This is a genomic window from Ascidiimonas meishanensis, assembly GCF_037782385.1.
GTDB classification, from domain to species: Bacteria; Bacteroidota; Bacteroidia; order Flavobacteriales; family Flavobacteriaceae; genus Ascidiimonas; species Ascidiimonas meishanensis.
On the sequence record NZ_JBBEXD010000005.1, the window covers coordinates 1 to 115,343 of the forward strand.

The window sequence follows — 115,343 nt, forward strand, 5'->3', positions numbered from 1 at the left end:
TTTCAGTATTCTATAAGTAGGTCGCATAAGGTTATCTGTATAAGGTAAAGTTTCCAACAAATTCTCTGCCATCAAAATCGGCATTAAGTTTCACCACGTACCAGTAATCACCTGTTGGTAATTCACTGCCATCGTAAGTTCCTAACCAGGACTCACCTTGTCTTAATTCTGCAATTAAGCGTCCGTAGCGATCATAAATACGCGTTATAATGTCTGGGAACGATTCCGTGTTTTTAGGGCTCCACGTATCGTTATTTCCATCTCCATCTGGTGTAAAGAAATTAGGGATAAAAATATCTATGAATTCTATAAATATTTCTGTCTCGGCTTCACAACCATTGGCATCAACAACTCTTACTGTATAAGTTCCGGTTTGATTAACAGTAAAGGTGTTATCATTTCCGTTGAAAACATCATTAAAATAATATTCATAAGGTGGTAAACCACCAGATGCATCTGCAACAATTTCATTAATGGCGCCTTCATTGGCTAAAATTCCTAAAGCAGGTATCGCTGGTACATTAAATGTAACACTATCTTGACAACCATTCGCATGTTGAATTACTACGGTGTGGTCCCCGGGTGTTAGGTTTTCAAATCTACCATCTAATTGACCAGTAGTATCTCCATCTAAGAAATAGATTACATCATTGGCAACATCTGGATTTACCGTTACATCAACATTTGTAGTAGGAATGTTTTCTTCGCAAAAAGTTTCCAAAGCTGCCTGTGGATTAATGACAACACCTTCTGGTAATTCTACTACTACTTGACTTTCACAACCATTTGCATCTTCAATCAAGACAACATAAGTATATCCTCCCTCAAGACCATCATAACGAACTCTATTCAATTCAAATGGCATATCTACTAAGTTTGGATTGTTTGAAACAATCTTTGTTGAATAGGGAGCAGTTCCACCTGTAATATTAACTTCAATAAACGCATCAAGATCTCCCACACACGCTTCGGAAGCAGAATCTTGAACAGCTCCTACTAATGGATCTGGTGCAATAATTTCTCGCTCAAATACAAATGGTCTACAACCTTGAGTATCTTGAGCAATTATGGTATACATACCTGGAGGCAACTCATCAAAAGTATTCTCATCCTGAAATTCATTAAGGTTTGGTGAGATGGCAAATTGATATTGACCCGTACCACCCTCTAACTCAATAGTGATACTTCCAAAGTCATCTGTACATAATGGATTATTTATTAAAGGTTGTCTCGCCGTAAGTGGCATTCCTTCATTGATTAATACATCAACAAAATCGGTACAATCATTACTATCTACCACTACTCTATATCCTCCAGCTGGAAGTCCTGAGAAAATATCTTCTGCTTGACCAGGTCTGAATGGTGTGATTAGGTCTGAAGACTGATATAAGGTAAATACGTAGTTTCCAAGTCCGCCGGAAGCTTTTACTTGAATTAATCCAGTAGTTTCTCCGTTGCAATTTACATCTACCACCAGTTCTTCAATAATTTCCAGTTCTGGTATCGGATCAATTGTTACTTGATTGGAAAGTTCAGAAATACACATATTGGCATCTCTTACATAATATCTATAAGTACCAACAGGTGCGGGCAATGTTATGCTGCTGGCAAAACTACCCGTAAAGTTCACACCGTCTGTTCCATAGCTGTAAGGGCCTACTCCACCAGTAGCAGTTAAGGTAATGCTACCATCTGTTAAACAGGTAGGAGCTGTTTCCTGTGCTAAGGATGCAAATACTTCAGTAGGCTCTATAATATCCACTTCATTAGAAGTCGCATCACAATCCCATCCATCAATTACAGTAACGGAGTAACTTCCAGCACCAAGGCCCGTAAATAAATTACTTAATTGAGCAGCAGTTGAAGAAACAATGTTTCCACTTCCATCTAAATAATTAAGAATGTATCTATATGGCTGTCCTGCCTCTACTGATGGTCTACCACCGTTGGCAGTAGCTTCAATACTTGCTGTTACTTCACCTTCACATATAATCATACCAATCTGTGCAGCAGTAGCTGTAATGAAAGGAGGTTGCGTAAGATCTATGTTTCTTGTAATTACACACCCTCTGTCATCAGTAATCGTAGCAGTATAACTTCCTGCGGATAAACCGGTAAATTCAAAACTAGCCACATCTGTTGCATTATAACTTTGAGTTGTGGTTGTGTTTAAAAGTACAATGTCATATAATGGCCATCCGCCATCGCCAACCACTAAAATAGCTCCTTGATCGTTAGTACAAGTCACATTTGCAGTAGCGGTAAGTACAGCATCTAATGGTCTGTCTGGAGAAGCAATGGTTACAACATTTGAGTTTTCATCACAGAATGGAGCATCTAAGGCTTCAACCGCCACATAAAGGTTTCCAGAAGGTAAAGATCCAATAGTTATTGGGTTCTGGGTAGTAGTAACTGCACTTCCTGAACCTACGTTATTTCCACCATCATCAAATACAATATAATTATATCCTCCTGTGTAATTTTGTATTTCAAGAGTGATTTCTCCATCAGTATCACCAAAACAGGTTATTGGAGTAATTGCCGTAGCAATGGCAATAATCTCATCAAAAGGTGCTACCGTATAAGGTGCACTATCAATATAACATCCGGTTACATCATCAAATACTCTAAATACATAGGTTCCTGGGGTAGCTAATTGATAGATGGCATCTACATCTCCACTTGGTGTATCCTGAACATCAGTTCCTGCAGGTCCACCTACTGGTAGAATATCAAATGTATAATCGCCAGAACCACCAGTAACCGTTACTATTACTTCTTCTGGATTATCACAAGAAATTGCACCCGCATTTGCAGCGGTTGGATTTCTCATAACATCAACAGCGGTCATCACAGGTAACGGATCAATAGTTTGGGTAGGTAATATAAATGTACACCCATTATCATCTCTGACTACAAAATCATATGTTCCCGCTGTAGTTACCGTGTAGACAAATACATCTCCACCTGTTGGAATAAACCCACTACCATTTACGCTATATGTATAAGGTGCAGTTCCTGTTCCTGAGGTTATGGTTATTTCAATAGATGCTGTTTGAACAGCGTTGTTAGGATCACAACTAAAATCAACTACATCTGTAACCGCAACATCTAAAGCTAAGGGTTCATTTATAGTGATGGTATCTGTACCAATACAGTTTCTGTTAGAAGTAACTGTAATAGTATAGGTTCCTGCATTAAGCCCAGTAAACACATTGGTAGTTTGCGTAATCGCAGGATCTACCCCATTATCTATGGTAAATGTATAGGGTGGATTATCATTAGCAGGATCTGGCTCCAGATTAATGGTAATACTACCATTAGCATCACCATTACAAGTGATATCCGTTTTCTCAGTAGGTAATAAAGTTACCGGAGTTGCAATTTCTAAGGTAATTACATCATTAGTTGTACATGCGGGTGCACCTACACTAATGTCTTCAAATACAACGGTATAATTTACACCTCCATTTAAATTTGTAAAGGTAAAGGAAGCACCCGTTCCTGTAGCTACGGTAGCTCCACCTCCATCAAGTAATGTATATTGATAGCTTGCAGGATTCCCACTTCCTCCGCTTCCTGTAGCTGTAATACTACCGTCGTTATTAAGACAAGAAGGCTGTGCATCTACATCAACACTAAAGTCAATTGGTGGATATATAATAATAGTATCAGTATCTGTACATCCGTTGGCATCTCTTACGGTCACGGTATAGGTACCTGGCGCAGAGACTGTAAATGTGGGCGAGTTTTGGAAACCAACCCCATCAACACTGTATTGTAATGGCGCTACCCCAGTGCCTGTTGCAGTAAATGTGTAGGCAGTGCCATCCGATGTACATTGGTCAGCAGCAAAAGCAGGTACAGATACAGTAGGCTCTGGATCTATGTCTACGGTAATGTCTACTTGGGCCGTACAAATATTGGCAGCTGCATCTCTCACATGCACCGTATAGGTAGCTGGATAGGTAGCCGGATTAACCTCTAAGAAGTTATCGGTAGTAAACACCCCAATAGGATCTCCTTGTGGTACAATAGAATATTCATAGGTACCATTACCTCCTGTAGCGGTAGCTGTGATAATAGCCCCTACATTACAGTTGGCTAGTGTAGCAGCAGCAGTTACAGCTACGGGCGCATCTGGCGAGCTAATAGTGACTACATTGGTAGTTTCTTGACAGAAAGGCACCTGAGTTTCCACTACTCTAATGGTATAGGTATCAACTGGTAGTCCAGCGATGGTAATAGTCTCTGGCGAGTTTCCGTTACCTGAAGTCACGGTAGCACCGCCACTATCCAGTACAAAGTAATCATAGGTACCCGTATAATCTGCAGTAGTAAGGCTTAATTCACCGTCGCTACCACCAAAACAGGTAACATCTTGTGAAAGACTTGCACTTACTGAGATCAGATCAAAAGGAACAATTTCGTAGGTAATAGTATCGAAACATCCAGTAATATTATCATCTACTCTAAAAGAATAGGTTCCTGGAGTAGTTAAGGTAAACTGATTACTTGCCTGAGGCGTACCAGAAGGTAACTGTGTATAGGAGTAATCACCAGACCCTCCAGAAACAATGAGATCAATAATTTCCGGTTGCGTACAATCAATCGCTTGTACCTGATTGCTATTGTCAATAGCAATCCTCTGAATAGGTGCTACGGTTTCACTCACTGGGAATGTACATCCGTTCGCATCTCTCACTGTAATCGTATAGGTAGCATCTGCACTTACAGCGAATACACCACCATTATCTACAAAGTTGACTCCGTCAATACTAAATAAGTAAGGTGCGGTACCTCCTGCTGGAGTAACTGTAATTTGCGCATCGTTTTGTGAGTTATCTGATGGATCACAAGTAAAAATAGTAGAGGTAGCTGTAGCCGTAAGATCTGCAGGCTGATCGATAACAATAGTTTGTGTGTCTTCACATCCTTTCGCAGAGATCACCGTTACATTGTAAGTACCTGCAATGAGTCCTGTAAATACGGGATCTGTTTGCGTAGTGGTTCCCCCATCAAGGCTGTATAGGAATGGCGGATCATCAGTAGCATTTAAGGTAACTGTAATGGTACCATCAGCCCCCCCAAAGCAGCTTACATCGGCTTTGGCTAAAGAGAAGTCAACAGGAGCAGGTGCTTCTAGGGTAATGACCACAGTATCTGTACAATTGGTGGTAGTATCTTCTACCTCAAGTGTATATGTACCATCGGCTAATCCACCAAATACATTGGCCGCTTGAAAAGCACCAACGGCAGGCGCTGTAATTCTGTACTGATAGTTTCCTGACCCACCAGAGGCAGTAAGGGTTATTTCTCCGGCATTTGCAGGGTTACAGAATACCTCTGCGGTAATACTTCCCTGTAAATCTAAAGGCGGGTATATAATAATAGTATCAGTATCTGTACATCCGTTGGCATCTCTTACGGTCACGGTATAGGTACCTGGCGCAGAGACTGTAAATGTGGGCGAGTTTTGGAAACCAACCCCATCAACACTGTATTGTAATGGCGCTACCCCAGTGCCTGTTGCAGTAAATGTGTAGGCAGTGCCATCCGATGTACATTGGTCAGCAGCAAAAGCAGGTACAGATACAGTAGGCTCTGGATCTATGTCTACGGTAATGTCTACTTGGGCCGTACAAATATTGGCAGCTGCATCTCTCACATGCACCGTATAGGTAGCTGGATAGGTAGCCGGATTAACCTCTAAGAAGTTATCGGTAGTAAACACCCCAATAGGATCTCCTTGTGGTACAATAGAATATTCATAGGTACCATTACCTCCTGTAGCGGTAGCTGTGATAATAGCCCCTACATTACAGTTGGCTAGTGTAGCAGCAGCAGTTACAGCTACGGGCGCATCTGGCGAGCTAATAGTGACTACATTGGTAGTTTCTTGACAGAAAGGCACCTGAGTTTCCACTACTCTAATGGTATAGGTATCAACTGGTAGTCCAGCGATGGTAATAGTCTCTGGCGAGTTTCCGTTACCTGAAGTCACGGTAGCACCGCCACTATCCAGTACAAAGTAATCATAGGTACCCGTATAATCTGCAGTAGTAAGGCTTAATTCACCGTCGCTACCACCAAAACAGGTAACATCTTGTGAAAGACTTGCACTTACTGAGATCAGATCAAAAGGAACAATTTCGTAGGTAATAGTATCGAAACATCCAGTAATATTATCATCTACTCTAAAAGAATAGGTTCCTGGAGTAGTTAAGGTAAACTGATTACTTGCCTGAGGCGTACCAGAAGGTAACTGTGTATAGGAGTAATCACCAGACCCTCCAGAAACAATGAGATCAATAATTTCCGGTTGCGTACAATCAATCGCTTGTACCTGATTGCTATTGTCAATAGCAATCCTCTGAATAGGTGCTACGGTTTCACTCACTGGGAATGTACATCCGTTCGCATCTCTCACTGTAATCGTATAGGTAGCATCTGCACTTACAGCGAATACACCACCATTATCTACAAAGTTGACTCCGTCAATACTAAATAAGTAAGGTGCGGTACCTCCTGCTGGAGTAACTGTAATTTGCGCATCGTTTTGTGAGTTATCTGATGGATCACAAGTAAAAATAGTAGAGGTAGCTGTAGCCGTAAGATCTGCAGGCTGATCGATAACAATAGTTTGTGTGTCTTCACATCCTTTCGCAGAGATCACCGTTACATTGTAAGTACCTGCAATGAGTCCTGTAAATACGGGATCTGTTTGCGTAGTGGTTCCCCCATCAAGGCTGTATAGGAATGGCGGATCATCAGTAGCATTTAAGGTAACTGTAATGGTACCATCAGCCCCCCCAAAGCAGCTTACATCGGCTTTGGCTAAAGAGAAGTCAACAGGAGCAGGTGCTTCTAGGGTAATGACCACAGTATCTGTACAATTGGTGGTAGTATCTTCTACCTCAAGTGTATATGTACCATCGGCTAATCCACCAAATACATTGGCCGCTTGAAAAGCACCAACGGCAGGCGCTGTAATTCTGTACTGATAGTTTCCTGACCCACCAGAGGCAGTAAGGGTTATTTCTCCGGCATTAGCAGGGTTACAGAATACCTCTGCGGTAATACTTCCCTGTACATCTAAAGGTGGATATATATCAATGGTTTGTGTTTCACCGCACCCATTTGCATCTTGTATAGTAACCGTATGGGTTCCTGAACTTAAATTAGTTAGGTTAAAGGTTGCTGCATTATTAGCTTGAAATGCACCTCCATCAATACTATAACTATATGGAGCAATACCATCTACCGTTCTGTTAACTGTAATTGAGTATCCACCTTCTGTAGCGGTACATTGATCTGTTACCGCTAAGGTTATTTCAGGAGAAGGATCTGTAGGTACATTAATTCCAGCAGATTGGATACAATCATTGGCATCTTTCACATAAACCACGTAATCACCACCTTCAATATTGAATACACTTGCAGTGCTTCCAGCCCATGTAGTTGCATCTGGAGCAGGATCACCTAAAACAGTAAGTTGGAATTCATAAGGAGCGGTACCAAACTGCCCTATAGCGGAGATCTCTCCTGCATTAACATTACAGTTATCATTTTTAATTAAAGTAACCGTAGGAACTAAAAGGTTTGAAGATTGCGTAATAGTAAACTCATCACTTCCAACAGTACAGCCTGTAAAAGCACCGCCAACCTCAGTAAATAAAATAAAATAAAGTCCGGGTGCTAAAGCTCCAAAATCAATTTCAGAGATAGGTCCCGTAGGTGGGTTGACAGCAATACTTCCTGTTTGTCCTGTAGGAGTATTGGTTTGTGCATTATAAATCTCATAATTTACCTGTGTGGCGCCAGCATCATAATTATCAATAGTAAATGAAACGTTACCATCTGCATTTCCGGTGCAACTTACATTATTGGTGTCATCAATTGTTGAAGTAAGTGATGAAGGTGTGTCAAGAGGTGTATCTGCCTGCTCAAAATAGTAACAATCAGTTACACTATCATAGACCACAAATGTATAGGTAATCCCAGGAATTAATCCTGTAAATGTGGATGTATAAGGGTCTACTCCTGGATTATCAGCAGGCTGATAAACTGGGTCTGGAAACAATGGCATTGGATTCTGGAAAATCGCAAAGAAAAACGGACCAGTACTAATAGGATTACCAGAAGTTGAAGTAGAGTTTACCTGAACTATAGCGGTAGCACCTACAGCACAATTAGCCGTAGAAGTTGACACATCAATGATAAGGTCATCTGGAGGAGATGCAATTACAATATTTTGTCTTTTTAATGAACATCCATTTGCATCTACCACATCTACTTCATAAACTCCAAAAGTCAGAATTTGAAAAGAGTGATCCTCTCCTCCCGAGGTGGTAGTATATGAATCAATATAGCCGAGGTTGTTCGTTACGGTATAAACATATTCGGCAGTACCTCCAGCTACATTTTCAACAATAATTTCACCAAAACTGGTACCTCCTGGGTTGTTACAGGAAATATCTACGGTTGATATATCAAAGGAAATTGGGTTTGGTTGACTGATAGTAATGGTTGCCGTATCTGTACATTGCTTACTATCAGTAATAGTGATGGTATAATCTCCAGCTGTTAATCCAGAGGTTTGTGTTCCAAAGTCGGTTCCAGAAGTTGTATTTAATACATTAATAACGAATGGAGGTGTTCCGAAGTTTGGATCTATGGTAATATCAATAGCAGCATTGCTATCTCCATTACAAAGTATATTTTGTGTTTGAATTACCGAAGTAATATCAGGATTAGTGATAGGGGCAACAGTTACTGTATTAGTTACAAATTGACACCCTTGAGTATCGGTAACTCTAAAGGTATAGTCTCCAGCATTGCTCACAGTATGTGTACTACCTGGGATACTTGCAAAAGCTCCTCCGTTAAAAGACACTTCATAGGTATATCCGGGATATCCATTAGCAGCGGTAATATCCATTACTGCATCAGGTGAAGGCGAGCAATCTAAGTCTTTGGTAAGAACAGCAGAAGCAGTTAATGCATCGTTAATAACGATGGTATTAGAAGTAGCTGTACACCCAAAGTCGTCTCTTACCTCTACGGTATAGGCACCAGGTGCTAATCCTGTAAAGGTATTACTGGTTTGAAAAGCCCCTCCATTAAGACTGTATTCATAAGGCGTATTACCACTTGCGGCAGTAGCTGTAATGGTTACCCCTGTAGTTGTATCATAGCAGAAGGTATCTGCAGCAATGGTTACGGTAGGTAATACCGGTGGATTGATGGTTAAGGATTGTGTTTCTACACATCCTCTTGCATCCTGGACAAAGATATCATAGGTGCCTGCAGTAAGCCCTGCAAATATATTGTTGTTTGAATAGGTCACATCTATCCCTGCGGTAGCTGTATTGTCAAGTTGATAGGTATATCCACCCCATCCATCTGTAGCATTTACGGTAAGTACTGCATCATCAATACAGGTAAGAGGCGATAGGGAAGTTGTAAAATCCAAGGCAGCAGTAGGTCCTGCAATGGTAACCACATTAGCTGTATCCGTACAAAATGGATATGCATTATCGGTTACTACAACGGTATAATCATCAGGAGCGAGACCAGTAACGGTTTCCGTAGTATTGGAAGAAGTACCAGAAGCAACTACGGTAGTTGCTGCATTGAGCACTTGGTAATTGTAAGTACCTGTAAAGTTACCAACGGTAAATGATAAACTACCATCATTAGCCCCAAAACATACTTCATCATTTACAATCTGAGCAGTAACGGTAATAGGAGTAATATCATCAATAGTAAAGTCTTCCTGAATGGTACATCCTTTAGCATCTGTTACTAGGAATGTATAGGTACCTGGCGCTAAGCCAGTAAAAGTATCGTTGTTTGCATTATTCACCGGAGCAGGTGCAATAATCTCAAAAGTAAATGGCGCATTTCCATCTACCACACTCACGGTTACATCTGTAGTAAGCGCAGGACATTGTACTGGGCTTGCAGTAAAGTTTAGGTTGGTAGGTTCGTTAAGCGGATCAAGGGTTACAGGATTCGTAACAAACGTACATCCATTAGGAATATCTCTAACAGTGATAGTATAGGTACCATCAGTAAGTCCTGAAAACAGGGGTGACCCTTGGAAGTTTACTCCATCAATGCTATATTCAAAAGTACCCGTACCCCCTGAAGCGGTACCTCCCTGAATAGTAATAGCGCCATCGCTAAGACATGTATACTCGGTATCAATAATAGCCGTAGCAGTAATAGGATTTGCCGGATTTAATGTAATGGCAAAAGTTTGTTCACATAGCTTGCTATCACGTACGGTGTAGTTATAGGTTTGTGCGGTAAGTCCTGCATATACAGTTTGTGCTGTAAATGGGCCACCATCAAAACTAATAAGGTATGGCGGTGTACCTATGGAGGCATCAATAGTAATGGTAACTTCTCCATCCGCACCACTATCACAGCTTACTTCATTGGTAACAGCTGCGGTTGCTACGGGCAGATCAGCTGGATTAACGGTGATGACATTGGTACTCACCACACACCCTTGAGTATCGGTAACTCTAAAGGTATAGTCTCCAGCATTGCTCACAGTATGTGTACTACCTGGGATACTTGCAAAAGCTCCTCCGTTAAAAGACACTTCATAGGTATATCCGGGATATCCATTAGCAGCGGTAATATCCATTACTGCATCAGGTGAAGGCGAGCAATCTAAGTCTTTGGTAAGAACAGCGGAAGCAGTTAAGGCTGGATTGACGGTAATACTAGCGGTGGCTGTACAGTTTTTACTATCCGTAACTTCAACGGTATAAGAGCCAGGTGCTAATCCTGTAAAGGTATTACTGGTTTGAAAAGCTCCTCCGTTTAATCTGTATTGAAAAGGCGCTGTTCCTCCGGAAGTTACAGTAGCAGTGAGTGTTAATCCAACGGTGGGATCAAAACATATATCATTAGCAGTAACGTCAAGTATGGGAGCAACTGCAGAAGTTAATTCAAATGTCTTTTGAACTTCACAACCATTGGTATCTCTTACGGTAATAGTATAGGTGCCTGCTGTAGTAAGTCCAGTAAATGTATTATTAGCTTGGAACCCAAGAACAGAGGTATCAGGTAAGGTAAGTTGATAACTGTATCCACCCCATCCACCAGTGGCATTAATGATAACAGACCCATCATTGGTACATGTAACATCAATTACATTAAAGGTAAAATCCAGGGCAGCTGGTGGCCCATTAATTGTGATGCTATCAGTATCTGTACAGTTAGTGACAGTATCCGTAACAACAATGGTATATGTTCCTGCTCCTAGTCCAGTTAGTGGAACATTATTTCCTGAGGCTAGGGTACCTGAGAAATTAGTGGGTCCGGTAACATTATAGTCAAAAGTATTAGGACTATTTACCGTAAATAGTAGTTCACCATCTGTATCTCCTAAACAAGTAATATTGTTTACCAAAGATCCTACGACATCAATTTCCGTAATATCATTAATAGTTAGGTTTTCAGTATAACTACATCCATTAGCATCAGTAACTACAAAAGTATAGGTGTTTGGTAAAAGTCCAGCAAAATTCCCATCATTGTTAGAAGTAATGGCAGCTGCTGGAGCTGTAATTTCATATGTAAGTGGAGCTACGCCGCCAGTTGCTACTGCAATAACATCTACTGCTTTTCCATTATCACAACTCACTTGAGGAACGGTAAAGGTAAGATCTGTAGGTTCACTGTTTACTGGGATATTGACGGTATTGGTTTGCAAAACACAACCATTGGCATCTCTTATAAAAATAGAATAATCACCAGGAAGTAATCCTGAGAAAGAAGTAGCACCTCCAAAGTTTATGCCATCTATGCTATATTGATAAGCCGGGGTTCCACCCGAAACAGAACCAGAAACAATACTTACAATCCCATCTGGTGTATTACAGGTATAAAACTGGGTTACTTCGGCTTCACCAAGAATAGGTGAAACATCGTTGATGGTTACATCAAAAGGAAATGAACATTCTTGATTTCCTTTTTGCTGATTGATAACAACCTGATAATCACCAGCTACTAAACCAGTAAATGTGCCTGTTTCATTAGAAGCAATAACATTTCCACCATTGTCCAAAAGGTCAAAATCTACCTTATATCCTTGTGAATTGGTAATGGTAACTATTACAGATCCATCACTTAAACCTGCACAGCTAATATCATTGGTGTCTATTGTATAGGTAACATCAGGTTCTATAATAATGGTAACAGGATTTGAAATAGCAAAGCAGTTATTTCTATCTACTACTACGAATTCATAAGTACCTTCTTGTCCTATTGAAATATCGAAAATAACGCTGGTTTGAAACTCGCTGGCAGGGATGTCGGTGACATCACTATAAAGATCAGTTCCATTATAACTCCAGATAGCATAATTATATGGAGTTTGTCCACCTGAGGCATTCATTTGAATATTACCTTCTCTACAGGTAATGTTTTGTGAAACAGATGCGGTGAGTGAAAGGTCAGAGAAATTTTCTATGGTAACGTCCCCGGTAAAGGAACAGCCGTCATCCGTAGTGGCTGTTACCGTATAGGTACCAGGATTTAGATTGTCAAATGTGTAATCATTATCATTAGAAGGTCCAAAAGTATCTAAAGTGGTTCCTCCCTGTGCTATTTCAAAATAATATTGAGGTTCCACATCATTCATTTGTACACGAACAGAACCTAACTGGCCTAAACAAAATACGGGTTCTGGTATGAGATCCACATTAAAATCACGAGCCCTTACATCTACATCAGGTAAAGTGAAAATACAAATGTTACCCGCTACATTTTTTTGACGAATATAAATAGTATAGGTACCAGCAGTTGCAATATTGAAAACAGGACTGTCTTGGTAGGGACCAGCAATATCTAAGCTATATTCATAATCAGTTGGCACATTTGTAACCGTAATACTACCTGGAGTATTACAAACAATATCCTGTACAATAGCATCAGGGGTTAATAGGTTTTGAGAAACGTTAAAATAAAACCTATTAAAACATCCGTTTTGATAATTGATTACAATACGGTATTGTCCGGCATCGTTTACGTTAAAATCGTTTCCGGTTTTAATATCCACCCATGTACAGGTTTGATTCTTATTAGCACAATTATCAATACCTACTGCAGGACAACTTGATTCATCAAGACGTTGCCATGTGATATCATCAGAATCGGTAATATCTGTATCTAAAAATCGTGTATCGGTTCCACCGCAAAGGAATATTTTAGGAAGATCATCTCCATCATTTGGGCACGTAACTACTTCGTCTGCAAAAGGAATTACCGGATTAGTAGCCGTATTTCCGAAAAGAATAACATTAATAGTTTCATCAAAACTTAAACAAGGAGCAGGCGCAGTTTTAGTAACTGTGTAAGTACCCACTTGTGTAACGGTTAACGTATTACTAGGGCCATCTTGAAGAATGTTACCCCCACTGTCTCTCCACTGGTAATTTAAAAACCCTTCACCAGCTGTAAGTACGACTGATGTACCACAAAGTACTTCATCTCTTGTAAAATCACAATCACCTAAATCAGTTAAGAAGTTGGTAGAACCAGGAATACCAAAATCGCAGTTATCAAAACCTGCGAAACTAGGGTCATCAGAAATTTCATTATCATTAATTACCCCTTGATAATATTGAAATGCTTGATTTTGTACTATATTAGAACAAGCATCTCTTAATTCATTACAACTATTTACTACTCTTACTTTAAACCTGATTTCATATTCGGGATCACCAATTTCCACATAACCGTCGGGAATATCAAATTCTATGGTTGATGTAGCGGCATCATATGTATAGGTAATTTGTTCAGTAGGGCTTAATGGAGCTGGAAGAATAATATCTCCCGCTTGTATGGTACCGTTAGGCGGGAAATTTACGTTTACGGGAAGTACATCTCGAATGCGATAGTTAGTACCATCATCATTACCACGATTTTGAAATTTTAATACATAAACAATTTCCTGTCCAAGCGTAATCCCTGCGCCACTAATATCATTACCCGCACCATCTTCTACCGTTTTAGCTAAGGCTATTTCGGGCTCAATTACTTCAATAGCAAAAGTGGCTAGAAAGGCACCATACCCATCTCCATTTGTTATAAGTCTTAAAGTGGCTGCGGTTTCTCCATTTCCTATCACAGAATTGGCTGGATTATCCATATTAAAAATATCCGCATCAAAGCCTAGGGTGTTATCGCTGTTAATATTACGGGTAGCAACATCTACTCCATCAATGGTTATATTGGAGTTAAAGAAGTTGTTTCCTGGGTTTGCAGCATTGGATAGTCTAATAAAACCATCATTGGAAGGTCCTCCTGATGCAGGCTTGCCAGCAGCTTTTATACGAAGTTCATCGTTTCTAATCCCTAAATCACCTTCTAAGGCAGCAACACCTAATCTATTTCTAACAGGCCCTACTGGAATGGTGGTAAACCCATTCACATCAATATCCACTCTTGCATTAGGATCTCCATTATTATCTCTACCCTGCACGCCATTATAACCATCAAATGTGGTAATATATTTTCCTGGTAATGTAGGATTTTCGTAAACAACTACCAGTACCCAACCGGCTGCACTCCCCCCTAGTCTACGGCCTCTTGCCGCTCTCATGTCTGCAACAAAATACTCACCGTTCGCATTAGGTAATGGGGATATTAAGCTGGTCACATCTGCGACACAAACGTATGGGGAATCTTTAAACGAGTTTGGTGGATCTGCAGCATTAAAACCATCAAAACGTACAATATCTGCGGTAACATTTTCATAAACACCTCCGGGTACTTTAAATTTGACCGTAGTAAATTCTTCGCTTCTTCCATTACCGTCTCCAATATATTGAAGTGCACTACCTGTTTGACCTGGCGTTCCGTCTGGGGCACCACGATCAAATGGATATACAGCAGACCAATACAGCGCTGCATAACGCACATTGGTACAATCTGCATCTGGTAAGTTTAGGGTAGAACTACTTGAGCTAAACGTAGTAGGATCACCATCAATATCTATGTATTCTACATTAAAACTGTTATTGTTGGAGGTACCGTTGTAAGGATTATTAGCCTGAGATGGATTATTAACATTGGCTCTGTTAATAATACCATTAGCTAAGAAAGTTACATCTCCTTTAATGTTAGTTTCAAAACGCTTTTCAAAACCTGGGGGTACAGGTGTTTGTGCGTATACAGCACTAAAGCCTACTATAAAAAAGTAGGCAGTAATGAGTAAGTTTTTGGGGCTAAGTAGGTTTGTTTTCATCATAAGACGTAATTAATATTCACTCGCATGATCCAGATATCATCGTAGTACGAATTGTCTAGATTGGAGTAGTACGAGGCAAGTGCACTATTCCAGCTGTCATGCTTTTTGAGATAAACGTATCTGTAATTATTTTCGGGGTTAATAAAATAATCTGCTTCTATGCCTTTCTTTTTAAGATTGGCAATAAAACGGTCAGCATTAGACGGAACGGAAAATACATTAGCAATAATATAGTATCCGTCTTCCTCCGAAGCTATACTAACAATGGCTCCTTTTTTTGCTGTTTTTCTTTTTTTACTCGTATTCTTAGAATACAATTGTCTTATTTCTTCTTCTGTTTTACTATCTACATCTAAAAGTTCGGTATTAGTGTTTTGGGTAACCGATGTGTCATTTGAAACGGAAGTTTTTATTCTGTTACTTTTTTCTTTGTTGTCTTTTGTATTTGAAATATTTACTACCGGGTTTTTATTGGTATTTACCGGTGTATTTACACGTTTAGTTGTTTCATTTTTATTAGATTTTTCTAAGGTATTTTCATCTAATGATTTGGTATCCTCCTCACTACTAGCAACCTGAGAATTTGCGACTTTTACAGGCGATGTAATACGTGTAGTTTTAATATTGTCTTTTTCAGTATCGCTTATAATAGTTACTTTGGGATCCTTATATTCTGGTGTTGTACGGAGTCTTTTTTGAGCACTTTCTGGAGTTTTCTTAACAGGAGTGTTGATCTCTTTTTTTGAATTTTCTGCTAGCATAGTTCCATCATAATCATTCTCTACACTCATAATCCAGATATCCTCTTGATAAGAATTATTTAAGTTAGATTTATAGGCATCCATTGCTTCCTGCCAGGTATCATAACGTTCTAAATAAACGTAATCTAAATTATTTTCTGAATTTTTAAAATACGAAGCATCTAAACCGCGTGCCCCAAGATTTTCTACAAATTTATTGCGATAAAAGCGTCCTTTTTTAGTTTCGCTATAAACATTTGCTATAATGTAATATCCACCTTTAACACCAGTTAGATTTTTTACAGACTGTTGTCTTATTTTATTTGCCTTAGCGGCTTTCACAAAATCACTATTTTCTTTACTATACGCAGTTTTCCCCTTAGCGGTTTTAGAATTAGTAGTTTTTCTGTTTGCATTTCCTGTTCTTTTGGAATCTATTTTAGAGGCAACTGTAGTGTTATCTTGTACAGGATTGTCCTTCATTGACTTCATAAGGTGGTAAAACCTTTTTTCAATATCTTCTGTAACAGCGCGCTCCATAGAGTCTTGTTTGATAATCAATTCTGCCAATACCTGATTATTTTCTGCTAAATTTTTTCTGATGCGTGCCAATTCTTCATCTTTGTCTGAAATAACAGAATCTTTATCTTTAAGCTTTTCTTCAAGTTCTGCTAAGACTTCTTGATCTTCTTCGTCCAGCATAACGCGATCTTCGGTAAGGTTGGGTTGAAAAGAATAAGCAAAAGTAATTTCATGAGTAGGCCCTAAATTTTCGGTCTGACTGTTAAGTCCTTTTTCAATGGTATAACCTAAAGAAAGTCTTTTAGTAAGATTAAAACCAATACCTGCAGATGCGCCATAATAATCGTCATATCCACCTTGAATCCACCCTAATTTGGGTAAATCTGCAATAATGCTTCCAGACAAGTTTACATCACGTTCCCCTTGTTTACGCACTCTTGATAAGAATGACAGTTTCCCATCAGTAAGTATCCCGGTGGGTTTTTTGAATTTGCGGGTGTACATTAAATGACCGCTGAAGGTTTTTTCAGAAAAGGAGGTTAAAGATTCACTTGTTCTCAAATTATAATCTACTAGGTTTTCTGCATATACACCAAAGTCAAAACTCCCAAAAGAGAGATTAAAACCAGGTTGAAATGACAGGAAAGAGCCATTATTGAGTCCAAGAAGTACAGGATCTACCTCGCCAGAGATAATTTGATCACTATCTAGGCCACTGCTAAAATAAGATAGGTTAAAACCAAAGGTAAGGTTCATCTTTTCATTAAGACGAACACCGTAAGCGTAGTTGGCCAAAATACCAAAATTACTAATGACGCCTAATTTTTGCTGGTAAAGACCTAATCCAAAACCGGTACGGTCACCAATACGGCCTGAATAACTTGCGAAATAAATCTCAGGGGAGTCTTCAAATTGAACCCATTGATTTCTATGGTAAAGATTTACGTAAGAGTTGTCTTCTCTTACGCTAGAAAAGGTAGGATTAATTAAAAACCTGTTAAATTTTAAAAGGTTTTGTGAGGGTACCTCAAATGAGATAAATGGTTCTTCTTCCTGACCTTTCATACTTAACGCCGAAAGGACCACCATAAGAAATACTGCTATTTTTTGTTTCATCACGCTAGCGTATTAAGGTTATAGTTCCTTGTTTAAGAATTTCTTTCCCACGCACAATTTTGTAATAGAATACGGGTTTGTTAGCAGGATATGATAGGTTCGATTCGGGCCAATTGTTTTGGTATGCTACCGCGCGATAAACGCGTTCTCCAGTAGGACCATAGATAAATATTTCAACATCTTGTTTGAATGCGTAACTATTTGGAATTACCCATTGATCATTAATTCCATCGGAATTAGGGCTAATTACATTAGGCACCACAAAACTGTCTTGAAAGACAACAGTAAATAGTTTGGTAATTTCACAGTCGCCTACAAAAGCACGCAGTATATATTGTCCTTCTTCTTGAAGAACAACGGTATCTGTGTTGGAAATCTCAACACTTTGCTCATTAAACCATCTGTAACTATCTGCACCAGATGCAGTGACGGTTCTTGAAAATCCTTCTACAATCACAATTCTTTCGTCTGCATTTACAGTAACTATAGACTCTTCAAAAGGGTTAATAACTATTTCGTTACTTCTTACGGCACATCCAAAAGCGGAAACTTCTAGTAGATAGTTCCCTGTTAAATTAGTGGATAAAATAGGGGTAGTTTCACCTACCAGTAATTGATTATTTAAATACCATGCGTATGTATATTCTGTGTCTGTCACATCAGAAATTATAGTAATATTAGATGCACCGCTACAGGAAATAGTTCCGTCGCTGGTGATGTTAGGACTTATATTGGGTTGTAAATTTATTTGAACAGCATTGGAAGTAGGGTTAAAAGCATCAAGAGTTGCTTCCAGTATGTAATTTCCGTTAAGGCTTGCGTTTGCAATGCTAAGGGTATTATTGGTTTCACCAGCGATTAATTGACCGTCTTTAAACCATTGGTAAGAAAAACGATTCATCATTTGTGCGCGTACATTAACAGTGTTGTTGTCACTGGTAACGGCTTGTATATCGGAAATGCTAATGCTTGCAGTAGAATTAGAACAATCTGCATAAGGAGCATCTGCTGCAATAAAAATATTAATATTTTGAGGTAAGGCTACGGTAATGGAATTGGACTCCATAGAAGCCGTACAACCTCCAGAACCGGGTACAACGGTAGCATAGTATAATCCAGAAGATGTAATGTTTAGGCTATTGGAAGTCTCCCCACTAATGGGATTACCATCTTTAAACCATTGATAGGATGGTGACGGCGCTGAAGTAGTAACAGTAAGGCTTACAGTATCACCTGGTAAAAGTAAAACGGTGTTTGGACTGCTAATAGATACGTTCATGTTGGGGGCCGAAACATTCACGGGATCTGAAGATTTTGAGCAGCCTCCGGGATTTTCAATTTCAACCCTGTAAATTCCTTCTGGGTCTGTGGTACTTAATGTAAATCTTGGTTCATAGCCAGGGGTATTAGCAAGTGTTCCATCTTTATACCATCTATAAATATAATCGGTTTCGTCAATATTTGCTTCTAGTTCAAATGAGTTTCCCGGGCATACTTCAACGTTGGTGGGGCCATTGATTGAAACAGTTCCTAAATCGTCTACTATAATTTCAACTTGATTAGAACTGGTTCCACTGGAGCAAAAATCTCCATAGTCAATTTCTGCATAATAGAACCCTATTCCTGTAACTTGTAAGGTAGCGCTATTTTCTCCTGGTAAGGGAGTAATATTACCATTTCTATACCATCTGTAAGAAGGTTCATCAGGAAAGTTTAGCACACGTAAGGTAAAAGGTTCACCATCACAAACAAAAAATTGTCCAAAAAGTGCATTTCCATCTTGATCTCCTAATTGAAGACTTTGCCTAACGTTCATGTAATAGGCTGGAAAAGAATCCGATTCTGGACTTGTTCTCGCTGGGCTGGTGCTGCGAACACGAACTTTATAATTATCTCCTCGGGTATTAGTTGGAAATGAGAAATTGAAATCAAATTGGAATGTAGTATTTTTATCTGAGTAGGACACGAGTTGAGTTGGAGCAGAAAAGTTTCCATTACCATCTGATAATTCAAGAATAAAAACATTATCGGAATTTACTAATGGAACGGTCCATTCAAATTCTACATTATAAGTGTTGAAAGTGCTGGATGCACAAGGTGCAGAGAATAGCGACACTGGTTTTTGCAAGTTTTGCGACTGTGAAGGGCAAACAACAAATATAACCAATGCGCATAGCATGATAATTACAATATGAAAGCGATTGCGCTTTTTCATATATTAAGTAGGTTAATAAAATTTAGATTTGGGCATCTAAAACAACAAATTTAAAATGATTTACTTTAAAATACTAGATCAAATACACAAAACCTCGTTTAATTGTCAACATCTGCGTAAAAAACAAATCATTTTTCTCAACACACCTCTTTTTTTATTAACAATTTTTATTTATCCGTTGGCATACAAACAGTTATATTGTTAATATCCTTGTGGTGTTGCAGATAATTAACGGTACTAAAATATAAATATTGTATGACATATTCGTTTTTTTCTTTACTTATTAACAATTGTTAATAACATATTAAAGCTTAAATTACCTATTCTAAGCGCTTTAGGGTACATTCTTTTATGTATTTTTGCCGTTCATTAGTTTTAAAGGATATGTCAGAAGAAGGAAAATCATTGAATTTTATAGAGCAAATTATAGAGGAAGATCTAGAAAAAGGTTTTTCAAAAAGTGAATTGAAGTTTAGATTTCCTCCAGAACCTAATGGATATCTGCATGTGGGTCACGCAAGTTCCATTTGTTTGAATTTCGGATTAGGTTTGCGTTATAATGCACCGGTTAATCTCCGTTTTGATGATACTAATCCGGAGAAAGAAGAGAAGGAATTTGTTGACGCTATTAAAGAGGATGTAAAATGGTTAGGTTTTGAATGGGATCAAGAGTGTTATGCATCTGATTATTTTCAACAACTTTATGATTGGGCTGTACTTTTAATTAAACAGGACAAAGCTTATATTGATAGTCAGTCCTCGGAAGCAATTGCAAACCAGAAGGGAACCCCTACTAAGGAAGGTGTTGACAGTCCTTTTAGGAATAGGCCAGTAGTCGAGAGTTTAAATATACTAGACGGTATGCGAAAGGGTGAATATGAAGAGGGAACCCATGTTTTAAGAGCGAAAATTGATATGACTTCTTCCAATATGTTGATGCGAGATCCGGTAATGTACAGAGTGTTACATAAATCACATCACAGAACTGGTACCGATTGGTATATTTATCCAATGTATGATTGGGCACATGGAGAAAGTGATTATATTGAGCAGGTGAGTCACTCCTTATGTACCTTGGAGTTTTTGCCGCACAGAGAGCTTTATGACTGGTTTCTGGATCAGTTATATGAAAATGGCGAAAAAATAAGACCTAAACAAAGGGAATTTGCACGCCGTAATTTAAGTCATACGGTGGTAAGCAAGCGAAAGTTATTACGCTTGGTTGAAGACAAAGTGGTAGACTCTTGGGACGACCCAAGAATGCCAACAATTTCAGGAATGCGACGCAGAGGGTATACTCCTGCGGCAATTCGTAATTTTGCTGATACTATTGGAATTGCAAAGAGAGAAAACCTAATAGATGTTTCATTATTGGAGTTTTGTGTACGTGAAGATTTGAATAAATTATCACCTCGTGTAATGGGAGTATTGAATCCGTTAAAGGTGGTAATAACAAACTATCTGGAAGGTGAAGAAGAATGGTTAGACGCAGAGAATAATCCGGAAGATGATGTAATGACGTATAGAAAAGTTCCTTTTAGTAGGGAGCTTTATATAGAAAAAGAAGATTTTAGGGAGGAAGCAAATCGAAAGTTTTTCCGTTTAAAACTTGGAGGTGAGGTTAGACTTAAGAATGCCTATATTATTAAGGCAGAAAAGGCTATCAAGGATTCTGCTGGAAATATCATTGAAGTTCATTGTACCTATGATGTAGCTAGCAAAAGCGGAAGTGGTTCTGAAGCAAGTAAGCGAAAGGTTAAGGGAACACTACATTGGGTATCTGCAAAGCACGCATTGAAAGCAGAGATTCGAGTCTATGATAGGTTATTTACGCATCATGCACCGGATTCGGATAAGGAGGTTGATTTTATGACCTATGTTAATCCAAATTCTCTTGAAGTTATAACAGGCTATTTGGAGCCAAGTTTAAAAACGGCAAAGGAAGGTGATACAGTTCAATTTCAACGGATTGGATATTTTAATGTAGACAGGGATACCACTGAAGAAAAGTTAGTTTTTAATAAAACAGTAGGGCTCAGAGATACTTGGGCAAAATTGGAACAGAAGTAGGATTTATTTATATCATAATAGTAAACAGGTATGGCCCTAGGTGATACCTGTTTTTTTATCGTATTTTGTAATTATAGGGATTTCTTATTTAAAAAGTGATTATTATAGATAAACCGAATTAAAAATGCATCGTTTTAAGATGATTTGAGAAAGGACATATGTATAAATGACCCCAAGGATATCCATAAAAATAAACTATGTAATATGTTGTTATAATGATGTTTGGAGCATCTAGTCTAAAGAGATAAATTAAATGTGAGAATTTTATTTATTAATTTGTAGAATGGTGGTATAAAGAATAGGCATAAAAAACCCCGCCAGAGATGACAGGGTCTTTCATGATAAGGAATTATAGTTGTTATTCTTCTTTCTTTGGATTTTGTTTTTTCATAGCTTCTCCTATCACATTACTTGCAGTAAAGGAAGCTACCATATTATTCAACATATCACTTCCCGCTTGTGGTGAGTTTGGGAGTAAAATGAGGTTTGTATTGGTTTCTTCTCCTATAGATTGCAATGTATCGTAATGTTGGGTTACAACTATAAGTGCGGAGGCTTCTTGAGAATTAATTCCTACTTTATTGAGTACTTCCACAGATTCTTCTAATCCTCTCGCTATTTCACGACGTTGGTCTGCAATTCCTTGCCCCTGCAAACGCTTGCTTTCGGCTTCTGCCTTTGCTTTCTCTACAATAAGTATTCTCGCGGCATCTCCTTCAAACTGAGCTGCTATTTTCTCACGTTCAGAAGCATTAATACGATTCATCGCATTTTTAACTTGTTGATCAGGGTCTATATCGGTTACCAGTGTTTTAATAATATCGTATCCGTATTCCAGCATGGCGTCTTGTAATTCTGCTTTTACTGCTATCGCGATGTCATCTTTTTTGACAAATACATCATCAAGTTTCATTTTAGGTACTTCTGCTCTTACTACATCAAAGACATAGCTAGTAATTTGGTCATGAGGGTATTCAAGTTTGTAAAAAGCTTCATATACCTTGGTCTTAATTACAACATATTGTACGGAAATTTTGAGTTTAACAAAAACATCGTCTAATGTCTTTGTTTCAACAATAACATCTAATTGTTGAATTTTTAAACTAAGTTTTCCAGCAATCCTATCTACAAGAGGTATTTTAAATTGCAATCCTGAGTTCCTTATACTTTGAAATTTTCCAAATCGCTCAATCGCAACAGCGGTTTGTTGTTTAACAATAAAAAAGGCCCCAAAGAGAATAATGAGTCCAAAAAATAATAAAATGGGTAAATAAATAAAGTCTGGCATAGTTGATGTTTTATTGATTAATAAGTTTACAAAAGTGTCTGTTTATATGGCAGCTATATATTGGTATTAATTGCTTAAATTTTGTTACAGTTTCTGGATTGCTTTATTAATTCTCGAAATAGTTTCTTCTTTTCCGATAAGTGTTATAATCTCAAAAACATCGGGTCCTTGAAGTGATCCTACTAGGCTTAAGCGTAAAGGCATTATTATTTTTCCAAAGCCTATTTCTTTAGAGGTGATCCAGGATTTTACCGTATTGGTAAGTGATAATAGAGAAAAGTCATTTAAGTTATCTATTATACTTAGGAGTTCAGTCATTAATTCTGCCGTATCAGATTTCCATGCTTTTTTAGTAGCTTTTTCATCAAACGAGTTGGGTGCTTCAAAGAAAAAATGTCCGAGTTCCCAGAATTCATGTACAAAGGTTGCTCTTTCTTTTATTAAAGAAATTGCCTTTTCAATAAAGTCGGAATCAGGGAGTGGTTTGCTGAGTTTTTCTTGCAGAAGGGAGGTGAATAAAGTACGAAGTTCTAAAGTTTCTTTCTTTTGGAGGTATTGATGATTGTACCATTTAATTTTGTCAGGGTCAAAGCGAGCTCCGGATTTTTGGACTTTAGTTAGATCAAAGTTTTTAATTAACGCTTCAAGAGAAAATAGTTCTTGCTCGGTTCCTGGATTCCAACCTAAAAAAGCAAGAAAATTAACAACCGCTTCTGGAAAGTAGCCTGATTCTTTATAACCACTTGAGACATCTTTAGAGGCAGGGTCTGTCCATTGTATGGGAAATACAGGAAAGCCCAGTTTATCCCCGTCACGTTTGCTTAGTTTTCCTTTACCTGTGGGTTTTAGAATTAGAGGCAGGTGTGCAAATTGGGGAGGGTTCCAATTAAATGCTTTGTATAATAAAACATGAAGTGGCAAAGAGGGTAACCACTCTTCACCTCTTATAACATGAGTAATATCCATAAGATAATCATCCACAATATTAGCCAAATGGTAGGTAGGCATCCCGTCACTTTTAAAAAGAATTTTATCGTCAAGCGTATTTGTGTCTATTTGGATGTCTCCCCGAATGAGATCGGTAAGTTTTAAAGTTTCGTCAACAGGTGTTTTGAACCTGATAACATGAGGAATTCCCTTAGCAAGCTTCTCCTGTACAACATCGGCTTTTAAACTTAAAGAATTGTCAAGTTTAAGTCTGTTGTGCCAATTGTAAATAAAGGTTTTACCTTCCATCTCATGCGCTTTACGGTGAGCCTCTAGGGATTCTGGCGAATCAAATGCTAGGTAAGCCCATCCACTTTCAACGAGTTGATCTACATATTGCTTGTAGAGATGTTTACGTTCACTTTGTCTGTAAGGACCAACTTTACCTTCTTTATGAGGACCTTCATCATACAGAATTCCACACCATTCTAGTGCATCAATAATATATTGTTCAGCGCCTTCAACATAACGATTTTGATCTGTATCTTCTATTCTAAGTAAAAATTCTCCTTGGTGTTGTTTTGCGAATAGATAGTTAAATAGAGCTGTTCTTACACCTCCAATATGTAGAGGTCCGGTGGGACTTGGAGCAAATCGTACGCGTATTTTAGTATTCATTAAAAAGGGTTCTTTGTATGTAATCAACTTAATTATTCTTCAAAGATACATGATTTAGGTAGGAGAAGAGAGGCTAATGAGCCTCTTTCATTTCTTGGGGAATTCTTTTATTCATAATGAAAAACCATAAAGGAGGAATAAGGGATAAAACCATGGAAGTTGGATAGCCAAATGGCATCTGTGGACTTATATCATGATAATCTAGGATTTGATATTTTTTAGCAGATTTATAATGATGATCACTATGTCTCGTTAATTCATACAGAATAATTCTACCCATAATATGATTGGAATTCCATGAATGAATTTCACGTACACGTTCATAGCGCCCGGAAGGCAATTTTTTTCTTAGCAGGCCGTAATGCTCTATATAATTAATGGTTTCAAGTAAAGTAAATCCTACGATAGCAAAAGACACTACGAACAGTACAGCAAAGCCACCAAAAAATGTGTAAATTGATAAAAGATATAGGAACTGTAATACGCTATACCAGAGCATATCGTTCTGGAGCGAAATAAAGGGTAAATGATTTCTTTTGAGAAGGTTTTGTTGAATTAGCCATGCATTGAAATATTGTTTGAAAACAGAGGTGAACCAAAAGGAGTAAACGGTTTGATTGAATTTGGCTGTAGCAGGATCTTCATTGGTGGCAGCATTGAGATGATGCCCATAATTATGTTCTATGTAAAAATGCATATAGAGTGAAGGAAGCAGCAATATTTTGGCCAGTGCACGCTCAACTTTCGTTTTTCTATGTCCGAGCTCATGAGCCACATTAATTCCATTAGATCCCAGGACAATACCTGTTGTAAATATGAGACCAATTAACTCATATAAATGTAGGTTTTGAGTAATAATAATGTAGAGAGAATAGGTAAGAATTCCGTATACAATGGGTATATTTAGGTATAACAGCCAATCAAAGATTTTATTTTTTAATTTTGCAAGGCGTTCGTCTGGACTAAGGTTATTTGGGTTGGTAGGTAATAGGAGTTCCATGAAAGGAATTATGATAAAAACAAATACAGGCGTTAGAAATGTATAGACTCCTTCTAATGAAATACCAATAAAGGCTACAGTAGGAATGCTATAGGCAGTTAAATACTTGAGATTCGTCATAACCTACAATTTTAACATCATCTTATCAAAGTTAAGGAAATGTGGGAACAAATAAAATTGTACATTTAAAAGTTAATCCTTGACATAGTGGAAAATAACCTGCATCACATTAAAAGTAAGCTTCATAGTTTTATAAGAAGATATCACATAAATGAGCTAATAAAAGGCTTTATGATATTCTTGACAATTGGAGTCTTATATTTCATCTCAATAGTTTTGTTGGAAAATTTTTTGTGGTTTGATACGGATATAAGGACGGTTATTTTTTGGGTAACTGTGGCTATAGAAGCCTCTTTATTTGTAAAGTTTATTCTTTTTCCTGCATTGCAGCTATTTCGGCTTAGAAAAGGATTGTCTGAAAAAGAAGCCTCCATTGTATTAGGAACACATTTTAAGGATATTGACGATAGACTCTTGAACATCATTCAATTGTCTGAAAGTAAAGATAGTTCCGAATTACTGCAAGCTAGTATAGAACAAAAATCTGAACATTTAATTCCAATACCTTTTGGTAAGGCTGTAGATTATCGAAAAGGATTGAAGTACGCCATATATACGCTTATACCAATGGTATTGCTAATTATTTTTTGGGTTAGTGGTAGAATTAATTGGTTTTCTCAAGGATACGAAAGGGTAGTTAATTATAATATAGCGTATGAGCCTCCAGCCCCATTTTATTTTAGAGTATTGAATGATTCATTAACGGCTATTGAAAATCAAGAATTTAGTATAGAGGTCACAACCATAGGTGATGTGTTGCCAGATCAAGTTGTATTAGTGGGAGATGGTTATGAGTATATTATGCAATCAATAGGCATTGGCGTTTGGGAATATCACATGCAAAGCCCATTGGTTTTGTCTGGAGGCTTTAGGTTTAAATCGGGGGAAGTAGTTTCACCTCTACAAAATATTGAGGTGTTAAAAGCGCCTAGATTGATTTCATTAAGTATGATCATGGATTACCCTGATTATACTGGAAGAGCAGATGAAGTAATTAAAAATAATGGAAATGCGGAGGCACCGGAGGGCACTAAGGTGCGCTGGGTGGCTACCACAAAGAATGCCGCTTTGGTAGAACTTTCAGACAGAGATACAGTGTATAGATTAGATAAGAGCGAGACTGATTTTATACTGTCTAAAAGACTATATAAAAGTTGGCAGTATGAGTTAATCACTGGTAGTGAGGAGTTACCCAATTACGAAAGGTTACAGTATGAAATTCGGATTTTGAAGGATAGATATCCAAAAATTAATGTAGAGGTGCTTAAAGATTCTTCCAAAACGAATAATAATTATATAAGTGTCAGATATTCAGATGATTATGGTGTTTCGGAGTTGAATTTGGTCTATTATGATAGTAATTTTCCAAGTGTAAAGAAAACAGAGTCTTTGGCAAAGAATCGTTCAGGTTATCAAGATGAAATTTTTCAGTTTCCAGGACAGAGAAAATTAAAAGAAGGTACAAATTATCAATACTATATAGAGGTAAAAGATAATGATGGGATTAATGGAGCTAAAGCCGCCAAGAGTGAAGTTTTTTCGCTGTATATCTTGAATGAAAATAATAGATTGGAGGAAAATTTAGAGCAGCAAAAGAAAGCATTAAATCAGCTGAGTAATGGATTGCAGAAAATGAATGATGGAATCAAAGAGATCAAATCATTAGCTCAGGAACAAAAGCAAAAGTCTTTTAATAATTTCAATGATAAGCGAAAACTGCAACAAACCTTGAGGCGTCAAAGTGCGCAACAACAAATGATGAAAAAGTTTAATAAGGAATTGGAAAATAGTCTTGAAAAGTTGAATCAAGATAAAGAAGAGACTTCTTATGAGAAAATGTTAAAAGAACGTTTGGAAAGACATCAAAAACAGTTGGAGAAGAATGAAAGGTTGATGGAGGAGTTAGAAAAGTTGGCTGAAAAAATGAGTAAAGAAGAATTGTCAAAAAAGTTAGACGAACTTTCTAAGCAACAGCAAAACAGTGAAAGGAGTCTTGAACAAGTATTGGAGTTGACAAAGCGTTATTATGTAACAGCAAAATCGGATAAAATTCAGAAAGAGCTAGAGAGGGTAAGTGAGAAACAGGATAGTCTTTCAAAGCTGAATAAGGGCAAGGACGAGATAGATGCCCAAAAGAAATTAAATGAAAGTTTTGACAATATTAAAAAGGGATTGGAAGCACTAGAAAAGGAGAATGAAGGTTTAAAAAAACCCATGGAGCTTGGATTGGATAAACAGTTGGAGGACGGTATAAAAATGGATCAAAAGCAGGCCAAGGATGAATTGGATAAGGAGGCTATGGAAAATGAAGAGCAGACAAAAGGAAAGCAGTCTGCAGCTAATAAAGCCCAGAAGAAAGCTGGAGCAAAGATGAAGAAGCTTAAGGAAAAAATGAAGGAATCAATGCAATCACAAGGTTCTGAGGGGATGCAGGAGGATGCAAATATGCTTAGACAGATTTTGGATAATTTGGTCTTGTTTAGTTTTGATCAAGAGGCCTTAATAAATGAGATATCTGTGGAAACAGAAACGGGTGCAGCATTTGCCCGTAGGCTCAGGGAGCAGAATGAGTTAAGAACCTTGTTTAAGCATGTGGACGATAGTCTTTTTGCACTTTCTTTACGTCGTCCAGAGATTTCTGATGTAATAAATAAGGAGATAACAGAGGTATATTTTAATGTGGATAAAGCGTTAGATAGGTTATCTCAGAATCAGATCTATCAGGGGGTGGCTAGTCAACAATATGTATTAACTGCAGCCAATAATTTAGCAGATTTTTTGAGTAATGTTTTAGATAATATGCAAGATAGTATGGGTAGTGGTTCAGGTAAATCATCTGAAGGCTTTCAACTACCAGATATCATACAATCACAACAGCAGCTTTCCAAGCAAATGAAAGAAGGTAAGGAAAAGAGTAACCAAGGTAAGCCTTCGGAAGGGAAGGAAGGGCAAGGAGAGAATGGTGAGGAGAATCAAAGTTCTAAAGGTGGTAAAAATAAGGGTAAGGAAGGTAAGGAGGGTTCAAGACCAGGAGATGGTATTTCAGAAGAGATGAGTGAAGAGTTGTTTGAAATGTACAAACAACAACAACAGATAAGAGAAGCATTAGAGAATCAGCTTAAAGACAAAGAAGGTAGTGGCATAGGTGCAAATGGAAAAATGTTAATAAGGCAGATGGAACGAATTGAACAGGAATTATTAGAAAGAGGTGTTACGAACCGGGTTTTACAACAAATGAATAATTTGGAGCATCAGTTATTAAAATTAGAAAATGCCATTAGACAGCAAGGTGAGAAAAAGGAGAGGGAAAGTACCAGTAGTAACATAAGTTATCAAAATCCTGTCAACGAAATTACTCCTAAGATTAAGCAATACTTTGATCAATTAGAGATATTAAATAGACAAGTATTACCTTTGCGCCAAATTTACAAAGGAAAGGTCAATGAGTATTTCGGAGGAAGAAATTAGTTTTCAGTACGAAACGGATTTTAATCTTGGTGATGAATCTAGCTATCGGAAATGGGTAATTGATATTATCACCTCTGAAAAAAAGCAGGGTGGGGTACTCACCTTTATATACTGCGGAGACAAATATTTGCATGAAATTAATATGCAATATCTAAATCACGACACTTATACAGATATTATAACCTTCGATTATTCTGAGGGACAATTAATCTCCGGTGATATATTCATCTCCATTGAACGGGTTAAGGATAATGCAAAAACCTATGAAGAATCGTTTGATGAAGAACTAAAGAGGGTAATGGCACATGGCTTGCTACATCTTATGGGATACAAGGATAAAAAGGATCAGGACAGGTTTGTGATGAGGTCTAAAGAATCAGAGAAAATAAGTATGTTCCACGTGGAACGGTAAATGGTATTCATGTTCCACGTGGAACAGAAATTGTGTTTTATGTTTGATAAAGAGTATGATGTAATAGTGGTTGGGGCAGGTCATGCAGGTTCAGAGGCTGCCGCCGCTGCAGCAAATATGGGTTCTAAGACACTGTTAATTACAATGAATTTGCAGAATATAGCCCAGATGTCTTGCAACCCTGCAATGGGAGGAATTGCCAAGGGACAAATAATACGTGAAATAGATGCATTGGGAGGCTATAGTGGGTTGATTACAGACATGTCTGCAATTCAGTTTAAAATGCTTAACAAGTCTAAAGGACCCGCTATGTGGAGTCCGAGGGCTCAAAGTGACAGAATGCGATTTGCAGAAGAATGGAGGCTAATGTTAGAACGTACGCCCAACTTGGATTTTTATCAAGAAATGGTTTCTGGGCTTTTAATAGATAATGATAAAATTACTGGCGTTAGAACGTCACTGGGGATAGATGTAAGGGCAAAAGCTGTGGTGTTAACTAATGGTACTTTTTTAAATGGTCTTATACATATAGGAGATAAACAATTTGGTGGAGGTAGAGCAGGTGAAAAGGCGTCTACGGGAATTACAGAAAATCTATTGGAATTTGGTTTTGAATCGGGTCGAATGAAAACGGGAACACCGCCACGAGTAGATGGACGATCTTTAGATTATGCTAAAATGAAGGTGGAACCAGGTGATGAGAGCCCAGAAAAATTCTCTTACTCTAAGAAAACAAGTCCTCTTGCGGAACAAAGAGATTGTCATATGACGTATACCAGCGCTTTGGTTCATGATTTGTTGAGAGAAGGCTTTGATAGATCACCAATGTTCAATGGTAGAATAAAAAGTATAGGCCCAAGATATTGTCCTTCTATTGAAGACAAAATAAATAGATTTGCAGATAAAGATCGACATCAAATTTTTGTAGAACCAGAAGGTTGGAATACGGTGGAGGTCTATGTAAATGGCTTTTCGACTTCATTGCCTGAGGATGTCCAGTTTAAAGCATTACGTTCTGTAGTAGGTTTTGAGAAGGTGAAGTTTTTTAGACCAGGATATGCTATAGAGTATGATTATTTTCCGCCCACACAGTTAAAGCATACATTGGAAACGAAACCGATAAGCGGTCTTTATTTTGCGGGACAAATAAATGGCACTACGGGTTATGAGGAGGCGGCATCACAAGGTTTGATGGCAGGTATCAATGCAAGTCTTAAAATACAAGAAAAGGAGCCTTTTATACTTAAAAGAAACGAAGCTTATATAGGCGTTCTTATAGATGATTTAATCACCAAGGGAACAGAAGAACCATATAGAATGTTTACTTCAAGAGCAGAGTACAGAACATTGTTGAGGCAAGATAATGCAGATATAAGACTTACTCCTTTAGGATATGAAATAGGGCTTGCAAAAGAAGATAGGTTGAGGGCTATGGAAAAAAAGCGAACGGAGTCTCAAGCGTTTATCCGTTTCTTTAAAGAAACAAGCATAAGACCAGAAGAAGCAAATCCAATTTTAGAGGGCATCAATTCTTCACCAATGAAACAGGCAGATAAAATGTATAAGGTTTTTTCAAGACCCAATGTAACCATGGAGAAGTTATTAACCGTTACTTCTGTAAATGAATATGTAAATGATAACGCATTAAATAAAGAAGTGCTGGAGCATTCTGAAATAGAAATAAAATACGCAGGTTATATAGAGAAAGAAAAGTTGAATGCAGATAAATTAAACAGATTAGAAGACATAAAAATCCCAGCTAGTTTTAATTACGATAAACTAAAATCATTGTCTTTTGAAGCAAGGGAGAAACTAAAAAATATACGTCCAGTTACGTTATCTCAAGCATCAAGAATAAGCGGAGTTTCACCAAGCGATATTAGTGTAATGCTTGTTTATATGGGGCGTTAATAAGTTGGTATTTGAAAACCAAAAACACGTTTGGATTATCGGTTCGCATTTAATTAGTTATTAGAAACCATTATGAGTTTTCAAGGGGACGTTTTTTCTTTTGAAACCAAGAGGTCTAATATAATGAGTACAGGTGCTTTTACAGGCAGTATGGCATGTATTAAAACATAACATAAACCTATTACCTGAAATGAATTGTTCCACGTGAAACATGTAAACCTGGTTTGGTTTTTGATATATCTGTTGAAACTTATAACCATTCAAATGAAAAAAATCACATTTCTGGCTGCATTTATGTTAATCATCTCATCTTGTGTTACTATTAAAAAGGCTCCAGCAATTGATGATTATCGGGTAATGAAAGGAAAGGAATTTCAAAAGAAAAATTTTACGAGTCAAACGGCATTTATTTTTCAGAATGATCTAAAAATGATAGATTTTAGAAGTTTTCTTGCAGAAAAATATGATTTACATTCCTTCAAAAGTACCATGCGAATTCCAGTAGTATTTGAGGATATCTCTTTTGAGTTATTTGTTTTCACCCCTGAAAAGAAAGAACAAAAAATTAATTTTATCAACGCAATTATTTCTAAAAACGCAGATGATATTTCTGTTGATGAGTCTACTTATGATTATGTTGCCATTAGTGTTTCAAGAATAGATGATGCAGATTGTCTGTCTGAAACATCAATTTATCATAAATTAGTACTTCGATATCTTGAAGATTTAAAAGACACGTATTTTGAGCTCTAAAGTAAAGTAAAAAGCTTCTATTCATGAAATGTAAAGATCACAGTGTTTCTGGTGAAGAATTTGAACTCGTTTATGATGCCGTATTCGATATGCTAAAAACAGATCCAGTTCCAGATAACCTGGAGGCATATTATAACAGCGAAGCTTACATTTCTCACACCGATGGTAAAAGAACACTTTTTGAAAAAGTGTATCAATGGGTAAAAAATTATACGCTTGCAAACAAGCTTAGTTATCTAGAAAAACACCATCATTCAAAAGGTAGGTTATTAGATATAGGAGCTGGAACTGGAGATTTTCTGGTAGAGGCAAAAACCTCAGGATGGGAGGTAAGCGGAATAGAGCCTAATGAAGATGCCAGAGCAAGGGCTGAGAATAAAGGAATACAATTGAATCCAGACCTAGATGATTTGATTGAAAATAAATTTCATGCCATTACTATGTGGCATGTATTGGAACATATTCAGGATTTAGATAAACAAATAGAAAGTCTTAGGAAAGTATTGGTGAGTAATGGAACCTTGTTTGTAGCCGTGCCAAATTTTAAATCTTATGATGCGTTGCATTACAAACAATATTGGGCGGCCTATGATGTTCCAAGGCACCTTTGGCATTTTTCGCAAACATCAATTCAAAAGATTTTTGAAAAACATGAAATGAAAGTGGTTGAAATAATTCCCATGAAATTCGATGCCTATTACGTAAGCCTACTTTCAGAAAAATATAAAACTGGTAAAATGAATGTGATGAAAGCTTTTTTTACTGGATTTGTTTCTAATTGGAAAGGAAATAAGACAAAACAATATTCTTCACTTATTTATGTCATTAAAAACACCTAAAAATCCATTTTAAAGCGATTTAAGGCACTTTCACTGCCGGACAAACATAATTCCATCGCTGCAATCAAAAACACGCCATAAGAGATTACAAAATGATTCGGTTTCTATAAGATAAAATTATGTATGCTTATCTTAATATCAATTTTTACTATTAAGGCTCAGTTAATTTTTTTTAGTCTAGTAATATGATTCACTTTATTATTTTTGCAGCAATTAATTATAGAAATAATGAAAAGAATAGTAATGGGAATTTTTGCTGCCGGACTCTTGGTAGCATGTCAGCAAGACAAAATAGCTTTTATTGATAATTCTAAAGTGATTAATGAATACAAGGAGAAAAAAGCTTTAGAAGAAAAATTTAAGAAAAAGGCAGAACGTTTTGATAAGAAAACAGACAGTATATCTAAGGCCTTTCAAATAGAAGCACAGGCCTTTGATGCAGCAGCAGCTAAGATGAGTCAGAAAGATGCACAAACTAAATATAATGAGCTACTTCAAAAGCGACAGTTTTTTCAGCAGCAATTGCAAATAGAAGAACAACAATTGCAATCAGAAGGTCAGAAAGAAATGGATTCGGTAGTAAAGAAAGTAAAGGAATTCGTTAAAGACTTTGGAAAAAAGAACAAGTACACATATATTCTGGGAGCAAATGAAGCAGGAAGTGTTCTATACGGCACAGATGACAAGGATATTACAGAAGAAGTGTTAAAGGCGCTTAATGAGGCTTCAAACTAATAGAAGATAGCGTCTTAGCTATAATTTAGCACTGTATTAAAATACATAATCAAATATATTTAACTTTGGATTAAACGCCAAACCTTGTATTAATTATGGCTTTTTTTACAGTGCGTTTTATTGGGGTACACATTACTTCGTTCTTATGCTAAATTTGAATTTGCATGAATAATACTTTCCTCGATTATTTTTTTTAGTAATGAAACTTTGCTATTAGGCCCAATAGTTAATAGTTTAGGACTGGTGACCGGTATTCCATTAAATGGCCGCACAAAAACTTCCCCATCTGGATTTCTTTCAAAAGAAGTATATGTTTTTTCGGTTCCAACTCTGGTGAAACCTTTTACCCGAAGAATACTTTTGGGTAGTGTTTGGCAGATATAATAAATACAATTCAGGTCGGGTAAATTTGGCAAATCACAGGAGCAAGAAGACCAATGGGATTTGTCATGGTCTAGTTCTTGAGCTTTGTTTTTAGATGGTATGAGTTCCGGAAGAAGTATAATGTCAACATCATCCATTATTAAAATCTTAGCAAAAGGATTAAGCTCTTTTAGTTCTCTAACAACTAAAGCTTGTCTATTGGCTGTTGTTCTATTAATATGTGTAAGGACAATCAACGAAGATACTTGTATCTGATTTGATTCCAGTTCATTGTGTTCTTTTCGTTTTTGCCAGTTTTTAACATCAACCACCGATAATTGAATGGGAGGTGAAAACCTATCGTTTAGTCCAATACTTAGAAATTCCATTAAGGCACAAGCATCAGAAGTACCATTAGCCTCAATCAAAGTGATTCCATTAGTTCGTTCAGGAATACGGTTTACGTAATTTCTCAACTCATTTATACCACTGCAACAAATACAACTACCAGTAAGAGCTCTAATGCTATTTGGTTCAACTTTATCGGTCAATTGAAGGGCATCAAGGTTTGCGTTTTCATAATCATTTAAAATTACATATGGATTCCAACCATTATACATATAATTGGTTATTAAGTGTCTTAATAAAGTTGTTTTACCAGCTCCCAAAAAACCAACAATTGTAATGATAGCCTCCATATTTACTTAAATAAACTTTATGCATAATACTTTTATTGCTTTAAAAAGCTAAGTAAACTAGTTATGCCATAAATCTTATAGCTTCTATTGTATTTGTTGATTAATGATGTTTAGAAATTCTTTTCGGTTACTTTTTTTAGAAAAGCATCCGCCATATTCTAAAGTAGTAGTAAAGCTTTTCTTATCTTTTATACCTCTTGAAGAAACACAAAGATGTTTAGCAGAGATCACCACTATTACATCATCTGTTTCTAGTGTTTTTTGTAATTCTTTTAAAATTTGCAGAGAAAGTCTTTCTTGAACTTGAGGCCGGTGGGCATAATAATCAACAAGTCTGTTTATTTTTGACAGCCCAATCACTTTATCTTTTGGAACATAACCAATATGAGCTAGACCAGTAATTGGTAAAAAATGATGTTCACAAGAAGAATCAATTGCAATGTTTTGTTCCACGAGTACTTTCTCATAACCATATGTGTTCTCAAAAACTGATAGAGAAGGTTTATTTTTAGGGTCTAAACCATAAAAAAGTTCTTTTATATACATTTTGGCAAAGCGATAAGGTGTACCAGATAAGCTGTCATCAGATAAATCAAGACCAAGCTCTTCCATTATTTTTTCAAAATGATGCTTAATATTTTTAATTTTTTCTTCATCAGATTTTTCAAATGCATCAGCACGTAAAGGCGTATCTGTACGGGTTGATATATGATTATCACCTATGGTTTCAATTTTATTTTTATTCATTGTAAGTACAACATTTATAGGTTTTACACTGGCAGAATTTTAAATTATAAATATGTAAAACTGCAAGGGTAATAGCGGTTATATAAATTATAGTTTCTGGTAACGAAACCCATTTTACTTTTTCATTTATGACTAATAGAAATAAAGTAATCCAACTTATCCATAGTAATGGCTTCATAAAGATTTTAGAAGTGTTTTTAGCTGAGCGAGCTACTGCAAAAAATGAAATAATCAAAAAAATATAATCTAAATTTCGCCACCAAATCAGACTGCTTTCACTATCAGTAACAGAATTGGTATGAGCTATAAAAATAAAAGGGGTTGCAAGACAATGAATTACACATAAAGTACTTGCAAGTGCGCCAAAAATGTCGGATTTATCTAAAATTAATCTCACCGTATAGTTTTAATAATGCAACTGAGTTGCAAAAGTAATCATATAATTTGTTATTGCAACTTAGTTGTAATAAATTTGTATATGGGAATTATTAGAAAAACACAATCTGTTAAAGTTTTACTTTCTGAATTTAAGAGTGCCGCAGAAGCTATTTCTGCCATAGACTTGATTAAAAGACTTCATTCAAAGCTTAATAAAACTACTGTTTATCGTGTACTAGACAAACTTGAGGATGATGGTATTTTACACTCTTTTCTTGACAAGAACGGAATCAAGTGGTATGCAAAGTGTAACGCATGTACATGTTCTAAACACATTGATGCACATCCACATTTTCAATGCATAAGCTGTGGTAAGGTTGATTGTGTAGCAATAGATGTTCATATTCCTAATATCCCTAATAGAGAAGTAGTAGTGTCTCAAATTTTAATTCAAGGCAAATGTGAGAATTGTTTTATGTAACATACATATAGTTCCAAAACAAAATTCCATTTTAAGCATTTTCATTCATTTCACAAACCATGTATTATTGCAATAAAAAGACTGTAAATATGGTAGGAATAAAATAAATTACAATAGTTTTTGCACCTTCATAATCTTTGGCAACTCTTTGCCCAAACAACAACATTAAAAGGGCTACACAAGACAGAATTGCACCATAGAAGCCTAAAGCGGATGCACCGCTCTTAAAAAGCTCCCAGATTCCTGCTAAACTTAAAATACCAGCCACTATCTCAATAAATAGAACGATACCCAATAAAGCGGGGACAGAATTTTTTAAAAAGGTTTTAGCAAAATGAGACTTGATAAAATCTAAATTACCTTTCCAGTCTATTACTTTATCAAGTCCGCTTTGTAAAAAAGTGATACTAAGAAAGGCTAATAATAATATTTCTGTAATTTTTTCCATGATTAATCGGATTTTGAATGCAGTAAGCGTGTTAATTTTATGGATAAATCTGTAAAAACTATTTTTGCATTTCCATTTCGTTCTATATGATAAATAGCATCTTCTACCTCCTTGGTGATAGCGATAATATTATTACCATGTATAAAAGGGGCAAATTTTTCTAATTGAAACCCTTCATCTTGAAACTCTGCAAATACTAAAGAACCAGATTTATAATTTAATAGCATTGCCTGCCTAAAAGTATCAAGGCAATAGTGTAAAAATTGTTTTTGAGTTTCTCTACCAGAAGCTGCTAGCTGTTCACTCCAATTAATAAGGTCGTGAATAGCACTTTTATTCCCTTTTGCTTTGAAAGCACTTCTTACCCATAAGATGAACCATTTTTCAAAAATATGCTCTTCAGAATCTTTTAAATACAGATCCATCGCTTTATTAAAATTCCCATTGCTTTGATGCGCAATTTTTTCTGCAATTTTTTCTGAGGCACCTTTTTTAAGTAATGCATTTTTAATTACAACCGCTGCAAGTGGTGGGAAATGTAAGACTTGGCACCTAGATCTAATAGTTTGAATAATTTGTTCCTCATCTTCAGTAATAAGAATAAAGAGTGTTTTAGTGGGAGGCTCTTCAATAAGTTTAAGGAGTTTGTTAGATGCGGCAATATTGAGTTTATCTGCCATCCAGATAATCATAATTTTATAGCCACCTTCATAAGACTTGAGACTTAAAGATTTAACGATGTCTTGAGCTTCATCAACCCCTATCTGTCCTTGTTTTTTTTCAATTCCAATAAGCCTATGCCAATCAAAAAGATTGCCATACGGCTGTTCTTTAATAAACTGTCTCCATTCTTCTAAGAAGTGAGCACTTACAGGATGAGATTTAACTTTATGATTTGCCGCTACAGGAAAAGCAAAGTGAAGATCAGGATGTGATAAATGCTCAAATTTAAGGTTGCAAGCTGCATTCCCGCCTTCATTTTCTCCTTGAGTATTTTCGCAAAGTAAATAACGCGCATAGGCAATGGCCATTGCCAAAGTGCCCGTTCCCTCATTACCAACAAACAATTGTGCATGAGAAACTCTTTTATTATCTACACTGGTAGTAAGGTGTTTTTTTATATAATCTTGACCCAGTACTTCACTAAATAGCATAACGCAAATATAACTTTTTGACTTGGAAGCACAGATTAAAAAAATAGATTTCTTTCTTAATGGAAACACCCAGAAATAGCAGAAATATGTACATTTGCGGGTAAATATTTGAATACGATGAAAACACTTAATGACTTTAATTTTGAAAACAAAAAGGCTTTAATACGCGTAGACTTTAATGTTCCGCTTGATGAAAACTTTCAAGTAACAGACGCTACAAGAATTGAAGCGGCAAAACCTACCATTATTAAAATTCTTGAAGATGGGGGAAGTGCCATTCTTATGAGTCATTTAGGGCGCCCTAACGGAGTTGAAGAAAGATTTTCTTTAAAACATATCATTGACAAGGTTTCAGATATCATTGGGGTTCATGTTAAATTTGTGAATGATTGTGTAGGAGAGGAAGCAGAAAAGGCTGCGGCCAATTTAAAAGATGGTGAAATTTTACTACTTGAAAATTTAAGATTTTATAAAGAAGAGCAAAAAGGAGATGTAGAATTTGCAGAAAAATTAGCAAGATTAGGTGATATTTATGTGAATGATGCTTTTGGAACTGCGCATCGTGCGCATGCTTCTACAACGGTTGTGGCTCAGTTTTTTCCAGAAAACAAATGTTTTGGACAATTGTTAGCAAAAGAGATAGAAGCAATTGATAAGGTAATGGCAAGTGGAGAAAAACCTATTACAGCTATTTTAGGAGGATCTAAAGTTTCTTCAAAAATTACCATTATTGAAAACATTCTAGACAAAGTAGATCATCTAATTATAGGTGGTGGAATGACGTATACTTTTGTGAAGGCTAAAGGAGGAAAAATAGGAGATTCTATCTGCGAAGATGATAAACAAGAACTGGCCTTGACGATATTGGCTGAGGCAGCAAAAAAAGGCGTAGAAGTACATTTACCAGTAGATGTAATTGCTGCGGATAGCTTTAGTAATGATGCTAACACACAAACTGTAGCAGTAAATGAAATTCCAGATGGCTGGCAAGGGTTAGATGCAGGCCCACAAACACTTCAACACTTTGAAAAAGTAATTACCAATTCTAAAACCATTCTTTGGAATGGCCCTATTGGTGTATTTGAGATGCCTTCATTTGCAGCAGGTACTATAGCTATTGGAAATTTTATTGAAGCGGCTACCAAAAATGGTGCTTTCTCATTAGTAGGAGGTGGAGATTCGGTAGCAGCGGTCAAGCAATTTGGATTTGAAAATAAGGTAAGTTATGTATCAACTGGCGGTGGGGCTATGTTAGAGAGTTTAGAAGGGAAAGTGTTACCAGGAATTGCTGCTATTAAAGAGTAAAACCTATTTTCACAACAAAATAAAGGGCATTCACAACAATAATTTTTAAGAAAAAACCTTTCTGCATAAATTTATGGTGCCTTAATGAGAAAATTATTGCAGATAGTAAATGCCCCAAGCCTTTAGCTATCAAAACTTACAGAAAGTTCCGAGCCTACTTCTCGGAACTTTTTTTTGCGTTATTACGGAGCAGTATCATAAATGTAAAACAAATAAAAACCATTCATCTGTAGTTCTTTGTAGTACACCACACCTTTACGTCACTTCACCACATTTTTCTTTAGGGTATTTTTAATAATTGCATCTTTGAATTGTTTAAATGAGAACAGAAAAACGATAGTAAGCCCCAAGCTTTATGCTATCAATTAAATAAAAAAATCCCGAGTCCTACTGCTCGGGATTTTTTTCTAGAATATGCCTAATCAAACTTTAGTATTTTTATTGGTTAATTACAATAATTGATATTTTCACCACAAAAAATAACTACTTCACAACATAAATTTTCCAAACTGAGGTGTTTGCTATATGTTTGAAATGTCAAAATGAAATATAGCAAATAGATAGTGAATGCCCCAAGCTTTAAACTATCAGTTTAACATAAAAAAATCCTGAGCCCTACTCTCAGGATTTTTTTATTTTCAAAACTTTTCTTTTTCGAAATAGTAATTTTTGATAATGATAGCAGAGAGGTCAAGAATAAAAGAACGGGGAAATAAACTTCAAAAAGTGATCTGATTGTACTCATGATTCTTTTTTACCACATAATTTAAGAGGTTCACAACAAAAGTTTTATCTAAATGTAGTTTTGGTGTATGTTTACAGTGTCATTTAGTGAAGCAGACATATAGATAGTTATACGCCCCAAGCTTAAAAACTATCGGTTTAACATAAAGAATCCCGAGCCCTACTCTCGGGATTTTTTAGTTTTAAGCGTAAAATATAACACAGCAAATTTTCAACAAAGAGTTATTTAGACAAGACAAAAAAATTATTTTTTTATTTTGTTGTAATAATTTCAATTTCACCACAAAAAACAACATTTTCACAACATAAATTTTTTAACATGATAGGTTTGTGATATGTTTGAAGTGTCAAAGTGAAAATAGCAAAATAGATAGTGAATGCCCCAAGCTTTAAACTATCAGTTTAACATAAAAAAATCCTGAGCCCTACTCTCAGGATTTTTTTATTTTCAAAACTTTTCTTTTTCGAAATAGTAATTTTTGATAATGATAGCAGAGAGGTCAAGAATAAAAGAACGGGGAAATAAACTTCAAAAAGTGATCTGATTGTACTCATGATTCTTTTTTACCACATAATTTAAGAGGTTCACAACAAAAGTTTTATCTAAATGTAGTTTTGGTGTATGTTTACAGTGTCATTTAGTGAAGCAGACATATAGATAGTTATACGCCCCAAGCTTAAAAACTATCGGTTTAACATAAAGAATCCCGAGCCCTACTCTCGGGATTTTTTAGTTGTATACATCTCCATTTAGAATTAGAAGAAGTATTAATTTGTTTTGCACGATCATGCAAAACAGTCATATTTTAAAAGCTTTAAGATTTATTTAATTGGGTATTCGCCCAAAAAATACGATTTTAGCATAAATTCTGTTTAAAGTACTACAAGCATATGAAGATGAAGAAGATAATTCTGGCATTTACCATACTGTTTACGAGTTTTTCTTGGTCTCAACAATCGCCAGAAGAAAACAATTCGCAAACAAAAATTGTAAAAAAAGATACCATAGTAATAGATAGTATTCCGTCTGGAATTTTGATGGACGATACCAACGATTTTTCTCAAATAAATGGCTTATTTTCAAGAGGAAAAGAGAAAATTAGTTTATTAGATAATCCTGTGGCTTCACGAATAGACAGCTTATGGAAACAAGAAATACTTAAATCTAATCTATTTGATACTATCTACAAAGAGGTACAAAACCTTCCCTATGATGATAGTATTGCTTTTGCAGAACTACCAACAGATACTTTAAAAGCAAGATTAGCAAGACTTAACCAAAGAACACCTTTTAATATTGAATACAATCCGTCATTAGAAAGTGTGATTAAGAGTTTTTTAAAGCGAAGAAGAACTTCCCTTCAAAAACTTATGGATAAAAGCGATTACTACTTTCCAATGTTTGAGCAGGAATTAGACGTTCATGACATTCCTCTGGAAGTGAAGTATCTCGCCATAGTAGAATCTGCATTAAACCCTCGTGCCAGGTCAAGAGTGGGTGCCACTGGGCTATGGCAATTTATGTTTTCTACGGGAAGAATGTACAAACTAGATGTAAATAGTTATGTAGATGAACGTATGGATCCTCTTAAATCAACAGCTGCAGCAGCAAGATATCTTGCCAAACTATATGAGATTTTTGAAGATTGGGATCTTGCTCTTGCCGCCTATAATTCTGGACCAGGAAATGTATCTAAAGCAATTAGGCGTTCTGGAGGATATAAAAATTATTGGAATTTAAGACCTTATTTACCCAGAGAAACGGCTGGATATGTTCCTGCTTTTTTAGCCACCATGTATATTTTTGAATATGCAGAAGAACACGGATTTAAACGAACAAAGAATCCAGTACCTTATTTTGAAACCGATACGGTTTCTGTAAAAAAGATGATAGGATTTGATCATATTTCAGAACTTACGGGTATTGAGAAGGAGCAAGTCGCATTTTTGAATCCAGCGTATAAATTAGACATCATTCCGGTTGTAGATGGTAAAGATTATTCTTTAAGACTCAGTACAGAGGCCATTGGCAGGTTTGTAGCAAACGAGGATTCTATTTATGCATATGTGACTTCAGAATTAGCGAAACGTGAAAAACCACTTCCGCAATTGGTGAAAGTAGATGCAAAAATTCGATATCGGGTAAGAAGTGGAGATTTTCTCGGTAAAATTGCTAATAGATATGGAGTTAGAGTTAGAGACATCAAAAGATGGAACGGTCTTAGAAGTAATAACCTTAGAATAGGTCAAAGACTTACTATTTACCCAAGAAAACCTAATTTTAAAGCACCCAAGACTTCCAAAAAACAAACAGTAGCGCCTAAGAAATTAAATAGCAAAAATGCAAATCTAAAATTATATACGGTACAATCTGGAGACTCTTTATGGACTATCGCCCAAAAATTTTCTGGCGTTTCTGTAGAAAATCTTAAAAATTGGAACGGTATTAGCGGTACTAAATTAAAGCCCGGTATGAGGCTTAAATTATGTAACTGTTAATTATAAAAGGAAAAGTATGAAAAGAGCTGTTTTATTTATTCTATTGTTGGCTACCATTTATTCTTGTAACGAAAGTAAAGGAGAAAAATACCTTCCAAAATCGGTAGGCGCAATCAACTCACTTTCTGTAATTATTGATAATGATTTGTGGAAAGGAGAGGTGGGTGACGAATTAAGAAAATATTTTGCAGCACCTGTTGATGGTCTTCCTTGGGATGAGCCTTTATTTTCAATACATCAAATGCCTCCCGTAGTTTTTAGTGATTTTGTACGCAATAGTAGAAACATCATTATAATTGAAAAAGACATTACTTCTGCAACAGGAATTAAGGATGAAGTATACGCTAGGCCTCAGAAAATAGCTTATTTTAAAGGAGAGAATGAAGAAGAAATCATTCAACTTATTCAGAAGAATGCACCTGCGGTTATTCAGGAAATGAAACAACTGGAACTAGATGAGAAGCAAAAGAGAATACTAAGATCGCTTAATAAAGAAACGGCTTTAAAAGAAAAATTGGGCGTTTCGCTTACCATGCCATCTGTTTACAAAATAGCCAAAGAAGAAGAAAATTTCTTCTGGATAGATCGTGAAATTCTCAAAGGCTCTATGAATATATTGGTTTATGAAATGCCTATAAATAGTATTCCTAATGATTCTACCCAAATACAAAGCATTATACAGATGAGAGATTCAATAGGTAAAAAATACATTCCCGGTCCAGTAGAAGATTCTTATATGACCACTGAAAAAGCGTATGCACCTTATCTTTTTGAAGCCCAAATAGCAAATAAACCTGCACTGGAGGTTAAAGGAATGTGGGATATTACAGGTTATTTTATGGCCGGTCCTTTTATTTCTTATATAGTTGAAGACCCTAAAAATGATCGTTTAGTAGTGGTAGAAGGGTTTACGTTTGCACCCTCTACCAATAAAAGAGACTATATGTTTGAGTTAGAAGCCATATTGAAAACACTTAAAATTGAATAAAAAATAAAACATAGCACAAAAAAAGGCGCTTGTGAAAGCGCCTTTTTTTTAAACTAATAAATACTTTTAAAAGTTATATCCTGTAGCCATGCGATAAAGGAATGCATACATTACAATGCCAATGCATCCTACACAAAACCAGGTTAAAATTTTAAAATAAGAAGCGACCATATAATGCCCAAGATTTTTGAAAGCTTCTGTATAAATGTCTTTTAGTAGTAGAAATTTATTCATAAATAAATTGTTTAAATGATTAATAGCGAGAACAATATATTTATAATAGTTAGAGCTATTAAATAAAATAGATATAATGCATCAAAATGGGTTTAAATGAGTAAAAATCCTAAAAAAAGGCAACTGTAATCACAAATTTATAATCTATAAATCAAGAAATCTTTTCATGAATAAAGCAGCATTTGTGGCGCAAACCACTTCCTTACCTCTTAAAAACATCACCAATACAATTAAGCTGATGGAACAAGATTGTACCATTCCGTTTATTGCCAGATACAGAAAAGAAGCTACAGGAAACCTTGATGAAGTAGCCATTATGGATATTTTTAAAGCGGTTAAATTGTATGACGAAATGGAAAAGCGCAAAACAGCCATTTTAAAAGCAATTGAAGAACAGAACGTACTTACACCTCAATTAAAAGAAAACATCTTACAGGCATCCTCTATGCTTCAATTAGAAGACATTTATTTACCTTTTAAAAAGAAACGCAAAACAAAAGCTTCCGTAGCCAGAGAAAATGGATTAGAACCTTTGGCAAAGATCATTATGAAGCAGCAGGATGCAGAGGTAGAGAATACCGCGGTGCGTTTTACATCTCATACGGTACCAAGTACCGCAGACGCCTTGCAAGGAGCAAGATATATTATAGCAGAATGGATTAATGAAAATAGTAGGGTAAGAAACAGGCTTAGAAGCTGGCTAAGAAAAAAAGCCCATATAACTTCACAGGTATTAAAAGAAGCTAGTGAAAAAGAAACCAGCCTCAAGTATCAGCAATATTTTGATTGGAGTGAACTTATCGCAAAATGTCCTTCACACAGGCTTTTAGCCATTTTAAGAGCAGAAAATGAAGGAGTCGTAAAGGTAAAAATTGAAATAGACAAAGAAGAAGCCTTAGATATAATAGATCATATCATTATCAAAACGGAGGTAAGAAGCAGTATAGATCAAGTATTCATGGCCATAGAAGATGCTTATAAAAGATTATTACTACCCGCCTTATCTAATGAAATCATTAAAGAAGCCAAGGAGAAAGCAGATGCAGCTGCCATAAAGGTATTCGCAACCAACTTAAGACAACTACTCCTAGCTGCTCCCTTGGGAGAAAAGCGCATTTTAGCAATTGATCCCGGATATAAAAGTGGTTGTAAAATAGTATGTCTTGACGAAAAAGGAGATTTACTGCATAATGAAAACATCTACCCCCACCCACCTCAACGTGAAACTAGCAAAGCATCAAAAAAAATAAAGTCTTTGGTAAATGCCTATAAAATAGAAGCGATAGCGATTGGAAATGGAACAGCATCCAGAGAAACCGAAGCTTTTATTAAAAGAATTCCTTTTGAACAAGATTTACAGGTTTTTGTAGTAAATGAAAATGGAGCCTCTATTTATTCTGCCTCCAAAATTGCCAGACAAGAATTCCCTAACTATGATGTTACCGTAAGAGGCGCAGTATCTATTGGAAGAAGATTAGCAGACCCTTTAGCAGAGTTGGTTAAAATAGACCCCAAATCTATAGGCGTAGGACAATACCAGCACGATGTAGATCAAAATAAGCTAAAAAATGAATTAGATACAGTGATCATGAGTTGTGTGAATAGCGTAGGCGTTAATGTAAACACTGCAAGCGCCCCTTTATTGAGTTATGTATCTGGTATTGGGGCTGTATTAGCAGAAAATATAGTGAAATACAGAGCGAGTAATGGCACCATAGCTACCCGAAAAGAGCTATTAAAAATTCCAAGACTGGGTGATAAAGTTTTTGAACAGGCAGCAGCTTTTTTACGAATTACAGATCCAGCCTATCCATTAGATAATTCAGCCGTTCACCCAGAGCGGTATGAGTTGGTTAAAAAGATGGCAAAAGACCAACAGACCACGATAGAAAACCTTATTGGGAATAAAGAGCTTATACACAAAATACAAAAAGCTACGTATATTTCAGAAGATATAGGCTTACCAACTATTGAAGATATTATTAAAGAATTAGAAAAGCCTGGAAGAGACCCTAGAAAAAAAGCGAGAGTTTTTGAATTTTCCAAAGAACTTAAAACCATCAATGATGTAAAACCAGGCATGAAGGTTCCGGGAATCGTTAATAATATTACCAATTTTGGTTGCTTTGTTGATATTGGGATCAAAGAAAGTGGCTTAGTACATATCTCAAAGCTTAAGAATGAATACGTAAGCGATCCCTCAACCGTGGTTTCCCTTCATGAACATGTACAGGTAAAAGTATTAGAGGTAGATGTGGCAAGAAAGCGCATTCAACTTTCTATGATTGATTAAGTACTACCTCGTTTGGTAAGCCTTAATACATTCCATAAGTTGCCTTAAACAATCAAAAAAGGGGCTTCGACTCCGCTCAGCCCCCTGATTACGTGAAAAAAGGCTTTGTTATACTTAAAACAAATTTGCTCACGGACGGCTGAGCGAAGTCGAAGCCAACAATTTAAGGGCACTGAGGCTCTCGAAGTGCCAGATAGCTATCTCCTTGTCGCCTTTGGCAGACGTGTAGAAATGACGACGCTGAAATATAGGCATCACCCTTCGATCGGCTCAGGGCTCGCACCTACCTTTGTAAAAGCTTTTAAAAACACCTATGGGAAAGTCTCCTTTTTTCTTTCTTTTTTGGAGAAGCAAAAAAGATAAAAGCAGATCATTTTTATAATTTAAGTACTGTAGAAAAACAAACACAAAAACACCCGGTCATATCAAAAGAGCGCAGCAACTTACCCTTAACTTTATGGGTGTCTGATGAGTACCCTCATAGCCATTGTGCAAACAACTAGGCAGATTTCTCCTTGTCGCCTTTGGCAGACGCGTAGAAATGACGATACTGAAATCTCCAAAAAATGGCAACAAACATCTACAAGGAACTACCCATAGAGCGCTTCAGTACCCAACTTAGATTGCGACAAATATTGTGCAAACATATCCAGGGTAAATAGAATGTACTCTTGATGGAAAGAAGTTGTTGAGTAGGTCTTTTGGCACATTTGAAGACAGAACCTAAAAACAAAAAAATCCCGCAACTGCGGGATTTTTTTACATATTTCTTAAAAATTAATCTTTTTGCTCTTCTTGATCTTCTTCTTTTGAAGCGTTTTTGAATTCTTTAATACCGCTACCCAAACCACGCATCAACTCAGGAATCTTTTTACCACCAAAAAGTAATAAAATTAAAACTACAATAAGAACAATTTGCCATGGGCCAATCATCCCTAAAAATATACTAAGTGACATCATCATAAAAAATTTTGTTAAACAAAAGTAACAAGAAAAGTTGAAACCATCATTGCCCTATAAGTTAAAAGGCTAAAAGCCTTTTTCTAACGTAAATAATAAAGAGGTAAAGGAGCGCCCAAAACAGGAACATCAATTGCGTAAGATGAAACCTCTCATGAATAATTACAATGGAAATAAAGACATTATTTTACATATACTTATATTTGCGTTTACATGGCAAAAAAGAAGGTTCGAAGAAAACAATTAAAGAAAAAGCTACTTCATAAATACAGGCTGGTAATACTTAATGAAGATACGTTTGAAGAACGTATCTCCTTTAAATTAAGTAGGCTTAATGTATTTGTCGTAAGTACACTTTTTACGGTAGTGCTTATTGCAGCTACTACACTTCTAATTGCTTTTACCCCTCTTAGAGAATACATACCGGGGTACTCCTCTACAAGACTCAAAAAACAAGCACTAGATAATTCAGAAAAGGTAGATTCTTTGCAGACTGAGCTACAGGAAAATCTAGTCTATCTTCAAAATATAAGAAAGGCATTAGTTGGGGAATTGCAATTTGCAGATGTAAATAAAGATTCATTATTAGATCAACTTAGGCTTGATCCTTCAAATATAGACTTAGCTCCTAATAAAGAAGATTCCTTATTAAGAAAGCAAGTAGCTATTGAAGATAAGTTCAATATATTAGAAGGTGCCAAAACAAAAGGTGATTTTATCCTCTTTCCACCAGTTATAGGAACATTATCTCAAGCGTATAATGCAAAGCTAAAACACTTTGCAGTGGATATTATTGCGCCCAAAGAAAGCCCAGTAAAAGCTGTTGGAGATGGTACGGTAATATTTGCAGAATGGACCTCAGAAACCGGTTATGTTATTATTTTGGAGCACGCATTTGGCTTAATTTCTGTTTACAAACACAACGGATCCCTTACAAAGAGTCAAGGAGACTTGGTAAAGTCTGGTGAGGTAATTGCTACTGTAGGTAATACAGGACAACTTACTACCGGTCCACATTTACATTTTGAATTATGGAGTGAAGGGTATCCAGTAAACCCAACAGATTATATAGATTTTGAGTAATTTAAATGATGTCAATAAAATCTTTTGCAGCTAAAATTTTTGCCAATATAGAGGTGAAAAAGTTAAGAAAATGGGCTGCCAGACCTAAAGAAACACAGGATAAGGTTTTTAAAATGCTTATTTCTAGTGCTGCCAATACCAAATTTGGAAAAGAGCATCACTTTTCCGACATAAAAAGCCATGAAGATTTTTGCAACGCGGTACCCATAAGAGATTATGAAGAATTAAGACCTTATATGGATCTTGTGGTGGCAGGGCAAGAAAATATTATATGGCCCGGTAAACCACTCTATTTTGCTAAAACTTCTGGGACAACTTCTGGCGCAAAATACATTCCAATTACCAAGGCATCTATGCCTTCTCATATCAATGCGGCACGAAATGCTATTTTATGCTATATTCACGAAACAGGCAATGCTTCTTTTGTAGACGGGAAGATGATATTTTTGCAGGGGAGTCCTATTTTACAAGAGAAAAACGGAGTTAAATTAGGAAGGCTTTCAGGCATTGTAGCACATTATGTTCCAGGATATCTACAAAAAAACAGAATGCCCAGTTGGGAAACTAATTGTATTGATGATTGGGAAACAAAAGTAAATGCTATAGTAGAAGAAACGCGTAAAGAAAACATGACTGTTATTGGAGGGATCCCTTCATGGGTACAAATGTATTTTGAAAGATTACAAACAGTAACAGGTAAAAAAGTGGGCGACCTCTTCAATAATTTCCAATTGTTTATTTATGGAGGGGTGAATTATGAACCCTATCGGGCAAGATTTGAAAGTTTAATTGGAAGAAAAGTAGATAGTATTGAATTATTTCCTGCAAGTGAAGGGTTTTTTGCATTTCAAGATTCACAAAAGGAAAAGGGAATGCTATTACAACTAGACGCGGGTATTTTTTACGAATTTATCAAGGTAGAAGATTTTCTAGATCAGAACCTAAAAAGAATCACCGTTGATGAGGTAGCATTAGGAGTAAACTATGTGATGATTATTTCTAATAATGCGGGCTTATGGGCTTATAATTTAGGAGACACCGTTATTTTTACCTCTATTAAACCATATAGACTAATTGTATCTGGCAGAGTTAAACACTTTATATCTGCATTTGGTGAACACGTTATAGCCAAAGAAGTAGAAACTGCACTCAAGATAGCATCTTCAAAATTCAATGTTCAAATTAATGAGTTTACAGTAGCTCCTCAGATAGAAACCCAAGAAGGAGAGCTTCCTTATCACGAATGGCTTATAGAATTTAAGCAAGAACCAGATAATTTGGGGAATTTAGCGAATGAAATAGACAAAGAGATGCAAGCTCAAAATAGTTATTATTTTGATTTAATAGACGGTAAAATTTTACAAACGTTAAAAATTACTTCCATAAAAAAAGGTGGTTTTAATGAGTATATGAAGTCTATTGGGAAACTTGGAGGTCAAAACAAAGTACAGAGATTGGCTAATGACCGTAAACTCGCTACAGCCTTGCATGCTTATAAAAAGAACTGATTTTAGATAATTACGCTTATTTTTGTAAAGAAATTTACTTATGGATAAAATTAAAGGAAGAACCAGAGCTCAAGAGTCTACAGGAGCTATAGAACGAATGTATATTACGATGCGGCATTTGTTTAATAGAGGTTTTTATAAACCCTCTGGTATTTCAGGAGAGTCTTTAAGACAATCACTTTTGCTGTTACGTCCAGAGATTTATGGTACTGTGGCAGAAGAGAAAACAGAAATAAATGGGCTTACCTATATATTAGATAGATTACCTCAAGGCATAGAGCAATGCAGGCAAATCAACTTGATATCTGATGAAGGCTATAAAAAATCTCATTTTAAAGTAATTATTCCTCCAAAACGAAGAAGGAACTGTTATAGGATAGACGAGGAACAAATGAATGTAGAGATTACTCGTGGGCGTTCAGATATTTATGATATACTTACTCACCTTACTTTTCTTTACATAGAGGCAGACAAAATAAGAACTCGTGTACTTAATGAAGACACCAAAGAAGTTAGCAGAGAGTGGAAAAAAATTGAAAAAATATTAGTGAGTGAAGAACTTTCTCAAGAAGATAGAGAAGTGGCACTTATCCATATTGCCAATATCTTGGGAAGAACTTTTGATGAAGCCTTAGAAGCACACAAAACTTTTTCTACAAAAGAAAACCCAGAAAGGTTTCTTCGAGTGATCTATTGGATGGGTAAAGTAGCCATAGAAGAACAAACCAAAGGCCTTAAAAGAACTATAGAGTTTAGCCCGGTATTGAGAGAACGTTTGGGGCATCATATTCATGGAGAAATATGGGCTACAAGTATTAAAAAATTACTAAAAGAACATCAATTATTACATAGGCCAATTCATATTATTAGTGCCAATATGCATAGCGTTATGAATTTGCTTTTTGCTAAAAAAGTGCTTAAGGAGGAGTTCTCAGAAAGTAGTGATCTTGAAATTTATCAGATCTTGAGCCTACCTGAAAATGAACACTATCGTAAAATAGTAAAAGAATTTGCTCAAAATAATGGGATGACTTCTTTAGATGATCTCTCTGGAACAAATATTGACATCCAAATTTTTGACACGGCACTCATTGATTTTGAGGGAACAGGATATCAACTAGATTCTTCCTTTGCAGAAGATGAAAAGCCAGTTTTGTTTGTAATGGATTATGCCTTTGGTGAACAAGCCTATGAAACAATAGATGAGTTATTAAAACCGTACAAGCGAAAAGGTAAAAAGGCTAAATTCTTAAATGTAGCCTCTGTTTCTATTATGGGTAAAGCGGGCATACTAGAGGGTGGTAAAGGTGATTTAATGATTCCTACTGCGCATATTTTTGAAGGTACTGCAGACAATTATCCATTTAAAAATGAATTATCTAAAGAAGATTTTGAAGGGAATGGACTCAAGGTATTTGAAGGCTCAATGGTAACTGTTTTAGGAACCTCACTTCAAAACAAAGACCTACTTGAATTTTTTCATGATTCTACATGGAATGTTATTGGTCTTGAAATGGAAGGTGCACATTATCAAAAAGCAGTTCAATCTGCCTCAAGAATCCGTAAAAGTATCTCTGAGGATGTAAAAGTACGTTATGCCTATTACGCTTCAGATAACCCATTAGAAACAGGGAGTACCCTTGCTTCCGGAGGATTGGGAACTACAGGGGTGAAACCCACCTATTTAATCACATGTAAAATAGTAGAACAAATTTTTAATAATTAAAATTATGAGTGACCGTTCAGATTTATCGAATAAAACAACAGAGGAAATTGATCTTGGTCAGCTTTTTAAACTTATAGGTGATGTTTTTAACCGATTTTTCTCTTTTATTGCATCAATTTTTAAAGGGATCTTTAAGGCAGTAATACTGTTTTTACTTTTTCTTCAAAAACATATTCTAAAATTCGCTATTGCAGGTATTCTAGGCTTTGCAATTGGATATTATCTAGAAATAAAGGAAGGGTTGCTCTATGAATCTACTATGATGGTAGAGCCTAATTTTAATAGTGTACAACAGCTTTACAATAATATTGCCTTTTATGATGAACTCGCACGAGCAGAAGAAACAACAGCCCTTGCTTTAGCTTTAAATATTAGCAGCGAAGATGCCGCCTTAATAAAAGAGGTTAGGGTTGAGTCTTTTGCAGACGAAAATCAAAAAATCAAACTTTTTGATAAGTTTATAAGAGAATTAGATACCATTACTATTAAAACTATTGATTTTGAATCATATCTTAAAAATTTCAATTCTCTGGATGCTCGTTTTCATAAGATTGTAATGACTACCAAAAGAAGTGATGTAGCCAGTAAAACCCAAAAGGCGATTGTTAATTCTATACAAAGTAACAGTTATTTTAAACTTCAGAAAGATGTAAGCGATCAAAATATTGCTATTCAAGACAGTACTTATAACAAACAACTTGTAGAAATAGATTCGCTACAAAATCTGTACAAAAAGGTAATGCTGGCTATCGCAAAAAACCCTAGTAGTGGAACAAATATTAATCTAGCCGATAAAGGAAAATCAATTAATAAAGAATTACAGTTAATCAAAGAGCGCCAATTGATTCAGGAAGAATTAGTAAAACTATATGAAGATAAGGCAGCAAAAGCTACCATTATAAACGTGATCTCAGATTTTCCTGATAGAGGAGTAGAAGTGCACGGCTTTTTTACATCTAAAAAGTTTATAGTAGCTTTGGCAGGTATTTTTCTTGTGCTCTTTCTTTTAGCGCTTCTGGAGTTAAATAAATACCTTAAAAATTATAAAGCTAAATTAAGTTAGATGAAGCTTTTGATAACAGGAGGCGCGGGATTTATTGGAGCTAACTTTATAGGTTATTGCCTTGATAAAAACCCCCGTATGGAGGTGATTAATTTAGACAAACTTACCTATGCAGGTAATCTCGAGAATGTGGCCCATTTAGAGAATAACCCAAGATATTCATTTATTAAGGGAGATATTTGCGATGAATCACTGCTAAATCAAATATTTACAGAGAATAAAATAGAAGGAGTCATACACTTTGCAGCAGAATCACATGTTGATAATTCTATAGAAGGACCCGGAATTTTTGTAGAAACAAATGTAAAAGGCACCTATAGTTTGCTGGAGACAGCTAGAAGATGTTGGATGCAAGAACCTTTTAAATACAAAAAAAGTTTTGAAAAAGCGCGCTTTCACCATATTTCTACAGATGAGGTGTATGGAACTCTGGGTAAAGAAGGGCTTTTTACAGAAAAGACACCCTATGCACCCAATAGTCCTTACAGTGCTTCCAAAGCAGGGTCAGATTTTTTAGTGAGGAGCTATTTTCATACCTATGGAATGAATGTAGTTACCACTAATTGTTCTAATAACTACGGTCCGGCACAGCACGATGAGAAGCTTATTCCTACTATTATCAGAAAAGCATTGAAGCATGAAAAAATACCCATTTACGGTGATGGAAGCAACATAAGAGATTGGCTGTATGTAGAAGATCATTGCGCTGGTGTAGATTTAGTTTTCAAAAAAGGGGTCTCCGGAGAAACCTATAATATTGGTGGTAATAATGAGCGTACAAATTTATATATAGCAAATACCATCTGTAAATTACTAGATTCACTAGTACCTAAAAAAGAAGGTTCTTATCTCAATCAGATTGCCTTTGTAAAAGATCGTCCAGGCCATGATTTTCGGTATGCAATAGATGCTTCTAAAATTGAAAAAGAATTGGGATGGAGCGCAAATGAGAATTTTGAAAGCGGAATCCTTAAAACCCTAAAATGGTATCTTAGCAAATATCAAAAAATCAATATACTTGCCAAATGAAAGGAATTATTTTAGCTGGAGGTACAGGAACAAGGTTGCACCCATTAACACTCGCGGTTAGTAAACAACTCATGCCAGTATATGATAAGCCAATGATTTATTATCCTCTTTCTACACTCATGAGTGCGGGTATTAGAGATATTCTTATTATTTCCAATCCGGAAGACCGTTCTCTTTTTGAGAAATTATTAGGAGATGGGCTATCGTATGGTTGCAGGTTTACCTATGCTACTCAGGAAAAACCAAAAGGGCTGGCAGAAGCCTTTATTATTGGTGAAGAATTTATTGGAAGTGATAAGGTAGCACTGATTTTAGGAGACAACCTTTTTTATGGGAGTGGACTGTCTGCACTATTAATGCAAAATACAGATCCAGATGGAGGTATCATTTATGGGTACCATGTTAACAATCCAGAACATTATGGCGTGGTTTCTTTTGATAAAGATGGGAAAGCAACCGCTATTGAGGAAAAACCCACAAACCCAAAATCTAGTTTTGCCGTTCCAGGGATCTATTTTTATGATAACGAGGTAATTAATATAGCAAAGCAAATTAAACCCAGTAAACGGGGAGAGCTAGAGATAACAGATGTTAATCGTACCTATCTAGCGCAAGGACGTCTTAACGTTAAAATTCTTGATAGAGGAACTGCCTGGTTAGATACAGGTACCTTTGATGCACTCATGCAAGCATCACAATTTGTGCAGGTAATTGAAAAAAGGCAAGGACTTAAAATTGGTTCAATTGAAGAAACTGCTTATAGAATGGGATATATAAATAAAGAACAATTAAGTAAACTTGCAAATCCTTTGCTGAAAAGTGGCTATGGTAAATATTTGGTAAACTTAATGCGTTAAGATTTGACAGTTGAAGAAACATATTTAAAAGGTTGCTATCTTATTAAGCCTACCACCTTTCATGATGAAAGAGGCTACTTTTACGAATCTTTTAATACCCACAAATTAAGGAAAGGTATAAATTGGAATGGAACGTTTGTTCAAGACAACGTATCTATGTCAAAAAAAGGCGTTTTAAGAGGGCTTCACTTTCAACTTGGCAATAGTAGCCAGGCAAAACTAGTAAGCGTTTTAAAAGGTGCTGTATTAGATGTAGCGGTAGATTTAAGAGCCTCCTCAGCAACATTTGGTAACTATTTTAAAACAGTACTAGACGACCGGAATAAATTACAGTTATTTATTCCTAAGGGTTTTGCCCATGGCTTTCTAACACTTAGTGAAGAAGCTATATTTTGCTATAAATGTGATGCTTTTTATAATATGGAAGCCGAAAGTGGCATTCGTTTTAATGATGAAACATTGGCAATAGATTGGGGTATTCCCCATTCAGATTTAATAATTTCATCAAAAGATAAGCTACTAAAGAGTTTTAAAGAATGTATTCCTTTTCAAATATAACCCCAGTGTAAAGAAAGGTCTTAAAGACAGATGAAGATACCTAATAAACAAATACTGGTTACCGGAAGTGATGGGCAACTAGGGAAGTCCTTGCAGGATATTGCCAGTGATTTCTCTTCTTATGACTTTATATTCACTACAAAGAAAGAACTAGACATAACAGACAAAGATGAGGTAACATCTTTTCTACGGGGTCATAAAATTGCGTATTGTATTAATTGCGCTGCTTATACAAAGGTAGATCAAGCAGAACAAGAACCAGAAAAGGCTCTTGAAATCAATGCCGAGGCGGTAAATAATCTGGCACAGTTATGCAAAAGGTTTGAAATAGTTCTCATTCATATTTCAACAGATTATGTTTTTGATGGAACTAAGAAAACACCCTATACCGTTCAAGATAGTGCAAACCCTATAAACGTTTATGGCAAATCTAAATTATTGGGCGAAAGTTATATACAAGAACAGATGCAACGATATTTCATTATAAGAACCTCTTGGTTGTATCATAAAAAACATGGGAATAATTTTTACAAGACTATTCTAAGAAAGGCTCAAAACGCAGAAGATTTAAAAGTTACCTCAGCCCAAATAGGCTGCCCTACCAATGCAGGAAACCTTGCAAAATTCATAATGACATTGATTCTGGAAAACAAAAACTTTGGAATTTATCATTTTAGTGATAAAGAACCTATGACCTGGTATCAATTTGCAGAAAGAATACTTAAAGAGCATAAGCTGCAAGACACCATTCATTTAACAAAACAAGAATTTAAAACACTCGCCCCAAGACCTGCATATAGTGTTTTAGAATAGTACTGGGACTGCTCAACCATACCTTAAAAGAAGATACATTCTGCTACCCTCTATATTTATTGTATTTTTGCTTTTCTGTCTAAGAAAATACGTACGATTGATTGTATGATGAAAAAAAAATGTTTAGTGATTTTTGGTACGCGGCCAGAAGCTATAAAAATGGCTCCTTTAGTAAAAGAATTTTCCAAACATCAACAGGTTTTGGAAACAAGGGTTTGTATTACGGCACAGCATAGAGAAATGCTGGATCAGGTATTAGATTTTTTTGAAATCAATCCAGAATATGACCTGAATGTAATGCAACCGGGTCAGAACTTATATGATTTAACGGCAATTATTTTAACAAAAATACGCTCGGTTTTAGAAGACTTCAAACCAGACTTTGTTTTTGTTCACGGAGATACCACTACCACTATGGCTGCAAGTTTAGCAGCTTTTTATTTTGGCGCTCAAATATGCCATATTGAAGCAGGGTTAAGAACGTTTAATCTACAGGCTCCTTTTCCCGAAGAAATGAACAGAAGTGTTACGGGTGTGGTAACCAATTTGCATTTTGCCCCCACCCAACAGTCAAAGGAAAATTTACTACAGGAAAATAAAAACCCTGAAGCGATATTTATTACAGGAAATACCGTAATAGATGCTTTAATGTATAGTGTAGAGAAAGTAAAACATCCAGATTTTTACGACCCTGAAATAACGAATTTAAAAACGTTTATTCGGCAAGACGCCAAGGTAATACTAGTTACGGGACATCGTCGAGAAAATCATGGTCAAGGCTTTATTGATATCTGTGAGGCTTTAAAAAAGATTGCCCTTGCCAATAGCGATGTTTTAATTGTATATCCGGTGCATTTGAATCCAAAAGTACAAAAACCGGTATATGAGTTATTAGGAGAAATAGCGAATATTAAATTGATAAGTCCATTATCATACCCCGCCTTTATCTGGTTAATGGAAAAATCATATCTCATAATAACAGATAGTGGTGGAGTGCAAGAAGAAGCCCCTAGTTTAGGTAAGCCTGTATTGGTAATGCGAAATACTACGGAAAGACCAGAAGCAGTAGCAGCAGGTACTGTTATTTTGGTGGGTACAGATCAACATAAAATTATTAATGAAACCAATCGTTTATTAAAGAATACAGCTAATTATTCTGAAATGAGTAAGCGCCATAATCCTTATGGAGATGGTAAAGCATGTGAAAGAATTGTATCTCAAATTTTAAAGTGTTGATAAAAAAACGAGTCTCTTCTTTTTTGAACAGAAAATATTCTAAAGAGATACAAAGAGTAATCTCTAATTTTGGATACTTATCTGTGCTACAAATAATCAGCCTTATTATTCCTTTGCTTGTATTTCCTTATTTAATAGATGTTTTAGGAAAAGTAAATTATGGATTGGTTATTTACGGTCAGGCAATAGTAACCTTTTTAGTAGTTATTGTAAATTTCGGTTTTAATATTACCGCAACTAGAGAAATCTCTATTCATCGTAATGACCGTTCAAAACTTCATGAAGTAGTAAGCAGTGTATTTATTTTAAGAATTATATTGTTGTTGATTGCTTTTCTAATTCTCTCTCTTGTTCTACCATTTATTAAAGAGGCAGAAGGCAACTATTTACTTTTCTATTTCTCCATGTTTTTATGTATCAATGAAGTGATGCTTCCTGTATGGTATTTTCAAGGAATAGAGCAAATGAAATATATTACAATTATCAATGGGCTCTCCAAGCTAACTACAGTAATATTCATTTTCCTATTTATAAATACTGCTGAGGATTATACTTTGGTGCCTTTGTTTTATCTAATAGGTACCTTAATTTCTGGCACGATATCACTTTACATCGTTTTTGTCAAACATCAGATAAAATTTAGATTATTTCCTTTCTCAATCGTCTTTTCCTACGCAAAAACTGGATTTTACATTTTTCTATCTCGGGCTAGTTTCATGCTTATGGAAAGTACTAGTAAAGTAATAATTACAAAGTTCTTTGGCTTAAGTGATCTGGCTGTGTACGACCTCGCTCTTAAAATAGTAACCGTTGTTAAAAAACCATTTTCTTTGTTGAGTCAGGCATTTTTCCCAAACCTGAGTAAGAATCCAAACATAAAACTTACTAAAAAACTATTACTAGGTTCTACTTTGGTAAGTATAGTTTTTTATTTAATTATTGTGTTGCTTTCAGATTCAGTAACCTTATTTTTTCTTGATATTTCAGAGTTAGAAAAAGTATACCTCGCTCTGTTAATTTTAGGAATTTCTATACCCTTGAGTTCATTAACCTGGTGGCTTGGTGAAAATATTCTGGTAGTAAAAGGGTATTTTAAACCTTACAATCTTAGTACCATCATTCAGATTTTTGTATATTTTGGAATGCTAGGTTTTTTTTATTTCTTTTTAGAAAATCTTTCATTCACCTTACTACTAGTTTTGTACATAGTACCTATTTTGGCAGAGGTACTCGTAAGGATTTTTTATATAAACAAGTATGGGCTTTTTAAGCGTAACTAAAAAAAATCAATTAGAATTGATAATGGTGTTAACAGCACCATTATTCCTTTTAAATACAGGTGTACCCTCTTATATTTTTATGCTAACATGGGCAGGGTTATGCTTTATAGAATACTTAAGAGGTAATAAAGCAATCTTTTTTACATTCTTACTTATCAATACTTTCCAAACTTTTGGAAATAGTATTTATAAAAGCAATTTCATACTGGTATCTGTTATTTATTGGATACTACTATTATGGGTAATAGTTGAAGCGAAGAATTTGAGAAGGATTCCATGGGTTATGATTCCATTCTTGCTTTTTTTGCCATTAAGAATATTGTTAGGTTATATATATAAGTATTCGTTTAAGTATTTAGTAATAGAATCTATTCTCTTTTTAGCATTTATATTTACAGTTGTTCTTTTTTTTAATAAAACTAAACAAACAAAAAGCATTTTTCTTGGTAGGCTCAAAAAGTATATACTTTACTTTTTCCCTTATCTAACACTTGTTTCAATGCTAAAGGGACCTATGATAGATTATAAACCCTTCTTTTTAGATGAGTTTGGTCATTTTTATCTTATAAGCATATTTCCTATAATTTTTTTTAGTGCTTTCAGTAAGGAAAAAAAAACATTTTTGATTGTATTACATCTTATTTTTATACTTATAAGAATCAAATACCTTTATATAAGTAGTTTTGCATTTGTTGGTGCTGCTTTAGGTCTTCTTATTATTCTCTGCTTTAATTTCTTTAAGATTTGGAGATACCTTTTAGGATTGGTAGTTTTAGTATTTATTTTCTTTCAATTACTTACATACTCAAGTGTTTTTGGTAAGCATAAAATAGATCAGATCATTAAGACAATGACTGTGGTTTCCGAAAGTGCTACACTTGAGGGTGTAAAAAAAATACCCAATTCCCCCAAGACTAGGGTGGTAGAAGTACTTAATATAGGACATGATTTAGCAGAATCAGGATTTTTAACATTGTTATTTGGCAAAGGGTTTGGTAGTTATTTTACAGATGAAAGGTATCCTTTTAAAAATTATGGAGTGAGAATAGATCAAACCGCATTTTCAGAAGACGAAATATTCAGTAGAAAATTTTTAAGACCACATAACACTGTACCATATCTTTTTCTTAAAACCGGATTTCTTGGATTGTTTTTTATTTTAGCAATCATATTACTCAGCTTTAGTAAAATAAGTAAAAATAATTGGTTGCTATATGCCTATGCGCCCTACGTATTTATACTTTTTGGCGCCGGACTCAAAAATTTTATTGTTATTGGGATTCTTACCGGAATCGTATTGAGTACTGTTAAAATTAATAGCACCTATACCAATAGAATCTCAGCCTTAAAAAATCAAGATTTAGGATGAAAAAGAAACTTTATATCGTAGATCTTTTAGAAGAACCAGGACACATCCGCTTCGTTAAAAAACTTATTGACATTTTAGAAAAGTCTTTAGAGGTTACATTTATTTCTTCCGCACGGTATATAAAACAAATAAACCCAGTTAAATGGATATCTCTCAATGATAAATATTTTGATTTTTCAGGAAGTGTGGGTTTTGTGGAATCTCAATTAAAAGTTATTGCTGAACTCAAAAGAATTATCCCTAACGCTGATACACCTATACTTGTTACCGGATTTGAAAACATTTCTTTTAGGCTTAGATGGAACTTCAAAAATCCAACATTTGCCTTTTTGCACAACAATCCTGAAAAATCCTTTTTAAGTCGCTCTTTCCTATTCTTCCCCAATAGAAACATTCATTTTTTAGCATTTGAAACCTATATAGCTTCTTATTTAGAGACTAAAGGATTAAATGTACACTACGTTCCACATCCAATTCAATTAAAACCTAATATATCAAACGGCCATCAGGGCGAAAATTTTATTTTTGTGCCTCATAAGATCATTAATGGAGAATATTTTAAAAAGTTAATAACGTACGCAAATAAAAACGATTTAAAAATATATGCAAAAGGAGATTCAAATATGGCAAACCAGCACAATGTTTTTATAAAACCATACTTTGAGAATTATGAATACATGCTACAAGAAGCTTGTTTTGTTGTTTTAGACATTAAATATGATTACCGAATAAGTGGGATTTTTTATGAATCTATGATGCTGAATAAGAAAATTGTCTTTGAGACTACGTCTAACAGGTTTTCAAAAGAAATGGTCAAATTATATCAAGAAAATGTAGGTGTCTCAGATTTGGAACTCGTAAAAACAATGGCACCAGAAAATTCTCAGTTTCTTCAACGTCACTCAGATGCTGAGGTATTAAACCGTCTTTTAAAAATAATCTATGAGTAAAATATTAATCCTTGACAACTTTTATCCTTTACAAACAAGAACCTCCAGAATAAAGCATACTCTCTTACCTTTTGATTTTGAAGTGGATGCAACTTTATGGAATAGAAATGGACTAAAAATTAAAGAAGATGAAACTCATTTTGTCTATAATAAGAGTGCCAATACAAAGACAAAGAAAATAGCTGGTCTATTAGGGTATACTTACTTTATTGCGGAAATTTTAAAAAAACAAAAATATGATGTTATTATTGCCTCTCATTGGGATATGTTGTTGATTGGAGCACTTTTAAAAAGCAAAAATCAGGTTCTTATTTATGAAAATCTGGATATGCCTACCCATTCCAATACTAGTATAAGAAAAATCTTTTGGGGTATTGAAAAGTTGGCATTGAAAAGAACAAACGGCATTTTATTTGCTTCGCGGTTTTTTCAAAAGTTTTATTCTAAAAAAATTCCTTCTATGTTGTTGGAAAATAGGCCTTCTGTAGAAATTCTCAAAGGATATACCCAAAAGCCTATAGGTGACAAACTTTCCATAATATTTTTGGGAAACATAAGATATGTTGATATTTTAAAAAATCTTATTAAAGCCGTATGGGAAAATCCTAAAGTATCTTTGGTGATTAAAGGATCAGGGTTATTTACACAAGAGATAATTCGATTTATGAAAAATCATAAAGGAACTCATGAAAATGTTAAACTAGATATAGGATGGTATGATTATCATAAGATAGGAGAATATTACACCAATTTTGATATGATCTGGGCAGCATATCCTAATAAAGATTTCAATGTTAAACATGCCATTTCTAACAAATATTTTGAGTCTTTGTTATTTGAGAAACCAGGTATTTTTGCGGAAAAAACGGATCTCGGAGATTACGTGGTTACCGAGAATATTGGATTTGTAGTAGACCCATATAGTACTATAAAAATTAAAACACTTTTAGATACCTTGTGTGCAGATCATTATAAACTAGTTAAAGAGGTAAAGCAAAAGCAAGCTAAAATTCCGAAGACCGAAATGTTTTGGGAACAGGAGGCAGTTGCACTTAAAGTATTTTTAAAAGAGGTAATAAAAGCAAACCAATGAATACTCCTTTGATAAAAAATGTTTTTAGGGTATGTATGATACTTTTTCATACCTTTTTAACAAACGTACATGGTCAATCAAATACCAATAGGTTAATTGAATCAAAGCTAGATGCGTATTATGAGGTGTTGGAGAAAAACTGGAATGTAAATGGATATTGGGGCAAGGCCGCCCAACAAAAAGACAATAGGTATAACGAAGCCATTCTTTTTTATCAATATAAAGAATTGAAGAATCCTTCAGATACCTCTATTTTTCCTAAAATTAAAAAGGCGATTTATTATAGTTTTAATTTTCTTCAGCATGAAGACGGAGGTATGTTACAGGAAAATATTCCAGTGCATGTGCGTACGTCTTTATTTCTTGAGGCTATTGCAAAGGTGGCAGTACATCATCCTGAAATTTTAAAAGATTCTTTAATTAGAGAAGGCATTATGTGTGCCGTAAATTGGTTAAAAGAACCTCATGAGTTTGCTTTCAATCATAATATAGCTGCAATGCTCGCTTTCAATTCTTTATCGAAACTTTATGATGATAAAATATTTAAACAACTTGAATTAGACTACCGAAAACTTTTACTTGAGAATTTTATTGCAATAGACAAGTATCATGGGTATTGGCCGGAAGCTCCGGAAACATGGAGTAATCGCCTTAACAAACCCTATTTATTAGTACAATCTATGTTTTTAAATGCGTATATCATGCAAGAGAATGATTCAGAAATTCAAAAATTATATCAAAAATTAAATCGCTATATACTCAGCCAAATAAATCTTGAAAAGGGCACTATTAGTATTGAAAATTCTTTAGGGCATTTTGATGCAAACCAGAAAGAGGTTCCTGTTTCCTGTGTTTCTTTTTTTCAGGCGTATCCTGCTAGAATTAACATGTTAGAAAAGAAGAATAAAAAACTACTACATAAGTTGATTACGCATTTTGATGCGGGAAGCAAGAAAGCACCAGTGTTACTATATACAGATCTTTACTATCGCTTTACCCTTGGAATTTCATCAAATAAATAGTGACTGTTATCTTGAAAAATCTAGTAAATACCATTTTTTATTCAAACGGTAATTTTAGTTTGGTTTTTGCAGCCTGCTTGTTACTTAGCGCATTTCCTATCCTTCCCTATGGAGTTCTTACTATTGCCATTATAGTATTTGCCTTTTCTATTATATGGGATATTTATAACAATAGTCTTACATTTAAACTCAACTTCACATCCAATTTTAAAAAATATCTTCTTTTCACACTGTTTTATTTTTTGTTGCTATTTAGTAGTTTTTGGTCTGAAGACTCTTTGAAAGGGCTTAATTCTCATACAGTAGGAATTCCTATTTTAATTTTTCCATTAAGTTTTATTTTCGGAAAATCTCGTTTAAAATCTGGACAGCAAAATATAGTATTAACTGTATTTGTAATAGCGAGTATTACTGCAGGTTTTTTTATTCTTGGTTTGGCCTACAAAGAACTTTCTGAAACAGGCTTTAAACAACTATTTTATACATCAGCTATAAGAAGAAATATGGCAAACAAATCTTCTTTTTTGAGGTTTCATCCCACCTATATTTCTACCTGTTTTTTGCTAAGTATAGGAATTCTTATTTCGCGGTTGAGGTCTTCGCAAAAAGCAACTAGAAAAATAGTAAAAATCTTATTCATTGTTTTTCTGCTTTTTATGATCATAATTTGTGCCTCACGTGCTGCAATAATAACACTAGTGCTTGCAGGTTTTATTTTTTTTATAAAATCACCTAAGTTTAAACTACCCCATAAAGTGCTTATAATTACTGTGTTTTCATTAGTATCATACTTGGCAGTAACCAACATATTTCTTTTGAGTTCAAGGTTTCTAATTATTTCTAATGAACTGGTTTTACCTCAAGGTGAAAAACCTTCTTCTATTTCAATTAGGTATGGAATATATAAATGCTCTTATCATTTGATTAAAGAGAATTGGCTGTTTGGTGTAGGGGTAGGTGATACACAAACCATGCTTAACAAGTGTTACAATACATATCCAACAGATCACTTTAAAACAAAAAATATTAATACTCATAATTATTTTTTTCATTTGGTGAGCAGTGCAGGCATTTTTGCGCTCATTGCATTGATAAGCTTGTTGGTGTATTTGTTTAAAATTGCATTGCTTAAAAAGAATGATCTTTTTCTTCTTTTTATGATAATTCTTACGGTGAACTTACTTTTTGAGAATTTACTTGTAAGATCTTATGGAGTTATATTCTTCTGTTTTTTTATTACATACTTTTTTTTAAGTGAATCTTTTAAAGAATAGAAATACCTTCTACTTTTGTCCTTTCTTATGGCAATTGAAGTAAATTACTCTTAACATCCGTATATTTGTTTAAAATAACAGAGTAGACAAATAATTGAACATTAAGGAATTTTACTATTGCGAAAGTTTGTAAAAGACCACTCATTTAATTGTTATTTAATAATTATTGAAAGATATAAAAATGTTAGATAAGTCCCCTCCTTTAGTTAGCATTATAACTCCTACCTATAATTCTTCAAAACACATAGAACAAAATTTAAAATCAGTTAATGAACAGTCATTCAAAGATTATGAACACATTATCGTAGACGACTGTTCTCATGATAACACTTTTGAAATTGTAGAAAAGGCAGCTAAACAAAATCCCAAAATAAGATATTTCAGGTTAGAAGAAAACGGAGGCGCAGGAGTAGCCCGGAATAAGGCAATTGAAATGGCAAGTGGACGTTTTATTGCGTTTTTAGATTCTGATGATTTATGGCATAAGGATAAGCTGAGTGTTCAAATTGACTTTATGTTTAAGAACAATCTGGCGATGTCTTACTGTTCATATTATGTGATGAATGAATTTGGGGAATTGCAATATATAAGGGCTGCGCCTAAGAAAGTAGGGTATTCTGATATTTTAAAAAATGATTACATGGGCTTTCTTACCACAGTTTATGATACTAAATATTTGGGTAAGATGTATATGCCTGAAATAAGAAAGCGTCAGGATTGGGCTCTAAAGATTCGAATTCTCCAGAAAAATCAACCAGCCCTTGGTATTTTACAACCTTTGGCATATTACAGAGTGGGTCACAACTCTATCAGTAAAAACAAAAACAAACTTCTTAAATACAATTTTAATGTGTTTAGGAAAGAGCTTAAGATGTCTTATATAGAGTCTATTTTTAGGATGGCAAACTTTTTGTTGCATTATGGCGTATATAAGGTAACGTCTAAGAAACCAATAGGTGCCTTTCAAGAATAGGATTTTGTAAATCAGTAAATATGCTTTAGTATTTATATCAAAAAAAACAATTTGGAATTTTTAAAATATGCCATACCGTTATATATAGGATCCTTTTTCCTTACTTTTTATACAATTCCAAAGATTATTAAGGTGGTGGAGTTCAAAAGTCTTATGGATGACCCAAATAAAAGGAGTTCCCATACAAAGAAAACACCTACTCTGGGTGGAATCTCTTTTTTCTATACACTTATATTTTCTCTTTTCTTTATTAGAGAATGGGATATTCATGATGAAGCAATCTTTTTTGTACCCGGCCTAACCATTCTATTTATTATAGGCCTTAAAGATGATTTAGTAATTCTTTCTCCATACACAAAGCTTGTCGCACAACTTCTAGCCATAGGTTTTATTATGTTTAATGAAAGTTTTCGTATTTATTCCCTTAACGGGTTCATAGGGATTCATGAAATTCCTTTCTGGATTTTTTATCCAGCGGGGGCATTCATTATGCTAACGATTATAAATGCCTATAATTTAATTGATGGGATTGATGGTCTTGCCGCTATTGTTGGAACTATTGTTTTAATGATTTACACCACCATATTCTATCTTGCTAATGAATATTTTTACGCATTAATTTGTCTCACACTGAATGGAAGCCTAATTGCTTTTCTTGGCTTTAATTTTTCTGCTTCAAAGAAAATTTTTATGGGAGATACAGGATCTTTAATCGTAGGCTTCATTATAAGCGTATTGACCTTAAAGTTTTTAGCTTTAAAACCAGAATCTTATTCAGAACTTCCTTTCTTTCATGAGAATGCGCCTATTATAGCCATAAGTATACTAATTGTTCCCTTATTTGATACGGCACGAGTTTTTGCAATCCGTTTGGTCAGCAAAAAGAGCCCGTTTTCTCCAGATAGAAATCATATCCATCATATTTTGATTGATTACTGGGATATGTCTCATAAAAAAGCAAGCTTTGTTATAGGATCTTTTAACTTGCTTTTTGTAGCTCTATTTGTAGTCTTGGCTAGCATTTCCAAAAATATAATTTCTGGAGGAATACTAATTATATCAATAATTATACTAACCTATATTTTTTTTAAGTACGATTATAGTTTTGGAAGTTTAAAACGAAAGATTATGTTTAGAAATAGGATAGGTACAATTAAGTATAACGTAAAGGATAAAACTTCCAGCACAAGCAAAAAAAAAGATAGTTAATAAGTATGAAAAAAGTATTGATAACAGGCGCAGCTGGTTTTTTAGGATCACATTTGTGCGATCGATTTATTAAAGAAGGGTTATATGTACTTGCTATGGATAACCTAATAACGGGTGACCTAAAGAATATTGAACATCTTTTTAAACTAGAGCAGTTTGAATTTTATCATCACGATGTAACTAAATTCGTGCATGTTCCTGGTAATTTAGATTATATCTTGCATTTTGCTTCTCCAGCGAGCCCTATAGACTATCTTAAGATTCCAATTCAAACTTTGAAAGTAGGAGCATTAGGCACACATAATCTCCTTGGTCTGGCAAGAGAAAAAAATGCACGTATTCTTATAGCTTCAACATCAGAAGTTTATGGAGATCCACTAGTGCACCCTCAAACAGAGGAGTATTACGGAAATGTCAATACTATAGGCCCTAGAGGGGTTTATGATGAAGCCAAAAGATTTATGGAATCTATTACAATGGCGTATCATCGCTTTCATGGTTTGGATACTCGCATTGTTAGAATTTTTAATACCTACGGTCCTAGAATGCGCCTAAATGATGGTCGTGTTATTCCCGCTTTTATAGGGCAGGCTTTACGGGGGGAAGACCTAACCGTATTTGGTGACGGTTCTCAAACAAGATCATTTTGTTATGTAGACGATCAGGTAGATGGTATTTACAGACTTTTAATGAGTGATTATAATCTTCCTGTAAACATTGGAAACCCAAATGAAATAAGTATTCTTGACTTTGCGCAAGAAATAATCAGACTTACCGGAACAAATCAAAAAATTATTTTTAAAGAATTGCCAGCCGATGATCCCTTACAAAGACAACCTGATATTTCTCAAGCATTTAAAATTTTGAATTGGGAACCCAAAGTAAGCAGGAAAGAAGGACTTGATATTACGTATCAATATTTTAAAAATCTCCCTAAAGATGAATTGCTTAAAAGAGAACACAAAGATTTTACAAAGTATCATTATTAAACACGGTTAATACTATTGGTATGAAAGGATTGGTTTCAATTATAACACCTACCTATAATTCTGTAGAATTCATAAAAGAAACGGTTCATTCAATTAAGCAACAAACCTATACCCATTGGGAGCTAATCCTTATAGATGATGGCTCTACGGACGCTACAGTTACACTTATTAAAAAATTAGCAGAAGAAGAACCAAGAATCTCATGGGAACAATTACCTCAGAATTCTGGACCTGCCATAGCAAGAAACAGAGGTATTAAAAAGGCAAATGGAGATTACCTTACTTTTATAGATGCAGATGATATATGGTTTCCTGAATTTTTAAAGACAAGTATTCATACTATTGAAAGTACTGGTTGCCCTTTTGTTTTTGCTTCTTACCAACGCTTGGATGAAAAGCTTCAGCCTCTATATCCAGATTTTATTGTTCCAGAAAAAGTTACGTATACTGATATTCTAAAATCAAACTCCATAAGCTGTCTTACTGCGTTTGTTCATATTGAAAAATTAGGCAAAAAATTTATGCCAGAAATCAGAAAACGACAAGATATGGGGCTATGGCTTCAATACCTCAAAGAAATAGAGTATGCCTTAGGGATTAAGCAACCACTCGCTATTTATAGAATTCGTAAAAATTCCCTTTCCAGAAACAAATGGGCTTTGCTTAAATACCAATGGGATTTCTACAGAAAAATAGAAAAACTTACCTTTACCCAATCAGTTTATTATATGGCAAACTGGTTTTACAGAGGCTTAATAAAATACAAAAGATCATAGCATGAATATATTGGTTTTAGGCTCCGGCGGAAGAGAGCATACCCTAGTCTGGAAAATGGCACAAAGCAAAGAAGAAACAAAACTATTTGTAGCTCCTGGTAATGCAGGTACCGCTAAAATAGCAATAAATGTTCCGGTTGCTGTTAATGATTTTGAAGGGATTAAAGCTCTGGTGCTTAAAGAAAATATTGAGTTGGTAGTGGTGGGTCCAGAAGACCCTTTGGTTAATGGAATTCATGATTTCTTTTTAGAAGATGTTAAATTAAAAAATGTTGCGGTTATAGGTCCTCAAAAAGAAGGTGCCAAATTGGAGGGAAGCAAAGAGTATGCTAAAGAGTTTATGATGAGGCATCAAATCCCAACCGCAGCTTATCAAAGTTTTACGCCTCAAACTGTTGAAGAGGGTAAAAAATTCTTGGAAACATTAAAACCTCCTTATGTTTTAAAGGCAGATGGTCTTGCCGCTGGAAAAGGAGTATTAATTTTAAATGAGCTGGATCAAGCAAAAGAGGAATTACATAAAATGTTAGTAGATGCCAAGTTTGGTAATGCAAGTAGTAAAGTGGTTATTGAAGAATTTTTAGATGGTATAGAATTGAGCTGTTTTGTGCTGACTGATGGAACCGACTATAAGGTTTTGCCCATGGCAAAAGACTACAAACGTATTGGTGAAGGAGATACAGGCCTCAATACTGGCGGAATGGGCGCTATATCTCCAGTTCCTTTTACAGATGAGGTATTTATAGAGAAAATAGAAAATCGTATTGTAAAACCTACAATAGATGGTTTAAAGAAAGATAACATTCCATACAAAGGATTTGTTTTTATTGGGCTTATAAAAGTAGGAGAAGACCCTTTTGTTATAGAATATAATGTACGTATGGGTGATCCGGAAACAGAAGTAGTAATTCCAAGACTTAAAACAGACTTAGTTACTTTATTAAAATCTGTTGCCAATAACAACTTAGGTGCTGTAAATCTAGAGATTAATACAATGGCAGCCACCACCATAATGACCGTTTCTGGAGGATATCCAGAAGCTTATGAAAAAGAAAAGGTGATTAGTGGTTTAGAAAATATAAATGGCTCTACAGTGTTTCATGCAGGAACTACTTTAAAGGACAATCAAGTAGTTACTAATGGAGGTAGAGTTATGGCGGTCACTTCAATGCATGAGGACTATCGTGAAGCCATAAAAAAATCTTATCAAAATATAGAAAAACTACATTTTGATAAGATGTATTATCGTAAAGATATTGGTTTCGACTTATAAATAAGAATGAGCAGAAACGCTTTTATCTTCAGGTTCTGTATCGTTAAACAACTTTAGTTGACGAATCCAATAGATAATAGCTACAAAACCAACAATGAATAATGCCCAATTCACCATGTTAGCGGCCCACCAACTATCCATTTCTCTTAAAAGGTCTAATGGGTAGTATAAATAATCAACAAAAAGTGTCTCTATCGCTTTAAAAAAATCTTTCCACATAAAAACTTATATTATTTTTACATTACAAAAATAGCAAAACCTATGATTTTATCAAGCATATTTGGTAAAACAAAACCCATAAATTTTATATTGCTCACTACTTATCTCTTATTAGTATTGGGTGTAGTGGTGTTTTTGGGTCTCAGAAGTTTTGAAACTACGGTCCCTTTTACCCATTATGCACTGGCTTTTTCTTTAACAACGATCTCTATTTTTGTCATAGAATTCATTTGTAAAAAAAACAATCTTGCCTTAAATAATAATTACGTCATCTATTTTTTTTGTATGCTAATTGCCGTATTTCCGGCATTATTTATCTATCCGCAAATTGCTATTGCTTCCTGGTTTATACTTTTAGCAGTACGAAAAATGATCACCTTAAAATCTCAAATAGGAATCAAAAGAAAAATATTTGATGCGGCTTTCTGGATTGCAATTGCAGCATTATGCTATAATTGGTCTATTATGGTGAGTATCCCTTTATACGTAGCCATTGCTATTTATGCGGGTAATGATATTAAAAACTTAATTATACCCATAATAGCTTTTAGCACTGTTCTTATTTTAACGTATACAGGGTTTCTTTGGTTTGATCAACAAGCAGAATTCAAATCGTTACTATCATTTGAAATGGTTTTAAGCAAAGAAGAGTATACAAGATCCTATTTATTACTACCTTCTATTTTTTTAGGATTGCTCATAATTGCGTCTGTTTTAACGTACTTTTTAAAAGTTAAATTAAAAACCACGTCTGTGAAAAATTCACTATTACTAGTACTACTTACCCTTGTTGTATTAATAGTTGGAATAGGCTTTGGTACTAAATTAGAAGGTGCTTCGTATGCATTGTTAGGGTTTCCATTATCTATTTTTGCGGGAAACTATGTAGAGCAACTCAGTAAAAAATGGATGAAAGAAGCTATTTTATGGATTTTTCTTTTGCTTCCGTTTATCAATTTATTGCTGTAATTTAAGACCAAAGCTAAGGTCTCCGGCATCTCCAAGACCCGGAATAATATATCCCTTATGGTTTAATTTATCATCAATAGCTGCAATCCATAAATGAGTTTCTGCCCCAAAATGTTCTTCAAGATATGCAATCCCTTCTGGCGAAGCAATAGCTGCAACCAAATGAATCTCTTTGGGCTTACCTAAAGATGTAGTAGCTTCAAATACAGATACAAAAGAATGGCCAGAGGCCAACATAGGGTCTGCTAAAATAAGCGTTTTTCCTTCCAGCGAAGGAGAGGCTACATATTCTACCACAATTTCAAAATCGGTATCGCTGGTATGATGTCTATAAGCAGATATAAATAAATTATCAGCAGCATCAAAATAATTCAATAGTCCTTGATGCATGGGTAATCCTGCTCTTAGAATAGAACCAATTACGGGCTGTTCTTCCAATAGATAGGAAGGTTTTGTGCCCAGAGGGGTTGTAATATTGTTTGGTTTGTAAATCAATTTTTTACTCAATTCATACCCCAATACTTCACCGATGCGTTCAATATTTCGGCGAAACCGCATCCGGTCTTTTTGAACATTTACATTTCTTATTTCTGCAATAAACGTATGAAGAATAGAATTTTCACTACAAATGTGGTGTATATGCATGGCGATTGAGTTTAGGTGATAAGCACTTTGCCAAAAGTAATTAATTATATTTGCAGTTCTAAAACCCAAGCTTATGTTTAGTGCACTTGCTAACAAGATTTTTGAAGAAAGCATCCGCGATTATCATATAAAAGATGATGTGTATCAGCCTTTTCACAATTCGTATCCTAAAGAAGAACTAATTGAGCATTTGCTGTATCGAAAAAATTGGATAGATACCGTGCAATGGCATTATGAAGACATCATTCGCGATCCCAATATTGATCCTGTTGCTGCGTTAGATTTAAAGCGAAAGATTGATGCTTCCAATCAAGACCGTACAGATACCGTAGAATTTATAGACAGTTATTTTCTTGAGAAATATAAAGATGTTAGTCTTTCAAAAGAGGCTACTATAAATTCTGAGAGCCCTGCTTGGGCTATAGATAGACTTTCTATACTAGCCTTAAAAATCTATCATATGCGCGAAGAGGCAGAACGTACAGATGCATCTGAGGGTCATAGACAAACATGTAGCAAGAAATTGAAGGTGCTTCTGGAGCAGCAGGTTGACCTTTCTACTGCCATAGATCAATTATTGTTAGACATTGAACAAGGAAGAAAATATATGAAAGTATATAAACAAATGAAGATGTACAATGATGACGAATTAAACCCTGTATTACGCGACAAACGCTAGTTTGATAAATAGTTTGTCTTGGCATCTAAACCTTCTCATAAAAAAATACATATACTAGTCATACGTCTATCCGCAATGGGTGATGTGGCAATGACCATTCCAGTACTACTGGCATTTACGCAACAATATCCGGACGTAAAAATCACCGTACTTTCACGCGCTTTTTTTAAGCCTTTTTTTGAAGGGATAGCGAATGTATCTTTTTTTGAAGCCGATGTAAAAGGAAAGCATAAAGGAGTTAAAGGTCTTTACAAACTATCTCAAGAGCTAAAAGAATTAGAACTTACCGCAGTAGCAGATCTTCACAATGTACTAAGAAGTAATATCCTTAAATTGTTTTTAAAGATTCAAGGACTCAAAGTGATACAAATTAATAAAGGCAGGTCAGAAAAGAAAGCTTTAACCAGATCTCAAAATAAAACATTAAAACCACTCAAAACTACACATGAGCGTTATGCAGAGGTTTTCAATAAACTAGGATTTTCCATTCAATTAGACTCATCTCATCTACTTCCCAAAAGAAGCCTTACACAAAACTTGAATGCTCTCATTGGTTTTAGTGCACAAAAATGGATTGGTATTGCACCATTTGCCGCTTTTGAAGGAAAGAAGTACCCACTAGATCTTATGGAAAAAGTAATTGCAGCATTAAATGCTTCCGGAAACTATAAGCTTTTACTATTTGGCGGAGGTAAAAGAGAATCAGACATACTAAATAATCTGGAAAGTAAATACGCTACGGCCGTTAATATGGCAGGAAAAACTTCTTTTGAAGAAGAACTTGCTTTAATTTCTAATTTGGATGTCATGTTGGCAATGGATAGCGGAAATGCGCATCTTTCTGCTATGTTTGGAGTACCAACTATTACACTTTGGGGAGTAACCCATCCATACGCCGGTTTTTACCCATATGCGCAGCCTAAAGAAAATGCTCTTTTAGCAGATAGGGAGCAATACCCATTCATTCCAACCTCAGTTTATGGCAATAAATTCCCAGAGGGTTATGAAAATGCCATGCGAAGTATTCTTCCAGAAACCATTATTGAATTATTGGAAAAGAAGATTAGTATAAAAAAACGCCCTAGAGATTAAAAGTAATAGAGATTAAAAATAACCAGCCTTTCTTGTTTAGTTTTTAGCTCATTTGAGCTATTCCAGATACAATAAAAGATTGCCAAAAGGTTTTAAGATAAAACATCTAATTCTCTTTAGAAAAAGAACAGAATTGTTGGTATACGACTTTGTGTAAAGTGTATATCCCTCTTTTTCAAGAAGGTTTTTACTTCCTAGAAAATTAAACTATCTTTCCTATAGCTAAGAATGAACAAACTATCTATATGTCAATAAAATCTTTTAAATGGAGCAAAACCATTCCTTGGTTTCTAACCATAGCTTGTACGCTTACTTTGATTGTAATTGGTGTTTTCCTCATTAAAAATATTGAATGGTATAAAACAAGCGTTTTTGATGCACAAATAGCAGAAGCAAATGCTCCTGAATATAGGTTTTATGCCTATCATTTACATCTAAGTATGATTAAACGCTCTGTAGGCCTTTTTACTGGTTTTGCGGTCATTTTTTTAGGATTAGGTGTTGCCTTCTACACTCTTAAAGACGCTACCAATCTAGAAGCTACCGGAGGCGGACTCTCTACTAAGATTGCCACTGCTTCACCAGGGCTTATTGCTTTGATTGTTGGCACATATCTAGTAATTTCTACCATTAATAGTAAAGATTACTTCCCGCCATACCATCAACAGGATGCTACCAATGCGGAAAAAGTGTTGGATACTACCAATTTACCTGAACTGCCCTTTAAATAAAAAAGCACTATCATGAAAAGAATATTGTTACTCACTGCATTGGTATCCTTAAGTTTTACGGCTTCCAATTCCTTACCAGATCTTTCTAAAACCGAACTAAATAATAGTTGTAAGGTATTATCTGTTCTTACCAATAAGGCTGTAATTGAAAACCGTAAAGACCTTATTGTAGTATATTACAATGCATATAGTGGTATTAGAGAGAGTGAATCTATGAATGCTGCCTGTGATGATTTTTTTAAAGAGATAAAGACTAAATATCTTTCACAAATCCCAAAGTTTACCTTGGCCTTTGATTATCCTCCAAAGCAATTGCAAGCGGGCAATGGACAGGGTTTTTTAAATTCAGAAATACAAACACTGGAGCGGATTAAAGCAAATAATTTAAACTTAGATGATATAGATGAACTTGTCTTATTTAAAAAATTACAAGCAAATACGGTAGATATCAATATTTTAAAAAACCTCGATAAAGAGAAGATTAAAAACCTTCAAAAGAAATTAGAAAAACTAAATCCAGACGCCTTAGATATTCAAAAATTAAATAATCTAGGTACGCAGCAACTCAATCTAGAGCAATTTCAGCAGCAAATGAATAATTAGTCCTGAGACATTTTTTTAATAAGACTTTTAGAAGCAGGCGTATCCATTCTTTTTAAGGCTTCTATAATACGTTGTTTTGTTTCCGGAGAATAGGACTCTCGTTGCTCTGGAAAAAAGCTTGCTTTTGGGGCGAGCGAGAAGAACAATTCATCAGACCAAGAATTACGTGCCCCATCCACTACTAGATGAATTCTATCTTTAGTACCCTTATTGGCAACTGAATGCACATAATTAACATTGGTATACCAACATTCACCTGGTAACATCATTAAATGATCATTATCTAAAATAAATTCAATTTTATCATGAGTAATTATGGGAATATGCAAGCGGAAGCATCCGTTTTCATAACCTAATTGATAATCTCTGTGTGGTTTTATAAATGCACCAACTTCTAAGCGTAAAAGTCTCACAGATAAAAATTCACACTCAAAACAATTAAGAACCTCTTTTATATAACTTGCTTCTTTTAAAGCTGCCGTTTCTTGCAAGGTAGATTTTTCATCTGGCATGGCTTGAATATAATTTTCTTTTCCTTCAGGTGCATATAAAGCAATAGAATTCCAAGAGCCTTCATAACCCCCCGTGTTAAAATGGGGTGTCCATTTTCTCCTAAGGATGGTTTCTACTTCTTCAACCAATCTTTTTTCATTAAAAAGAAAGGGTAACTTGAGGTATCGGGTGGGTTTACTGGTTTGCATTTTTTTTAAAGGTTATCGGAGCCATTTTAGCATATATGGAAATGCGGGTTTCTTTTTTTGTACTGCTTTTTCAGCACTGTAACAAAACCCCATCCATTCTAGTAAAGGCAATCCGGGGTATCGTTTATTTTTAAATTCATCAATCAACCATTGTGAATCTTTTTTATATCCTCCAGAATGAAAAACTACCTCTGGAGACAATTTGAGATCATACAAAGCAGCATAAGACCACAACATGGCAGCTATTTCATCTCCTTGAGACGGCCACTCAGCACTCATTTTATCGGTGCCAATATGTGCTCTTAAAGGAGCGTCGGTTATGGCTATATGTCCCGCTTCATGCAATAAGTCACCAGGATATTTTAATAGATTAATATCTAATAAAATACTACCCCTCAACAGTTTAATTCCTGGGAGAAAACAAGAGTTATCAAGTTCTCTGTATAGTATGGTAATACCTATACTTTCCAAAAACGCAGTAATAATCTTTATTTGTTCTTGGGTTTGGAGACTATTAAAAGGGGCAGATACCATACTATATTGTTTTTCAAGAATACAATTGTTCAAGACAAAAGTATGCCATTTACCAATAAACTATTTTATAATATTAGTAAACGCGTAACAATTATTTAATATTAAACTAATGGGGGAAAAGCGTTGCAGAGATACTTTTAGATGAAATTAATTATCAACATCTAAATCAAAAAAAAGGGCGCTCCTATGAAAAATATTAATTGGTCTGAATTTTATAGTTACAATACGATAGCAGATAGACGAAAGTATCTTGAAAAGCTATTTAAAAGTTATGAAAATAGAAGAGTAGACGAACTTCTTTTTAATATAAATCCAGTAACTGAAGAAAGCAATAAAGGTAAAAAATACCGGAATTTGAGAAATCTGGCTCAAAAAACAGCAAATGCAGCCCGAAGCACCCTGCGTCATTTAGTACTCCCATTTCCATTGGTATGGACGTCAAAATCATCAGATTCAATTCTTTCAAAATCGGTTCTCTCCGTAGAATCATATATTATGAGTACGCAGCCTATGCGTCTTAAAGACCATATTTCTGCATTACGTACCGGGGCACCACAATACAGAGGATTATTGTTTGGAGCTGCTGGAAGTTTAGTATCCATAGCCGTTGGATTATCGGTAGCTTCTTTTGGAATAGCACCTGTTATTGGCTTAGGAGTTGCAGCTGGATATTTTGGATACACCGCCTTTAGAGCTTCTAGAAAAATAAGTAAACAAGTAGGATATTTAAAATCTAGAATAGCGAGCATTGATAAATATGTGCCTAACAGTAAACCCGAAAAGCTTTTTAACCGCTTGTATAATGTTGTTTCTGTATTAGAAGAAGCAAAAAACGATATAACAAAAAGGGAAAATGAAGATAGAACTCCTCAAAGAAACATGGAAATCTTGAGGCATACCTTAAAAGAACAGCTCTCTACGAGTCTTAATGACGATAGCTTATCTAAAGAATTTCAATTAATGTTAAAGCCAGATATTGATGTGTTTCTTGATACTAATATAAGTGCGACAACCACTAATAATGAGATCTTAAATTCTCTCAATACCTTGTTAAACAGTTTAGAGAACTTAAACTTGAATGCAGAATGCGAGCATTCAGATTTAAAGAGAAGAATGAATAAACATGCACCAGAAGTTTTCAAAAAGTTTTCAAAGAAAAATGACCTTTCCAAAATACAAGAACTAGGCCAAATAATGGCTACAAGTGAAAAGGAAAAATGGAGTAAAAACCATTATGTGGAAGCAATAGAAGGCAGTAATCTAGATAGAAGATCAAAAGAATTCTTAATAAGTAAGGTAGGGCAGCCAATTATTGATTTTGATACCCCTTTAAATCAAGGGAGAAATACTTCAAGAGTACCTAGAGAAATAAATGGCAGTAATTCGGAAATAAGAAGAAGTAGAAGCAGTAGTCCTGGCAGTTTAAGTTATTAAGGGTGCGCTTGTAAGCAAAATTAGGTTCCGGGGTACGTTCATTCATAAAAGTAACCACTTATTACATTTGTGGTAAGGTTTTGCTGTACATCTTTCTATATTGCAATAGAAAAAAGATATAATTAAATGTCAAAATCACCATACAAATGAAAAAAATAATCACTCTTGTAATGCTTGTTTTTTTAACTAGTGGGGCTTTATTTGCTCAATCTAACAAAACAAAACTCATAAGTAAAAAATGGATTGTAAATAAGGAAGCAATGCGACCTGTAATTACTAAAATGATTTTAGATGATCCTACAGTAGCAGAGCTTGATAATGATATGAAATTGCAAACCGTTAAAAATGCAATACATATTATTTCAAAACTAAGAATAGAATTATCAACACAAGGAACCATTATAACAAGAAGCACTAAAGGAGTAGATACGGGTACTTGGAAATTCAGTAGAGACGAAACGAAACTGTATACACAAAGTTCTGATGGAAAAATTAAGGAACAATTTATTGTGCAAACATTAAATAACAGCAAATTAGTACTGGCGACTCCAAACAACGTTCAACTCATATTCAGACGACAATAATCCCCCGTTTAATAACATGTATGAAACACTGAATTTTGTTTTGTTCACAAAAGACGTCATTTTGAACAGCTTGTAAGAAGACACATAAAAAACTGTTAGAGACCTATTACTTTATTTTTTGGATTGTAGTTATAGTCTTTATTTTTTATTGAAAAGACTTTTTCAATAGCCTTTAACAAATTTTATTCTTCTTAAGGCTAACCAAAATGGCGTTTTTTATTTTTTAAAGACTCTATTAAGGCATTTGAAGGCCGGTGCTTATGGAAGTTTATTACTTTTTTTGATTTACAGCGCGGTCATTTCGACGCGTCTGCCTTGGGCGACAGGGAGAAATCTGTTTGATTTTTAGTGCAGTGCCAATGGAAGGTATTTATCTAGCACCCTGAAATTTAGTGTGTTAGTCGCTATGATTCTTGGATAGGAGGGGGTTGTTATGCACTTCTCGCCCTTCCAGTTCCTCTGTGTCCGAAGTGCGAGGTACTTTCTAATTTTAGGGCACCCAGAGGCTGAGCACTTGCATTGAGCAACATCGAAATGGAGTCGAACTCACTCTATTGATTTTATGTTGTGTACCCTCTATGCAAAACCTCACCAACCGCTAACGCACCTTAACTACCTATAGAAGCTCGTTACACTGAATGTATTGAGAAGGGCAGTCATTACTACCACAATCATTGCTGTTGCAACCCATGTTAGTATCCTGACAGAGTCCGTCGCATGATTGCAGCCAAATTGATTCATCTGTATTGGCGCCTCCTTTTATGGTGAAGCTGGCTATTTTAAGTTTCTTTAAACGGAGTGGTTTTAATTTTTTCTTTTTCATATTATAATTTTTGAGCTTTTTAATTTAGGGGAGTGTAATAGCACTGTGTTTTAGGATAACAGGTAAAGTAAATTGTATCTTCTCTTCCTCCGGTTGCCTTATCTTGTTGCAAAGAGCTTATCTGTTCTTTACTCAATTTTAAGTTTTTAAGTTTTGCTTTTTTCATATTTATGCATTTGTAAGTTAAAACCTACTCTAAAGATAAGGCATAAAGACCAAAAAACAACGGGACTAAGAAACTCTTTTTGTTTGGAATAACTTTTCTTATCATTATTTCTATAGGTTTGCTGTAAGCGACAAGAAAAATCTATCTTATACGTCAGGTCGAGTGTTTCCCTGTGATAACGGGAAAAGTATCGAGACCTTTTAGAAAGAAGAACTGCATCGCTTCTCGATACAACCGCTTCCAGCAGGTCACTCGAAGTGACGTATGGCTCTTATTCTATCTAAACTTCTTTTTTGCAAGATTTGGAAGATCATCAAACCTATCTTCTATTAGCGCTAACTTTTTTGCTTTAGACCATTTTTTAATCTGTTTTTCCTTAGCTATTGCTAAATTGATATCTGTAAACTCGGCATAAAAGACTAATTCTACGGGTCTTCTTTTAAATGTATAACTATCTCTGTGTATACCTTCTTCATGTTGTTCGAGTCTTACTGTTAGGTTTGAAGTAACTCCAGTGTAAAAAGTATTGTCTGAACATTTGAGAATATACAGGTAGGATAATTGCATTTTAGAACTTTTTTATCAAGTGTTAAATAATTAAACGTTCACAAACTTAATCAATTGTCAAGTTACTGGAAGTGACGTACTCTATCGTCAGGTCGAGTGTTTCCCTGTGATAACGGGAAATGTATCGAGACCTTTTCAGACAGAAGAATTCCATCGCTTCTCGATACAACCGCCTTCAGCAGGTCACTCTCCCTGAGGGCTCGGGAGAGACGCAAAAACTTCAATTAAGCGTCAGTTCGAGTAGCCCCTGGAATTACGGGGCATATCGAGAACCTACTTTTAAAACCAAACATTCCCGAAAGAAGTGGAGAGTGGCGTGAGAACTAAAATTTATCTTATACGTCAGGTCGAGTGTTTCCCTGTGATAACGGGAAAAGTATCGAGACCTTTTAGAAAGAAGAACTGCGTCGCTTCTCGATACATTTGTTTTCTGCATGTTATTCCGAAACCAAACACTCCCCCGAAGAAGTCGGGAGTGACGTAAATACTTTACACATCAATATTCTTTCTTAAGAATTTTGTCTCTTGGCAATTGACGTTGCCAATACCCCTCCTCCAAAAACCGCCTTTCTGCAGTGTAAAAATATTGCCTAGAGCGTTGATTGGCTTGAAAGACCTTGTTTACTTGTTGTTGGTAGGTTTCTTGTGCTTGCAGATTTCCTGCCTGAGTTTTGAGCAAGGCGTTAGCCGCTTGGAGTCCGCTATAGAGGGCAAAAAAGATGCCTTGTGAAGAAAGCGGATCAAAAGACAAGGCGGCATCACCAAGGGCGAACCAGTTTTTACCTATGACTTCAGTAGCTTTGGACACCCCTGCATCTCTGGCTGTTATGCCTTGAAGAATACTATTTAAGTGTAAATTATAATTGATGATTTGTGCAGTATTGGCTTCCTTTAGGTAGTATTGCGGGTCTTTCACCATTTTTGCTACGGTTTCCGGGAGGCCATGAAAAGAGAGTACCCGGCTTCCATCGGGTAAGCGGGAAGTGTACCACCAACCTTTGGCTACGGATTTAATCGTGGTGGTTCTATCTTTATCATTCGCATTCGGATGCAACCAGCATATGGCGGCCATTTGTGGCTCAAATTTTTCTCTGGAAACACCCAATTGACGCAAAAGGGCTGCGGCTCTTCCGGTGGCGTCTATAAGCCAATTGGCTGTTAAGGCTTCCGGTAATTGAAGTTTTTGAGTTTTAAACCGGATGGTATATTCATCTTCTTTAGCAATCGCTCCTACTTTTCCGCTATAAAAATCAACCCCCACTTCTTGGGCTTTCTTTCGTAAAGCAGCATCAAATTCATTTCGCATCACATGCCAACCGCCACCTTCTGGGTTACGAAGCGCATCGGTATACGTCCAATGGTCAGACCCCCATGCAGATTTATTAGCAACACAGGCTTCAAAAGCAGTATTGGGCAACAACTCCGGCAAGCCGTTTATCCCTAGGCCGCCTAAGAGTCGCAAACTAGCCCCCGGGAGTGATTCTCCCACTTTAAGTTGTTCATCGTTTACATCGTCTATAATGGCTACCCTTAAGCGTTGCTGCCGCAACCTAATGGCTGCGGCGCATCCGCCAGGGCCAGCCCCTGCAATGATGGTGTGGTAATGGGGAGCTGGCATTAATTTCCTCTTCTTTTAATAGTCTCAAACTCGTTGCGCTGCTCTTCGCTAAACCAACCTGCTTCTTGTAACAATCTGTCTGTTGGCCCTAGCTGATCGTAGTTCTGTAATAATAACTTATGTGCTTTCTCCAGTTCTGCACCTTTCTCTTGCGTAAGATTTTCTACATAAAGCATTTCTGGTAGCCAGTCCATATCATCGGGTCTTGGAAGGGCTTCTACAATTCCCATTTCACCAAAATGTTCAATCATATATTCCATTTGCTCTGGTGCGGGATTTGCAGCTGGTAACTGTCTTAACCAGTTCGCTCTATTTTTAAAGGCAGCAACCCGTTCTTCATACGGCAAAGATTTATCCATTAGTGTTTCATAATCTACCTTTGTAAATACTTGGTTAGGCACTCTTGCCGGCCAGAAAGTAGGTAAATACGGGTCGTACTCCATATCATACCCAGAACGGCAATAGGCAGTGTCTCCCTGCCACGGCAATGCCATCCAGCGGGTAAGATCTCCAGGGCCTTGTTGGTATAATGGCCCATTCATCGCCATCACGGTTTCCGTTGTTAATTGTGGCCCGTACATAGGATCGGTTTTACCTGCGGCGCGCATTTGTAACCGATACGGTGCACGGTACATAGACGCATTTCGCATAGGCCAGGTGAGTTCTGCTCCCGGATGAAAAGCATCTGCCAGACAAAAATGCATATTTGCCTGATCTAGCATACCTGGTTGTTCCTGTAAGTTGATCTCCTCAAAGGTTTCGTGATATGATTTTGTAGGATCAAAGTCCGATATAAAATTCCCTTCCACCCAAGCTTCTAAAATATACTGATAGAGTGAGGGAAGCTTTAAATACGTGCTAGGTGAAGGCGGTTCATTAGGATCGGGATTGGTATATCCAAAAGCATCACCATAAATCCACGGCCAGGCGCCTTCTTCTACGGTTTTGCTATTGGCATTTCTAAAGCTGTTAAATATGGTGCGTCTTAATTCTTTATTAGGATCTGGATAAATAGAACTTACGGGTGCTTTAGAAAGCTTCTCCAACATTTCTCCATCTGAAAAATTCATTGGTGCCCCAGCACCAAACATCGCAGAAAAACCTTGATTTACCCATTGCAATTCTGTAAGGCGGGCAAGAATAGGTTTTACATGTTTTACAAAGGAAACTCTTTTGGGTAACGGAAGCATCCCGTTTGCCATATAGACATTCTGCTGTAAATCGTTCATGGTTCGCCAACCGACTAAATCGGGCGCAAAATTAGGGGGTGCGGAAGCTACCCAGGCAGGGTCTGCATCAAAAACCTTATCACCTACGGTTACTTTGGCTTTTACAGGGCCATCTGCAATATCATCATACCAACCAGCGGCATTGTTAAAGCTGCTAGGTTTGGCGGGATCAAAAACAGGTTGGTTAGACGGACTTGCCGATACGCCAAATCCGGGCATAAAGAGCAGCCTGCCTACGGCATCGGTACGTAACTGACCTAGTTGTACATCGGTACCTTGAAAACTTCCTACCAGATTATAGCTGGAATCGTTCATACTAAGCCCCATAATCTTTTTCTCTCCAGGGTCTATCGCCAATGCGTTTCTGGCACCGCCTTTTACATCGGGATTACGCAGCGGAACGGTGAGTTGTACCGTAGCTGGAATATCCATCGCAGCATCAAACTCATACCAGGCAGCTTTTTTATTGGCTACATGCACTGCCCATTCTACTTGTGAGTTGTTAGATTGCTGAATCTCTGCTACTACATTTCCATTTTTATCATAGCCATACACTCTAAAGCGTGCGGCTTGTCTTTTAATGGCTCCGGCAGCGTCTCGGGTAGACCCAAATTTTGTGGGTTCCGGATTGAGTACTTCGGGCCCTATATAATAATCACGAGTACTATTCCCAACGCGGGCAATGCCAATGCCCGGATGGATGCGTACATGGGTAATATCTTCTATTTGTTGTTTGGTTAAGGGTACCGGCTCTTCTTGTACGGGTGGTTTTGGCTGAATGCCGCTAAAAGGGCAGGTAGGATTCTTAATGATGGGTTTTCCCGGAGCGCTAGGCTCTTCTACAGGTTGCCCGTTCATCTTCCGGCGATAGTCTGCACTTGCCTTATACACGACCACTCTTGCTTGTGCCACACTGCTTTCTTCTGCAGGCTTGTTTTCTTTGGGTGTACGCCCAATATTAAACGCGAGCCAGTCTCCATAGGCCTTACGTTCTGGCTTGGTGATGTCTTGCTTTTTAAGGGAAATAGTCGCTACTTTAACAGGCATCGCTTCTTTCTCATTCCATACTACGGTAGCTTTGTCTAGCGGAAAATGTTCGTTAATATACGTCTGGCTAAAGCCGTCTGCAGTGGTAGGTCTTCTCTGAATATAGATATCTAAGCTAGCAGGCCCAGAAGCCATACGTCCGGCGAGGTCTTTTGCCAGAAAATCAGGATCATTAATGTCTGGTTCCTCAAAAAAGGTGGAAGTACCAGGGCGCAGGATGTATTTGCAAAAGCCATCTCCCAGTTTAAAAGGCACCACACTCCACAGGGAGGTATCAAAAACCGAGCGGATGGGTTTTGCCATTTCATCCAGTAACTCATTGGTATTAGGAGCGTTTTCCTGAATCCATTCGTTAGACCAGCCTTCAAAGCTCGCCTTGGTGAAGTTGCACATATCCCGTGCCGTATCTACAAAAAAGTTAGGTACGTTTTGCAAGAGTAAGTCCGTAGTACTGCCTTTTACCAGTTTGCCGCCTTTCTTTTTGGGTTCGGTACTGTCTGTATCAAATATTTTAATGCCAATGCCGATGGTACTTTTCCAATCGGGTCGTCCGTCGGCTAAATCCGACGAATAGCGAACGTATACTGGATGCTTGCCCGGTTTAGCAAAGAGTCCGTGGCGGTATGCAGCGGTGATTTTATCGTCTTTAAGAATTTCTATTTCCCCATCTATAATTCCATGCGTACGCAAGAATACAGGGCGTCTGGCGGGGCACTGCCCTTCCATTACCACCCGCCGTTCTTGTGTCATGGTACAGAACATATGTTCCAGACAGGCTACCGGGTCTTTACAATCGCAAGTAGTAAAGAACTTTTTATAGTCTTTTTCTTCTTCGTGTTTCTTTTTGGCTTGAGAACGCTCGTCGTCGTGATAGAGGCTTTGCATAGGTTTGTTGTTTTAGGTTTTGGTTTGTTTTAAGCTAAGTTTAATTCATTTAATCAATAAAAGTGAACGTCAGTTCCCATTGTTCGGGAGGGTAATTTTTCATTATAGCACAATGAAAAATAGTATTGAAATCAGGCTTGCGAAATAGAATTACGTGTTCTCGATACTCCCGACTGTATCAGGGAACTCGAACTGACGTAATTACGCTAACCAATGATTCATATCCATGTTACTAAAGTTAATTAGATCTACTTCCCAAAGTTACTAAAAAGCTGTAGGAAAAAAACGCGTATTTCTACGGGGTTTGGGTTGGGTTCGACTCCATTTCGGCTTCGCTCAATGCGAGCGCTCACCCACTCTTGATTTCATGTGGACTCTGTTCCCTTCGAGTGCCTCAGGGAACGAAGATCTCTTACTTTGTTTGATGATTTAGATACGCGGACTCTTGATTTCATTTCGGTTTCATTTGGACTGCGCTCATCCACCCTCCAGCGTTTATATGTTTTTATTTTATTTGTTAGTTTTAGAGTCCGGCGGGTGAGCGGAGTCGAACCCCCGGTTTGAAAAGTGACTTTCATTCATACATTCCGCTAATTTTTTTAATTCTTCTGATGCATTATGTATCAACGCCTCCTTCTTTGCTCTAGTCCACCCTTGAATTTGTTTTTCTCTGTAGAAGGCTTCATCAATACGGTTAAAAGCTTCTGCATAGACCAGTTTTACGGGGAGTCGTTTTTTGGTATGGTTGGCACCTTCGCCATTTTGGTGTTGTTGCAGCCTTATTTCCAGATTTTTGGTGCTTCCGGTATAATAGCTGCCATCAGCGCATAAGAGTATGTAGCAGTAGTGGGTCATTTATTATTGTTTTGAATAGTAGGTGGGTGAGCAGAGTCCAGATGCTCTTAAATCACCCCACTGGAATATCAATACTTACGGTAGTACCATGCCCTGGCTGACTGTCTATATGGAAGTTACCGCCAATCACCTCCACTCTTCTTTTTATAGAAGAGAGACCCATACCTTCTTTTTTGGGGAGGTTACTTGGGTTAAAACCAACGCCATTGTCTTCTATTAATATATTGATATAGGCATCGTGCCGGGCGAGTTGGAGTTGTACCTCGGTGGCCTGGGCATGCTTAATCACATTGGTGATAAGTTCTTGTACCATTCTAAAGATTCCTATTTCTACCGCATTTTCTAATCGGTCATTAAATTTATTATGGCTTACGGCTATTTGAAGCTTTTGGGAAGCGCTTACTTTGGCGGCAAAGTTTTCAATGGCAGGTAGGAGTCCGTATTTAGCAATGACACCCGTATTGCGGGTATGCGCCATACTACGTACTTTTTGGTAAGCTTCATCTAGTAATGTATCTGTGTTATTGAGTATTTTTTCTTGTTGCGTATTCTCCACCTGCCCTTTATAGTTTTCAAAATGTAGTTTTAGGGTGGCGAGCAAGCTCCCTAGATTGTCATGTAGGTCGTTGGCGAGGCGTTGCCGTTCTTTTTCCTGCCCGGAGATCATGGCGTCTATGGATTGTAGTTCTTGGTCTTTTAATAACTGACTTACTTTTTCTTGTTCTAGTTCTTGTTGTTGTACTGCGATTTTGCGTTTGCGTTGTTGGTTGGTATAGGCTAGTGTGCCAATGATGGCAAGTAATAGGGCAAGGATACCTAAAGACCAGGCAATGTTGCGATTGCGAATACTTTCGTTGGTTACTTTTTCATTTTCTTGACGGACACGAAGGTTTTCGTTTTCGGTTTCAAGGGTAGCAAAACGGATTAAGTTTTTGTTTTGTTCTTGAATATCAGAACTATCTCTGTACTTAACAAATTTTTTAAGATATGCTAATGCACTATCTGTTTTTCTTAAAGAATCATAGTCTTTAGCCATGAATTCATATAAAGAAGCCTTCAAATTGTAATTATAGGTGGTTAATGGAATACTATCTGCTTTATACATCCATGAAAGAGATTCTCTAAAATCACCCAATGCCCTAGGCAATGTAGCTCTATTTAAATAGCTATAAAATATTGCATTGTCATTTCCCATTTTTTCAGCAAGAAATACTGATTTGTCAAGCCATAATTTTGCTTTCTCAATGTTGTTGAGGTTGGATAAATAGTTCAGCCCAAGATAAGATGCAGTTACTTCCTGCCTTACAAGATCTTCAGACATCTTTGAAAGTTTGTAGGCTTCGCTTACATATTTTTGAACGGAATCTGAAGTTTCAGGCGTGAAATACCAGCTCGCCATTCCTAAAGCGGATTGAATTTGTGCTGAGGTATCTTTAAATTTTACTGCCTCGCTTCTTAGACTATCTAAATATTTATAAGCTGTTTGTGAGGACAAGGAATTACTGTACAATAAATAGAAAAGGCGGTAACGCGTTTTGTTTTGACCTCTTTTATTTCCTTGTTGGGCATAGAGCTTTAAAGCCTTTTTGTAAGTTTCTAAAGCTAGCATTGTTTGGTTAAGTTCATCGTCATAAACTCTTGCTTTTAGATACAGATAATTTGCCCTTTGTTCTTTAGAAAGTGCTGCTTCATTAATTTTTGAAAGTACACTTTCACAACTATCTATTTTTTTCTCTTGCTCATATACTTTTGCCAGATTGAGTTTAAAAACAATGGAGTCTCCTGTGGCATCTAGACGTTTTTGAATTAAGACCTTTGCCTTGCTGTACTCTGCCTTTTTAAATAAGGATTCATAGTCTTGCGCTAATAACAAACAAGGCACTAATGCGAAATACACTAATAATACTAGATGTTTCATAAATTGATTAAGAGAATTTTGAGAGGTTAACTAGGTCTTAAAACACCACCGTTGCCTACAGATTTTGGAGGATCAATGAAAGGCTTATCTTTTAAACATCGTAAAAGATATTTATATATCATTTTTTTGAAACTATCCTTATTAATATAATCTCCGGTTTCGTTTGGTACAGAGACCTCATTTTGAATAAAATTTATTAGTAAAGTGCTAAATTTTGGATTTTTATAACAAGATAGATGTCTGGAATCATCTAATATTACAATTAAAGCAGCTTCTTCTTTTTTCTTAAGAGCTCTTTTCACATTTTGGAAATTATTGTGAGGTTTAAATTCCGGATCACGATTGTTGCCTGTTGAACCATCATGTTCTTCAGATTCCATTAATAAAAGAATAAATCCTATTTTAGTCTGTGGTTGATTTTTTATGTGTGCTCGTACAGCTACAGATCCAAATAGTGTGAAATTCTCATCGGTATTTTTTTTAATCTTATAAGACACTGTATTATTATCATAATCAAAGGTGCCTTCGCAGTCTAATCTCGCCATAATTTAATATTTTAATGGTTTATATTATTTCCAAAATAACGCTATAAATGAAACCCAAACCATCCCCATTAATGGGTATTTTTAAGCAAATAAAGCATAAGAAAATGAGAGAAAGAAGGGTTTCAAATATAAAGATTTTTCAACACTATAAAATGAGGCTTTCCGTAAAAAAGTATATAAAGGAGGTTTAAAGTGGAGGCTTATTTTTTTAGTTAGAGTTTAATTTAAGCAGAGATCTCAGTCGTTTACTCCTTCGATATGACGAGTGTTATAAATGCTCATAGAAAAACCCGCTGCGAAGACAGCGGGCACGTATCAAAGTATTCAAAAATGGTGGTTAATCTTTAGTGTCTTCTTTGTCTGCTGCTTTGCTTAAGTTAAAAGTAATACCCGCAAAAACAGATAGCTTATAGACATTGTCATATTTTATTTCGGTATCGGTAGCAGACCTAAATAGTTGTTCTCCGGCTTCATTAGTTTGTAAATTTCCTCTATTGAGTTTTTGAAGTGAAGTAAATGATACTCCCAAACTAAATATCACACGGTTATTCCCTTCTGTTGCCAGTAAAGATCCCCCCAGATGAAAACCTAGGTCACCATTATCAGAGGTGCTAATACCGGCACTAAAACCAGGTTGGTAGTTTCTGTATCCTCGGGGGTAAATATGCACGAGTCCGCCAAGGGCGTGGGTGAGTCCGCTGGAATTTCCCTTTTTAACGCCTACGCTATTGCCATCTGCATCCTTTACCAGATTGTAGTTTTCATCTCCTCGAAAGCTTAACAGGTAGCCAGCACTAAAGTTTACTTTCCATCCGCCTTGACTTCTAAAGTTAAAGTCTCCTTTTATTGAAACCGTGTCTTTTTTGCTGTAGAGTTTTGGAGTAAGATTTAAAAGATCTGCATCTACTTTTACTACCGGGGTGAACAAAATAAAATCGGTTACCAGAATTTTACGATAAAGAGACCTACCTGCCTTTATGGCGGCAAGAAGTTCTTTTTTGGCTTCTTCATCTGTTAGCTTTTCGTATGCCTTCTTGACCAGGTCCCAGTCGTTTTCTTTTTGTTGAATGAGTTGATTGATAGAAATTTCAAATACCTCATTTGATGATTTCTTAGCAGAAGTTAGTGCTTCATAAAGTTGCAAATTCATTTCTTTTTTGGCAAGTTCTAGAATTTTATAGAGACTTCCTGCCTGATTAAATAATTGTTGTTCATTCTCAAAACTTTCTGGATATACTGCTTGATATTTTTCTCTGGCTTTGTCTTTAATGGCAGTGGTATCTTTAATAAAAGCCATTCCGTCTATTAGTTTGTTTAATTCTTTCTTTAAAGCAGCTCTTTGGTTTATTTGAATCATGATGTTTTGAAAATTTACATAAGCTTCATTAAATTGCTGGATGCCTATGGATTGTTCTGGTTTTTGATCAATCCCGCCACCCTTAAGTATTACCATTTGAGCACTATCTATTTCAATTTCTATAGTACCTATTTCAGTAAAAACAGAAGGAACGTCATAATTAAAATTGTCACGGTTAACGGCAATACCTGCACTGTACAGTAGATTATTTACATTTTTAATTTCAAACTGTACAAAACTGCCGTACTTTAAATATTTAGGTATTGAATCTATCTTGCCATTTGCATTAATCTCTATGGTTTTAACTTGGTCTTGCTTTTGCGCAATGCCATTTGTAATCAAGACCAGCATAAAAGCAGTGCTTAAAATGCTTTTTGTAAGGTATTTAGTTTTCATTTTGATTATATTTTAGAAGACAAAGCTAGCCAAGCAACCAAGGTCAAAACATCCCCATTAAAGGGTATTTTTTAGAGAGCAGTTAGTTAATAATCAGCTAGGAAGTTTAAAGGAATAAGGAAGCATTCATAAGTAAAGCTTATGTTTTGCATAAATATTATTGTAGGAAAATATTTCAATAATAGTAAGTTAGTTTTGTATATTCGGATGGTAATTGCACCCCGCAATTAAAAGTTTGACCCCCTGTTAAAGGTAACTGACGGTGTTCAGATAATTTATTACGTATTAATCTTATTAAATTCTTAAATGTTATGAAAAAACTGTTTTACATAGCGTGCTTTGCTATGGTAGTATTTGCTTGTTCTAAAGATGATAATGATCAAGCACTAATTGATCAAACTTCAGAAAGACCTGAAGCAATTTTTCAAGAAGTATATTTTGGGAGTACCGAGACTCCAACACTCTCTCACGCCAGAGATATGGCGGCTATGAGAGAAACCCTAAATGAGGAGCAATTAGCACAGCTTGCCGATCTTGAAGGGGTAATTATGGAAAATATTAAAGAACTGGAGCCTGGTTTCTTTGATCGTTTTAATGCAAGTATGCAAAGTGGCGACCAGAATGAAATCTCAGCTGCACTTAAAGAAGGTGGAGAAGTTTTTGAAAGAGCTTTGTTGGCTACTCCAGAAATTGCAGAAGAAGTGATGTTGGGTAAAGAACTGGCAGCTAAAATTAACATTGATGAATTTGTAACGGAAGAAGGGGTACTAGACCAAGATAAGTTGCATAAGTATGTAGAACAGAATTTTGCAGAAGAAGTAGCGCTTATTAGTCCTACCTTTATTTTTGCAGCAGTGTATGTGGTTGCAGCAGTCTCAGTAGCGGTAGCAGTAAACTATGCAGGTGCCGTAAATGTTTGGATCTGGTTTAATGCCTTTAAATGGGTAAATGGTCCTAGTAAATCTGTCCAGCCTACTCCTGTAGATAGTGAACTTCAATATGAAATGTTGGTAAATGAAATAGCAACTAATTTTAGCAGACAGTAGGTATGGAGTTTTTAAATCGTAATTATCAGGCTTTTCTGTTAGTGTTTATTGTATTTGCTGGGGTGTATATTTCTTTTATTGCGTCTAACAGAGACAATCCGGTGCGTTTATCTTATAAGAGTACTCAGGAAATCTATTCTGTTTTTCCGCAGGGTTGGGCTTTTTTTACAAGAGACCCTAAAGAAGATGTGATGATTCTTTACGATTTTCAGAATAAAAAAGAAGAGGCTGTGAATAAAACAGCCTCTTTATCAACTGAAAGTTTGTTTGGTATTAACAGAAAAGGGAGAAGAATTAGTATTGAGCTAGCGGCAGTAGTGAACAAAATTCCTGCAAAAGCATGGATTACTAATGAAGATAGGGTGTCTATGGAGATGTTGAAGGCATTACCTCTTAATGATACTATTGAAAATGTAGTCCCAGACCCTATTCTAAAAGGTACGTATGTAATTTACAGAGCCGGCAGAAAACCCTGGGCTTGGGCTAAATCGCCTACACAAATGCCATATAAATGTATTAAAATCGCCATACAATGAAAATAGCTTTTAGTTATACTAATTTATTAGGTCTGGGTAGATCACTACTCGCCTTAGGAACCCTGTTAACCTTATTGGTAAATTCTAACAGTGTTTTGTTTGATATTAATATCTTATCACAGCAAGGCACCGTACTTCAAAATACAGGAATCTTTTATTTGATGAGCAACCATTTACTTGGTGCAAAACTCATTTGTATACTCATTTTAATATTAGTGATGAGTGGTTGGTATCCAAAAATTACAGGAATCTTACATTGGTATGTGTCTTACTCTTTTTTTACCAGTTGTAATATTGTAGATGGAGGAGATCATATAACTGCTGTTTTAACTTTTTTATTAATTCCAATTACGTTAACCGATCCTAGAAAAAACCATTGGTATGGAGTACATAAAACAACCGATAATTTAAAAGCTACGCTTGCCAGAGCCTTTTTTATTCTAATTCAAATACAGGTGTGTGCTATTTACTTTCATGCGTTTGTTGGTAAAATTGGAGTAGATGCCTGGTTGAATGGCACGGCAACTTACTATTGGCTCACTCATGAGTTTTTTGGGATTCATGAAGTGCTCAATCCGTTATTTAATACATTGTTGGCAAATCCTTTTGTAGTAACGTTAGTTACCTGGGGAACTTTGGTGCTGGAATTTTTATTGGCGGCGTGTATTTTGCTAGACAAACATAGTAAACGTAGGTATTTAATGCTATTAGCAGGACTTCTGTTCCATTTTAGTATTCTGGCTGTTCATGGCTTATTCACTTTTTTCTTTGCAATTACCGCTTGCCTTATCTTATATTTAGTGCCAGAAGACACGGTTTTAACAAGAGAGATGTTAGCTAATTGGAAAATAAAATTAAAAAGTATTGGTAGAACTGCTCATATTTGATATACTGATTTTGGGAATTCCTACGCTATTCTATTTTTTCCCGCCTGCGTCACGAAATGCCTTGTATGGTTATAGAACGCCACGCGCTTATAAAACGGAGGAAAATTGGAAGTTTGCACAAGCATTTTTTGCAGAACGGTGGATTTTTATTCCGCTTATTGTTATTATTTCTCAAACGATCATGTTACTCATAGGAATGCCTTTTTCAGGGGATCCTCCTTTAGTGCCCTTGGTTTCTTTAGGAGAGTTTCTATTAGGTTCTATAGTTTGCTTACTGCTTACAGAAAAAGCATTGAAAGATTTTGAAGAAAGTGGCAAGACGTCGTGAATACTTTGAAATTGTATTTTATAGAGGTTATATTGAACTCACGTTAACATAGAAACATATGTTAATAAGTAAATCAAAGGAAGAAAGTGTATAGACAGCTCTTTTGATAGTTGCCCACCGATTACTAATACTTTTAATAAAAATCAAAAAAGCCGCTCTGTCAAAAAGCGGCTTAAAATCATTTTAATGGATGGAATGGTTTAATAAATAACGTCAAGGGCTATTTTATCATTGTTGTTTAGGTTATCAGCAGGTCCGCAAGACTGCATTAAAGAAGAAGGATCAGAACCAGTAGGCGTACCGTTAATATAAACAGCTCCTACACCGGCACTCCCTTCATTAATATTTTGTCCACAACTTTCACGTGTCTGGTAATCTGTATGACGTAGTCCAATACAATGCCCAATTTCATGAGCCATAGTTCCAGCAACTTCTGCTTGTGAAGGATTTAATAATTCAAACCATCTTCTATTGATACCAAATCCTTTAGCGGGATCTCCTTTTCTGGTAGGGAAACCAGCAGCAACTCCTAAAGTAATGAATCCGCCAGACTCTAATTCAAAAAATTCAGTTACTTCAATATTGGCTTTATTTTTTCCTTTACCGCCAAAGTTTATGCGTTGAAAAGAAATAAGAAGATTTTCATTATTGTACATGGCAATCGCATCATTCAAAGCATTAGATCCTAAAGTACCTAGATCAGGATCTACACTAATGGTAATTACCCTTGGTAAGGATTTTACCAGATTGTTAGTACGGTAATGCTCTGTATTTGGAATATTATTACCAGAAGAAAGCTCATTGATCTCATCAAAAGTAAGAAACATATCTTCTACCATCACACCAGTTTCGCCCATAAATGTGGCTACTCTAGCATTATCGGTACTAAAATAAGCAGCTTCAAGTTTATTGAGTATATCTTCTGTTAATTCAGACTGCGGCTCTAAAGAATCTTCAGATGAACTACAAGAATAAAAAATACCGAATGTAAATAGGAATAAGCTAGCGCTAAACATCCATTTTTTTGTTCGCTTCATAATATTAAATTTAGTTTGAGATTTTTGTTAAATTGTTGCGAATATATCATTTCTTACTAAAAAACAATATTTTTACTACAATTTTTCGACAACTTACCTTTTTTTAGTAGCAATAAAGCTTTTTGTAACATAATAATAATGAAAGGGTTATACTTAAAAATATGTATATTTCTGCTAACCACAGACCTATAAACACACTTAAATCACGTTAATTTAGACATAAGAATCCTAGTAATATTTTATGTATAAAGCTTTATATATAAAAAATATTTTCTTACAAGATAAAAAATATATATCTTTAAATAACTTGTTTATCAGTTACTTATATAAAATATATAACCTTTAAATTAGATATTTATGAAAAAAAAGAACTTAAAAGGCCTGCCTTTCAAAAAGAGCACTATTTCAAATCTTCTCAAGAACCGTGCACAAGGAGGAACATTACCTTCAGAAGCCAATACGGGTTGTTGTAATCCTACCGCTTTCTTTTGCCCATCAGAACAAACCTGTCAAACGTTTGATATTATATGTCAAACCGCATTTTTATGCGGTAGCCAGAACCCTTTGGATTGTAATGACTCTATAAACTACTGTTTCTAAAATCTTAGATAATTATGAAAAAAAAGAAGTAAAACCAGTTACAATTAAAAAAGACTACTGTTGCGAGCTTTAAAAAGCAAGTAAAAGGAGGTGAAATTACGTCACCAATTCTTACAATTAATTGTCCTACATTAAACCGTGTTACCTGTCCAGATTCTATTAATATCTGTATTGCTTAAGCATTAGAGATTTCTAATAAAGTATTTTGCAAAGCGCCTACAACCATAGGCGCTTTTTCAATGCATTTTTTTAGTTCAGAAATAAACACCAATGTATTTATGTATCTTTGAGTAATCTAAATAAAGGATCAATTTATATGATTGCAAGAATCTGGCAAGGTACTACAAAAGCCATAGACTATGATAGTTATACGCAATTCATGAAGGAAAGAGCTATTCCAGATTATCAAGAGACTCCGGGGTTTATTAAATTATCTTTTTTACGTACCATTAAAAATGAGATAGCACATTTTACATTAATTACCTACTGGAAAAATCTGGATGTAATCAAAAATTTTGCTGGAGACGACTTTGAAAAGGCAAAATATTACCAGGAAGACAATCAATATTTACTAACCTTTGAAGAAACTGTACAGCATTTTGAAGTCTTTGCAGATAGCTAGCCATTGCAATGGAAAAACTTAAAGAAATTGCCACCGTATTTCGTAAAGAAGAAATTGATTACTTAGAGCTTACTAAGGCTGTACAAGCTTTTGATGCACTAGCAATGAAAACCGCTGGGATGCAACTAGAACAGCAAGAGAACCGGAAGAATATGTATTCTAAAACCGGAATGGCGCTAGGAACCACTTGGGCCGCTATGTGTATTAAAGACATTATACGTACCAAAAAATTTATCAAAGGTATTTTTGAAGCTATTGAGTTTGTAAAAAAACACAAAAAAGGTCCTGTGACTATTCTGTATGCTGGTACCGGACCCTTCGCTACACTTTTATTGCCTGTGCTGGCCACTTTTACGCCTCAAGAAGTACAATGTGTGTTGTTAGAAATTAATACCAAAAGCTTTGTGTTAATGCAGCAGGTAATTGAAGAATTAAAGTTTGAAAAGCATGTAAAAGCTTTTGAAAATGCAGATGCTACCACATACAAAATTAATCCTGATCATGAAATTGATATTCTGTTAAGTGAAACCATGCAACGGGCATTAGAGAGCGAACAACAGGTGCCTATTGTGATGAATCTTATGCAGCAACTTAGACCAGAGGTTATTATGATTCCAGAATGTATTTCGTTGGAATTGGGATTGATGGATATTGGTCAGTTTTTATCACAACGTGCCTCAACACAAGAAGAGTCTTATCATAAGCTAGGAGTGTTTTACAAGCTTACCAAAGAAGACATTGCAAGCTGGTTTGCAGAAAACAAAGAACTCAAAGAGGTGATTCATTTTACAGAAAGTGTCTTTACCATTACTAATGGCTCTGTTTCTAAATTTAGAGAACTCATTGTCCGTACGGGAATTACAGTGTTTGGCGATACCAAAATAGAAATCAATGAAAGTGGGCTCACTACACCATTAATACTAGAGGCTTTGCCTCAAAAAAATAATGATTTTAAAGTTAAAATTCATTACAAAGTAGATAAAGTACCTGGAATAGAATATCAAGTAATTGAAAAGGGTTTAATGTTATAGTATATTTTGTATTGAGTTATCCCTTAAACCTTTTGTTTAACTTGATGTAATGCTTGTTTTTGACACTTTTACAAGGTATTTTAAGACAAAGAGTCTTCACTAAGTGATTTTAGTCTTACAGATGGAACATTTCTAAAAGACTCTCTAAACTCCCTTAAGTAAGTTTGAAATAAACTCAAAGAATAGCGCCCATAGTAGAGCAATACCAACTAACTAAACATCATCATAATTAACCGTTAATTCATCGGATACTGCATGTGCCTGACAGGTAAGAATTAAGCCTTCTGCAATTTCAGCATCGGTTAAGATTTGATTTTGTACCATTTCTGCCTTGCCTTTGGTAACTCTGGCAATACAACTGCTACAAACTCCTCCTTGACAGGAATAGGGGGCATCAATATCTTTCTTTAAGACAGCATCTAGAATACGCTCTTTTTTATTCATTACAAATATGGTCTCCTCATCATCTACTAAGACAGAGATTTGAGCCTTCCCTTCCTCAATATTAGCCGGAGCTGTTTCTTCTTCCTCTGGGGCAGTAAACAATTCAAATTTGATTGCGTCTTTAGATACCCCATGTTCGGTTAAAGTATCAGTCACCGCATGAATCATGGGTGCTGGTCCGCAAAGGTAAAAAGCCTCAAACGGAGTTTCTTTATGTTTGTTTTTAAGAATAAAATTCACAGTAGAACGTTCAATTCTACCAAACATAGCTTCTGGTTCTTGTGCTTGACTAAAGATAAAATGTACGTTTAATCGGTCTGGATATTGTTTAATCAATGCTAAAAGATCCTCATAAAACATGGTTTCCGTAAGTGATTTATTCCCATAAACCAAAGAAAAAGTGCTTTGGGGTTCATCTCTTAATACGGTATGCATAATACTCATAATGGGTGTAATGCCACTACCCGCTGCAAAAGCAGCAATATTTCTTTTTTTAGCCGCATCTGGCACAAAGGTAAATCGGCCTTCTGGTGGATGTACTTCTAATACATCGCCCACCTTTAAATCGTTATTAGCATAGCGAGAGAAAGTACCGTCTGGTGTCTTTTTAATTCCTACTTGCAATGCCGCATTTTCTGGAGCTACACAAACAGAGTAGGCACGGCGCAATTCGTTACCGTCCAATTCTTTTTTAATGGTGATATATTGACCCGCATCAAATTGAAACGTTTCTTGTAATGCTGCTGGTACCTCAAAGGCTACAGTTACCGCATTTGGAGTAATGCGATTTATTTCTTTTATAGTTAGCGAATGAAAATCTGACATAACAATAATTTTGCCGCAAAAATAAGAAATTGACTTTTGCTTTGTAACAAAAGCGAGTACATTTATACTAACATTACAAAATCAACCATTTTATTCAACTATGTTCAAACATTTTATTTCATTACAGTGGAAATCTTTCTTTAGATCTGCCAGTGTAGGTAAAAGTATTGGTCTTAAAATTCTCATGGGATTTCTAGCGTTGTATTTTGCTTTTATCTTTCTAGGGCTTGGTTTTGGATTGTTTCCTATTTTAAAGAAAACGCTACCAGATGCAGATCCGCTACAAGTAGTAAACAGTTTTGTGATTCTCTGGCTAGCAGCTGAAGTTTTTCTGCGGTTTTTTATGCAAACCCTTCCAGTGATGGATATTAAACCATTAATGACGATTCCTGTAAAAAAAGGAAGCGTAGTGCATTATGTACTGCTTCGTGCTTTTGCATCTTTCTTTAATCTTATGCCTTTGTTAACAATTATTCCTTTTGGAATTATTTGTATAGTTAAAGGCGGATATGGGGCTGCAAATATGGTGGGATGGATTTTTGCCATGTTTTGTCTGGTGATGGTAGCTAATTATGCCAATTTTTTGATTAAAAAGAAATTTGCAGAGAATATAAAAGGATTTTTACCCTTCGTATTAGTAGGATTGGTATTTGCGGCCTTAGAATATGTGGAGGTGTTTAAGATAAGTGAATTTACGGGAAGATTAATGGATGTCTTGGTGGTAAACCCTGTTTTTGCTTTAATTCCTTTTGTATTAATGATTGGACTCTATTTTTGGAATTATAATTTTTTGCGTACCAATTTCTATTTAGACGGTTCTTTAAAAGCAAAAACTGCGGAGGCTTCCACTACAGATCTTACCTGGACCAAACGTTTTGGAGGGGTAGGTACTTTTTTACAGCAAGACCTCAAGCTTATTTGGCGTAATAAAAGACCTAGAACCACTGTATATTTAGCGTTTATCTTATTGGCGTATGGTTTAATTTTTTATCCACAGGAAATTTATCATACCCAAATGCCAGCCATGTTTGTTTTTGTAGGCATTTTTGTGACAGGTATTTTTATGATCAATTTTGGGCAGTTTATTCCGTCTTGGGACAGTAGTTATTTTTCCATGATGATGTCTCAGAACATTCCCTTGCGAAAATATTTAGATTCTAAGATTTTCTTAATGACTTTTAGTGTCGTTATATTGTATATTCTAAGCACGCCTTATGTATATTTTGGCTGGCATATTCTCTGGCTTAATACAGCTTGTGCTATTTATAATATTGGGGTAAACATTCCAGTGCTGATGTACGCAGGCTCTTTTAACCGAAAACGGATAGATTTAGAGAAAAGTCCGTTTATGAACTATCAAGGTACCGGTGCTGCCCAATGGTTGGTGAGCATTCCTCTTATGGTGTTACCCTTACTTATCTGGTATGCCGTTTATAAGTTTACTTCACCCAATATTGCTTCCGGGGTACTCTTTGCATTAGGTATTGTAGGAATTCTGGCTAAAGACCTTATGATGAATCAAGTAATTAAATCGTACCGCAAGAATAAATACGCTATGATTAATGGCTTTAAACAAACCGGAGACTAAAAATTCCATCCACTTTAAAAAAATTACAAATGATATCAGTACAAAATTTATCAAAAAAATACGGTGATAACACTGTATTAAATATAGAAGGATTAGAAATTCCCAGAGGGCAGAGCTTTGGTTTGGTAGGAAATAACGGCGCTGGGAAAACCACTTTTTTTAGTTTGTTATTAGACCTCATTAGGCCTACCACTGGTTATATAGAAAATCACGAAGTAAAAGTAAATGAAAGTGAAGCCTGGAAACCTACTACCGCCGCTTTTATAGACGAGAGTTTTTTAATAGGCTACCTTACTCCAGAAGAATACTTTTATTTTATTGGAGAATTAAGAGGGCGAAACAAGGCAGATATAGATGCTTTGATGGAAAAATATAAGGAGTTTTTTAATGATGAGGTCATCGGACAAAAAAAATACCTACGTGATCTTTCCAAAGGAAATCAGAAAAAGGCAGGTATTATAGCTTCTTTTATAGGAGACCCTGAGGTAATTATTCTTGACGAACCTTTTGCCAATCTAGATCCTACAACCCAGATAAGGCTGAAGAAAATTATTAAAGAATTGGCAGAAGATAAAGATATCACCGTCTTAATCTCTAGTCATGATTTGATTCATGTTACCGAAGTATGTGAACGCATTGTAGTACTTGAAAAAGGAGCAATGGTAAAAGACATCAATACCTCTACAGAAACCTTAAAAGAATTAGAACAATTCTTTTCCGGAACCATGGTGCAATAGTAGGTAAATATCTATTTAGAAATAACCCTGTTTATTTAGTTTTTAAAATTAAATAACCAACCAAAAGCCCGATTTTTCGGGCTTTTTTTATTTTTGCCTGAAAAGAAGTGTATTTTTATCCGATTTTAATACTAAATTGAAAACTTTTAAGTTATCACAAACACATAATCTTACGTTTGAAAAAGTCGTCATACATACTTTCTGCTCTGGGAATTTTAATGGTGTGCAGTTGCTCTACTAAAAAAAACAGGTTTATTAACCGAAACTGGCATGCTTTAAATACCAAATACAATGTGCTTTACAATGGGAATAATGCCTTAGAAGAAGGTAAGGCAGGTTTGCAGGACACCTATAAAGACAATTACTGGGAAGTACTACCCATAGAACGTTTAGAGTTTAGAGAAGAAGGTTTATTACCAGGTGTAGAAAGCAATCCAAAGTTTGAGCGTGCAGAGGAGAAGGCTACCAAAGCCATTCAGAAACGTAGTATGAACATTGATAATAGGGAACGTAATCCACAAACGGATGAATCTTTTTTGCTACTGGGAAAAGCAAGATACTACGATCAGCGTTTTATCCCTGCCCTAGAAGCTTTCAATTATATTCTCTATAAATATCCTGATAGCGATAAAATAGGAGAGGCCAAAGTATGGAGGGAGAAAGTAAATATCAGGCTTGAAAGTGAAGAAGTAGCACTTAAAAATTTAAAGCGTTTGTTGCGGCAAGAAGATTTAAAAGATCAAACATATGCAGATGCCAAAGCAATGATGGCACAGGCCTATATCAATCTCAAATCTTTAGACAGTGCAGTTACAGAACTTAGAATTGCAGAAGCCTATACTCGTGATAATGAAGAACGCGGAAGATATAATTATATTATAGGGCAGTTGTACAATGAGTTAGGGCATAGAGACAGTGCAAATATGGCGTTTAATAGCGTTATTGCCTTGAAAAGAAAGTCTCCTAGAGTATATATGATCAATTCCTATTTGTCAATAGCAGCTAATTTTGATCCGGAAACAGAAGACAAAGCATTATTATTTGAGACTTTAACAGAACTGGAAGAAAATAGAGAGAATCGTCCGTTTTTAGATAAGATCTATCGTCAGATTGCCTTGTATCATTTAGACAATGATTCGTTGACCTTAGCAGTAGATTATTTTAATCAATCCTTACGTAAAAAATCACCAGACAGATATCTCAATGCGCTCAATTATGAGAACCTTGCTATCATGAATTTTGACAATTCTCGCTACAAAGAAGCTGGAGCGTATTATGATAGTACCCTTACTAATTTAAAGGAGAATACTCGTAAATACCGTAGAACGTTTAAGAAAAGACAAAATCTAGAAGATGTTATTAAGTATGAAGGTATTGCCCAGACCAACGATAGTATTCTATATCTAGTGAATTTACCAGAAGCAGAACGCACGGCTTTTTTTGAAAGCTATATTGCAGATTTAATTGCAAAAGAAGAAGCACTCAAGAAAGAAGAGGAAGAAAAGAAAGCCAGAGAGGTAGCATCTGGTATTGTGTTAGCAGGCTCTGGAAAGAATAACTCACAAGAAGAAAGAGAAGAATTTTATTTTTATAATAACACCGTTGTTTCTTATGGTAAAAATGAATTTCGGCAGCGATGGGGAGATCGTATTTTAGAAGATAACTGGAGACTATCAGATAAAACTACTATTAGTGAAATTGACGCCATTGTGCAGGACACTATTGGAGTAGTATCAACAGAAGAAATGTATAAGGTAACCACGTATCTTAATAAATTACCTACCGATCCTCAAAAAATTGATAGTATTATTAAAGAGCGTGATTTTGCATACTATCAACTAGGACTCATATATAAAGAGAAATATAAAGAATACGACCGCGCTGCAGATAAACTAGAAACATTGCTAGACAATGAACCCGAAGAAAAATTAGTATTACCCTCTAAATACAATCTCTATAAAATTTATGAGATTACTGGTAATGAAACGGGTGCTTTTAATATGAAGCGGGAGATTATTACCAATCATGCAGATTCTCGTTATGCAGAAATTTTACGCAATCCGGAAGCCATTCTTTCTCAAGACGCCAATAGTCCGGAAGCACTGTATACTGCCTTATATAAACGATATGAAGCTCAAGAATACGAAGCTGTAATTGAAGCAGCAGAAAAACACATTAGAACGTTTACAGGAGAAGACATCGCGCCAAAATTTGAAATGCTTAAAACCAATGCAGAGGGAAAACTGTTTGGGTTTGAAAGCTATAAAAAAGGCTTAAATTATATTGCGCTTAATTATCCTAACAATATTATTGGGAAACAGGCACTTAGAATGGTAGAAGAAGCAGAAGCCAGACTGGCAAATCCTGCATTTGTGCAAGGGAGTGATAATACAAAATGGAAATTGATTTTCTCTTTTCAAAGAACAGACACCTTAGCAATCACTAAGCTTTATGAAAAACTAACAGCGGCAATTAAAGATCAACCTGCTCGTAAATTAAAGCTTTCTAAAGATATTTATAACTCTAATACCGTTTTTGTGGTAGTACATGGTTTGCTAAGCAGTGACAGAGCATTAGGATTCGCAGAACTGTTAAAAAATAATAAGGATTACCGCATCCGTAAAGAGAATTTCGTAATTTTAAGTAAAAACTATAAAACTGTACAGGTGCACAAGAATCTGGAGGCGTATCTGGAACAGTCTAAATTGCTTAACCCTTAAACCTATTTATCAATGTTTTCAGAAAATAAAAAAGGAACTATGACAGATGTATCTGGTCAGCCCAACAGAATTGGTCAAAAAACAAAAATTAAAGGAGATATTATTTCGGAAGGAGACTTCAGAATAGACGGTGAGCTTAATGGAAGTGTGAAAACTTCTGGAAAAGTAGTCATTGGTAAAGAAGGCTCCATCACTGGGAAAGTAGAATGTGTAAATGCCGATATAGAAGGAAAATTTTCAGGAGAATTATTTGTAAGTAATGTACTTTCATTAAAAGCTACTGCAAATATTGAAGGCGATGTGGTAGTAGCTAAATTAGCCATAGAACCAGGCGCCACTTTCAATGCAACTTGTAATATGAGAAGTGGTGGCACTGCCGCTAAAGTACTTAAAAATGGGCAAGACAGAAAAACCGAAAAAGCAAGTTAACAAATACATCATTCTTACAGGTATTGGCCTTCAAATGGGTCTTACCATTTATCTGGCAGTGCTTTTAGGTAAATGGCTTGATGCTACTTACAACAACGGAGACAAACTTTATATTATTATATGCACCCTTGTTGGTGTAGGTGCAGCTATGTTTAATATTTTACGGCAAACCAATAAATTAAATAAAGATAATTAATGAGTATTGTTTTCTATCGTTTGATGCTAAAACTCTTGTTAGGTCTTTCTTTTATTTTAGGAGTGCATTTGGCCATTTTACATTTTCTGGAGCTACCGCTATTCGCTAATGCTATTTTGTTGGCTTACATAGTGAATTTGCTAGTTGCAATTTTTATCTTTTGGATGATCTTTAAATTAAGAGAAAAGTATAAAGAACAATTAGGTTTTGTTTTTATGATAGGTAGTTTGCTTAAATTTCTTGTGTTTTTTTTGCTCTTTTTTCCTGATTATAAAGCCGATGGTGAGGTGACTTCTATTGAAATGGCTACTTTTTTTGTGCCTTATATATGCTGTTTACTTCTTGAATTTCCAGACTTAATAAAGTTGATTCAAGACAATCCTCAAAAGTGAGGGAGTGATACTAAAGGGCCGTCTAAAAAACAGTTTTAATTCTTTTTTGAATTTAATATAAAAGCGTACATTTGCACGGATTTTCAGAATACTGATTTATTTGTGTGATATGCAAAGAAAAAGTTTACAAAGAATTTTAATTGGTTTGGTCTTACTGCTAGGACTTAGTGTTTCGGCAAAAGAAAAGCAGGAAACTTCTTCTAATGATAAAGATGCCAAGAAAAGCGAGATAAAAGAATATATTAATCACCACCTGCAAGATTCTCACGATTTTAGTCTGTATTCTTATACCACAGATTCAGGAGAACACAAGTACGTTGGTTTTCCATTGCCGGTAATTTTATGGGATGAAGGGTTGAAAGTTTTTTCTTCCTCAAAGTTTCATCACGGAGAAGAAATTGTAGCAGCGGGAGATAACTATTATGCCATGTATCATGGTAAAATATATAGAACAGATGCAGCAGGCACTATTAATTATGATGAAGACAAGCATCCAACAAATGTAAAACCACTTGATTTTTCAATCACCAAAAGTGTATTTATGATTATGCTTACAGGTCTTCTTATGATTTTGTTATTCAGAAGCCTTGCTAAATCTTACGCTAATAATGGAGGAATTGCCAGAGGCATTGGTCGTTTCTTTGAACCTATTGTTATTTATATTAGAGATGATATTGCCATTGCTAATATTGGAAAGAAGCACTACGCTAAGTATATGCCTTTTTTATTGACTGTATTTTTCTTTATATGGTTCCTCAATATCTTTGGTTTAACACCATTTGGTGTAAATGTAACCGGAAACATTGCCATTACTTTTTCATTAGCTATAATCACTTTCTTATTGACCAATTTTACAGGAACAAAAGATTATTGGTTACACCTTTTTGATCCTTTAGGAAAAACAATGCCATGGTATGCTAAAATACCATTATACATCATATTAGTTCCTATAGAGATTTTAGGAATTTTCATTAAGCCTTTTTCATTGTTAATTCGTTTGTACGCAAATATGCAAGCAGGCCATATTGTATTAATGAGTTTGATAGGATTAATGTTCTTATTCAAAAATTGGATAGGGAGTCCGCTATCATTTATGCTTGCATTTGCTATTTCGCTTATAGAAATACTGGTAGCGTTGTTACAAGCCTATATTTTTACCATGTTATCTGCCTTATACTTTGGTTTTGCTTCAGAAGAGCATGAACACGAGCATGAGCACGAAGGAGAGATACAGCATTTATAATAAAGTTGAATGTTTAATTTTTAATATATATAATCATGACAATTCCAGGAATCGTAGGTGCAGGTTTAGTAGTTATCGGTGTAGGTATCGGTATTGGGCAAATTGGTGGTAAAGCCATGGAAGCTATTGCTAGACAGCCAGAAGCTTACGGAAAGATTCAAACAGCAATGCTTATTGCAGCTGCGTTGATTGAAGGTATCGGATTTGCTGCATTATTTGCAGTTTAAAACAAAGAAGAAACAGCTGTAACGGTTGGTTGCAGCTGTTCTTTTAATTAAACATTAGTACAGAATAAAAATAAGATAAACGATGGAAAAATTACTTGAAGAATTTTCATTAGGATTGTTTTTTTGGCAAACACTATTATTCATTCTTTTATTACTGCTCTTAAGAGCATTTGCCTGGAAACCTATATTGAAAGCCATCAATGATCGGGAAGAAGGTATCAAAAATTCATTAGAATCTGCAGAAGCTGCGCGTAAAGAGATGCAGAACATTAATGCAGATAATGAGCGTATTTTAAAAGAAGCTAGAAAAGAACGTGAAGCTTTACTAAAAGAAGCACGAGAATTAAAAGATAAAATTGTTGCCGATGCTAAGGAGACTGCTCAGGTAGAAGCAGATAAAATGATCAAACAGGCAAAGGCAGTTATTCAAAGCGAAAGACAATCTGCAGTTGCTGAATTGAAAAATCAAGTAGCATCTCTTTCTGTAGAGATTGCCGAAAAAGTGATGAGAGGTGAGTTGGCAGATAAGAAGAAGCAACTCAAGATGGTTGATGATTTACTGGGTGACGTAACCCTAAACTAGAAATAAGATGGCAGGAAGCAGAGCAGCAATAAGATATGCAAAAGCATTACTTTCTTTAACTCAGGAAAGAAATCTTTCTGAGAAAGTAGAAAAAGACATGCACCTTGTGTTTAATACGATTAAGGATAATGCAGAGCTTCAAAAGTTTTTACAGAGTCCAGTTATTAAATCGGGCATCAAGCGTTCAGCTTTAGAGGAAATTTTTACAGATATCAATCCCTCCACTCAAGGACTTTTTAATGCGTTAATAGATAATAAGCGTATTAAATTATTAGGGCAGGTAGCAGAAAAGTTCATTATTCTTTACAACGAACTTAAAGGAAAAGAAACCGCTGTAGTTACCACAGCAATACCTTTAACCAAAGAATTAGGAGAAAAATTACTAGCTAAAGTTAAAGAGATTACCGGAAAGCAGGTAACCTTAGAAAATAGAATTGATGAAAGTATTATAGGGGGTTTTATACTCAGAGTAGGAGACCTTCAGTATAATGCAAGTCTTGCAAGTAAGTTAGGCGATCTTAAAAGAGAATTGACAACATAATAAAGGAAAACAAAAATTAGATTTATATCTATTATTGCATAGCTAAATACGAATTAAAATGGCAGAAGTTAAACCCGCTGAAGTATCAGCAATCTTAAAGAAACAATTATCTGGATTTGAAGCCAAGGCTTCTTTAGATGAGGTAGGAACTGTATTAGAGGTAGGTGATGGTATCGCACGTGTTTTTGGACTTGCCAATGTGCAGTACGGGGAATTAGTAGAATTTGAAAACGGATTGGAAGGTATTGTACTAAACCTGGAGGAAGACAATGTAGGGGTGGTACTTTTAGGACCTTCAAGAGAAATAGGAGAAGGAGCTACTGTTAAAAGAACACAACGTATCTCATCTATAAATGTAGGTGAAGGAATGTTGGGTAGAGTTGTGAATACATTAGGGAATCCAATAGATGGTAAAGGGCCTATCACAGGAGATCTTTACGAAATGCCATTAGAACGTAAAGCACCAGGTGTTATCTTCCGTCAACCAGTAAATGAGCCATTGCAAACAGGTATTAAATCTATTGATGCAATGATTCCTGTAGGACGAGGACAACGAGAATTAGTTATTGGTGACCGTCAAACAGGTAAAACAACAGTTTGTATTGATACCATTATCAATCAAAAAGAATTCTACGATGCAGGAGAGCCTGTATTTTGTATATATGTAGCGATTGGTCAGAAAGCATCTACGGTTGCTGGAATTGCTAAAACATTAGAAGATAAAGGAGCACTTGCTTATACAGTAATTGTAGCAGCAAATGCATCAGACCCTGCACCAATGCAGGTTTATGCACCATTTGCAGGTGCATCTATTGGTGAATATTTTAGAGATACAGGTCGTCCGGCTTTAATTATCTATGATGATTTATCAAAACAAGCGGTTGCGTATCGTGAAGTATCCTTATTACTTCGTCGTCCACCAGGGCGTGAAGCATATCCTGGTGACGTTTTTTATCTGCATTCAAGATTGTTAGAACGTGCTGCAAAGGTGATTAATGACGATGATATTGCAAAGAATATGAATGACTTGCCGGAAAGTTTGAAACCGGTAGTAAAAGGTGGAGGATCTTTAACGGCACTGCCCATTATTGAAACTCAGGCGGGTGATGTATCTGCTTATATTCCAACAAATGTAATTTCTATTACAGACGGACAAATCTTCTTAGAGTCAGATTTATTTAACTCTGGTGTACGACCTGCAATTAACGTAGGTATTTCTGTATCTCGTGTGGGTGGTTCTGCGCAGATTAAATCTATGAAAAAAGTAGCAGGTACTTTAAAACTAGATCAGGCGCAGTTTCGTGAGCTAGAAGCTTTTGCTAAGTTTGGTTCAGACCTTGATGCTGCTACCTTAAATGTAATTGAAAAAGGAAAGCGAAATGTGGAAATCTTAAAGCAAGCTCAAAATGATCCTTTTACGGTAGAAGATCAGGTAGCTATTATCTATGCAGGTTCTAAAAACCTTCTTAGAGAGGTTCCTGTAGAGAAAGTAAAGGAATTTGAAAGGGATTATTTAGAGTTCTTAAATGCAAAACACAGAGATGTTTTAGATTTGTTAAAGGCAGGTAAGTTAACAGACGAGGTGATTGATACGCTTACAGCGGTAGCAAAAGATCTTTCTGCTAAATACAAAGCATAGCAAAAGGTAATTGAGAATTATCAAGGTATAATTCTTCATTCAAAATTTATAACTAAAAAAAGAATGCCAAACTTAAAGGAAATACGCAATAGGATCGCTTCGGTAAAGTCTACCATGCAAATTACCAGTGCGATGAAAATGGTTTCTGCGGCTAAGTTGAAAAAAGCACAGGATGCCATTACAGCAATGCGTCCTTATGCAAACAAGTTAACAGAACTATTGCAGAGCTTAAGTGCCTCATTAGATGGTGATGGAGGAAGTGTTTTTGCCTCTGAGAGAGAGGTACACAAAGTTTTAGTAGTAGCCATTACCTCTAACAGAGGTTTGTGTGGTGCGTTTAATAGTAATATTATTAAAGAAGGACATCGTTTAGTAGCAGATAAGTATTCCGGAAAACAAGTGGATTTTGTTACTATTGGAAAAAAGGGAAATGATATTCTTAGCAAAACATATACTATAGTAGATAACAATAATGCAGTATACGATGATCTTACTTTTGAGAATGTAGAAGCAATTGCAATTCAATTGATGGATTTATTTGCTACCGGAGCCTATGATAAAGTAGAATTGGTCTATAATAAGTTTAAAAATGCGGCAACACAAATTGTAATGACAGAGCAGTTTCTTCCTATTGTTGCGTCTGTAGATGAAACCGTAGTAGTGTCTAATGCGGATTATATTTTTGAACCGGAAAAAGAAGAAATTGTTAAGATGCTAATCCCTAAGTCGCTCAAAACCCAACTTTACAAAGCTGTACGTGACTCTTTTGCGAGTGAACATGGCGCACGTATGACAGCCATGCACAAGGCAACAGACAACGCAGGAGAGCTTAGAGATGCATTAACGCTTACCTATAATAAAGCAAGACAGGCAGCTATTACTAACGAAATTCTTGAAATTGTTGGTGGAGCAGAAGCCTTGAATGGCTAATTAATACTATTTGAAGTACAAAGCCCTGCAACTATATTTGCAGGGCTTTTTATTTTTTGGCATCACTTTTGGTTTGTATATTTAAACAGGCTTACGATTTTTGTATTTGTCGGAAATCAAATAACTTATAAGACATAAATTATGAAACGATTAAAAACTATTATACAACTTATATCAATTACGTTTGTTATGACCGCATTCTCCAACTGCGCTGGATCTAAGAAATTACAGCAAGAAGCGCCCTTCTCTATGGGAACCGTATATGCTCAAAAATGGGTTGCAGGGGTAAAAGGTGGTGGTTCTGGAATTAATTTAGGAGTGCCTATTAATAATCTGCCAAAAGAAATTGTATTAGATAGTGTTTATTTTAGAGGAATGAAAGCGCCCTTAATTGAAGAGGTAACAGACAAAGGAACATTGTATATGGCTCGTTTTAAAACAGACCTAAATAAGAAAAAGGACATGATTAGTCATGTAGACCCAAGAAAGGAAGTTGGAAATGAACCGCCTAGTACTCCAGAACAAATACCTTTTGAATTAGGAGAAAATGAAGCAGTAATAAGCTATCACCATAAAGGGAAAATAAGATATTACAAAGTAGAAAATGTGAAGACCAAGGCTTCTATACCTTTTCCTTCCGCACCCTTAAAAAAGGGATTCTAGACTTTGTAAAACGCTTTTAAATCAATACTTTTAGCCGGAAAACCGGTGTTTGTTTGGGCGCACTTCAAAAACTTTTTAAGCATACCTTTATCTATGGCATCGCCACGGTATTGCCTCGTATACTCACAGTACTCCTTACGAGACTGTATACAGACAAGCTCCCTACCGATGAATATGGAGTTGTAAATCTGGTATTTGCTTATATGGTATTTTCCAATGTGATTCTATCGTATGGAATGGAAACAGCTTTCTTTCGGTTTATGAACAAAAACGAAAAGAAAAGTGAGGTGCAAGCTACCGCCTTAACCACTCTATTAATCACATCTATTCTGTTTTTATGTATTGTATTTCCATTTCGTGAAGCGATTGCTTCCTTTATGAATGTGCAAACCATTTATGTCACTTATGCAATTGGTATTTTGGTATTAGATGCATTAGTAGTAATACCTTTTGCATGGCTACGAAATAATGAAAAACCTTTAAAATATTCATTTTTAAAGATTTTTAACGTTGTAGTTAACCTTAGTTTAAATCTGTTTTTCTTTTTAGTATTACCTACGCTTATTCAGAATAACACTCATCATTTTCTCAATTGGGCCTATCTGGGAGACACTAGTATCACCTATATTTTTGTCGCTAATTTTGCTGCCAGTCTGGTCACACTAATTCTTTTATTACCACTCTATCGCAAAATAGGAGTATCACTTAACATACCTATTCTTAAAAAGATGCTTCAATATGGATTGCCCATTCTTATTGCCGGAATTGCCTTTGCAATTAACGAACATTTTGATAAGATTTTGCTAGAGCGTCTACTTCCTCCAGAAACTGCTAAATCTGAATTAGGAATCTATAGTGCATGTTATAAATTGGGGGTGTTTATGACCTTGTTTGTTACGGCATTTAAGCTGGGTGTAGAGCCCTTTTTCTTTAGCAATGCGTCTAATAAAGACGCTAAAGAAACCTATGCAAATATTACCTTGTACTTTACCATTTTTGCTTCTGTTATTCTTTTGGGTGTTATTGTATACATTGACCTGTTCAAACAAATTTTAATAGCAGATGAGGCCTATTGGGGAGCGATTATTATTGTTCCTATAATTTTGTTAGCAAACCTTTGTCTAGGTTTATATCACAACCTTTCTGTCTGGTATAAAATTACAGATAGAACGCGCTACGGAGCCTATATTTCTGTGTTTGGAGCCTTAGTCACCTTAGCGCTCAACTTTCTATTAATTCCTGTTATAGGCTATGTAGGATCTGCTCTAGCCACGCTAGCGGCTTACGGCACCATGATGACTACCTCCTATTTATTTGGACAAAAAAATTATCCTATTCCTTACAATCTTAAAAAGATTGGAAGTTACTTAGTATTAGCTATTGGTTTTTCTGCGTTGTCCTTTTACGGGTTTGAGCGAGAACTTATCAAAGGAACTGGTTTACTTTTACTATTTTTGGGCTTCGTTTATTTTAATGAGAAGAAAGAAATACAAAAACTATTCTTTAAAAAATGACTATAAAGATTATCAACACTGCTGCACATGCATTACCACATTACGAAACCAATGCATCTGCGGGTATGGATTTACGAGCAAATCTTACAGAACCTGTTATTTTAAAGCCCCTAGAAAGAACCATTGTAAAGACAGGTTTATTTATTGAGCTTCCGGTAGGCTATGAAGCACAGGTGCGCCCTAGAAGTGGTTTAGCAGCTAAAAAAGGGATTACTGTTTTGAATGCACCAGGTACTGTTGACGCCGATTATAGAGGTGAAATAGGAGTTATTCTGGTAAATCTTTCAAACGAGGAATTTGTGGTAGAAGATGGAGAGCGTATAGCGCAATTAGTTATTGCCAAACATGAAAGAGCCCAGTGGATAGAAGTAGAAACACTTTCTGAAACTAATAGAGGTGCTGGTGGCTTTGGTAGTACGGGCACCAAATAGGATGCATACAATTTTAGAAGAATAAAACGTAAAAAAGTTTAGGTAAATAAATTTACCGAGCTACAAAATATTGAAATAAAAGATTAGATGAAAATAATAGTTCCAATGGCGGGAAGAGGTTCTCGTTTGCGCCCTCATACGTTAACCGTACCTAAACCATTAATTCCAATTGCAGGAAAACCTATAGTACATAGATTGGTAGAAGATATAGCCAAAGTATTAAAGCAGGATCTGGATGAAATAGCCTTTATTATTCATGAAGATTTTGGGGAATCAGTAGAGAAAAGTTTATTAGAGATTGCAGCTAGTCTTAATACCAAAGGAACCATTTATTATCAAGATAGACCCCTAGGTACAGGCCATGCCATTATGTGTGCAGAACCTTCGCTTTCAGGCCCCTGCGTAATTGCTTATGCAGATACGCTCTTTAAAGCCAATTTTGATTTAGATGCAACCGCAGATAGTGTGATTTGGGTAAAACAAGTAGACAACCCAGAGGCATACGGAGTAGTTCAGCTTAATAGCAAACAAGAGATAGAAGGTTTGGTTGAAAAGCCCAAGGAAATGGTTTCAGATTTGGCAGTTATTGGAATTTATTATTTTAAGGAAGCAGAAGATCTCAAGAAAGAATTGAAATATGTAATAGCCAATCAGATCATTCATGGTGGAGAGTATCAGATTAATGATGGTATTAAGGGGATGATGGCAAAAGGAAAAAAATTCATGCCCGGTAAAGTAGCGGAGTGGATGGATTGCGGAAATAAGAACGTAACGGTTGAAACTAATGGCAGAATGCTTGCGTTTTTACAAGAAGAAGGAGCTTCACTTGTTTCTGATACCACGGAGATGAAAAATGCAGAAGTAATTCCCCCCTGCTATATAGGGGATAATGTGAAGTTAATAAATACAACCATAGGCCCTAACGTATCTGTTGGAGACGGTTGTATTATTGAGAATTCAAAAGTTAAAAACAGCTTAATTCAAACCCATACTACCATAAAAAATGCTAACTTAGACAATGCTATGATTGGTAATCATGCGTTTTTTGATGGAAACTTTACCAATGTTAGTATAGGTGATTATTCAGTTTTGGAATAATTATTGAAGTGAAAAAGAAAAAATTAGATGTTAGCGTGAAAAAAGGTATCATAAATACCATGTTTTTAGGGATGCTGTTATTTCAGTATTCAACACTTTTTGCCCAAGAGATAATTCCTAACGCGGCTGTATATACGGAAGAGTATACAGATCAATTTCAAGAACAATTCTTTGAGGCACTCAAACAATATGCTATTGAAAACTACGAAAAGTCAATTATAGCATTGGAAGAATGTAAAAAACTCAAACCAAACTATGCCGTTATAGATTTTGAACTCAGTAAAAATTATCTGGAGCTTAGACAGTATTTCAAGGCTGAAGATTATATGTTAAAAGCACTAGAAGCTGAACCCGATAACGTGTGGTACTTAGACGGACTTTTCACGGTTTACAAAGCACAAAACAATACTCAGAAAGCCATAGAAACTGCAACAAAACTTGCAGAGAAGAATGTAAACTACAAAGAAAACTTGGTATTACTTTACACAAGATCTGGGAGTTATGATAAAGCAATCAATTTATTGAATGAACTAGATGCCGCATTAGGAACTACCGCGCAAAGAAGAAATCAGCGCATTAGACTTAATGCAATGAAAAATTATGATCATAAATTGGAGGCAGAAACGGAAAGGATCAATAAAGCAAATGCCATTTCTATTGAAAATCCGTTGGAAACCATTAAAAAGGATATAGAAAATCTGATTAAGGTAAAAGATTACAACAGTTTAGAAACGCTAACGGAAGAAGCATTAGAGACCTATCCGGCACAAGCAAATTTTTATTATACAAACGGATGGGCTAAAAACAAATTAAAAAAATACGAGGAGGCAATTTATGCGCTTGAAATGGCGTTAGAGTTTTTAATAGATGATAATGCTTTGGAAAATCATATTTACGCACAAATGGCATTAGCCTATGCTGCGCTTGGGAATTCAAAAAAGGCAGAAGAGTACAATAGAAAAACGAAAAAGGGGCTTTAGAATATAACATGAACATTCCTAGAATACTTATCAGATGGTATCTTGCAGCAGTATTACTTATGCTGTTTTCTGGGTGTGCGAGTAATAAAGTACTAACCATTGGAAGTGTAGACAAAAAACTTTCTGCAAGAACCATTGTTAAAAATCATTACTCAAATCAATTAGACTTTAAAACTGTTCGGGGTAGAATCAAAGTAGATTATGAAGAGGGTAATGCCTCTCAAAGTTTTGGATTGAGTTTCCGGATGGAAAAAGACAAAGCAATTTGGATGAGCGCAACACTTTCTGTGGTCAAGGTTTTAATCACCCCAAACAGGGTAAGCTTCTATAATAAACTAGAGAATAATTATTTTGATGGAGATTTTAGTTTTATCAGTAATATGTTAGGTGCAGAACTTGACTTTGAAAAAGTACAAAATTTATTATTAGGCCAAGCTATTTTTGACCTTAAGAAAGAGAGTTTTAAAGCTGCGGTAGCCAATAACAACTATGAGTTAAAGCCTACTAAAGACTTTTCACTTTTTAAAAGGTTATTTCTTCTAGAGCCAAGAAATTTTAAAATGTCTATACAACAAATTTCTCAACCTGAAGAATATAGGGTTTTGAACGTAAATTATAAGACCTATCAAAATGTGGAAGGAAAAGTGTTTCCTGATAAAATTGTTGTTACCGCTTTAGAGGAGAATAAAGAAGTGAAAATAGCATTAGAGTATCGCAATATCCAGTTTGATGAAAGAGTTTCATTTCCATATACAATACCTAAAGGGTATAAAGAGATTGCTCTTAAAAAATGAGTATTAGTTCTACATACAAATATATTTTATGGGGTTTAGTAACTTTTCTGTTGTGCGCTGCTACATTTGGTCAGGAAGCAGAAAAGGCAGCATTAGAAGCCAAAAGGAATCGTCTTCAGAATGAGATCCGACAAATTAACTCATTACTTACCAAAGAAATAAAAGAACGGCGCTCTGTTTTAGATCAGGTAGAAGAGATAGATCAAAAAATACGTGTACGTAGGGAGTTGATAAAGGTTACGAATCAAGAAGCAAACCTTATCAATAGACAGCTTAATAACAATTTGAGAAAAATAGATCGCTTGCGAAAAGAACTGGTGGCTCTTAAGGAAGATTATGCTGAAATGATTCGTAAATCTTACCAAAGTAAATCTGGACAAAACCGCTTGATGTTCATCCTTTCATCAGAGAACTTCTTCCAAGCCTATAAAAGACTTCAGTATATGAAGCAATATACCGCTTATAGAAAGGAACAAGGGGCAAAAATTGAGGAGAAAGCAGTTGAATTACAAGAACTTAATAAAGGATTGATCGTTAAAAGAAAAGAAAAAGAAGCTCTTGCAAAAAACAATCGTCTAGAACAGCGTAAACTGCAGCGAGAAAAAGACATACAGCGAGATTTATTAATGGCTATAAGACAGAATGAAAATCAATATAAAACACAATTAAATAAAAAGCAGCGGCAAGCGAAGGCCCTAGACAGACAAATAGAGTCTCTCATAAGAGAAGCCATTGCAGAATCTAACAAAAAGGCAGGTAAAAGCAGTACTTCAAAAACTTTTGCATTAACACCGGAGGCAAAGGTACTAGCGTCAAACTTTGAATCCAACAAGGGAAAGCTTATATGGCCAGTAGACAAAGGAGTTAAAAGTAAGGGTTATGGCGAATACGCAGATCCTGTATACCCAGGAGTAAAGCATTATAACAATGGGGTTACTATTGCAACCGAAAAAGGATCCAATGTAAGGTCTGTTTTTGAAGGTGAGGTTTCTGCGATTATTGCAGTTCCAAATGGCAATAAAGCCATCCAAGTGCGGCATGGTAATTATATAACTACGTATTATAATATTGCCAAAGTTTTCGTTAAAAAAGGACAAGCGGTCACCTCCAAAGAAGCCCTAGGAGAAATCTTTACGAGTCCTTCATCTGGTAAAACAGAGCTTAAATTCTTTCTCTATAAAGACACCAAAAGGCTTAATCCTGAGCAATGGGTATACCGCATGTAATTACTAGCTAAGTAAGGTAATAAAATACTGTATAACTCTAGATTCATGAATTCAGACTACATTAACTATTTTTTTTTCTTACGAATGCTTAAGTTTATACTGAACTAATACAATAATATTCTATTATGAAAAAAAAGAACTTTAAAGGACTATCACTTAAAAAACAAACTGTAACCAATTTAACAGAGGTAAAAGGCGGCCTTGCAGCATCTGGTTTTCTTTCTTGTATTGAACCTGTTGAAACATTAGATGCGGGTTGCTCAAACCATATGTGTGATTCAAGGCTGGGAGGTTGTAAAACGTACTACTGCCCTAGATAGTAATTCAAGACCTTAAAGAGAACAAAAAAAGAGTTTCAAAGGTCTTCCCTAAGAAGTACATTTTGCTCGTATGAGTAATACAGTAATATCTTATTATCTTTTTTGATGGGAAGATACTCGGCATATGTCGCTCAAATCATAGGTGTGACTTCTAATGAGAAAGATGTAAACCGTACTATTGCTTTGAGAAACGTAAGCTGATTTTATATCAGTTAAAGTTAAGTAGAGAAATCCGGGTTTTGGCCCGGATTTCTATTACTACTAACTTGTAAATAATGCTTTAAGTTCTGTTGCTTCATTGGGTTTCATTTTACCCGCAAGCACAAGGCTTAATTGTTTTCTTCGTAAGGCTGCTTCAAATCGGTCTTTTTCAAGATCGTTTTCAGGGATTAATACAGGTACTTCTACAGGCATACCAGTATCATCTACTGCCACAAAAGTATAAATAGCTTCATTAGCTTTTGTTTTAGAACCAGAAACTCGGTCTTCTACCCAAACGTCAATATAGATCTCCATAGAGGTTTTAAAAGCTCTGGAAACGGCGGCTTCCACAGTTACAACGCTTCCCAGCGGAATAGCTCTGTTAAACGCAACATGATTTACAGAGGCGGTTACTACAATACGTCTGGAGTGTCTTCTGGCTGCAATACTAGCAGCGCGATCCATTCTTGCCAATAATTCTCCTCCAAATAAATTAT

At 35.7% G+C, this 115,343-nt stretch carries 94 protein-coding genes and 1 pseudogene (1 of these 95 running past the window's edge); 66 read left to right on the top strand and 29 right to left on the bottom strand.

Going from position 1 to position 115,343, the window contains the following annotated elements; genetic code table 11:
• Positions 1-31: 31 nt before the first annotated feature.
• From WBG07_RS10320 to WBG07_RS10330, 3 genes and pseudogenes are all read right to left on the bottom strand, one after another.
• The gene (locus WBG07_RS10320) at positions 32-15,274 is read right to left on the bottom strand and encodes a T9SS type B sorting domain-containing protein (protein WP_340200975.1); all 15,243 of its coding nucleotides are present in this window, start codon (positions 15,272-15,274) and stop codon (positions 32-34) included.
• A gap of 1,481 nt (positions 15,275-16,755) precedes the next feature.
• A pseudogene (locus WBG07_RS19470) lies at positions 16,756-17,652 on the bottom strand (PorP/SprF family type IX secretion system membrane protein); the annotation flags it as partial.
• 4 nt (positions 17,653-17,656) lie between these two features.
• Positions 17,657-19,867 carry an Ig-like domain-containing protein gene (locus tag WBG07_RS10330; RefSeq protein WP_340200979.1) on the bottom strand — a complete coding sequence of 737 codons (2,211 nt, stop codon included), beginning with the start codon at positions 19,865-19,867 and terminating at the stop codon, positions 17,657-17,659.
• 384 nt (positions 19,868-20,251) lie between these two features.
• On the opposite strand from WBG07_RS10330, the gene WBG07_RS10335 reads away from it, so the two are divergent.
• On the top strand, positions 20,252-21,937 hold the full coding sequence (locus WBG07_RS10335) for a glutamine--tRNA ligase/YqeY domain fusion protein (protein WP_340200980.1): 1,686 nt from the start codon (positions 20,252-20,254) through the stop codon (positions 21,935-21,937).
• A 358-nt stretch (positions 21,938-22,295) separates the two neighbouring features.
• Here the strand turns inward: WBG07_RS10335 and WBG07_RS10340 are convergent, their stop codons facing one another.
• From WBG07_RS10340 to WBG07_RS10350, 3 genes are all read right to left on the bottom strand, one after another.
• Entirely contained in the window at positions 22,296-23,225 is a 930-nt protein-coding gene (locus tag WBG07_RS10340) for an SPFH domain-containing protein (protein WP_340200982.1), read from the bottom strand.
• 84 nt (positions 23,226-23,309) lie between these two features.
• Positions 23,310-24,830 carry a glutamate--tRNA ligase gene (gltX, locus tag WBG07_RS10345; RefSeq protein WP_340200983.1) on the bottom strand — a complete coding sequence of 507 codons (1,521 nt, stop codon included), beginning with the start codon at positions 24,828-24,830 and terminating at the stop codon, positions 23,310-23,312.
• Between the two features lie 73 nt (positions 24,831-24,903).
• Complete coding sequence (locus WBG07_RS10350) at positions 24,904-25,950, bottom strand: alkane 1-monooxygenase (protein WP_340200984.1); 1,047 nt, start codon at positions 25,948-25,950, stop codon at positions 24,904-24,906.
• A 171-nt stretch (positions 25,951-26,121) separates the two neighbouring features.
• Here WBG07_RS10350 and WBG07_RS10355 point away from each other — a divergent pair, with 171 nt between their 5' ends.
• From WBG07_RS10355 to WBG07_RS10380, 6 genes are all read left to right on the top strand, one after another.
• Positions 26,122-29,418 carry a DUF4175 family protein gene (locus tag WBG07_RS10355; RefSeq protein WP_340200985.1) on the top strand — a complete coding sequence of 1,099 codons (3,297 nt, stop codon included), beginning with the start codon at positions 26,122-26,124 and terminating at the stop codon, positions 29,416-29,418.
• Positions 29,393-29,830, top strand: a complete 438-nt coding sequence (ybeY, locus tag WBG07_RS10360; RefSeq protein ID WP_340200987.1) for an rRNA maturation RNase YbeY — start codon at positions 29,393-29,395, stop codon at positions 29,828-29,830. Before WBG07_RS10355 ends, ybeY begins: the two co-directional genes overlap by 26 nt.
• A 39-nt stretch (positions 29,831-29,869) precedes the next feature.
• Complete coding sequence (gene mnmG, locus WBG07_RS10365) at positions 29,870-31,741, top strand: tRNA uridine-5-carboxymethylaminomethyl(34) synthesis enzyme MnmG (protein WP_340200988.1); 1,872 nt, start codon at positions 29,870-29,872, stop codon at positions 31,739-31,741.
• Positions 31,742-32,005: 264 nt separating this feature from the next.
• Positions 32,006-32,494 carry a hypothetical protein gene (locus WBG07_RS10370; RefSeq protein ID WP_340200990.1) on the top strand — a complete coding sequence of 163 codons (489 nt, stop codon included), beginning with the start codon at positions 32,006-32,008 and terminating at the stop codon, positions 32,492-32,494.
• 23 nt (positions 32,495-32,517) lie between these two features.
• A complete protein-coding gene (locus tag WBG07_RS10375; RefSeq protein ID WP_340200992.1) occupies positions 32,518-33,333 on the top strand; it encodes a class I SAM-dependent methyltransferase in 816 nt (271 codons plus the stop codon).
• A gap of 228 nt (positions 33,334-33,561) precedes the next feature.
• A complete protein-coding gene (locus WBG07_RS10380) occupies positions 33,562-34,068 on the top strand; it encodes an OmpH/Skp family outer membrane protein (protein ID WP_340200994.1) in 507 nt (168 codons plus the stop codon).
• Between the two features lie 143 nt (positions 34,069-34,211).
• On the opposite strand, the gene WBG07_RS10385 is transcribed toward WBG07_RS10380, so the two are convergent.
• The 3 genes from WBG07_RS10385 to WBG07_RS10395 form a co-directional block, all read right to left on the bottom strand.
• A complete protein-coding gene (locus WBG07_RS10385; RefSeq protein ID WP_340200995.1) occupies positions 34,212-35,129 on the bottom strand; it encodes a GTP-binding protein in 918 nt (305 codons plus the stop codon).
• A gap of 84 nt (positions 35,130-35,213) precedes the next feature.
• Positions 35,214-35,876, bottom strand: coding sequence for a GTP cyclohydrolase I FolE (gene folE / locus WBG07_RS10390; protein WP_340200996.1), 663 nt, complete (start codon positions 35,874-35,876; stop codon positions 35,214-35,216).
• Positions 35,869-36,273, bottom strand: a complete 405-nt coding sequence (locus WBG07_RS10395) for a MerC domain-containing protein (protein WP_340200997.1) — start codon at positions 36,271-36,273, stop codon at positions 35,869-35,871. Before WBG07_RS10395 ends, folE begins: the two co-directional genes overlap by 8 nt.
• 81 nt (positions 36,274-36,354) lie before the next feature.
• Here WBG07_RS10395 and WBG07_RS10400 point away from each other — a divergent pair, with 81 nt between their 5' ends.
• Positions 36,355-36,735, top strand: coding sequence for a Fur family transcriptional regulator (locus WBG07_RS10400; RefSeq protein ID WP_340200998.1), 381 nt, complete (start codon positions 36,355-36,357; stop codon positions 36,733-36,735).
• Between the two features lie 64 nt (positions 36,736-36,799).
• Here the strand turns inward: WBG07_RS10400 and WBG07_RS10405 are convergent, their stop codons facing one another.
• Positions 36,800-37,183, bottom strand: a complete 384-nt coding sequence (locus WBG07_RS10405) for a DoxX family protein (protein WP_340201000.1) — start codon at positions 37,181-37,183, stop codon at positions 36,800-36,802.
• A 2-nt stretch (positions 37,184-37,185) separates the two neighbouring features.
• A complete protein-coding gene (locus WBG07_RS10410) occupies positions 37,186-38,337 on the bottom strand; it encodes a DNA polymerase III subunit (protein WP_340201002.1) in 1,152 nt (383 codons plus the stop codon).
• A 117-nt stretch (positions 38,338-38,454) separates the two neighbouring features.
• Here WBG07_RS10410 and WBG07_RS10415 point away from each other — a divergent pair, with 117 nt between their 5' ends.
• The 3 genes from WBG07_RS10415 (at position 38,455) to WBG07_RS10425 (ending at position 43,873) form a co-directional block, all read left to right on the top strand.
• Positions 38,455-39,642, top strand: coding sequence for a phosphoglycerate kinase (locus WBG07_RS10415; RefSeq protein ID WP_340201004.1), 1,188 nt, complete (start codon positions 38,455-38,457; stop codon positions 39,640-39,642).
• Positions 39,643-41,283: 1,641 nt separating this feature from the next.
• Entirely contained in the window at positions 41,284-42,885 is a 1,602-nt protein-coding gene (locus tag WBG07_RS10420; RefSeq protein WP_340201006.1) for a lytic transglycosylase domain-containing protein, read from the top strand.
• A 16-nt stretch (positions 42,886-42,901) separates the two neighbouring features.
• Positions 42,902-43,873 carry a DUF4837 family protein gene (locus tag WBG07_RS10425; RefSeq protein WP_340201008.1) on the top strand — a complete coding sequence of 324 codons (972 nt, stop codon included), beginning with the start codon at positions 42,902-42,904 and terminating at the stop codon, positions 43,871-43,873.
• 66 nt (positions 43,874-43,939) lie between these two features.
• Here WBG07_RS10425 and WBG07_RS10430 read toward each other — a convergent pair whose 3' ends face one another.
• A complete protein-coding gene (locus WBG07_RS10430; RefSeq protein WP_340201009.1) occupies positions 43,940-44,107 on the bottom strand; it encodes a DUF6747 family protein in 168 nt (55 codons plus the stop codon).
• A gap of 166 nt (positions 44,108-44,273) precedes the next feature.
• Between WBG07_RS10430 and WBG07_RS10435 the strand changes: the two genes are divergently transcribed.
• Entirely contained in the window at positions 44,274-46,400 is a 2,127-nt protein-coding gene (locus tag WBG07_RS10435) for a Tex family protein (RefSeq protein ID WP_340201011.1), read from the top strand.
• 777 nt (positions 46,401-47,177) lie between these two features.
• Here WBG07_RS10435 and tatA read toward each other — a convergent pair.
• The gene (gene tatA / locus WBG07_RS10440) at positions 47,178-47,360 is read right to left on the bottom strand and encodes a twin-arginine translocase TatA/TatE family subunit (protein WP_340201670.1); all 183 of its coding nucleotides are present in this window, start codon (positions 47,358-47,360) and stop codon (positions 47,178-47,180) included.
• 213 nt (positions 47,361-47,573) lie between these two features.
• On the opposite strand from tatA, the gene WBG07_RS10445 reads away from it, so the two are divergent.
• The 20 genes from WBG07_RS10445 to purD all read left to right on the top strand — a co-directional run bounded on the left by WBG07_RS10445 (position 47,574) and on the right by purD (position 69,441).
• The gene (locus WBG07_RS10445) at positions 47,574-48,443 is read left to right on the top strand and encodes a M23 family metallopeptidase (protein WP_340201012.1); all 870 of its coding nucleotides are present in this window, start codon (positions 47,574-47,576) and stop codon (positions 48,441-48,443) included.
• An 8-nt stretch (positions 48,444-48,451) separates the two neighbouring features.
• Complete coding sequence (locus tag WBG07_RS10450; RefSeq protein ID WP_340201672.1) at positions 48,452-49,951, top strand: GH3 family acyl-acid amido synthetase; 1,500 nt, start codon at positions 48,452-48,454, stop codon at positions 49,949-49,951.
• A 40-nt stretch (positions 49,952-49,991) separates the two neighbouring features.
• Positions 49,992-51,677, top strand: coding sequence for a DUF6909 family protein (locus tag WBG07_RS10455; protein ID WP_340201014.1), 1,686 nt, complete (start codon positions 49,992-49,994; stop codon positions 51,675-51,677).
• Between the two features lie 4 nt (positions 51,678-51,681).
• On the top strand, positions 51,682-52,740 hold the full coding sequence (locus WBG07_RS10460) for a hypothetical protein (protein ID WP_340201015.1): 1,059 nt from the start codon (positions 51,682-51,684) through the stop codon (positions 52,738-52,740).
• Positions 52,741-53,769 carry a dTDP-glucose 4,6-dehydratase gene (rfbB, locus tag WBG07_RS10465; RefSeq protein ID WP_340201017.1) on the top strand — a complete coding sequence of 343 codons (1,029 nt, stop codon included), beginning with the start codon at positions 52,741-52,743 and terminating at the stop codon, positions 53,767-53,769.
• Positions 53,766-54,626, top strand: a complete 861-nt coding sequence (rfbA, locus tag WBG07_RS10470; protein ID WP_340201019.1) for a glucose-1-phosphate thymidylyltransferase RfbA — start codon at positions 53,766-53,768, stop codon at positions 54,624-54,626. Before rfbB ends, rfbA begins: the two co-directional genes overlap by 4 nt.
• A 3-nt stretch (positions 54,627-54,629) precedes the next feature.
• Positions 54,630-55,184: a dTDP-4-dehydrorhamnose 3,5-epimerase gene (gene rfbC, locus WBG07_RS10475; RefSeq protein ID WP_340201021.1), complete on the top strand. Its 555-nt coding sequence runs from the start codon at positions 54,630-54,632 to the stop codon at positions 55,182-55,184.
• A 30-nt stretch (positions 55,185-55,214) separates the two neighbouring features.
• Complete coding sequence (gene rfbD, locus WBG07_RS10480; RefSeq protein ID WP_340201022.1) at positions 55,215-55,997, top strand: dTDP-4-dehydrorhamnose reductase; 783 nt, start codon at positions 55,215-55,217, stop codon at positions 55,995-55,997.
• A gap of 108 nt (positions 55,998-56,105) precedes the next feature.
• Positions 56,106-57,233, top strand: coding sequence for a non-hydrolyzing UDP-N-acetylglucosamine 2-epimerase (gene wecB / locus WBG07_RS10485; protein ID WP_340201674.1), 1,128 nt, complete (start codon positions 56,106-56,108; stop codon positions 57,231-57,233).
• Positions 57,234-57,256: 23 nt separating this feature from the next.
• Positions 57,257-58,513, top strand: a complete 1,257-nt coding sequence (locus WBG07_RS10490; protein ID WP_340201023.1) for an oligosaccharide flippase family protein — start codon at positions 57,257-57,259, stop codon at positions 58,511-58,513.
• Between the two features lie 514 nt (positions 58,514-59,027).
• Positions 59,028-59,882, top strand: a complete 855-nt coding sequence (locus WBG07_RS10495; RefSeq protein ID WP_340201024.1) for a hypothetical protein — start codon at positions 59,028-59,030, stop codon at positions 59,880-59,882.
• Complete coding sequence (locus tag WBG07_RS10500) at positions 59,879-60,832, top strand: hypothetical protein (RefSeq protein WP_340201025.1); 954 nt, start codon at positions 59,879-59,881, stop codon at positions 60,830-60,832. Before WBG07_RS10495 ends, WBG07_RS10500 begins: the two co-directional genes overlap by 4 nt.
• Positions 60,825-61,925 carry a glycosyltransferase family protein gene (locus tag WBG07_RS10505; RefSeq protein ID WP_340201027.1) on the top strand — a complete coding sequence of 367 codons (1,101 nt, stop codon included), beginning with the start codon at positions 60,825-60,827 and terminating at the stop codon, positions 61,923-61,925. The genes WBG07_RS10500 and WBG07_RS10505 overlap by 8 nt, the downstream gene beginning before the upstream one ends.
• A complete protein-coding gene (locus WBG07_RS10510) occupies positions 61,922-62,947 on the top strand; it encodes a hypothetical protein (protein WP_340201029.1) in 1,026 nt (341 codons plus the stop codon). Before WBG07_RS10505 ends, WBG07_RS10510 begins: the two co-directional genes overlap by 4 nt.
• Before the next feature lie 11 nt (positions 62,948-62,958).
• Positions 62,959-64,221 carry an O-antigen ligase family protein gene (locus tag WBG07_RS10515; protein ID WP_340201031.1) on the top strand — a complete coding sequence of 421 codons (1,263 nt, stop codon included), beginning with the start codon at positions 62,959-62,961 and terminating at the stop codon, positions 64,219-64,221.
• Between the two features lie 181 nt (positions 64,222-64,402).
• A complete protein-coding gene (locus WBG07_RS10520; RefSeq protein ID WP_340201033.1) occupies positions 64,403-65,194 on the top strand; it encodes a glycosyltransferase family 2 protein in 792 nt (263 codons plus the stop codon).
• Between the two features lie 51 nt (positions 65,195-65,245).
• On the top strand, positions 65,246-66,403 hold the full coding sequence (locus WBG07_RS10525) for an MraY family glycosyltransferase (RefSeq protein WP_340201035.1): 1,158 nt from the start codon (positions 65,246-65,248) through the stop codon (positions 66,401-66,403).
• Between the two features lie 5 nt (positions 66,404-66,408).
• A complete protein-coding gene (locus WBG07_RS10530; RefSeq protein WP_340201037.1) occupies positions 66,409-67,392 on the top strand; it encodes a UDP-glucuronic acid decarboxylase family protein in 984 nt (327 codons plus the stop codon).
• A 20-nt stretch (positions 67,393-67,412) separates the two neighbouring features.
• A complete protein-coding gene (locus WBG07_RS10535) occupies positions 67,413-68,168 on the top strand; it encodes a glycosyltransferase family 2 protein (RefSeq protein WP_340201039.1) in 756 nt (251 codons plus the stop codon).
• Between the two features lies 1 nt (position 68,169).
• Complete coding sequence (gene purD / locus WBG07_RS10540) at positions 68,170-69,441, top strand: phosphoribosylamine--glycine ligase (protein ID WP_340201040.1); 1,272 nt, start codon at positions 68,170-68,172, stop codon at positions 69,439-69,441.
• On the opposite strand, the gene WBG07_RS10545 is transcribed toward purD, so the two are convergent.
• A complete protein-coding gene (locus WBG07_RS10545; protein WP_340201042.1) occupies positions 69,436-69,660 on the bottom strand; it encodes a DUF6341 family protein in 225 nt (74 codons plus the stop codon). The two genes, purD and WBG07_RS10545, sit on opposite strands and share 6 nt — an antisense overlap.
• 42 nt (positions 69,661-69,702) lie before the next feature.
• On the opposite strand from WBG07_RS10545, the gene WBG07_RS10550 reads away from it, so the two are divergent.
• On the top strand, positions 69,703-70,629 hold the full coding sequence (locus tag WBG07_RS10550; RefSeq protein ID WP_340201044.1) for a DUF6427 family protein: 927 nt from the start codon (positions 69,703-69,705) through the stop codon (positions 70,627-70,629).
• On the opposite strand, the gene upp is transcribed toward WBG07_RS10550, so the two are convergent.
• Entirely contained in the window at positions 70,618-71,274 is a 657-nt protein-coding gene (gene upp / locus WBG07_RS10555) for a uracil phosphoribosyltransferase (protein WP_340201046.1), read from the bottom strand. The genes WBG07_RS10550 and upp overlap by 12 nt on opposite strands.
• A 73-nt stretch (positions 71,275-71,347) precedes the next feature.
• Between upp and WBG07_RS10560 the strand changes: the two genes are divergently transcribed.
• From WBG07_RS10560 to WBG07_RS10575, 4 genes are all read left to right on the top strand, one after another.
• Positions 71,348-71,953, top strand: coding sequence for a DUF4254 domain-containing protein (locus tag WBG07_RS10560; RefSeq protein ID WP_340201048.1), 606 nt, complete (start codon positions 71,348-71,350; stop codon positions 71,951-71,953).
• Between the two features lie 18 nt (positions 71,954-71,971).
• A complete protein-coding gene (locus WBG07_RS10565; protein ID WP_340201050.1) occupies positions 71,972-73,045 on the top strand; it encodes a glycosyltransferase family 9 protein in 1,074 nt (357 codons plus the stop codon).
• A gap of 245 nt (positions 73,046-73,290) precedes the next feature.
• Positions 73,291-73,776: a hypothetical protein gene (locus WBG07_RS10570; RefSeq protein WP_340201052.1), complete on the top strand. Its 486-nt coding sequence runs from the start codon at positions 73,291-73,293 to the stop codon at positions 73,774-73,776.
• Between the two features lie 12 nt (positions 73,777-73,788).
• Positions 73,789-74,379 (top strand): hypothetical protein, encoded by a 591-nt coding sequence (locus tag WBG07_RS10575; protein ID WP_340201054.1) that lies wholly within the window; start codon positions 73,789-73,791, stop codon positions 74,377-74,379.
• Here the strand turns inward: WBG07_RS10575 and WBG07_RS10580 are convergent.
• Both WBG07_RS10580 and WBG07_RS10585 read right to left on the bottom strand, forming a co-directional pair.
• A complete protein-coding gene (locus WBG07_RS10580) occupies positions 74,376-75,080 on the bottom strand; it encodes an aspartyl/asparaginyl beta-hydroxylase domain-containing protein (RefSeq protein ID WP_340201056.1) in 705 nt (234 codons plus the stop codon). The two genes, WBG07_RS10575 and WBG07_RS10580, sit on opposite strands and share 4 nt — an antisense overlap.
• Before the next feature lie 12 nt (positions 75,081-75,092).
• Positions 75,093-75,614, bottom strand: coding sequence for a hypothetical protein (locus WBG07_RS10585; RefSeq protein WP_340201058.1), 522 nt, complete (start codon positions 75,612-75,614; stop codon positions 75,093-75,095).
• Between the two features lie 186 nt (positions 75,615-75,800).
• Here WBG07_RS10585 and WBG07_RS10590 point away from each other — a divergent pair, with 186 nt between their 5' ends.
• Together WBG07_RS10590 and WBG07_RS10595 are read left to right on the top strand one after the other, a co-directional pair.
• Positions 75,801-77,048 (top strand): hypothetical protein, encoded by a 1,248-nt coding sequence (locus WBG07_RS10590; RefSeq protein WP_340201060.1) that lies wholly within the window; start codon positions 75,801-75,803, stop codon positions 77,046-77,048.
• Between the two features lie 146 nt (positions 77,049-77,194).
• Positions 77,195-77,632: a hypothetical protein gene (locus tag WBG07_RS10595; RefSeq protein WP_340201062.1), complete on the top strand. Its 438-nt coding sequence runs from the start codon at positions 77,195-77,197 to the stop codon at positions 77,630-77,632.
• A 616-nt stretch (positions 77,633-78,248) separates the two neighbouring features.
• On the opposite strand, the gene WBG07_RS10600 is transcribed toward WBG07_RS10595, so the two are convergent.
• The 9 genes from WBG07_RS10600 to WBG07_RS10640 all read right to left on the bottom strand — a co-directional run bounded on the left by WBG07_RS10600 (position 78,249) and on the right by WBG07_RS10640 (position 89,038).
• On the bottom strand, positions 78,249-78,455 hold the full coding sequence (locus WBG07_RS10600) for a hypothetical protein (RefSeq protein ID WP_340201064.1): 207 nt from the start codon (positions 78,453-78,455) through the stop codon (positions 78,249-78,251).
• A 19-nt stretch (positions 78,456-78,474) separates the two neighbouring features.
• A complete protein-coding gene (locus WBG07_RS10605; RefSeq protein ID WP_340201066.1) occupies positions 78,475-78,621 on the bottom strand; it encodes a hypothetical protein in 147 nt (48 codons plus the stop codon).
• 276 nt (positions 78,622-78,897) lie between these two features.
• Positions 78,898-79,188 (bottom strand): GIY-YIG nuclease family protein, encoded by a 291-nt coding sequence (locus WBG07_RS10610; protein WP_340201070.1) that lies wholly within the window; start codon positions 79,186-79,188, stop codon positions 78,898-78,900.
• Positions 79,189-79,684: 496 nt separating this feature from the next.
• Positions 79,685-80,806: an NAD(P)/FAD-dependent oxidoreductase gene (locus tag WBG07_RS10615; RefSeq protein WP_340201072.1), complete on the bottom strand. Its 1,122-nt coding sequence runs from the start codon at positions 80,804-80,806 to the stop codon at positions 79,685-79,687.
• Positions 80,806-83,967 (bottom strand): LodA/GoxA family CTQ-dependent oxidase, encoded by a 3,162-nt coding sequence (locus WBG07_RS10620; RefSeq protein WP_340201076.1) that lies wholly within the window; start codon positions 83,965-83,967, stop codon positions 80,806-80,808. Before WBG07_RS10620 ends, WBG07_RS10615 begins: the two co-directional genes overlap by 1 nt.
• Before the next feature lie 510 nt (positions 83,968-84,477).
• Complete coding sequence (locus tag WBG07_RS10625) at positions 84,478-84,822, bottom strand: GIY-YIG nuclease family protein (protein WP_340201080.1); 345 nt, start codon at positions 84,820-84,822, stop codon at positions 84,478-84,480.
• Between the two features lie 52 nt (positions 84,823-84,874).
• Complete coding sequence (locus tag WBG07_RS10630) at positions 84,875-86,740, bottom strand: tetratricopeptide repeat-containing sensor histidine kinase (RefSeq protein ID WP_340201083.1); 1,866 nt, start codon at positions 86,738-86,740, stop codon at positions 84,875-84,877.
• Between the two features lie 26 nt (positions 86,741-86,766).
• Positions 86,767-87,285, bottom strand: a complete 519-nt coding sequence (locus tag WBG07_RS10635; RefSeq protein WP_340201084.1) for a hypothetical protein — start codon at positions 87,283-87,285, stop codon at positions 86,767-86,769.
• 337 nt (positions 87,286-87,622) lie between these two features.
• The gene (locus tag WBG07_RS10640) at positions 87,623-89,038 is read right to left on the bottom strand and encodes a hypothetical protein (RefSeq protein ID WP_340201087.1); all 1,416 of its coding nucleotides are present in this window, start codon (positions 89,036-89,038) and stop codon (positions 87,623-87,625) included.
• Between the two features lie 311 nt (positions 89,039-89,349).
• Between WBG07_RS10640 and WBG07_RS10645 the strand changes: the two genes are divergently transcribed.
• From WBG07_RS10645 to WBG07_RS10660, 4 genes are read left to right on the top strand one after another with little or no spacing between them, the layout of a single operon-like run.
• Positions 89,350-90,084, top strand: coding sequence for a hypothetical protein (locus WBG07_RS10645; RefSeq protein ID WP_340201090.1), 735 nt, complete (start codon positions 89,350-89,352; stop codon positions 90,082-90,084).
• A gap of 2 nt (positions 90,085-90,086) precedes the next feature.
• Complete coding sequence (locus tag WBG07_RS10650; protein WP_340201092.1) at positions 90,087-90,620, top strand: SdpA family antimicrobial peptide system protein; 534 nt, start codon at positions 90,087-90,089, stop codon at positions 90,618-90,620.
• On the top strand, positions 90,617-91,507 hold the full coding sequence (locus tag WBG07_RS10655) for a sporulation-delaying protein SdpB family protein (RefSeq protein ID WP_340201096.1): 891 nt from the start codon (positions 90,617-90,619) through the stop codon (positions 91,505-91,507). Before WBG07_RS10650 ends, WBG07_RS10655 begins: the two co-directional genes overlap by 4 nt.
• Entirely contained in the window at positions 91,485-91,835 is a 351-nt protein-coding gene (locus WBG07_RS10660; RefSeq protein ID WP_340201100.1) for an SdpI family protein, read from the top strand. Before WBG07_RS10655 ends, WBG07_RS10660 begins: the two co-directional genes overlap by 23 nt.
• A 200-nt stretch (positions 91,836-92,035) precedes the next feature.
• On the opposite strand, the gene WBG07_RS10665 is transcribed toward WBG07_RS10660, so the two are convergent.
• Positions 92,036-92,872, bottom strand: coding sequence for a M57 family metalloprotease (locus WBG07_RS10665; protein WP_340201103.1), 837 nt, complete (start codon positions 92,870-92,872; stop codon positions 92,036-92,038).
• A gap of 357 nt (positions 92,873-93,229) precedes the next feature.
• Here WBG07_RS10665 and WBG07_RS10670 point away from each other — a divergent pair, with 357 nt between their 5' ends.
• The 3 genes from WBG07_RS10670 (at position 93,230) to WBG07_RS10680 (ending at position 95,125) form a co-directional block, all read left to right on the top strand.
• A complete protein-coding gene (locus tag WBG07_RS10670; RefSeq protein ID WP_340201106.1) occupies positions 93,230-93,472 on the top strand; it encodes a hypothetical protein in 243 nt (80 codons plus the stop codon).
• Between the two features lie 316 nt (positions 93,473-93,788).
• A complete protein-coding gene (locus tag WBG07_RS10675) occupies positions 93,789-94,094 on the top strand; it encodes an antibiotic biosynthesis monooxygenase family protein (RefSeq protein ID WP_340201108.1) in 306 nt (101 codons plus the stop codon).
• An 8-nt stretch (positions 94,095-94,102) separates the two neighbouring features.
• A complete protein-coding gene (locus WBG07_RS10680) occupies positions 94,103-95,125 on the top strand; it encodes an SAM-dependent methyltransferase (protein ID WP_340201112.1) in 1,023 nt (340 codons plus the stop codon).
• A gap of 213 nt (positions 95,126-95,338) precedes the next feature.
• Here WBG07_RS10680 and WBG07_RS10685 read toward each other — a convergent pair whose 3' ends face one another.
• Positions 95,339-96,394, bottom strand: coding sequence for a 2Fe-2S iron-sulfur cluster-binding protein (locus WBG07_RS10685; protein WP_340201115.1), 1,056 nt, complete (start codon positions 96,392-96,394; stop codon positions 95,339-95,341).
• A gap of 100 nt (positions 96,395-96,494) precedes the next feature.
• Between WBG07_RS10685 and WBG07_RS10690 the strand changes: the two genes are divergently transcribed.
• The 20 genes from WBG07_RS10690 to WBG07_RS10785 all read left to right on the top strand — a co-directional run bounded on the left by WBG07_RS10690 (position 96,495) and on the right by WBG07_RS10785 (position 114,645).
• A complete protein-coding gene (locus WBG07_RS10690) occupies positions 96,495-97,982 on the top strand; it encodes a DUF5687 family protein (protein ID WP_340201119.1) in 1,488 nt (495 codons plus the stop codon).
• A 29-nt stretch (positions 97,983-98,011) separates the two neighbouring features.
• A complete protein-coding gene (locus tag WBG07_RS10695) occupies positions 98,012-98,719 on the top strand; it encodes an ABC transporter ATP-binding protein (RefSeq protein ID WP_340201122.1) in 708 nt (235 codons plus the stop codon).
• A gap of 218 nt (positions 98,720-98,937) precedes the next feature.
• Positions 98,938-101,439 (top strand): type IX secretion system periplasmic lipoprotein PorW/SprE, encoded by a 2,502-nt coding sequence (porW, locus tag WBG07_RS10700; RefSeq protein ID WP_461781915.1) that lies wholly within the window; start codon positions 98,938-98,940, stop codon positions 101,437-101,439.
• Positions 101,440-101,451: 12 nt separating this feature from the next.
• The gene (locus tag WBG07_RS10705) at positions 101,452-101,868 is read left to right on the top strand and encodes a bactofilin family protein (protein ID WP_340201130.1); all 417 of its coding nucleotides are present in this window, start codon (positions 101,452-101,454) and stop codon (positions 101,866-101,868) included.
• Positions 101,834-102,064, top strand: a complete 231-nt coding sequence (locus tag WBG07_RS10710) for an AtpZ/AtpI family protein (RefSeq protein ID WP_340201133.1) — start codon at positions 101,834-101,836, stop codon at positions 102,062-102,064. Before WBG07_RS10705 ends, WBG07_RS10710 begins: the two co-directional genes overlap by 35 nt.
• A complete protein-coding gene (locus WBG07_RS10715; protein WP_340201138.1) occupies positions 102,064-102,456 on the top strand; it encodes a hypothetical protein in 393 nt (130 codons plus the stop codon). Before WBG07_RS10710 ends, WBG07_RS10715 begins: the two co-directional genes overlap by 1 nt.
• Positions 102,457-102,565: 109 nt before the next feature.
• Complete coding sequence (gene atpB, locus WBG07_RS10720; protein ID WP_340201140.1) at positions 102,566-103,699, top strand: F0F1 ATP synthase subunit A; 1,134 nt, start codon at positions 102,566-102,568, stop codon at positions 103,697-103,699.
• Positions 103,700-103,734: 35 nt separating this feature from the next.
• On the top strand, positions 103,735-103,926 hold the full coding sequence (gene atpE, locus WBG07_RS10725) for an ATP synthase F0 subunit C (RefSeq protein WP_340201143.1): 192 nt from the start codon (positions 103,735-103,737) through the stop codon (positions 103,924-103,926).
• An 82-nt stretch (positions 103,927-104,008) separates the two neighbouring features.
• Complete coding sequence (locus tag WBG07_RS10730; protein WP_340201145.1) at positions 104,009-104,509, top strand: F0F1 ATP synthase subunit B; 501 nt, start codon at positions 104,009-104,011, stop codon at positions 104,507-104,509.
• Positions 104,510-104,516: 7 nt separating this feature from the next.
• Entirely contained in the window at positions 104,517-105,050 is a 534-nt protein-coding gene (gene atpH / locus WBG07_RS10735) for an ATP synthase F1 subunit delta (RefSeq protein WP_340201147.1), read from the top strand.
• A gap of 58 nt (positions 105,051-105,108) precedes the next feature.
• Positions 105,109-106,689: a F0F1 ATP synthase subunit alpha gene (atpA, locus tag WBG07_RS10740; RefSeq protein WP_340201150.1), complete on the top strand. Its 1,581-nt coding sequence runs from the start codon at positions 105,109-105,111 to the stop codon at positions 106,687-106,689.
• A gap of 63 nt (positions 106,690-106,752) precedes the next feature.
• Entirely contained in the window at positions 106,753-107,619 is an 867-nt protein-coding gene (atpG, locus tag WBG07_RS10745; RefSeq protein WP_340201152.1) for an ATP synthase F1 subunit gamma, read from the top strand.
• Between the two features lie 141 nt (positions 107,620-107,760).
• Positions 107,761-108,282, top strand: a complete 522-nt coding sequence (locus WBG07_RS10750; RefSeq protein ID WP_340201154.1) for a hypothetical protein — start codon at positions 107,761-107,763, stop codon at positions 108,280-108,282.
• Between the two features lie 53 nt (positions 108,283-108,335).
• Entirely contained in the window at positions 108,336-109,796 is a 1,461-nt protein-coding gene (locus tag WBG07_RS10755) for a lipopolysaccharide biosynthesis protein (RefSeq protein ID WP_340201158.1), read from the top strand.
• Positions 109,793-110,227 carry a dUTP diphosphatase gene (dut, locus tag WBG07_RS10760; protein WP_340201161.1) on the top strand — a complete coding sequence of 145 codons (435 nt, stop codon included), beginning with the start codon at positions 109,793-109,795 and terminating at the stop codon, positions 110,225-110,227. Before WBG07_RS10755 ends, dut begins: the two co-directional genes overlap by 4 nt.
• Before the next feature lie 87 nt (positions 110,228-110,314).
• Complete coding sequence (locus tag WBG07_RS10765; RefSeq protein WP_340201164.1) at positions 110,315-111,325, top strand: sugar phosphate nucleotidyltransferase; 1,011 nt, start codon at positions 110,315-110,317, stop codon at positions 111,323-111,325.
• An 8-nt stretch (positions 111,326-111,333) separates the two neighbouring features.
• A complete protein-coding gene (locus WBG07_RS10770; RefSeq protein ID WP_340201166.1) occupies positions 111,334-112,305 on the top strand; it encodes a tetratricopeptide repeat protein in 972 nt (323 codons plus the stop codon).
• Between the two features lie 8 nt (positions 112,306-112,313).
• A complete protein-coding gene (locus WBG07_RS10775; RefSeq protein ID WP_340201169.1) occupies positions 112,314-113,099 on the top strand; it encodes a lipoprotein insertase outer membrane protein LolB1 in 786 nt (261 codons plus the stop codon).
• The gene (locus WBG07_RS10780) at positions 113,096-114,325 is read left to right on the top strand and encodes a murein hydrolase activator EnvC family protein (RefSeq protein WP_340201174.1); all 1,230 of its coding nucleotides are present in this window, start codon (positions 113,096-113,098) and stop codon (positions 114,323-114,325) included. The genes WBG07_RS10775 and WBG07_RS10780 overlap by 4 nt, the downstream gene beginning before the upstream one ends.
• Positions 114,326-114,450: 125 nt before the next feature.
• Positions 114,451-114,645, top strand: a complete 195-nt coding sequence (locus WBG07_RS10785) for a hypothetical protein (RefSeq protein WP_340201176.1) — start codon at positions 114,451-114,453, stop codon at positions 114,643-114,645.
• Positions 114,646-114,906: 261 nt separating this feature from the next.
• Here the strand turns inward: WBG07_RS10785 and WBG07_RS10790 are convergent, their stop codons facing one another.
• A protein-coding gene (locus WBG07_RS10790; protein WP_340201178.1) for an acyl-CoA thioesterase crosses the window boundary here: on the bottom strand, positions 114,907-115,343 show its 3' portion. The gene runs 76 nt beyond the window's last position; 437 of the gene's 513 nt are visible here — the last part of the coding sequence; its start codon lies beyond the right edge, outside the window — the gene reads right to left on this strand; its stop codon occupies positions 114,907-114,909.

Bases quoted from the DNA above. Each gene is read 5' to 3' on its own strand.
- WBG07_RS10320 (WP_340200975.1), bottom strand. From the start codon at position 15,274: ATGATGAAAACAAACCTACTTAGCCCCAAAAACTTACTCATTACTGCC.
- WBG07_RS10330 (WP_340200979.1), bottom strand. From the start codon at position 19,867: ATGAAAAAGCGCAATCGCTTTCATATTGTAATTATCATGCTATGCGCA.
- WBG07_RS10335 (WP_340200980.1), top strand. From the start codon at position 20,252: ATGTCAGAAGAAGGAAAATCATTGAATTTTATAGAGCAAATTATAGAG.
- WBG07_RS10340 (WP_340200982.1), bottom strand. From the start codon at position 23,225: ATGCCAGACTTTATTTATTTACCCATTTTATTATTTTTTGGACTCATT.
- gltX (WP_340200983.1), bottom strand. From the start codon at position 24,830: ATGAATACTAAAATACGCGTACGATTTGCTCCAAGTCCCACCGGACCT.
- WBG07_RS10350 (WP_340200984.1), bottom strand. From the start codon at position 25,950: ATGACGAATCTCAAGTATTTAACTGCCTATAGCATTCCTACTGTAGCC.
- WBG07_RS10355 (WP_340200985.1), top strand. From the start codon at position 26,122: ATGATATTCTTGACAATTGGAGTCTTATATTTCATCTCAATAGTTTTG.
- ybeY (WP_340200987.1), top strand. From the start codon at position 29,393: ATGAGTATTTCGGAGGAAGAAATTAGTTTTCAGTACGAAACGGATTTT.
- mnmG (WP_340200988.1), top strand. From the start codon at position 29,870: ATGTTTGATAAAGAGTATGATGTAATAGTGGTTGGGGCAGGTCATGCA.
- WBG07_RS10370 (WP_340200990.1), top strand. From the start codon at position 32,006: ATGAAAAAAATCACATTTCTGGCTGCATTTATGTTAATCATCTCATCT.
- WBG07_RS10375 (WP_340200992.1), top strand. From the start codon at position 32,518: ATGAAATGTAAAGATCACAGTGTTTCTGGTGAAGAATTTGAACTCGTT.
- WBG07_RS10380 (WP_340200994.1), top strand. From the start codon at position 33,562: ATGAAAAGAATAGTAATGGGAATTTTTGCTGCCGGACTCTTGGTAGCA.
- WBG07_RS10385 (WP_340200995.1), bottom strand. From the start codon at position 35,129: ATGGAGGCTATCATTACAATTGTTGGTTTTTTGGGAGCTGGTAAAACA.
- folE (WP_340200996.1), bottom strand. From the start codon at position 35,876: ATGAATAAAAATAAAATTGAAACCATAGGTGATAATCATATATCAACC.
- WBG07_RS10400 (WP_340200998.1), top strand. From the start codon at position 36,355: ATGGGAATTATTAGAAAAACACAATCTGTTAAAGTTTTACTTTCTGAA.
- WBG07_RS10405 (WP_340201000.1), bottom strand. From the start codon at position 37,183: ATGGAAAAAATTACAGAAATATTATTATTAGCCTTTCTTAGTATCACT.
- WBG07_RS10410 (WP_340201002.1), bottom strand. From the start codon at position 38,337: ATGCTATTTAGTGAAGTACTGGGTCAAGATTATATAAAAAAACACCTT.
- WBG07_RS10415 (WP_340201004.1), top strand. From the start codon at position 38,455: ATGAAAACACTTAATGACTTTAATTTTGAAAACAAAAAGGCTTTAATA.
- WBG07_RS10420 (WP_340201006.1), top strand. From the start codon at position 41,284: ATGAAGAAGATAATTCTGGCATTTACCATACTGTTTACGAGTTTTTCT.
- WBG07_RS10425 (WP_340201008.1), top strand. From the start codon at position 42,902: ATGAAAAGAGCTGTTTTATTTATTCTATTGTTGGCTACCATTTATTCT.
- WBG07_RS10430 (WP_340201009.1), bottom strand. From the start codon at position 44,107: ATGAATAAATTTCTACTACTAAAAGACATTTATACAGAAGCTTTCAAA.
- WBG07_RS10435 (WP_340201011.1), top strand. From the start codon at position 44,274: ATGAATAAAGCAGCATTTGTGGCGCAAACCACTTCCTTACCTCTTAAA.
- tatA (WP_340201670.1), bottom strand. From the start codon at position 47,360: ATGATGTCACTTAGTATATTTTTAGGGATGATTGGCCCATGGCAAATT.
- WBG07_RS10445 (WP_340201012.1), top strand. From the start codon at position 47,574: ATGGCAAAAAAGAAGGTTCGAAGAAAACAATTAAAGAAAAAGCTACTT.
- WBG07_RS10450 (WP_340201672.1), top strand. From the start codon at position 48,452: ATGTCAATAAAATCTTTTGCAGCTAAAATTTTTGCCAATATAGAGGTG.
- WBG07_RS10455 (WP_340201014.1), top strand. From the start codon at position 49,992: ATGGATAAAATTAAAGGAAGAACCAGAGCTCAAGAGTCTACAGGAGCT.
- WBG07_RS10460 (WP_340201015.1), top strand. From the start codon at position 51,682: ATGAGTGACCGTTCAGATTTATCGAATAAAACAACAGAGGAAATTGAT.
- rfbB (WP_340201017.1), top strand. From the start codon at position 52,741: ATGAAGCTTTTGATAACAGGAGGCGCGGGATTTATTGGAGCTAACTTT.
- rfbA (WP_340201019.1), top strand. From the start codon at position 53,766: ATGAAAGGAATTATTTTAGCTGGAGGTACAGGAACAAGGTTGCACCCA.
- rfbD (WP_340201022.1), top strand. From the start codon at position 55,215: ATGAAGATACCTAATAAACAAATACTGGTTACCGGAAGTGATGGGCAA.
- wecB (WP_340201674.1), top strand. From the start codon at position 56,106: ATGAAAAAAAAATGTTTAGTGATTTTTGGTACGCGGCCAGAAGCTATA.
- WBG07_RS10495 (WP_340201024.1), top strand. From the start codon at position 59,028: ATGATAGATTATAAACCCTTCTTTTTAGATGAGTTTGGTCATTTTTAT.
- WBG07_RS10500 (WP_340201025.1), top strand. From the start codon at position 59,879: ATGAAAAAGAAACTTTATATCGTAGATCTTTTAGAAGAACCAGGACAC.
- WBG07_RS10505 (WP_340201027.1), top strand. From the start codon at position 60,825: ATGAGTAAAATATTAATCCTTGACAACTTTTATCCTTTACAAACAAGA.
- WBG07_RS10510 (WP_340201029.1), top strand. From the start codon at position 61,922: ATGAATACTCCTTTGATAAAAAATGTTTTTAGGGTATGTATGATACTT.
- WBG07_RS10520 (WP_340201033.1), top strand. From the start codon at position 64,403: ATGTTAGATAAGTCCCCTCCTTTAGTTAGCATTATAACTCCTACCTAT.
- WBG07_RS10530 (WP_340201037.1), top strand. From the start codon at position 66,409: ATGAAAAAAGTATTGATAACAGGCGCAGCTGGTTTTTTAGGATCACAT.
- WBG07_RS10535 (WP_340201039.1), top strand. From the start codon at position 67,413: ATGAAAGGATTGGTTTCAATTATAACACCTACCTATAATTCTGTAGAA.
- purD (WP_340201040.1), top strand. From the start codon at position 68,170: ATGAATATATTGGTTTTAGGCTCCGGCGGAAGAGAGCATACCCTAGTC.
- WBG07_RS10545 (WP_340201042.1), bottom strand. From the start codon at position 69,660: ATGTGGAAAGATTTTTTTAAAGCGATAGAGACACTTTTTGTTGATTAT.
- WBG07_RS10550 (WP_340201044.1), top strand. From the start codon at position 69,703: ATGATTTTATCAAGCATATTTGGTAAAACAAAACCCATAAATTTTATA.
- upp (WP_340201046.1), bottom strand. From the start codon at position 71,274: ATGCATATACACCACATTTGTAGTGAAAATTCTATTCTTCATACGTTT.
- WBG07_RS10560 (WP_340201048.1), top strand. From the start codon at position 71,348: ATGTTTAGTGCACTTGCTAACAAGATTTTTGAAGAAAGCATCCGCGAT.
- WBG07_RS10570 (WP_340201052.1), top strand. From the start codon at position 73,291: ATGTCAATAAAATCTTTTAAATGGAGCAAAACCATTCCTTGGTTTCTA.
- WBG07_RS10575 (WP_340201054.1), top strand. From the start codon at position 73,789: ATGAAAAGAATATTGTTACTCACTGCATTGGTATCCTTAAGTTTTACG.
- WBG07_RS10580 (WP_340201056.1), bottom strand. From the start codon at position 75,080: ATGCAAACCAGTAAACCCACCCGATACCTCAAGTTACCCTTTCTTTTT.
- WBG07_RS10585 (WP_340201058.1), bottom strand. From the start codon at position 75,614: ATGGTATCTGCCCCTTTTAATAGTCTCCAAACCCAAGAACAAATAAAG.
- WBG07_RS10590 (WP_340201060.1), top strand. From the start codon at position 75,801: ATGAAAAATATTAATTGGTCTGAATTTTATAGTTACAATACGATAGCA.
- WBG07_RS10595 (WP_340201062.1), top strand. From the start codon at position 77,195: ATGAAAAAAATAATCACTCTTGTAATGCTTGTTTTTTTAACTAGTGGG.
- WBG07_RS10600 (WP_340201064.1), bottom strand. From the start codon at position 78,455: ATGAAAAAGAAAAAATTAAAACCACTCCGTTTAAAGAAACTTAAAATA.
- WBG07_RS10605 (WP_340201066.1), bottom strand. From the start codon at position 78,621: ATGAAAAAAGCAAAACTTAAAAACTTAAAATTGAGTAAAGAACAGATA.
- WBG07_RS10610 (WP_340201070.1), bottom strand. From the start codon at position 79,188: ATGCAATTATCCTACCTGTATATTCTCAAATGTTCAGACAATACTTTT.
- WBG07_RS10615 (WP_340201072.1), bottom strand. From the start codon at position 80,806: ATGCCAGCTCCCCATTACCACACCATCATTGCAGGGGCTGGCCCTGGC.
- WBG07_RS10620 (WP_340201076.1), bottom strand. From the start codon at position 83,967: ATGCAAAGCCTCTATCACGACGACGAGCGTTCTCAAGCCAAAAAGAAA.
- WBG07_RS10625 (WP_340201080.1), bottom strand. From the start codon at position 84,822: ATGACCCACTACTGCTACATACTCTTATGCGCTGATGGCAGCTATTAT.
- WBG07_RS10630 (WP_340201083.1), bottom strand. From the start codon at position 86,740: ATGAAACATCTAGTATTATTAGTGTATTTCGCATTAGTGCCTTGTTTG.
- WBG07_RS10635 (WP_340201084.1), bottom strand. From the start codon at position 87,285: ATGGCGAGATTAGACTGCGAAGGCACCTTTGATTATGATAATAATACA.
- WBG07_RS10640 (WP_340201087.1), bottom strand. From the start codon at position 89,038: ATGAAAACTAAATACCTTACAAAAAGCATTTTAAGCACTGCTTTTATG.
- WBG07_RS10645 (WP_340201090.1), top strand. From the start codon at position 89,350: ATGAAAAAACTGTTTTACATAGCGTGCTTTGCTATGGTAGTATTTGCT.
- WBG07_RS10650 (WP_340201092.1), top strand. From the start codon at position 90,087: ATGGAGTTTTTAAATCGTAATTATCAGGCTTTTCTGTTAGTGTTTATT.
- WBG07_RS10655 (WP_340201096.1), top strand. From the start codon at position 90,617: ATGAAAATAGCTTTTAGTTATACTAATTTATTAGGTCTGGGTAGATCA.
- WBG07_RS10665 (WP_340201103.1), bottom strand. From the start codon at position 92,872: ATGAAGCGAACAAAAAAATGGATGTTTAGCGCTAGCTTATTCCTATTT.
- WBG07_RS10670 (WP_340201106.1), top strand. From the start codon at position 93,230: ATGAAAAAAAAGAACTTAAAAGGCCTGCCTTTCAAAAAGAGCACTATT.
- WBG07_RS10675 (WP_340201108.1), top strand. From the start codon at position 93,789: ATGATTGCAAGAATCTGGCAAGGTACTACAAAAGCCATAGACTATGAT.
- WBG07_RS10680 (WP_340201112.1), top strand. From the start codon at position 94,103: ATGGAAAAACTTAAAGAAATTGCCACCGTATTTCGTAAAGAAGAAATT.
- WBG07_RS10685 (WP_340201115.1), bottom strand. From the start codon at position 96,394: ATGTCAGATTTTCATTCGCTAACTATAAAAGAAATAAATCGCATTACT.
- WBG07_RS10690 (WP_340201119.1), top strand. From the start codon at position 96,495: ATGTTCAAACATTTTATTTCATTACAGTGGAAATCTTTCTTTAGATCT.
- WBG07_RS10695 (WP_340201122.1), top strand. From the start codon at position 98,012: ATGATATCAGTACAAAATTTATCAAAAAAATACGGTGATAACACTGTA.
- porW (WP_461781915.1), top strand. From the start codon at position 98,938: ATGGTGTGCAGTTGCTCTACTAAAAAAAACAGGTTTATTAACCGAAAC.
- WBG07_RS10705 (WP_340201130.1), top strand. From the start codon at position 101,452: ATGTTTTCAGAAAATAAAAAAGGAACTATGACAGATGTATCTGGTCAG.
- WBG07_RS10710 (WP_340201133.1), top strand. From the start codon at position 101,834: ATGGGCAAGACAGAAAAACCGAAAAAGCAAGTTAACAAATACATCATT.
- WBG07_RS10715 (WP_340201138.1), top strand. From the start codon at position 102,064: ATGAGTATTGTTTTCTATCGTTTGATGCTAAAACTCTTGTTAGGTCTT.
- atpB (WP_340201140.1), top strand. From the start codon at position 102,566: ATGCAAAGAAAAAGTTTACAAAGAATTTTAATTGGTTTGGTCTTACTG.
- atpE (WP_340201143.1), top strand. From the start codon at position 103,735: ATGACAATTCCAGGAATCGTAGGTGCAGGTTTAGTAGTTATCGGTGTA.
- WBG07_RS10730 (WP_340201145.1), top strand. From the start codon at position 104,009: ATGGAAAAATTACTTGAAGAATTTTCATTAGGATTGTTTTTTTGGCAA.
- atpH (WP_340201147.1), top strand. From the start codon at position 104,517: ATGGCAGGAAGCAGAGCAGCAATAAGATATGCAAAAGCATTACTTTCT.
- atpA (WP_340201150.1), top strand. From the start codon at position 105,109: ATGGCAGAAGTTAAACCCGCTGAAGTATCAGCAATCTTAAAGAAACAA.
- atpG (WP_340201152.1), top strand. From the start codon at position 106,753: ATGCCAAACTTAAAGGAAATACGCAATAGGATCGCTTCGGTAAAGTCT.
- WBG07_RS10750 (WP_340201154.1), top strand. From the start codon at position 107,761: ATGAAACGATTAAAAACTATTATACAACTTATATCAATTACGTTTGTT.
- dut (WP_340201161.1), top strand. From the start codon at position 109,793: ATGACTATAAAGATTATCAACACTGCTGCACATGCATTACCACATTAC.
- WBG07_RS10765 (WP_340201164.1), top strand. From the start codon at position 110,315: ATGAAAATAATAGTTCCAATGGCGGGAAGAGGTTCTCGTTTGCGCCCT.
- WBG07_RS10775 (WP_340201169.1), top strand. From the start codon at position 112,314: ATGAACATTCCTAGAATACTTATCAGATGGTATCTTGCAGCAGTATTA.
- WBG07_RS10780 (WP_340201174.1), top strand. From the start codon at position 113,096: ATGAGTATTAGTTCTACATACAAATATATTTTATGGGGTTTAGTAACT.
- WBG07_RS10785 (WP_340201176.1), top strand. From the start codon at position 114,451: ATGAAAAAAAAGAACTTTAAAGGACTATCACTTAAAAAACAAACTGTA.